Here is an 83,162-nt window from a genome sequence, read left to right on the forward strand (position 1 = left end):
CATTTGTATCATATTCCTTCACACATTGATCTCCATAATGCGCCACCAGAAAATGACCATTATCCAAGCGACGAGCATTACGCATAAACGCAAAGCCTCCATCCTTCACTCCTTTTGGCAAGATGCATACCTCTTTTACAATTTTCCCTTTCGGAGAAATTTCCAACATCCGTCCTGTGGTACACTCACCTACAAATGTATTACCGTTCTTCAAACGTTGGCAAGCAAACACCGGGCTTTGTGACTGATAATGAAATACTGTATCATTCTGACGAGTCATTTCAAGCACTCCATGTCCGGTAGTAAAAAGAATATTGCCATTAGGTAATACCCATAAATCATTGGAATCCGGAGCCTTGTGCTTCCAGATAATCTGTTCATTCTCCATCACAAACACGATACCTTGTGAATAATCAGCTCCGACAAATGTCTTGGTCTGTGCAATCAATGACACCGAGAAAAGTGATAAAACAAATGCAATAATATATATTCTATTCATAATTAGTTTTCTATGTTAAACAGATCATCACTATTAAATAGTATGATAACATTTATCATTCAAAACGTAGCGAAGTATCTACTTTTTACGTGTGCAAAGAATCGAGAATCTTCACTTCGTTCTGAATGATAGATAGTATAAAATAACTAAGTGTTGGCGCTTACAGTGATAATATGTATTCTTCCAACTCTTCCAACTCCTGATCGGTTACAGGTTTCTTTGGGCCATGGACTTTCAGCATATCTTTCATTGAATAACACCGACCATCATAAAGATAAGGAGCTGTACGCCAACACTCATTCAAAGCAGGAACGTCCATCTTCAATCCTTTATCCGGTCCGGTAGTCCATCCCACCTCATACTGTTTCTTATCTGTATAGTACTCTCCGGAATGACAACCGGCACAGTTTTCTTCAAAGATTTTCTTTCCTTTCTTTGCATTTTTAGAAAGCTTACCTTTTTGCAGATAAGGGCTTGGCAATGGCTTCAATGACTTGAGATACTCATCAATTGCTTCATAAACTTCATCATCTCCCTCCCCAAACAGAATATACTTCACTCCCGAGCGTACGGCTGTTTCAGCATCTTTACGGATACCCGTCACCATACAAGGAGGGGTCTGATGAGAAAGTAACAATGTTTTTGTATTCTTCGGATTACCCATACCATCGTTCAGCAAATCCCAGTTGAGTCCGTCTATACGTGCATCATTCGGATGACAAGTTGCGCAACTTTGCCAATTTTGGAAACAAAGTGTGGCATCATGAAAATACATATCACCCTTACCTACTTTAGTAAATGCCAACGGAGCACCCAGAACTTCCGTTCTCACATTCTTGCCATTCAAGTCCATAGAAACCAATTCCGAAGTATAATAATTGGCCGTATAGATATTGTTATCAGTAGCAACTACTGAACGAGGACCTTTTCCTTTGGTCGGAATAAAATCACGAATACCATACAAGAATCCGGCATCATTCGGAATGTTACCCCATGACTTCATGGAAGGAGTCACCATTTCTCCCTGTTTTGCTTTTGCAAGACGTTCGTGCAAAGCAATCCGGTCGATTCGAACCAATTCCTGACTACCGGAGGCCGCAACTATGATTTGTTTATCATCCGGAGTAACTATAACCGTCCATGGATTGGCCGCTCCTTTTTGAGGGGTATCCAACAATACAGAAGTTAATAGTTTCTTCGCTTTCAGATCAATAATGGATAAGGTATTTGTCGCCATCCAGCCTCTGTCTAACTGATTGGTAGGCAACTGGTAACGAGCAATCAGATGAGTAACATACGCATACTGACGATTTTTATCCACTGCTATAGACTTGACGTCCGTTGAACCGTTGGGGAGCATGATACGACTCTCTACCTTCTTTGAGAGTACATCTACGATATCCAATTGTACAGCAATGGGATAAGCAGTAGAAGCCATTTCCGGTAGATTGTTTCCTATCAGCAAACAAGAATCTCCGGCAAAAGAAACCATTGCTACCGGTTCGCGACCGATAGCAATTTTATTTATTACTTTACGATTAGACGGATTTATCTCCCAGAGTTCATTGTTGAACCGCTGAGTCACCCAAAGCGATTTCGACAATGGATTGTATAATATATCCGTTGGAGTTGCTCCACTCTCTTGCTTTGAAAGTATAGACAGCCTTTTTCCATCCAATTCGTACATCTTTCCGGAATTGCCATCACAAACCACCCACAGCTTTCCGGATGGATCTTGTGTCATTGCATTCACCGGAGAAGAGAAAGTTACTCTCTGTTCGATGTCCTGTCCGTCGGACGACATTTTTAATAGTTCGCTTCCCGCTCTATTCGTCACGAATAAGGATTTTCCATTATCAGCCAGAAACAGGTGATCCGGTGAAATAGTACCAGTGGGCTCTATCCCACTGGTGCAAAGAAGTATAGAAGCTACGATACTAACAGGTATCAAAATCTTTTTCATTTTTTCTGTTCTTTAGTTTGAAGAGATTGAATGTATTGACGGATATTCTCCTGGTCTTCCGCACGAGCAGCTTCCCGTTTTTTATCATAACGATCATAAAACTCGCGATCTTGATCCGACCAATTGTTCGCTTCACGGTAATCTCCGATCTGAGGAACAAGTAAGTCAATCCAAAGAGAAACCTTACGTATTTCTTGCGGAGTCAGTTTCGTTCCACCATGACCATTTTCCAGACGCTTAATCAGATTACTCTTATTAGATCCCGCAAAATAAGGCGGTAACAAAGTAGGTTCGGATAAAGAACTGATCCAGTTCACTTCCGGATTATGTGGATCGCCTCTCCAAGCCCGGTCTTCTCCATCAGGACGAGCATGAGTCAGACTCAAATAAGAATCTGTATATTTTCTCTTACTCTGGTGATCTACCACCTTCAACTCTCCTTTCAAACTCATAGGTTGTTTTACTCCGTCATGGCAAGAGATACAATGCTTGTCCCAGATTGGTTGAATCTCCTTCAAATAGCTGAAGTTACGTTCTCCCATTTCATCTTCCGGTTCCAATGCTTTGATACCTTTATTCATAGCCATGGATACAGCATGACCTGCCACAGGAACAGTATTCTTATGTTCGTGACATCCGACACAACTCTGTACCTCATTGGGTTGGAGGGTAGACCAACTACGCATAGTCTGCACTACACGTCCGTTAGCATCCAAGGCCTGAAAATACAAAGGTCTGCGTGCAGGAACTTTAAAAAATGCAGAACCATCGGGATATACTTCCGTCACCCCCAACACTCTCTTCACGTCCCAAGCCGCATTCCCTACTCCGGTAGGTGTACTGGCTAAAGCACCTCCTCCTTTATCCTGACCATTCACTTCGCCTACACCCGCTGCACGAAATTGAATCTCAACAACACGCAATTGCTTAATAGTTCCGGGTTCTACACCTTTCAAACCATTACCTTCATAGATATTCTGCATGTAATATACACCGTCCTTCTTTGTATAGTCTACTGTAGATGAACGACGGAAAGGACGTTCACGAGGAGCAACCAATATCGGTTGATTGCAAGAAATTTCAGGATCGGCAACTAGCAATTCACGCTCTCCATCAACATTCATCCAATAAATACCGAACATCATCGGATGTCCGACATAATATCCCAGCGGAGTATAAGAAATCAGAAATTCTGTTTCGTTCAATGGGAACGGATGTTGGAACTGATCGGTAAATTGTCCGTAACTGTCAATACGTTCAGCTTCCGGTTTGCGAACGGGAGCGACAAACATCACACCTTCATTCTCATCACGACCGGCTTCGGGATCAATAATACCCAACTTGCCATGTTGCGGGTTGTGATGTCCCATAAAAGTAGCCATTACCTTACGAGTACCAGGTATTTGACGAGTATGTGCCACCGTTGTCGGGAACCAACTGTTCACTCCATAATATTCTGCCTGTCCGGTTCCATCAGGATTCATTTGGAATAATGGCTGTGTCCAAACCTGTCCACGATCATTATAATCCCAACGGGTATAAACCACACGACCGTCATCAAGTAATGTAGGAGTTACTGTATGCACCTGGTCGAAACCTATCTGACGCATATAACGTCCCTCCCGATCACAAAGATACAAATTGCTGACTTCGGTAAACCAGCAGTCTACAGCACTTCCGCTACGAGTAGAATTAAACATTATATTTTCATCCGGCAAATAAATTCCTTCAATATCAGCATGTCCTTTCCCTGAAGTGATTTGCTTCACTTCACGTGTCTTCAAATCCATTTCATACAAATGAAAATCATCTTCCTTTGCAGACTTCTTCCAAGCAAAAAGCAGATGCTGACCATCAAAATGAAGATTCGGATCACGATAGACTCCATCTTCATCTGACAATAAATTCTCCTCTTTTGCCCAAATACCGTTCATTTTAATCTTTGACAATGAACCGCCTGCAATGTAATTACATTCGGCACGCGCATCCGACAGTCCTTCGGTATATGCAAAGAACGAAGGTCTCAACGTTCTAAATTTCGTAAAGACAATCTCCGGCTGATCGGCAGTGAAAGAAGCCAAACGCTTTGCACGTCTTTTTTCACAGGCTTTCAGATAAGACAGAAATGCGGTTTCAATGCTTTCCGGAGTTTCAGTTACATTAGTCGCAAGATTCAGTTCACCCAAGCGACGAGACAGTTGCTGGCTGAAAGAACCTTTAAACCAATGTACATTTCTTCCATCCTGTAACCACCAGTCATAATATACCGGATAGTTTTTCATCAACACCTGATGAGCTTCCTTTATCTTATTCTCCAGCTCCTCTTTATGATCCTCTTTTTCCCTTATCACTTGAACCTCTGCAAATTGCTTCTGCATCTCAGTGATAAAACTTTTCGCGTCCGTAGGCTGAAAAGAAGTATCTTTGGTTTGCCAGGCAACAATGGTGAATAGCATACAACACGCTACTCCCCATTTCAATAACCTTATTATTTTTGATTTTATCATATTAATATCTTAATATACCTTTGTTACCTCTTGAAATAGATATTACATGCCTCGTTTCAACTCTTTATAAGCTTCTACAATTGCAACGCCACTTGAAGTTCCGATACGGGTAGCACCTACCTGAATCAATGCCAACGCTGTATCCAAATCACGAATACCACCAGCTGCTTTCACACCAATAGTCGGGCCTACAACACGACGCATTAATGCTACATCATGTACATTCGCTCCTGCTGTTCCGAATCCTGTAGAAGTTTTCACGAAATCAACACCTGCTTCTTTAGCAATACGGCATACGGTTTCTTTTTCTTCATCTGTCAGGTAACAAGTTTCAAGAATCACTTTACAAATAACACCGGCAGGTTTACAAATAGAAACCATGTCTTCGATCTCCTTCTTAACGATCTCAGTCTGGCCTTTCTGCAAAGCACGTACATTGATTACCGTATCTATTTCCGTAGCACCTTTAGCTATAGCATCACGAGTCTCAAATGCTTTACACTCTACAGTGTTCTGTCCCAAAGGAAAACCGATGGCTGCACCAACGCGTACACCCGAACCTTCCAACAGTTTCACACAAGTTTCCACCTCAGCAGGATTAATAGCCACCATTGCAAATTTATACTGACGTGCTTCTGCACAAAGTTTTTCAATATTCTCTGCATTCCCAAAAGGTTTCAGGAAAGTGTGGTCGATCATTCCGGCTAACTGTTCTACTGATAAATTCGCAATTACTTCGTTTATATTTTTCTTTTCCATTGTTTTAATTCGTTTAATTTGATTATTCTAATTGATTATTAAAAAGTTAATACGCATTTCAAGACTTCGCCCCGTTTTACGGCTGCAAAAGCTTCCTCTATTTCTTCAATCTTGAAACGATGCGTGATAAAATCACTTGCTGAAAGTTTACCTTCTTTAATCCACTGTGACAAAGTTATCATAGCGGCTTTCTCTTCCGAACGAGTAGGCCATTGATGCATATGCAGGTCGAAGTTATAAGGCGCTTTTGATAAATCGAATGTCGGATTCTTTGTCATTACACCATATACACACACGTCACCGCCCATCTTTACTAAAGGCAATACGGAATTAACCACTACATCCAGACCTACTGCATCAATAACAGCATCATACGAGCGTCCTGCTGCTGCAATAAATTCAGGAGTACTAATTTCAGCCGGTGTATATCCATTGTCAGCTCCCATCTTACGAGCCACTTCCAGTTTGGAAGGAAGCATATCGACAATATCAATCTGTCCCAGTCCGAACAGCTTACCCAGCTTTACGAAACTTAATCCTACCGGACCTGAACCCACTACCATGACTTTTTTCCCCGGAGCCAGATTGAAATCTTTGAACGCTCCCAAAACTTCACGCCATGTACAAGAGATAACAGCTTCTTCCGGCTGCACATGTTCGGGAACTGAATTCTGAATTTCAAAGCTGTCCCAACATCCTTGTTCAGGTGTAGCCAACCCTTCTTCTTTCAAAACTTCAAAATCGTTCACTACCACATATTCGCTGAAACCACCCCAGCCACTATTTATACCTTGAGCACCAAAATCAGAGATCAGTCCACCGATAGCACGATCACCCACTTTGAAGTTACGTACTTTCTCACCTACAGCTACTACGATTCCGGCATTTTCATGTCCTAAAGCCAAAGGATAAGTATCTACTCCGGGAAATTTTCCGGCAATCAGTTTACTATCCGTTGCATTGCATAAAGCGACCATTTCTGTTTTCACCAAAGCCTGATAGGCATTGATAGCAGGAGTTTCCACCTGTCGTATTTCTATTTTACCGGGAGCCGGCACAATTACTGTTTTCATTGTCGTCATTTTCAGTTATTATCAATTATAGTTTAGTTTTCGCTATCTCGTCATACATTCCACATAAAGCATGATAAGCTTCATCAAAAACAGGCATCCAAGTTTCGTACTTCTTCACGTTCTCTGGAATCGGTTGAACTGTTTGTTCGATACGGACAAAACGGTCGATTACGGAGAAGTCTTTAAAGACTCCCGCACCGATACCTGCCAGAATAGCTGCCCCCATTGAAGTTGCTTCTTCCAGATAGTTAGGTACACGAATCTCAGCCTGATAAATATCCGCCATCATCTGACGCCAAACAGGATTCTGAGCACATCCGCCAATAACCGTAACCTGATCAATAGGAACATGTCTACGGAAAATATTAACGATAAATCCGAGATTGAGAGTGATGCCTTCCATCACAGCACGCAACATATCTCCATGCTTATGCCCTAATGTCAAACCAATAAATGCACCTTTGGCATCTACATTCCAACGCGGAGTACGTTCACCCAGCATATAAGGTAAGAACAAAAGCTTATTGGCTCCAATCGGAGATGAAAGTATCTGCTCGTCAATCAGTTCAAATACACTACGTCCCGACTGAGCAGCCAGTGCCTGTTCGTTTTGACAAAGTTCGTTGATCATCCAGTTGTAAGAAGATCCTGCTGCTTGCATCGTTCCCGACGGATGTAACATGCCCGGTACGACATGCGCCCAATTCATGGTACGGCGTTGTTCGTCCACAATCGGTTTTTCAACTGTAAGAGCCACCCATGAGGAAGAGCCTAAGTAGTTGTACGCACTTCCCGGAGCCACACAACCCACGCCTACTCCGGCACAACTACCATCTCCACCACCACATATAACAGGGGTTCCTACCAATAATCCGGTCTCCTTAGCTGCTTGAACTGTAACCTCACCGATCACGTCGATAGATGAGCGGACTTCCGGAAAGAGAGAAAGGTCAAGCTCTGCAGCTTCTATAATTTCTTCACTCCACTGCCAGCGGTTCAAATCGTATGCATTCGTACCCGAAGCGTCCGAAGGATCAGTAGCAATAGTGCCACACAAACGGAAGTTAATATAATCCTTTGCATTCAGAACTTTGGCAGTCTGCGCAAAAACTTCCGGTTCATTACGCTTTACCCACATCAGTTTTTCGATCGAGTATGAAGCACTGATTCTATGTCCTGTAATCTCATAAAAATGAAGCGGATCAATCTTTTCAGAAAGCACAGCTTCTTCTTCCTGAGAACGCTGGTCACAATAGAGCATATGCGGACGAAGCGGAATCCCGTTTTTGTCCACGCAAAGACAGCCCATCATTTGCCCGCTAAGCGCTACTCCTGCAATATCATTGGGAGATACAAGTTCCAGAAGAGCCTGTGTCGTATCCACAATGGCTTTCCACCAATGGTGCGGATTTTGTTCCGCCCGATTGCCGGTAGCATAATCCGTAGGGTAAGCAGCTGTACGCGAAGCGATCAGTAAGCCCGATTCATCAAACAAAGTTGCTTTGTTGCCACTGGTACCCAAGTCATGTGCTAATATATACATAATTATATTTTTCTTTATTTTAATAAATAAAATTAGAGTGCGGCATTCGTATAACCGGTAAGTCCTACGAAGATTCCTCCGACAATACCACCCAGGATAATTACTATCCAACGAGGGAATGCTTCTTTCAGCAATCCGGCACGCGTACCTTTCGGTGCACAAAGCACATCAGACAGAACGAATCCCATCGCAATCGCCCATCCCATGTCTACCCATGGGGCACTACCACGATTACCCTGATGAATCATACTGAATTGCATTGGCAAGCCGTTTGCATCATTCAGTAGTCCAGTTGAAAAGCCGAATCCGGGTAGTTTATGATTAACTAGCCAGAAAGTACCAATGATAACGGCAGCTGCCATAAATCCGCCTATCGGACCGAAGTCTTTCACCAGTTTAGGCCAGCTCATCAATACAGTGAATGTTACGGCAAAAGCGCCGAAAATAGAGGTGATGATTCCTGCATGATACATGCCGAACCATTCGTTATAGGTTTGTAACCATTCGCTCATTGTTCTTTCCTCCTTAATTTATCTTTCGGGCACAATCGCACGAACGGATTTTCCACACTAATACTCCCGCCAAGGCCCCTCCTATCAAACAGCAGATTAATGTTGGCAGAGCATACAGGAAATTGGAAATATCACCTTGAAAACGGACAATTCCCCATGCTATACCGGCAGAGCCGATACACCATCCCTGATCCAGCCAGATTTTTCCCGGAGGATTCAGTATAGCACCATTATAATGGTTCATATACCACATGATACCGATAATCAGCGTCGCTGCTATCCATCCCCCCATCAGGCCATAGGATTTCCAAAGTTCCGGCCATATACCGAATGCGAACCCGCCACAAATGGCAGCTCCTGCAAACGTCGATAAATATTTTTTCATTTTAATTACGTGTTTTCCGGTTTGTGACTATTCTATGTTATTCTAATGCTAGTTTAGCCAATGTAAAGGGTTTGTCATGTTTAGTATTCACTTTGTCCGGTCCGGTCACAAGATCAAAACATGATACGATCATCTGACCGTTCCACATAATCGGTTCACCCGGTTGATCCAATTCTCCCTTACTACCATCGCTATCAGGACTTTGAGCAATACGTTGAATATTACCCTCTTTGTCTACACGAGCAACAGCATTTGCAGAGAAATCTGCAACCCAGATATTTCCTTTGTCGTCCATACACATACCGTCTGTCGTACGTAATTGTGTGGTATCTTGTGCCCATACATCGTTACTAAGAACTTTTCCCTCTGCATCCATTTTGATACGATGAATTGCTCCGTCACCAAAGTTTCCTACATACAAATCTCCCGCTTCATCAAAAACAATTCCGTCCAGTCCGTACTGTACTTCGGGATTTTGAGTAACTACTGCCGTAATCAAATTCTTATCTTCGCTTGTATTGGTCACTACGATATCGCGATCGTTCATATCAAAGCAATACACTCCACTGACCAGCAAACCAGACGGATCTTTAATCTGTGATAGAGAACTTTGAGTAACGTACAACTTTCCATTACGGATACGAATACCATTAGGATGTTCCATGCCGGAAGCCACTGTAATGGTTTCCACCAACCGATCATTGTCAAACTTCAAACGAAGAATTCGTCCTTTGTTTTTAGCTTTTTCTGCTCCACTCCAACCTTGGTTATCACAAATAAATAAGTCTCCTTCTTCATTAAAAGCAATTCCCATCGGAGAAGCCCATCCGGTTTCTTCCAAAACAGGCACATCCAGCCATTTTGAGATTTTACCGTCTTTAGTAATACGCATCAGACAAGCTGGTTGAGTAATATCGGCAAAATTCGGACATGCCAAAATTAAATCCCCATTAGGAGCAATTGCCATACCATCCGGTGTAGGACAATAATCCGGCAGTTTCATAAATAATTCACTCTCCTGAGGAAGGCTTTCCGCCACTTTGTTGTTTTTCGGAGAAGTACATTGAATGCAGGTCGTCCCAATCAACGAAGCCGCGACAAAAGAAAATAAATAATTCTTTTTCATGGTTAGTAAATACAAATGTTTATGTTTAAAATTTGGTCTGTTAGTTCGTTTGCAAACATAACGCAATTTATCGATGAAATGGGAAAACTATTATTCAATAAAGGAAAAAATTGATTCAAAACCACATAAAATCAGAATAAATCTGATATAAAAAGTTAATTTACCCCTTAAAGAGTAACATTTCTCTTTTCTAATTAATTTATCAATGGAAGCCTTACATTCCATGTAAATTTCATCATTATTGAAACGATCAAAAAGTTCAATACCACTAAAAACACGACAGTTATTTAAAGCCCTATGGGAATGAATCAAAAAGCTAAATCTAACATCTCGATTCACGATCACTATTTCGTCCCACAACTGTTTCCGTTTCGTTCCATAACTGTGGAACGAAACGGAAACAGATATGGAACCAAAAGATAACAACTGTGGAACGAATAAGAATAACTATAAAATTAATATAGAATATACATTAGTTTAAATTAGAGTATATATACGACTTACTGTGTGATAAGATACATTCATCTCCCCCTTTCTTCATTGCTTCCGGCTATTTTTAAGCAAAAAAGAACATTTTCTCTAAAAAAGTTTTTGTAATATCAGAGTTAATCGTATTTTTGTGTACAATTTTGGTGTAGTGATGACAGAAGAAGATAAAAAGTTATTGAGTACCTTTGAAACGCAGCTACGGCATTTGATTTTTTGCATAATGAAATCAAACGTGAAAATGCCGAGTTGAAAAGACTTCTTGAGATTGAAAGACTGAAGAACGAGAAGATACAAGCTCAGTATGATGAATTAGAAGTCAGCTATACAAACCTAAAAACAGCTACGGCAATCAGCCTTAACGGCAGTGACGTGAAAGAGACGAAACTGCGATTGTCAAAATTAGTGCGTGAAGTCGATAAATGCATCGCTTTATTAAATGAATAAATAAGTAAGATGTATGAACGATAAAATAAAGATAAACCTGCAAATAGCAGATTCTAACTATCCGCTTACTATCAACCGAGAGGAAGAAGAAATGGTACGGGAAGCTGCTAAACAGGTAAACATCAGGCTTAATGCGTACCGGGGATATTATAAGAATCTTGAACCGGAAAAGATTATTGCCATGGTGGCCTATCAGTTTTCGTTGGAGAAACTGCAATTGAAGCAACGTAATGATACTAGTCCGTTTACGGAAAAGGTCCAAGAACTAAATGAATTGCTGGAAAATTATTTCAAAGAGGAATAAGAAATCCCAGTCGTTCGCTGATAAGAGAAAACAACCACGCACTGCACAATATCCGAACATTCTATTGTTCTGGTATTTGGCGGTGCATTTTTATTTATATACTTAAATTATAATGTAGAATGATAGCAACAATATCAACAGCAATTGCTTGCTTCATCGTAGGAGGAGTCCTGTCGTATGTATTGTTTAGATACGGTTTAAAATCCAAATACGATAATGTCCTGAAAGAAGCAGAGACAGAAGCGGAAGTAATTAAGAAAAACAAATTACTGGAAGTGAAGGAGAAGTTCCTGAACAAGAAAGCTGATTTGGAAAAGGAAGTGGCATTGCGTAACCAGAAGATTCAACAAGCTGAAAACAAGTTGAAACAGCGTGAAATGGTCCTCAGTCAGCGCCAGGAAGAGATTCAACGTAAAAAAATGGAAGCGGAAGCCGTAAAGGAAAACCTGGAAGCTCAGCTTGTCATAGTAGATAAGAAAAAGGAAGAACTGGATAAACTGCAACATCAGGAAATCGAGAAATTGGAAACTATTTCCGGTTTGTCTGCTGAAGAAGCTAAAGAACGCTTGGTAGAGTCGCTGAAAGAGGAGGCCAAAACTCAGGCACAGTCGTACATCAACGATATAATGGATGATGCAAAACTGACTGCCAGCAAGGAAGCTAAACGTATTGTGATTCAGTCCATCCAACGAGTAGCTACTGAAACTGCTATTGAGAACTCGGTAACTGTATTCCATATTGAATCGGATGAAATCAAAGGACGTATTATCGGTCGTGAGGGACGCAATATTCGTGCGTTGGAAGCTGCTACAGGTGTTGAGATCGTAGTAGACGATACTCCGGAAGCTATCGTACTTTCTGCCTTTGACCCAGTTCGTCGTGAAGTTGCCCGCCTGGCACTCCATCAGCTTGTGACTGACGGACGTATCCATCCGGCACGTATCGAAGAGGTAGTTGCCAAAGTGCGTAAACAAGTGGAAGAAGAAATCATTGAAACAGGTAAACGTACGACAATCGACTTGGGTATCCATGGTTTGCATCCTGAATTGATCCGTATCATTGGTAAGATGAAATATCGTTCTTCTTATGGTCAGAACCTACTGCAACATGCTCGTGAAACAGCCAATCTCTGTGCTGTTATGGCATCTGAACTAGGGCTGAATCCGAAAAAAGCAAAACGCGCCGGACTATTGCACGATATTGGTAAAGTGCCTGATGAAGAACCGGAATTGCCACACGCATTGCTGGGTATGAAATTGGCTGAGAAGTATAAAGAAAAACCGGATATTTGTAATGCAATCGGTGCTCACCATGATGAAACAGAAATGACTAGCTTGTTAGCTCCTATCGTACAGGTATGTGATGCTATCTCCGGTGCTCGTCCGGGTGCTCGTCGTGAAATTGTAGAAGCATACATCAAACGTTTGAATGATCTGGAACAATTGGCTATGTCATATACAGGTGTAACCAAGACTTATGCTATCCAAGCTGGACGCGAACTTCGTGTAATCGTTGGTGCTGACAAGATCGACGATAAGCAAACAGAAAGCTTATCCGGTGAAATCGCTAAGAAAATCCAGGATGAAATGACTTATCCGGGACAAGTGAAGATCACCGTAATTCGTGAGACACGTGCGGTAAGCTTCGCTAAATAAAAACATTCAAAAGAAGATTCATACAAGGGCGAAGGAATTCGCCCTTTTTTAATATCTGGTCCTATCGTTAAATATACTAGTATTACTCATGAAAAAGTATCAATTTGAAGTCTGTGCCAACTCAATAGAAAGCTGTTTGGCTGCACAAGCCGGCGGAGCTGACCGGGTAGAGCTATGCGCCGGTATTCCTGAAGGAGGAACAACTCCTTCTTATGGAGAAATCTTCGTTGCACGTGAATTACTGACAACAACTCGTCTACATGTTATTATCCGCCCTCGGGGAGGAGACTTTCTTTATTCTCCCATTGAAATAAAAACGATGTTAACGGATATAGAGATGGCTGGAAAGATAGGAGCAGATGGAGTTGTATTTGGTTGTTTAACGGCTGAGGGAGAAATCGATCTTCCGGCAATGAAACAATTAATGCAAGCTTCCAAAGGATTATCTGTCACCTTTCACCGCGCCTTTGATGTATGTCGTAACTCCCAGAAAGCTTTAGAACAAATAATAGAATTAGGTTGTAATCGCATCTTAACCTCAGGACAACAACCTACAGCTGAACTTGGTATTCCTCTCCTCAAAGAACTACAGATACAAGCAGCAGGAAGAATCATTTTACTTGCGGGATGTGGAGTAAATGAGAAGAATATTTCCCATATTGCTCAAGAAACTGGAATTGAAGAATTCCACTTTTCAGCCCGCGAAACGATCAAAAGTGATATGAACTATAAAAATGAATCAGTATCTATGGGCGGCACTGTACATATCGACGAATACGAACGAAATGTAACGACCGCCCGAAGAGTTACGGATACGATTCAAACCTTATTCAAGTCTATAGATAAGGAATAATCGTTATATAAATACCAGTAATGATAGCCGAAGTTATTACTCCTGAGATATTAGCTCCCAAAGCATCTCCCAAGACAAATGACTCCGGATTATCTTTGCTTACAATTTTCTGAGCCACCTTTGCGGTAGTAGGTACACAACTAACTGCGGCAATACCGATTACAGGGTTATAGTTTCCTCGCTTAATGAAGTACATAATATAGCCGCCAACAATACCTCCGATACCGGAAAGCAGCAATGCTACCACTCCCAACACGAGTAATTTCAATATCTTCGGATCAAGCAATAAATGTGCATCGCAAAGTACACCTAACAATAAGCCCAACATAAAAGTCGAACCATAGAGTAACGGACCGCTTACAAAATCATAAATATGCTTCATACCTGACTCACGTACAGCAACACCTAAAAATAAAGAGAAAAACAACGGAGAGGCAACCGGAAACAAGAAACAAAGAACTGCACAAAGCACAGCAGAGAATGCCAGCTTTACTTTCGCATCATAGTTTTTCGGAGCTTTCTTTGTTACCATCTTAATTGCCCGGAAACGTTTCGGTACTAACAATTTCACCAGATAAGGATAACCACCATACGTCAATCCCAAATAAAGATAAGCAACTACTGTAATCGGAACAAACAAATGTTTTGCTAATGCCAATGAAGTAAATAACACCATTGGACCGTCAGCCCCACCTACCATAGCTACAGAAGCACTTTCTTTCAATGTCAGTCCGAGAGCTGAAGCAATGGGTACTGTTAGAAATGTACCTAGTTCTGCGCATAAGGCAAGAAAGATACTGGCAAAAGGTTTTTGAAGTAGAAAACCTACATCCAGGAGAGTTCCGATACCCATAAAAACAAAGCAGGCTATGAGTCCGTTACTAAACGTCAATGTATAGACAGGTTGCAGGAAGTCTATTTGCATAGTATTCATCAACTCATCCGTATCCGAAAGCATTGGATCAAGGAAAAGATTACCTAAGGTTCCGTCGGGCATCATCAGTGTTCCACAATTGATGGCAAACCATTCCTAATCCCATCGGAATCATAACCATAGGTTCAAGAACACCTTTCCAGCCTAAATAAATTAGCATCAAACCGAGAAGTACCAGAAAGATTCTGGCACAAGAAAGGAACCAGCCACTTGCTATCATTGTGCCAATCCCTTGAAACAGGGTGGCAAAGTCAATATTTTCCATAAATTAAGAGTCTTTTTGTTATTTGTTGGTAGTAGATTTCTTTGTATTTTTTTTATTAACATGCGCACGTTCTTCTTCCTGAAGATAAAAATCGTGTGTATCCCGCGGATAATAATAATCCATCAGGTTTTCTTCCGAAGCTCCCGGGCTCACACCATGATAATAACCGACATAACCTGTGAAATTCCGATTGATTCCACGACTAAAGTCCTCACGGGTATCTCCCATAAAGTTTTCTTCTTCAACAGGAGGCAATTGCCTGATAAGTCTTTCCACCTTTTGACGATGTTGTTGCCATCGACGTAAACGAAGTAGTTCCAGGCGGTGGGAACTATAAAAATCAAAAGAATCGGCAGCATAAGCAATCAGCTTAATTACAGCCGCAACAAAGAATCCGATGAGAAAGGTTAATCCCATCATAGCTAATGTAGATAGTAATAAACTAGTCATAGTTACATATAAAAAAAGGTTATACAAATCATTCGCACAAACATAATATGTCCAAGACAAAGCTTATCCGGACTGACAAATCACCCTAATATAGGATTTTAGAAATAGGGAATGTTATAAGAAAAGTGACTAAATTATGATATGGGACAAAGTATAGATATAATACCTCGTGGTATATTTCAGATAGTTTGTATCGAAATCAAGAATCTTCCATTGATTCCCAGATAAGCGGGAATCTTGGGAACTTAATAATTGAACGATCGTTGGAATATCATTAAACTTCAGTGTTTTAACTGGCGTCACACCTCTCGGAATAGAAATAGCAGTCAGTATTCCTTTAGAATAACAATCTGCCACTGCTGAAGATAATGCCATCGAAGAAGCCTGATCATCTGATGTTACATATAAAGAAGAAGAGGAATCCGTTGAAGAGACAGTTGCTCCCAAAGTACAGAAATCAGAGATCCCGGTTGGCTCCTGGAATCTCTGCAAATCATTTCTATTGGACAACTGGCAAAATCCAATAAGTAGAAATACATACGATAGTATATAAAACAAATGCTTCATCATAACACTTGTACAAACCTAGTAATTATTTCTTAGAAAAATGTGTTCTCCAAAGAGAATTAACTATTATTGCATTTATCGTATCAGTTTATTTTTTTAGTCGGTTATAATCCATGAATCACCTTCATCAACTGCTCTCCCAGCCCAATCGTATATCCTTGTGAAACAAAAACTACCCGATTAAATGTGTCAGCAATGATAAACATCGGAAGAATAGTTTGATTGGATAATTTCATAGATTCAGCAATCTGTTTCCGGATACTGTTATCGATGTCGATACCATACATTATAGTAGATGGTAATCCTTGGAATTCAGCAGGACGAAACTTTTTGTATTGTTCTTCGGAAGGGAAAAGAAATACCATCTTTCTACCCCATTTTTCAAATTCACTACCTAAGGCGGCAATATCTCTCAATGCGTGGTTAGTAGGTTCCTGCCCTACTCCTAGCACACCGACAACAAAATATCCACGTCCGCAAGCCTGAAGAAGACTTTGTGATACCATATCCTTAGTATCTCCCTGAACAGTACCACAACTTTCACTAGTCAGATTGTCTCCATTTTCAGTTCCTACAGGGCGATATAATGACTCTGAATTAAAGTTTCCGATTACCTGAACCTGGTCTTTACTTTCACGCATTACCAAATCCACTGTAGTTGTTTTTTCCGGCTCTACATTGAAAAAGCTAACTTGGGATAGTACCGCTCCGCTAGCCATACGTGTTCCTGAAACAAGCATATAGTAACCAGCATCCAATCTTATACCTTTCTTCAAAAGATTTGACCAGGTAGCACCTCCACCCATATCCACATCACCTTCATCGTAATTCAAAAGTCGGAACGTTCCATCCTTATATTTAGAAAGAGTAAAATGAGAGTAATACTTAGGATCAGATAAAGAAGGAATAGGATGATAAGTAGCATACAATAATCCGGTAGAAGCCTGAACAGGAGCACTTGCATTGAAATTTACATCTAATGTCCGTCCTTCTTTCAAATTTATTTGCTTTCCATTTTCCATAAAAGGATTCATATCCACATATTGTACTTTACCTGTCACTTCATCGATCCATGCCGGAATGCCTAATGTACGTGCCATCGCTACAAAGAATATATCACGTGATTTTTCATCTGCTACGCGCGCCTTCCACACTCCTTCCGGAGAAATAGGAATACGTTGTGAATTCAAATCATTATCTATTTTAATTTCCTTCTTACACCATTCCACTAAACGAGTAGGATCTTTCACAAAAGTTTCTGCATCCGACTGTGGAATCGCATTACGTAGAAAATTACGGTAAGGAGTCAGCATTTCATTTGCTACACGTGGATTAACAATTTCCACACTCGTACCCAGACCTACTTTCTGTGGATCAGGTGCATTCTGATAATGATCCTTCAATACTTCAATTGAAACATCTCTCCAATCTTTAGCTGAAAGTACTCGTAACAATTCTATCGCAAGGTCTTCTTTCCCTTCACCGGCAGCATTTTTCAAGAAATCGATTAACGTTTGGTAATTACCGCGTGAAGCTACTAATATTTTAACCATCTTATCGATTTCATACTCATTTAGTTTAAAAGAAGAAAGAGCAGCTTTTGCACGTTCTTCTGTCATCATGGTGCCCACATAAGCGTTACGGATTGAGTCCTCTTTCGCTAAACGGAGATCATTCGCTGCCCGTTGTTCGGGAGTCACTTCCGGAAGATTAGCTCCTTCTACAGGAGGAACAATATCCAAATCAAGAGTATATGTTTCTCCTTCTTTCTTATCTAACGTAAGAACAAGCGTATCTTCCTTTCCGAAAGATAACTTACTATATCCAAATTGTCCATCTTTAGAAGCCCATACTAACATATCTCCTTTACCTGCAGTTAATGAGACTTGTCCGTTGGCATCGGTATATTTTGTAGCAACAGTGTAGAATTCCGCATAATTATAGACCTTAAAGTCTATTTTAGCACCTATAATAGGTTTACCGTCTGTATCAGTAACTGTTACTAACGCCTTCGCAGTCGGAGCATAGTTATCTATTACATTTATTTCAGTATAGTTAGGTGTTTCAAGCATAATTTCCTCCGGTCCGTTATAACGTCCGAAGACCTTAGTATGCATCAACATTCCCCGACTGGCAGGTGCATTAAACCATCCCAGATTTAATACAGGTTCCGGTTCACAGGCTCCGAAAAAGTACCATTTACCATCCGCCCAAGCTTCTACCCAAGCATGGTTATCATCTGTATGTGCCCAACGTGGAGTGTACACTTGCCTTGCAGGAATCCCAACTGCCCGAAGTGCAGCCACTGTAAAAGTAGATTCCTCACCGCAACGACCGTAAGCCGTCTTCACCGAAGCTAACGGAGAACTGGTACGGGCATCACTTGGACGATATACAACTTTCTCGTGACACCAATGATTCACTTCAAGAATAGCCTCCTTCATGGATAAATTCTTTACCCGATTCTTTAATTCTCCATAAAATACTTTACGGGAATCATCCAGATTCTCATTATTCACCCGAATAGGAAGTACAAAATGGCGGTATAACTCATCAGGGACTACTTTTCCCCAAGGCATTTCCCCACGAGTCTGCTCAGACAAACGGAAATTTTCCAGATAATAATCTCCCGGATAATCGGTCACATCACCTATTGGCATATAGGCATATAAAAACATGAGGGCTTCCCGTTCGGAACCCGTTAAGTCTTTATTAGAAAATATAGCAAATAGATCTCCGTTAGGAAGAGCTTGTTGTTTCTGCTCAAAATCTTGAATGACTTGATTCCGATAGGCTTCCTCTTTCAGAAAGTGGGGTTCACTACAAGATAATATCATTACCGACAATATCGGTACAAACAGAAGTTGAATCTGTGTTTTCATGCTTATGTATTCCATATATATAAAAGTATGAGGGTACTTACGTACAAAGGTACAAGATTTTTTCTTAAAGTAATTGCAAGTTACCTTGTTTGTATGTAATAGGTTTGTAATATCTCTGCATTTATTCCCCTTATAAGAAGAAAAATCAGACGAAAAAGAAATATTTTATGTTTTACAGCATATATTTCAAAAACTTTTCGTACCTTTGTAGCGTTAATAAAGAAAACAAAATGTAAAACCGCTCTTCAAAACGTGAAGGGCAAAAAAAGAGGAAACAAATTATGAAAAAGAATGCAAATGAAAAAGTAATGATGTTACAGTACCGTATTAAACGCTATCAAGCAATGGGAAACGGTGCAATGTGCCAAGCCTTGAATGGTAAACTTCAAAAACTGCTGAATCAGCAGCCTGCCATGTAAATAAACACACACTATATTATACAATTTTAAGAGCGGAAGAACCTTATGGTTTTTCCGCTTTTTTTTATAATACATTATGTTTAAATTGTCCTTTTAAACAGGGACTAAAAACGTTAGGATGAAGATTAAAAGACTGACAACCTTTGAAAAGATTGAGATATTAAAATATGTTTTAGTTTCCATAAATGTGCTATTTCACAAATAACGAAATGCATACTTCTAACTGAGTTTGGTATGATCTTATCAAATAGGAATCTCTTACTGCCAGTTTTAATTGATAACAGTGATAAAAATCGCTGATAAACAAGGGATTTTTGTTACAAATAAGTGAATATAAGATTTTCTTATGATTGTATATACTTGAGAAATAGCGCTTTATATTTTATACCTGTAACGCCCTCTTGTTCTGCTATCATATAAGCCTTACCTTTGTTGAGTGATAAATACTGGAATGAAGTATAAAAATTATTTCCTTTTATGATAACTAGCATGGAGTATTTGCTCGTTTAGCATTTCTAGTATTTGGGTATCTATTATCTAGCGTCTTGTATATCAAGAAAAGGGTTTGAATTAAAGTAAATTTTGAAATATTAATTTAAAAAGTAAATTGTAATGAGAAAATTAAATGGTATCCCCCCCCTAATAATATTATTATTGGGTTTTATGATCGTATTTAATGCATGTGAAAAGGATGACGATTTTTCTATTAATCCTGAAATGAATGAACGAATTACTGAAATATCACAATCGCAATTGCCAGCAGAAGTAATACCTTTAAGATTAAATAGTAAAGCTGAACTGTATACGCTCATTGAAAAATTAGACAAAGTTGAACTTAATGTATCCTTTTCATCTGAAATACCAAAACTACCAAGACTTAAAACAAGAGCAGAAGCACCTGACTTGCCAGGAATTACAAATGTAGATGCTGAACTGGGGAAGGGATATGATATTGTAATACATTTAGCATATGAGAAAAAAGGAAGTGGTCCTATTTCTGTTTCAAGTGATAATAAAAATACTTGGGTCTTTTCATCTTGGACACAAACTGCTGGTGTAGCTAATTGGAGATCCTCCAGTTCTATAAATTATGCAATCACAGGCATTATAAAATGGTATGTTCTTATACAAACCGATTTGTTTGAGGTGAGTAGACGAGAAACCTCTGTTTCAGGTGATGAGCCTGTTTAGTAAAAGAATTCAAGACCTTTCAATGAAAAAACTATTAGTAGAAATATGAATCAGACAATAAATCCTGCTGAAGATCTAGGCTTCGTTTTGAGTTATTGGGGAACCATTTCCATCATAATGTACACTATATCTTTTATTGTGGTGGTCTTTGCAATTGTGGAAAAAACAACAGTTTGGAAGAAAATATTTAATATTCTAATCATAACTTCTATCCCAATAATAGGATGTTTAGCTTACGTAATGATGAGAGCTTGGAGAAATAGAAATATTCAAAAACCGTTTTAATTTTCTACAAACGTACTTTCTCTTTCTACTTTTGTCTATACTTTGAGCGTTTTTGAGATCGTTCCACTTCTTTTCATCGTCAGATAGCTCGCTATCTTCCTCAGAAAAGAAGCGAAACGATCTCAAAAACTCATCTCAAAGCATGAGACTATAAAATCAAAACAAAGAAGAGATGATTCGCTACGCTCTGTATGACAAAGAGCATACTGACAACTAATCATGACACACTACTTTACCAACAATAAGTTCTACTCAATTCTTTATTTCATTTGTTGAATTACAAATTTATAATTTCCTGTCTCCTTCTTTTCTTCCGTTTTTAATGTGATACAATAAATCTCTTTTCCCCAAACATTGGAAAGACGGGGATCGTTTAATTTGATTGTTTCCAGTTCAGCTTTAAATTGAGAGGGATAATTCAACTCTACTTTCTGTCCCTTTACCTCGATAGAAACTTTCCCTGCCGACGGGAAGGTTACTTTCCCCCATGTCAGGAAATTAATCTGGTTTGAAGCAAGTACCTCACTCAGTACATAATTATCGGCAATAGTCAACTTACGCCCATCCAATGTATAGGAACGTATCCAACTTTTAACTTTAGCTTCTGCCGGATATGCTCCTGCTATATCAGTTGAGAAAGTGTGTTTCTTTTCATTACAAGTAGTATTTATAGCTTTATACTGCTGACCGAACTTCTGCGAAATACCATTAATCATTGGTAGATTATGGTAATCGCTCTGCATAGTCCAAATAGTATAGCGGTCTTTGCTAAATGTCTGTTTAGTATATGTGCCTACTCCTGCATCAATAAAAACAGGAATCGTATTCACATATAAAGAGAATGTACCCACATCATTATGATTATGACTTTCATTATTAAAACCACCTTTCGTTGCTAAAAATAAACCATCCTTATTTTGCATATAGCAGAATTCAGTTTCAGGATACCAAGTTATGTTGGGAGTATCATGTTTTGGAGTAACTCGTTCCAAATCGTTATAACAAAGTAATGATTGAAGAGAGCGGAATGCATCATTTCCCATCGTCGCATAAGGTTTCTTACCTTCCAAAAGATAAGCAGCGAAACCCATCATCTCATTACTATTGACAGCTTTACCATAACGGTAGATTAATAAGGGATCTCCTCCCCCTTGCGCTGAAGCATCCGCAAAGTTCACCACCCATCCATTGCCAACATAAGAACGAGACATATACTCACCCATACGACGAATCATAGGCTCAGCGAACAGAGATATTTTACCTCCGGTACCTTCGGAAAGGATTTGCAGGTAATCGTAAAGTTTACCCGCTGCATGCCCCCAATAAGAAGTTCCTTCTTCACAGGCGCCATCAGATTTTACAAAGTTGATGAATTTATCAACAGATTGCATGGTGCGATATACCGCTTTAGCCAAACGGTCTTTATCATTCTCCATTAAAAGGAAACATTGCAATACATTAGAGTTACACCAAGGATTCCAATTATTTATGATTTGTCCCGGTTTCCAATGGAAAGCCATCCACCATAACTTATCATTATTCATATACGGATCTAAAATACGTTCTTTGATTGCTGCACGCATCTGCAAAGAAACGACAGGATTAATTTTGTCGAAAGATTTATGAAAGAAAAAATGTATCCATGCCATCAAAGCACCGTAACCACCCGAACCTAGGTCAATTACCTGTTCACGAAAATCAGGTAACGAGCGTTTACTACTTTGGTAAGGCAGATGAGCGGATAAAACCCATGAGTTCATTTCACAACTCATATATACTCCATTAAGCAGTTGATCAATGAAACGTCCTTTTCCTTCGGCAAGTTCAGCAAGCATGAGCGTATTCAGAGCCTGTGTATTAGCTCCATAGGGATTTTCCATTACCTTACGATCTCCTGTACGTTCATATTCCAGATAGGCTGTGGCAGGAATTAGTTGCCACTTATAATTGAGAAGTTTTTCTCCAGCTTCGATCAGACGTTGTTTGTTAGGTCCCATCAGTGCATCCCATGCGGTACGATCCGTATAAGCCGGGTAAGGTACCCATGCTTGTTGCATTACTAATACATTTTTCAACGTAGTTTCATCCGTTGCTTTTTGCAGCATATTGCGTTCGGTATACGCATTTGCCTTAAAGGGGATACTTCCAAAGGCTGCCACTAAAAAAATACAAAGTAGATGTTTCATTCGATTCAAGGTGTTTTTATTCATTCAAGTAATACAAAGATAGTATATCTAATTGAAAACGAGGTAAACAAATCATGTAAACCTGGTGATAAAAAAGCGTAGACAGAAAAACAGAAGGTCTCATTTATAGAGACAGACTTTTGTCTCATGCAAACAGCCCCTCTATCAGAGGGAAACAGCCCCCTCGTTTTTAGTCCCAGTCACTAAATTCAAAGCTCAACTGTTCCCAAGCTCTGTGTTGGTCATCCGTTTCTTCTTTCGGATTAGAGACAGAAAGTCCGATGAGACGGATAGGGTGTTGCTCATATTCAACACTTTTCATCAATTCTTTGGCAAGTGGAAGAATAAGATCCAACGTCGTCAATTCTTGTGATTGAGTAATGCTTCTCGTAATTTGGTTAAAATCGTGGAATTTGACTTTCAATGTCAGAGTATTCCCTTTGAACTCTTTTTGGTGAAGACGTTCGATCAATTCCACAGCCACATGATAGAGTTCAATGATAACGGAAGAGCGTATAGAAATATCCTTTTCTAAGGTCCGTTCACAACCGATGGATTTTCGGATACGAATAGACTCAACAGGTCGTTCATCAATTCCGCGGGAACATTCATAATAGAGTGCACCAACCTTGCCAAAGTGAGCAGTCAGCATCTCCAATGAGCATTTCCGAAGTTGCAGTCCATTACTAATTCCAAGCATATGCATTTTCTTGGCAGTAACAGGGCCTACTCCCCAAAAAGATTCGATAGGCAGGCGAGCTATAAAGTCAAGTGCCTGTTCCGGATGGATCGTACAAAGTCCGTCCGGCTTGCGATAATCAGAGGCAATCTTAGCTAGAAACTTGTTATAAGATACTCCTGCAGATGCAACCAGATTCAACTGTTCCCGAATACGAAGTTTGATTTCTTTTGCAATATCGACAGCCAAAGAGATATTCTTTTTATTCTCCGTCACATCCAGAAAAGCCTCATCTAACGAAAGAGGTTCGATGATATCTGTGTACTCATGAAAGATTTCATGAATCTGGCGGGAAATGGATTTATAAACATCCATTCTGCCGGGGACGAAAATCAGTTGAGGACAAAGACGCTTTGCTTTCTGAGAGGACATGGCAGAACGAACACCATACCGACGTGCCTCATAGCTGGCAGCAGCTACAACTCCCCGCTCTTCAGCATGTCCTACAGCTAAAGGTTTTCCACGAAGTTCCGGATGATCACGCTGCTCTACAGAAGCGTAGAATGCGTCCATATCTATATGTATGATCTTTCGCAAAGCCATTCTCTATTCAGTTAGCAGAGCAAACTTACTACAAATTTCCGAATAAATAAAACATCTTTTTCACTGCTATTTATTTATTGTTGAGATTAAATGCAAAGCGATATAATCTATTCAATTTATATATTAAACCTAAAAGTTATTTACACCAAAGAATGATTATTTAAAATCACAAGAAATGCGGAGACTATTAAAATGATTCTCACTATCACAACTGTTACATGTAACCAATGTCGCTTAAATTCAATATATCCGGTCAACAAGCATAATCCGCTAATTACAAGAACAAGACTATAATTATCTTGCTTGATAATTACTCTCCAAAGGCTTGCAAGAGTTATCATAATTAAAATAATGAAGGTGATTTTTCTAATTATCTTTAAATATTTATCAGGATCGTCTGTGTTTACCATACTTCTTAAATTTATATTATACAACAACTTTGAATAAATCTCTTTTCAATAAATATACCTTCAATACATTATTAAAAAAAGATGAAAAGTGCATCAAAAGTGGTGTAAGCTATCAATAATCGATTAAATGAGCAAGAATATCCGGAAATATTCAAGCTTTTATATTCAATTATATTCTTAATAATATTATATTTGTAAAACATCACTATAAATGATGTAACTTTATAACTAGAGATCTATTACAAACAAAAAATTTACTATTATGAGAAAACTACTAATCTGTATTTTAATCTTTTATAGTATTGCCAGTACGTATGCTCAAAATGGAGTTACTTTCAATGTTGAAAAACTTTCAAAACCTGAAAGATTACTCCCGACAGAATCTGATGAAATTCTTTACCGAAAAATGATATTATCTGAAGCTGGTCTAGAACCTCGCTCCGCAACAATAAATAATAAATACCCTTATAATATTATCGCAAAAAATGAAGCTCCCGATAATTTAGTAAATGCCGGCAATAGTGCCTTTTTTAAGGGTATGCATCTTGCCTATGCAGAACATAGGCCCTTTATCCTATCTCCAGATATGATATGGTTGCTAATCAGTCAGGGATTTGCACAACACATCAATGCAAATAAAGAAGAAATGAGAAGCTACTTTGTCGATTACTCAGGTAAACTATCTTTAACTGCACAATCAGAGAAGGCGCTAAATGATCCAGATCTTGTATGGGAAGAGATTTTCCCTCAATTTACCGAACAGATAAAGAAAAATGTCGGAGATAACCTAGTTGAATTGCTAACCTGCAATTTCTCAACAACAACTTTATTAGAAAAAACCGCTTCTGAGATAACAATCATGGAAACAATGAAGCCCTATTTCGAATTTATCGTCGTATACATTATTTGTGGAATTCCGGAAATTACTCTTGAAGGAACACCTGAAGACTGGGAAAAGGTATTGGCTAAAGCCAGAGAACTAAAAGAATATAAACTTGAATGGTGGATTTCTGAACTGGAGCCTGTTTTAGAAGAATTTGTAAAAGCCTCAAAAGGGAAAGTAAACAAAGAATTCTGGCGTAATATGTTTAAATCTCATTCTAAGGGATGTGGAGATCCAGAAATAATTGACGGATGGATTGTTAAATTCTTCCCTTATAATAAATATGGAATAAAGAATGATTTAAAGCAAATTAAAGGAGGAGATAGTCTGCCTAATGAATTTGTAAAAGTTGATGTAAAATTTCTTGAAGTATATGATAACTTAACCGAAGAAACTGAATTGGAAGTTTGGTCGGGTTTTATCGGCCTGAAACAGAATAAGGATAATTTTGCCTTAAGACCTCAAATGGGTTGGATGGTCAGAAAGAAAGAGAATCAAAATACCGAATTAGCACGTAAATTAAACATAAATGCTCAAGATACAAGTTTTACTCCTGGTAGCGGTATTTGTCTAAGAGTGAAAGAATTCCCTCCTGTTGTATTATCTGAACTTCTAAGAATCTCAGAAAACAGAATTGAGAAATTTACAGTAAACAGATTAGAATTACAGTTTGTTGATGATATCAATATACCGGACGAACTATCTAAAGTTGATATTAAAGAATTAGTATTATCCGGAAAAATAAGTATTGCAGGAAAGATGCGTATTAAAAAGCTGTTCCCTAACACTAAACTCACTATAAACGGGGACAGATGGTAATGTTATATCACTTCAACTATACTAAAAGATACGAATAGAAATGATAAATCACAACGGACAGAAGAAAAATAAAAAACTTTAGTCTGCTTATGGAATTTGTGTGTATTCTGCATCTCTATAGTAAAAGTGAATTAATAATAACATTAAATACTTGTAGTTATGAAAACAAATCAATTTAGGGCGTTCATGTTCGTACTGCTAATGGCAGTTATTTCTTTGGGAGAAGTAAGTGCACAGCTTATAGAAGTAAAAGGAACGGTTGTAGATAACAAGAATAATCCGTTGATAGGTTGTAATATAACCGTTAAGGGAACAAAAGACGGGACTATTACAGATATCAAAGGAGCTTACTCCATTCAAGTAGCTAAAGGTGGAATTTTATGTTTCTCATATATAGGTTATGAGACAGTAGAGGTGATTGTTAAGTCTGAGAAAATAAATGTGATGATGGAAGAATCTGCTAAGGACGTATGGGAAGAAGTCGTAGTGGGTGGAACAGCTGCACAAAAGAAGATAACTGTTACAGACGCTCAAAAAGGGATCACTTTCAAGGTTGAAGAGCTTTCAAAGCCCGAGAAAATACTTAAGACAAAATCTTATGAGGAAATCTATCCCAGTCTTATACTGTCAGATACCGGCTTCACGCCTTTTGATGTGAAAGAGAAAAATATAAATATACCCTATAATATTCTTGCAAAAAGCAAAGCTCCCGACTATTTGGTGACTTATGATTATAACTCCTTCTTCTACGGCATGTATGAGGCATACTCAGATCATAGACCATTTATCTTATCTCCCGATATGATTTGGTTATTAATCAGTCAAGGATTTACAAGACATGTAAAAGCCAATCCAGAGTCTATGAGAAAGTTTTTTGTCGATTTCGACGGAAAACTATCTTTAGTTGTAGAATCATATAAGCCACTAAATGATCCGACTCTTGCATGGGAAGAAATTTTCCCTAGATTTACTGATCAGATCGGACAGCATACCGGAGATGAGTTAGTCGAGTTACTATCCTGCAATTTTTCAACGACCACATCCGTAGAGAAGATCGCTTCCGAAATAACCATCATGGAAGCAGTAAAACCTTACTTCGAATTTATCATCCTATATGCAGGATGCGGAATCCCGGAAATAACACTTGAAGGAACACCGGAAGACTGGGAAAAGGTTTTAAATAAAACCCAGAGACTAGAAAAGTATAATCTCAAATGGTGGATTTCCGAACTGGAACCTCTTTTGCAGGAATTTGTAAAAGCCTCAAAAGGAGACATTAATAAAGAATTTTGGCAGAATATGTTTAAATATCATTCACAAAAGAAATACGGAGCTCCTAATATCATTGATGGATGGATAGTCAAGTTTTTTCCTTATGATAAAGATGATAAAAGAAATGATCTGAAACAGTTGGAGGGTGGCAAAAACTTACCTAACGAAATTGTGAAAGTCGATGTCAAGTACATAGAAGCAGGCAATGACTCTATTATAGAAACTGAATTAGAATTTTGGTCCGGTTTTATCGGGTTGGAACAAAATACTGAAAATTTTGCTCTAAGACCTCAGATAGGTTGGATGGTCAGAAAAAAAGATATTAATGATAGCGGGCTAGAGAAAAAATTAAGACTTGATGCCCAAAAGGATAATTCCGGTTTTTATAATGGCATTTCACTCAAAGTAAAAGAGTTTCCTCTTATTTTATTGAAGCTCGATAATATCAAAAACCTACAACTACAATTCAAAGATAAAATAGACATACCGGACGAATTATCAAAGGTGAAGATAGGGAAATTAGATTTATCCGGAAAAATTACGCAAGAAGGAATAGAACGAATAAAAAAACTGTTCCCTACTACCATAATCAGAATAAATGATACGATTGTACAGGGAAAATTATCTTGGTAAGTAGAGATCCTTGCCGGCACTATTTAGTTTAAGGTCAGTCTCTACTCATATAAAGTAAACAGGGTGTTGCCGAAGTTATTCTTTTGCAACACCCTGTTTATTTAAAAATCGACCAATAATTAGCCTGGAAGTGGAGCTGGAGGGAATCGAACCCTCGTCCAAACGAGGAAATCATAAGCTTTCTACATGCTTATCTTTGCCTAAATTTTCGTGTTGGAACAGAACCAAAGCCATCAATTCCAACCTTATCCTCTAAAGTTTCATCAAAAGCATGAGGCTACTTTCGACTATCCCCGATGTAACTGCACCACTGAACCGGAATGCTTCGGAGCAACAGCTTCCGAGTGATGTCTCGTCCTGGCACCTAGTGCCTGGATTAAGCTAATCTACTATGATTCGATTAAGCAGCAAGAGCGTAATTAGTTTCGCCAGATAAAATTTTGATAACTGATATTTAAGTGGAAATTACCGACCCACTGCATGCTTACCTACCATTTCTGCCCGCTGTCAAATCCAGTCAACCCCAGAATTCACCCGTACAGAATAGCGAGTTTTCAGAACTCTTTCCGAGGGCACAAAGATAGAAAATGTTTTCGGATTTACGATGAGCTATTAGCAAATATTATATTCATCAAGCTTTCATGAACTACTATTAGAACTTTTTCGTACGAAAACAACTAACTTTTCTCAATGAGTTACATTTACGTTTAATCACATTCCCGTCGTAAGATATGATTAACGCTGAAAACATAATGAAGAAGTATACGCTAAGTCACCTTATTAGGTTATCAGGATGAAATGAGAAAACAGCTAATAACGTTATCTGAAATAAATTAACTGCTTCTTGGAAAGGTAACAGGAAAGATTACATTATCTTTGTCTCGCAAAAGGATGTCAAAGTAACTCGGCAGAAACAACGGGATTGGCATCGCAGAAGTAAAGTAGTTACCTGAAATAAAAAAATAATAACCATAAAATACACCTGCTTATGCTCAAAACACTTGCTACTATTTGTATAATCGGTATGGCTGCCACAAGTTGCACGCCCAAAAGAACGCCTCGACAGGAAAATTCGGAAGAAGTGAATCACGAACTGACTATGGTCGTAGGCACCTATACTACTGGAGATAGTAAAAGCAAAGGCATTTATAGTTTCCGCTTCAACGAAGATGACGGAACAGTAACTCCACTTAGCGAAGTAGCCATTGAAAATCCGTCTTACCTTACTCCATCGTCTGACGGTAAATTTATTTATGCAGTGAGCGAGTTCAATGATGAACGGGCTGCCGTAAATGCACTGGCTTTTGATAAAGAAAAAGGAACTTTCCGTCTCCTAAACACACAAAAGACAAAAGGCGAAGATCCTTGTTACCTCATCAGCAATGGAAAGAATGTGATAACAGCTAACTACAGTGGTGGAAGTGTTTCAGTTTTCCCTATCAGCAAAGACGGCTCTCTCTTGCCTGCATCCGATGTTATACAGTTTCAAGGTTCAGGAATAGATAAAGAACGTCAGGAAAAACCTCATCTACATTGTGTCTGCATTACTCCTGACGGAAAATATCTGTTTGCTGATGATTTAGGAACAGATCAGATACACAAATTCATTATCCATCCTAATGCTGATTCAGAAAATAAAGAAACCTTTTTAAAAGAAGGTGATCCGGCCTCTTTTCAGGTATCTGACGGTTCCGGTCCCCGCCATCTGACTTTCTCACCGAACGGAAAATACGCATACCTTATTAACGAACTTTCAGGTACAGTTATCACTTTTCAATACACTGACGGGATACTAAAAGAGACACAGGTAATTGCTGCAGATACGGTTGGAGCGAAGGGAAGCGCAGATATTCATATTAGTCCCGATGGGAAATTCCTATATGCCAGCAATCGTTTGAAAGCAGACGGAATCGCAATTTTCAGTATTCATCCGAATGATGGAACATTAACGAAAGTGGGTTATCAACTAACAGGCATTCATCCTCGGAATTTTATTATCACCCCTAACGGAAAGTTTCTGTTAGTTGCTTGCAGAGATAGCGATGTCATTCAAGTATACGAAAGGAATCCGGAAACAGGATTGATTAAAAATATATATAAAGATATCAAAATAGATCGACCGGTTTGCCTGAAATTTATCCCATAAACTGTAAAAGGGTCAAACTTAGTACATAGATAGCTCTACATAAGAAAAAAACAGCATTTCCTCTATCAACCTATCACCGGCATCCGGTATCCCCCTGTTCATCGGACATTCAGGTGGTGATAGGTTGAAAAAAGACCTATCACCATATCTATCACCTATCACCACTGATACTATAACACATTACTAAACTCTTGAAGCATATATATCTTTTCTCAAGTATTAATAACCCCAATATAAAGTATTAATAGTTGAGATGTCAGCTATTAATACCCTAAGTGTAGAGTATTAATAGCTAACTAATAGGCTGATAATACCTTCATATTAGGAATTGAATTGATTCAAATTTCAGAATAAGCATACAAAACAAAGTGTTTATACGTTTTAAACAATATGTTCTTCTATATGAAACAAAGTGTTCTCCTATATGAAACAGTGTGTTCTTCCATAAAAAAGAGTGTAGTTCGTTTTAATCTTTTATAAATCAGCGATTAAAAGTGTTTTTATAAAGATGCAAGTAACGATATAGTAGTGGAAGTCCAGCTACACATTGCATTGCTCTGCATAATTTCAAATATCTCTCTACGACAAAGATAGTCAATGTTGTTAATAGTTACAAGTTAATCAAAACTTATTTTAGTTTGTAATTGGTTGTTTAATGCTTCAAGAATAAGCCTTATAGCGATAAATTAACAACTAATAATGTCTAAATACTTATTCTCATCTCTTCCCAAAAGTATATAGTAATTACGTAAATACCACATAAGGATTCATGCAAGTTATTTTCCAAAGTTTATCATCTTCGTCATAATCAAAGTAAATTCCATTAATATTACTGACTTTAGAAAAGTCAATATCTGATTCACCTATTTCATTTATAACACTAAAATTCGGACTAACTAAATATTGCTTATCATTAATTATTCTTGCCATTAACCTTTTTGTTCTTTTATGTACTTTTCCATATCTGAAGTTAGGAACTTTTTTAATTTTTATAAATTTTCTCTTCGAAAATCTTACTAATAAATCGATCCATAATGCTGCATTTTCTGATACTTGGTTTTTATAGTAATCAGCATGGTCTATTAAATCTTGTTTATATGTTCTAATGCTTTTTTCCCAAAGATCATCATCATATAAGTTGGCAATTTCATAGGCAGAAATCCTTGAGCGAATTCCTGCTTGATAGATTTTAACTGATTTTATGTTAGGTAATCCTAATTCTACAAGAATAGCCAATTCTTCGATAGTATCCGCTTCTTCAATTAAATTCTGTTTCTTCATTTTCTTTGAAATACCATTGAGAACCCAAGGCATATTGAAAGAATAATGTTGAGTTACTATATTAACTGCATTTTCATGTTGAACGATATCTGACATGGATATTCCACTTAACCACTTTTTTCGTATCTCTTTTATATCAACACTATCTTCAAATTTTTCTTTATATATATTCACATCTCTAATGACGTCTTCTATATTTTCAAGAAGTGAAATGCGTTCTTCTAATGTTTTATCACTTACTATATAGCTTTGAACAATACTAATAATCTCGCTAAGCTTCTCATCTATTTGCAAATCTGAATTGATTGGAATACCAGAAGATACAATACTTTCCCAAATACTTTTTTCTATCCCTACCTTTTTTGTTATACCTTTAATTCTAGCCTTTATAAAATCGAGAACTTCATCGCCAGTAATATCTTCATAATATTGAGCTTGTATATAGGCTAAGGATTTAGTAAAATAACTATCAATCCATTCCAATGTGTTTCCTTCAAAATTATTCGAATTATGCAATGATAATAATCCGTCATCAATCAAATCAAGAAGATCATTAACTTCATCTAAAGACTCATCAATTTCATTAATACGATTTTCAGCAAGTAAATTAATTAAGTTATCAAATGCTATTCCGTTAAGTTGAGCCACTGTTTTAAGTGTCCTTATTAGTTCCAAACAACCACTCTCTGCTCTATCTATATTACTCTTATTAAGATATGCAGAAATCATTTTTCTTTCCCAATTTATTTTATTCTCGTCTTTTTTGGTTATATCATGAGCAACTAAAATTTTGCCTTCATGATCTACAAAAGCACGCCCCGCTCTACCAGCAATATTCCAAAAATCTCTTTTCGTAATAGGATTACCTGATTGATACAAAGTTGAGAAAATTACAGTAGAAACTCCAAGATTAACTCCTTGTCCTAATGTTGAAGTCGCTATAATAACTCTTGGCTTCTCACTTCTCATTAATCTTTCTAAGGGAATTCGCACATCTGAGATCAAATCTGCATTATGACAGAAAATTCCTTGTTTAGCAAACTTAACCCATTCCGTATCTTCACCATAAGATTCTATGCAAGCCAGTTTAAAGGCTCTCCAATTGGCCTTGTTTCTAAATCTAAACTTCTGTTCTTCAGGCTGAATACATTTTTCATACTCTCTTGCAATGGCAAAAACAGATTTCTTGATTCCAACGAATATTAAAACAGGACCAAACTTCCTTAGTTTATATGCAGTAGAAGCTATGGCTTGGTTCTTATTTTCAGGAAAGTAATGCATTATCCTTTCTTTAGGCTTCTTAGGCAACTTTTGTCGCATAATAAAATTAGGATTAAATGAATTTCTTTCTGCATCAGTGCTTTTCCAATTTAAATTCACAGAAACTCCATTCCATTCCATTATTCCGATTCTTTCATCAGAAGGTCGCCAATTCTCTTTGTAAACATTATCAGTAGAATCCGTTAGCCATTCAGATAGATCTTCTGCATTGGGTAAAACGGCAGATAATAACAAGAATCTTCCACCATTAGCTTTTACATGATACTTTAATTCCTCATAAAACATTTCATTAACTATGAGTCTTTTATCAGTTCCCAATAAATGTCCTTCATCTATAATTACAAGTTTGATACATGATAAAATATCCTCATTGCTTCTAAAGAGTGCTTTGGCCTTTTCTGGTGTTGCTACAATTACGGATGATTCGTCTATAATTCTTTCATCAAGCTTACTAAATAAACTTCCACCATATAGATGTGAGACTGAAACATCAAGATTGCTAAAAATCTCATCAAACGAATTTTCTATTTCGTAAGCTAGTGATCTATAAGGGGCTATAAAAAGAATTTTCGCTTTAGGTTCATTTAATAGACAGTTTAAAATCGCAATTTCACCAATTCTTGTTTTTCCACTACTTGTAGGAATGCTAACAATACTCCCCTGCTTATTATTCAAAACCTTTGGTAAAGAGTTTCTTTGAGTAAGAAACAATTCTGTTATACTGCCATTTTTATAAACTAATGATTGTATATACTTTAACGGAAGTTTATCTTCCGTATTAAAATAATTTCCTAATACATACCATAATGAGGATTCTTTAAATCCATCTATAATGAGAAGTAATAATCGAATAACCCACCAAACATCAGGTTCACCTCTCATTGCGGCTACTTCTTGAAGATTTACAAGATCCTTTTTTGCAATTTCTAAAAAATCTTTGTTTCCTGTCTGATAAAATTGCACATAATAATTTAATGATTTTGCTATAATTATCTCATAAATTTTTGTAGCATTATCTTCTTCAAAATGTTCAGCCAGATATTCATCCCCATAACTGGAGTTTGTAATAAGTTTATCGATTTCACTTAATAACTGATCAAATTTTCTATTAAGAAATAGAGATACTAAACTTGAAATCATTGTATCACTCTCAAGTTTGCCTATAAGTATAAATGCCTTAGAGTATTGAAAACAAACGTAATAAGAAAGAGCGGAGATTAGACAAAATAGTTTCTTATTTTTTGTCTGAATATGAATAGAACCGTGTATATACTCAAGTATTAAAGCTCCTTTTTCTAGAGAATGAGATGCTTTTAGATAATTATGTTCACTAAAATAATTACATCCAATATTTAGATATTTGAAAGCTAAGATATTTAGCTGCTCATCTTTAATTGTATATCGAGGAAAATTTTCTTTAGATTCTTCCGTATTATATAGGATATATCTAGCGTTAGCTTGAGCTATTAAGTTTTGCAAAGTAGAATCTGATTCTAATTCTTGGTAGCTTTTTTCAACATGCTCTATATTCATAATAAATCAGGGTTAGATATTAGTTCTTCTGCTTTTTCAAATATGGATTTAATAAACTCTTCTGGCTGACCAATTCCAATAGAAATGAAAACCAAATTTGAATTATCACTATTCAAATGTTTTTCAACTGTTTCTGAAGTCTTGGTATTACTTAGTAACAAACCAACATAAATAAGGTCGCCTCTATCTTTTATATCTTGCACTATATAATCATCCAGCTTTCGAGCAAGTAATTCATCTGATTTTGCTATTTCTTCTACTAAGAAAGTGTACGATAAAGGCAAAGTATCTTTGTTTAAAGATTTGGTAATATCTTCAACTACATTCTTTTGAGGAGTAGTGCGAAATTTCGATTCTCCCAAATAAATTTTGATTTTCTCATTACCATTTTCTTCAAATAAATCAACCATCAAAGTGTCATCTCCTTTAATGGCTTGATCAACATTTGGATTATATTTCAATTTATATACCTTGATAAATTCTTTTTTTTGTGATGCTTGAATATAATCAGTAAGTAATATTTCCGTAGCATTACCTTTTTTCACCTTATCCGTAATAGGTAATTTTCTATGCTGCTCTGCATATTTAGCAAAGCCTAAACTTTTATATTTTTCTTTTAACCTAGATATTCTAAACTGAGTATAATGGTGATTAATTATTTTTTTTGCCATCCATTCTATTAACTCATCATCTACAGCTGTAATTTCAGTAAGTTCCCTGTGGCATTTCATATAGGAATCTGGCAAATCATTTGCAGCAAGCCATTTCCCATAAGGATGTGAATTATCTGGATGCTTCCCAATTAACAGTTCTTGTTTCGTCATAATTTTTAGTTTAAAACAAAGGAAAAATCATTTTACTGCTTTAAAACTGGCAGAAACAGTATTGTAGTAGCGCAATCCAGCTACATATTCTGTTGCTCTGTACAATTTCAAGTATTACTCTAACACAAATGTAATTAATGTTTTTGACGGTTACAAGTTAATCTGAATTTATTAGAAGGCTTGGTATTAATTGGAGGGTACTAAAAAACTTTTTATAGAAAATTACCCCTCTACTGATAGTTCTGAGAAGAGTAAAATCTGATTTTTGGGGTGCCCTTCATTATATTGTTTACCTATAAATATCTTTTTGAAAAGAATGGTAACTACTGCTATTTTTCTTTCTACCTTAAAGGAAGAAAAAAAGCATTCTGTAAATCGACATTGATACTAAGTAAGTTACAAAGAAAATATGGGGCTGGCGGTTACCGTCAGCCCTATTTTTTCATGCCCAATTTTGAAAACTTTGCAACCGAAGAAAGAAAAATAACCCATTGGAACAAAGGAATATTTTATGGAAGAGAACAGAAATGATATTGAGATACTCAAAGCAATGATAAAGGAAAACTTTGAGGAACAACGAAAACTGATTGCCAAGCTGGAAACGGCTCTGGAAGCAGTAACCAGTTTCAACGGCAAGCAAATGCTGGACAGCCGGGATATGCGCCTGATGCTGAAAGTATGCGACCGGACACTGATCCGCTGGCGTAATTCCGGCAAACTCCCATTTTTCAAACTCAGCGGCAAGATTTACTTCTGGGCTTCTGACGTATATAAATTCCTGAGAGAAGAATGTCTAAACGAAGATTTCATATCCGATTCTATTAACTCATAAATAAAAATTCACATGGAAAATCAAGCTAAAGTAATCGTCATAGAACGAAACAAATTCGCATCACTTGTCAAATCACACCGCAAATGTCTTCAGATGCTGAACATCCTGACCTACATCTACACAGTTAAGGAAGTAAGCCTGACCCTGACCTTGCAGGAAATCTGTGAAGTCCTGCACATGACTCCCGAGGAAGTGGAGATACAGCGACAGAAAGGATATATCCGCTTCACGACACAGAAAGGGATGACCGTCTATGAAATCACGGACCTGCTCCGATTGGAGAATATGCTGGAGATGGGGAGTGTCTATCGTAAGATCGACAAAAAAGTAATGAATCTCGAACCTCTAAATAATGAATAAACAATGAAAGAAGAAGAGCAAGACAAGAAACAGCGGAAGCGTCTGGTACACGCTTCTCTGTTTAGTGGATTCGGCGCCCCAGACCTGGCTGCCGAATGAATGGGATGGCAGAATGCCTTCCATTGTGAGATAGACGATTTTTGTAATACCATTTTAAATTACTGGTTTAAAGATGCAAAAAGTTATACAGATGTCGCAACGACAGATTTCAGAGAATGGAGAGGAAAAATCAATGTCCTTACAGGAGGTTTTCCTTGTCAACCATTCTCTGTCGCAGGCCAAAGAAAAGGAGCGGATGATAACCGTTACCTCTGGCCTCATATGCTCAGGGCCATACATGAGATCAGGCCCGATTGGGTCATTGGTGAGAACGTTGCTGGCATCCTCACGATGGTACAGCCCGGCCAGGAGACTGAAGTGGGAAGTCAGTCCACTCTATTCGGAGAGAGTGAGCCTGTATTTAAAAGACGGCAGCAATATGTTGTTGAAACCATTTGCCGTGATCTTGAACGTGAAGGATATTCCGTCCAGCCGGTACTTATACCGGCTTGTGCCGTCGGAGCTCCCCACCGCCGGGACCGGGTATGGTTTATTGCCCACCGTGACAGCCCAGGATTACAAGCGCAGGGGACCGAACAGCCGCCAGCAGGGATTGCCGGAGATGATCCATGAAATACTCCTTCCCACTCCATTGGCTACGGAGATACACCATCCGGAAAGGGTTCACAAATGGAAACAGGCCCATGCTCCATCCCTGCACAGCCAGCTCAAAGGGGAGAAGAAACCCAACGGATTGAGCGACTTTCTGGACTTTTACGGGATGCTGCTGCCCACCCCGGTAGCCAGCGATGCCGGTGTGGGTGCGGTAATGGGGAAAAACGACAAGATCATAGTGACACCGAAAGGAAAGGTGAGAAAGATCAATCAGAAAGGCCATGTCTGGAGTGTAGGGCTTGGGAGGATGGCGGAGCTTCTGCCCACTCCGACAGCGAGGGACTGGAAGGGCGCGGCAAGCCCGGAAAGTCTGGAGAAGAGAGGCCGGATACCGGAAAAGAACAGCCTGCCCGATTTCTTCGCCCGGACTGGAAAGAGTTTCCAGCTGAATCCCCTGTTTGTAGCCGAGATGATGGGCTTCCCCCCCGACTGGACGGTATCTCCTTTTCTCGGTGAAGACAGGCATCCATTAAAGGATACGGGAACGCTATCGTCCCCCAGGTAGTCTACGAGATATTTAAAGCAATAGAAGAAACCTATAAATTAAACAGTCATGAATAAAGTATCAATATTTGAACATCCTGAGTTCGGACGCATCCGGACACTGGAAATTGACGGGAAAATATGGTTCTGCGCCTCAGATGTTGCCGCCGCACTTGGCTACTCCAATCCGAGAGATGCCGTCGTAAGACATTGTAAACCAATGGGCGTCGTGGTTTACGACACCCCTACACGCAGTGCCGTCCAGAAAATCAAGTACATCAGCGAAGGGAACGTATACCGGCTGATTGCCGGTAGCAAGCTGCCTTCCGCTGAGAAATTCGAAAGCTGGATATTTGATGAACTGGTTCCCGAAACACTAAAGAACGGTGGCTATCTTCTTAAGAAGAATGGCGAAACGGATAATGAACTACTTGCGCGTGCCATATTGCTCGCACAGAACCGTATAAAAGAGCGAGACAGCCGTATTTCAGCATTGGAGAAGGAGAACAACTATGCTATCCTGAAACTCAAGCTACAGGCCCCAAAAGTTCAGTATTATGACAAAGTCCTCCAATCCCAAAGCACCTACACGACCACACAGATAGCGAAAGAATTGGGAATGACTGCCGGTATGCTGAACAAACGGCTTCGATGGGCAGGCATCCAGTTCCGTCAATCCGGTCAATGGCTGCTCAAAGCTCCTTATCAGAATCAAGGCTATACGGCAACCCGGACCCATGTATGGGAAAGCCGCACAGGAGAAACCGGCACGGCCATGTTGACCGTTTGGACGGAAAAGGGTCGGTTATTCATACATTATCTTTTTGAGGCTTATCTGGTATAGCCGGAATATAAGACTGGGATAAATAAAAAAGCTACTGAAACAAAAATTCAGTAGCTTTTTTATTGCTTTCAATTGATACTATCTCAACCGTGGTCCCGTTTTCTTCTTTTCTTTCACAGGCACAATCTCTTGTCGGGGTGCTTCTTGCGGCCTTATCCTTTCACTTACAGTCTCACTCTGAAGAAGCCTGTTTAAATACCGGAGGTCCTTCAGCAATTTCTGTTTGCATTCTATCTCCAGGGAATGGGCCATATTCGACATCGGGCTGGTACTTTTCTTGACAAGCGGACCGTTCAGGAGATCATCTTCTATATACAGGGTATAACGCTTCAAAATCCCTTCAATATCCTTCGGCGTTTCAGCGGCATCAATCGCCTCCTGAATGGCCTTATAATTCTTATCCATATAACAGGCCTTATACAAGTCATCGGCATGCCAGTCAAAGAAATGAAGATAGTTTTTTCCCAGTTGCTGGTTATACTCTTTTATATCGCTTTCCACAACCCCTTTCTTCTTGTCAAGATATTGCTGCAATTGTTCGATCCTTAAATCACTTTTATCCATTGTTGTCCGATTTATAGTTCCATGTCCGTTTCAGTTTTGCTCTGAAAGGATATATCCAGTTCTCTTTCCTGATGGAAATTATCCGCTATCACGAATTTAATCTCCGCATTCTTGCTGCTTCGGTTATGATAGAAGAGCGTGAATACCTGGCGGCAGGGATCGCTGTCATCCAACTCCGCTATCGAATCCAACGGTTGCATCTCCCGGTTCACCAGATAGACCTTCTTCTTGTCGTACACCTCGCCGCTGCCCTCCATCTGTATATAACCGATTTGATAGCCGGCTTCCTCATAGTTTCCGCTACGATTGAGTGTCAGACGAATCTCCACGGTTTCATCCGGGGAAATGGTCTTCTGGAGATACCAGGACGTTAGCGAGAAATCATAAGCCTGCTGTACTTCCAATTTATCATCACAGCCACCCAGCAGGCAAAGCAATGTGAGCATGATACCACTTATTATTAATTTCATCTTCATGATTTTACGTATTACTAAATGAATAATTTACTTGATTGAGTCCGTTGTCGGCTAACGCCTGATGCCCGTTTTTATCTTTCTTTCAGGCGGCTCTTCTCTCTTCTTTTCTGTTTTATTAGCCGTCTGTTGCAAATTCTCTTCGGGAGGCGTTTGCGCAAGGATATTCGCGAATTCCCGGTAATCCCTAACCAACTGCTGCATACACTCCAACTTCAGGAAATGGGCAACATTCGTTGTCCGGCTGGAACTGTTACAATCCACCTGACCGTTCAACAGTTTGCTCTCACAGTAAGCAATGTTGTCCTCAACAATATTCCGAACCGTATCCATGTCCTTTGCCCCGTCCACCGCCTGCCGGAGTATCTTATAACACCCGGACATAAAATGAGACTTATACAGGCTCTCCGCATTCCATTCGAAAAAGTGCAGGAAATTCCCATTCATCTTCTTGCTTTGTTCACGTATGTCCCGGTCTTCCCGGTTTATTTTCATATCCAGCCAATGAAGCATCTCATCCACGTTCCAATTGCCTTGTTCCATACTATTGCCGCTAATTAAAAATGTACTTGACACCGACAACTACCGCCGTGTGGAAATTCCCCACGGATGATCCGAAGAATATCCTCTGGCGGACATTGAAAAGAAAAACCAGCCTGTCGGAAAGGAACGCCTCCATCTCGAAAGCCGGGGCAAAACCATAAATGAAGCATCCGTCATTCTTTAAAGTCGCCCCGTCATAGAGCAGCTTGCAGTTCCAGTTGGTCGTCTCATAACCCGCCAGAGCGGAAAGACCGGCAGAGAAGAACACGTTCCTGCCACGGTCCGAGAAGAACGGCACGAAATAGCCTACCTCTCCGGTAAACTGCGCTTTGGGAATCGCAATGTCCTTGTAGGAATAGTGCTTCTTCACATAATCCGCCCCGAACAGCCAGCGGGAATGGTTCCGGTTATACCGGCTCAGAGCCACTCCGAGCTGAAAGTTACCACGCAGATGCTTCACATTCGAACCGAAGTCGTCCACACCGCCTAACATGAGCTGGATACCTTTCTGTCCCGGCAGGTAACGCTGGGCAAAGCATTCGCCTGCCACAAAGGGCAGACAAATGCATAACATAATAAATAAAACTCTTTTCATGATTACTCACCGATTAATTCATTCACAATACGCGCATCCACCAGATCACTGTTCTCCATATAGAACCGCTGGTGACGGCCTCCCCCTTTCTCGTAAATTTCCACTTCCAGCAACTTGTCGTCAGGAATGACAATCTTCGGGAAGGCATACACGATACGTCCCGTGCTCTTTCCCACGATGCGTGTCAGGGCATTGAGCGTGCGTACCGGTTCAATATAAGTTTCCTGCCGGGCCGTCCTTTTGGCTATCTTCTTATCCACTATCTTAAACCGCACGAAATCCACATCGAAAGGCACATTGGAATTGTTCGTCAGGGAAACATGGAAGAATATCAGGTCCTTATGCACATAAATGCCCTTCAAAAGAGCCTGCATCCCGAACTGCCTGCACCCGATATGCTTCACGTCCCTACGGTCCAGCCGGTGGATGGTGTACATCACGCTGGCAATGACCGTCGGATCTTCCTCGCCCAGTTCCGTGACACGGATGGAACTGCCTCCCTTCTTTTCTCCCTCGTCCGGGTTCATCCACTGGTCCATATTGATATTCAGCGTGGAAGGCTCCTCCTTATAAACCACATTGAAAGAAAAGAAAGAACCGTCTCCCGTAATCACGGAGAAGTTCGTCTCGCCCGGAAACTCCTTCACCGCCGCCTTGACACGCACCACATTCTCGACCCCGTCAGCTTTACCTGCGATGATATTGTTACTTCCCAGGTCCACGTAACGAACTTCAGTGGGAAAGAGGATATGCACCGTCTTTCCGAAAGTGACCTCTATCTTATAAGGAGTGATATGCTGGCCCGCCGTCAGAATCCTGACGGGATTTGCCGGTCTTTCTTCCTGTGCGAAACCGGATACCGAGGCCAGTACAGCCATCAATAATGCTATTACTATTTTCATTGTCTTATCTTTTTTATTAAAGTGAATAATCCGTTATTGTTTCTTTGTGACCAGCAGCACCTTATATCCGGCTTTCAGCGTCACCTTGACCGCACGGACCCGCCCGGCAATCAACCGCGTGCCGCCCTGCATGACTCCGCGCGTCAGGTCCATGACCACCTGCTGTCCGGCAGAACGTGCGAATGATACGCTGTTTCCCATGCTCTCGCTGACCGTCCCAGCCGCATCCTTTGCCGCATTGCGGGTTTCCGATCCGGGAACGAAAATCCCTTTTTGCCCGTCTATATCGTAAGTCGCCAACTGCACGGGGATGATATTTCCGGCATACTCGATGCTGCTGATCAGGATATCCAGACGCTCTCCCTGTATGACCGCCGCACCCGTTACCAGACTGTTCTCCGGAACGGTAATACTTCCTGCCTGCAGAGGTTGCAGCAACCGGAGTCTTACCCTGCCTCCCTGCTCAATGGTCTGGTTCTCCGAAATGCAGGCGGCGATGGTATTCGTCCCCATTTGGTAGCTGCTCCCGACAGCAGTATTAAAACCGTAATTCCTCTCGACAGTGAGCGAAGCGATAAAAGCGGAATCCGTAACAGGTCGTGAAAGGCCGGAAGTCGTCTGATACTCCGCCCGCTGAACCGGAACAACTTCCGTGGGTTCTTCTCCGACAGCTTTCTCCCGAACCGTATCCTTGTCAGGGTTCAGATACTTTGCCGCCATCCTGTAGGAACGCTCCATCAGTTCTTCACGGGTAGCCGCCTTGCTCTTTTCCTTTTCCGCCTCTTCCAGTTTTTTATTCAGTTCGTCCACTTTTCTTTCCAGATCGCCGCTTGCCGTCTCTTTGGGAGTTTCATAGAAATCATCCAACTGCCCGGAGATTTGCTCGTAGGTATTAACAGACTGTTGCAACCGGTCTCCGTCCTTTTCTTTTTCACCGGTATCGGATGATTTTCCATTATTCATCAATGTCCCGGCAAGCTGCTCCAGCGACTTCATCCGGCTTTCTTCCTCCACTTCCGCCTGCTGCTTCTCATAGGCGGCGGTCTTCTTATCAACCAGTTTGGCCGTGGTAGGCTCCGGCACGTTCACATTGAATCCTGAATTTCCGGGAGCTTCCGTCCCGTTTTCCTTGCCGGTGGGGGCAAATATTCAGTACATGACTCCCAGGAAGACCAGCACAAAGGCCGGAATCACAATGAACTTCCTTCTTTTTTCCATCTCTTCCGGTGTGAGCACCTTCTTCTCTTTTTCCGGTTCTTCCTTCAAGGCTCTGACGTTTTCCGGCTGTACCGCCGTTTCTTCTGCCGCTTCGGGCTTTTCCAAATCTTTATCTTCCATTACTCGTGGGTTTTAGGGTGATACATTATACTGTCTTTATCCGCCCGGTGGATGGAGTCCGCCGGATGGACAAACGGCAACTCCTTTTGTGTGCCGTGGGAGAGAAAACGCCCGAAAGCGCGTGTTACGGTGATAGCACATAGAACGGTACTGATAGCCAGCATGCCCACAAGCACTCCCTTACGCTCTTTTTCGGACAGCTCCTCGCAAACGTTCTTTAGCTTTTCGCTGATCTCTGTCTTTATCTTCCTGCTTTTCATTACCTTATTATATTAGCGTTCAACGGTCCTTATATCCCTGTTTTCCAAAATCTCAAAGCGTTCCGCCATGAAGCCTTGCGGATTATTATCCGACCTGACCGTACTCTGCAGGAAGCAACGGGTGACCAGGGAACGCTCGGTGATATTGCTGTTTCGGATAATCATCTGCCGGGCAAAGGTGGTGATCCGGTACGGATAGTTATCGAAATCACACTGCATGCTGTCCACCAGGACAGTCTGGTTGATATTGCCGCTGATCAGACGGTTATAATAGCCTTTCTCGTTCCAATCCCGGTAATAACTATAAAGACTCTTGTCCGCCAGATACATGGCCCGGTTGATATTGGATTCGATAGCGGCCTTATCGGGAGCCAGCGTAAAGAACAGTTCATGCATGCGGCGCACATGCTCGCGGGCCTCCACCGGACGGTTCAATGCCGCATCCTGGGATAACGCCACTATGAGTGACTTGCCCTGATCCAATACATATACCTTCTCCCGTTGCTGGTTGGCAAAGAGATAGGACCTTCAAATGGCATACGTAGTCAGCGAGGCGCAAATGCCCAGAAAGACCAACGTGAACAGACGGATCTGCCTGAACGAGGATTCGATGTTTTTTAAACTTTTAAATTCCATAATTTTATGTTTTTTCAATTTCTACTTTTTCAATAATACGGCACCGACGTTTCCCGTTGAAGCACCCGCCGCAGCACCGGCTACATTGGTCACCTTGGATGCCGTATTGTTGACATTCCGGTTATAGGAACTCATACCTCCCGCCTGGACAATCCAGTTCGAAACAGTCGGCACACAAAAATATCCGATAATGCCGATGACCATGAATATCAGATAGATGGCCGAGGAACCGTCTACGTCGATGATACTCATCGGATCGGCCATCAGGTTCATCTCTTCCTGCAGGATGAGCGTCTGTATCTTGGCAAGCATCGCCCCGAATAGGTCTGATACCGGCAGCCAGAGATAGACACTGATATAGCGTGCCAGCCATTGGATGAGCGTGTTCTGCAGCCCGTCAAAAACACTCAGGGCAAAGGCTATCGGCCCCAAAATGCTCAAGACTATCAAAAAGAAGGTACGGATCGTGTCGATGACCAGCGAGGCAGACTGGAAGAGAATCTCCAGCAATTTGCGCATGACCATCTGGACAATACCTTGCAGGGAGAAGGCATACGAAACCTCATACATGGTCTGCAAGGCCGTATGTTCCTCCTCACTCCAGCCCATGTTATCCAGTTCCGCATCCAGCTCCTCATTGTAAGCAAAGACACGTCCGGTCATCATCGTCTTAGCCATCATGTCCGCACGGAGCTTGTCCTTCTCCTGCTGGTACTTCTGCAAGTCGAAGGTCTGGTCACGGAGCAGCATTCCGGTTCCCTGAACGATGGGGCTAAAGATACCGTTGAGAGTTCCCAGCACCATCACGTCAAAGAAAAGGATACACATGCCCAGGACAAAAGGCCGTAACATCGAAAAGACATCGATGGGCTCCGCACGGGAGAGAGACTGCCAGACACGGTAAGCGATATAGAACAAAGCCCCTAATGCAGCGAGTGCCATCGCCATGTCCATCATCGGGTGGCAGAGTTTGGTCATCGTATCATAGAGATTCCGAAGAATCTGGTGCATATTTTCAAATGAAATGGATAATAATACCATAATTGATTCTTTTAAAATTGTAGACTACCAATAACGCTCATCCTTGCCGTACAGGTCGAATACCTGTTGCTGCTCGTTCTTCTCCTTGGCACGCAGGTAGGATACATGCAGGTTCTTGCGGGTGTAGTAGTTGGCCAATTCCTTGTAATGTGTCATTTCCCTGTATACCCGGTTCACCAGGTCGATGCGTTCCTTGTCGTTCATGGACATGCCGGTGGGGTTGATGATATTCTTCAGCTCTGCAATGCTGCGGCTGCTCTTCTTCATGATGGTGTTATAACCGGCAGCTATCGCATTCAGTTCCCGCTGGCTGAAATTCTTGTCGGTCAGCATCTTGCCGAAATTGTTTACATAAATTTCAGAAATGTCACTGAGCATCAGGACGGACTCTTTTACTTTCTCACTGCCGCTGATCAAGTCATTCACCTTACGCAGTTTATCATAATACTCACGCCCCTGTTCGAAAATCTTTGAGGTCTCTTTCCATGTGGAAAGTGCATTTTGAGCCGTTTCAGATGTTTCCACCATTTCATTGACACTGTTCACGATACCCTGGACGAGGTTGCCCGGATCGCTGACCACCCATTGTGCCTGCACGCTTGCCGGTACCATAAAGGGCGACAGGACAAACAACATGCTTAAAATTCTCTTTTTCATTGCTTCTTGATTTTAATCGTTTATTTTTTCTTTTTCTTCTCTTTAGCCAACACGCGGATCGCCTGCTCCATATTACCGCCCAGCTTCTCGGTCATTTGTGTGACTTCCAACTTTTCGGTTTCTTCTGTGGTATAGGTGAGATACTCCTCGACAGAGGTCTCTGTTGCATAGACAGCAGACTGGACACCACCCAGACCAATCCAAACTTCCTTATACTTCCTTGCCGGATCGTTAGCCTGATTGATAGACAGGATTTGTCCTTTTTCTTTGTCGGTCAGTCCGAGCAGGGACTGTACGGAGTCAAACTTGTTGATATACTTTCGCTGATCCAATAGAATCTTGCAATCGGCATTGTTGATGATGGTGTCCTTGATAATGGGACTTGACACGATATCATCCAACTCTTGAGTGACAACCACAGCCTCACCGAAGTACTTTCTAACCGTTTTGTGTAGGCTAAGCACCCAGCGCCTTATCATATTTCTATGGTAGGTTTCCAAATGCTCGCCCCCGAACCGGACTTACACCTCTCAGCGTATCCGGCTCTCCACTAATTTCAGTCTATCTTTCCGTCATGTATCTTCTTGTGACAACTCCTGCACACGGCAATCGTCTTGCGTTTACGGGCAATCATGTGTCGTTCCCAGCTTTCCTTTCCCTGCAAGTTCTTTAGTTTCCTTACATGGTGCATAACAAGGTCGTCTGTCGCTCCACATAATTCACACTCACGGGCTTTCAGCCTTTCAACAAGGCTTGTCCGCCCCGCAGTATAAATTGTTCGTGGCATAATGTCACATTCCGATTTATAGGTGGGCTTCTTTCGTTTGAAGCCACCGTCGTAAAAGTATCTTTCCTTTACACCAGTTTTAGTCATGTGCGTTACGATAAACCTACCGTTCTTACGATATTTCTTGTTTACCTTACGTGTTCGGCACTTATATTTGCCTGCAAACGTTTTGTACATGCTGTATTCCATGATGTACTTGAAATTATTCAAGGCATGGGCGCAGTTGTTGGCTATGGAGTAGTAATTATAGAACCCCACGATTTCCCGATTATAACTATCAAGGATTTCAAGGTCGTCATTGAATATCAGTCCCGATTTACATTTCGGTTTCCATATTTCCTTTCCGTTACGGTTTGTCAGTTCCAAGACTCCCCAATCGAAAAGTTTTTTACGGACTGTTTCCGTACTGACATTCAAGCAGACCCTTTTACCATAGGTTCTTCTCAATCTACCCCGTTTATCCCGTCTTTGGTCATTGGACTTTCTTACAGTGATTTCATATCCGAGAAACTTGGCCGGTCTTTCCGTGTGAGTGACAAGTGTCTTTTCATCGGACAGCTCCAATGCCAGTCTGTCAGCAAGGAAGTTTTTAATATCTTCTTTTATCTGTTGCGCATCCTGCTTGCTTCCGATAATTCCCACAAGAAAATCATCTGCATATCTTGCATATTTCATTCTTCTGTAATCGGCATCCATTTCTTCGCCGTTGGGATATTTAGCCCGTCCTTGTTCTATTGCTTTCAGTTCAAGGATTAGCTTTGTCCTTTGCCTTTCGTCTTTTACGAACTTCAATCTTCGCACAATACGTTTTCTTGCATTGCCAAAGTCCATACTTTCTCTACTGAATTTTCGTTTCTTCCCTTTGTCGAATTTGGCTGTGTATTCCTTTATATACTTATCCAGCTTGTCAAGGTATATATTAGCCAATATCGGGCTGATGATACCCCCTTGCGGTGTGCCACTGTAAGTATTGTGGAATTGCCAGTCTTCGATATATCCCGCTTTCATAAACTTGCGTATCAATCGGATGAAGCGTTCATCCGCAATACGCTCCAAGAGAATGTTTATCAATACATCATGGTTTATATTATCAAAGAAGCCTTTTATGTCTCCCTCCACAAACCATTTTGCACCATTAAACTCCTTTTGGATATGAGTTAATGCAGTATGGCAGCTTCGATTGGGACGGAAACCATGCGAGGTGTATTCAAAATTTCCCTCGTATATGGCTTCCAGTACCATTCTTACTACTTCTTGTATCAACTTGTCATTGAAAGTCGGCACGCCAAGAGGTCTTTTCTTACCGTTTTTCTTCGGTATGTACACCCTCTTTGACGGTTGGGGCTGGTACGTTTCATCTTTTAACGTATCAATCAACTTTTCAATTCGTTTCAGGCTCATGTTGTCAATGGTCTGACCGTCTGAACCTTTAGTCATGTTACCCTCTTTAGCGTAGATACGCTGATAGGCAACGTAGAACATTTCCTCATTGAACAAAATTCTGTAAAGACGTTCAAACTTATAGCTTGCATCCTTACTGTGTTCTGATAGACTGTTTAATACTCTTTCTGGACTTCTCATAATGTCTCTCACATTTTCCGTTAATTGTATTAATAATTAGCTGCTTCCCTTCGCCATGTACAAGGCGTTACCTTGCTCAAACTACTATGGAAGCTCCGTTACCACTCCGAATTTTCATAGGTCGAACCTAATAGCCTTTCGGCACTTCGGGATAGGTAATCCCCGTTTATTACATCGTAACTGTTGGCATGATAGATTGTCGGATACGACTTCCGTCCTTTACTCGCTTACTGCGGTTGTGTCGTGATAAGTTCTTGCTACCTTCATTCCTATACACTGAAGTAGTATCACGATATGGCGATTGATAGTTACCTTACGCCATAGCCTCAAGGGGGACCATTCGGACTATCGTTCAATCAATTCGGACTTTATCCTCATATCTATCTTTTCATCTCGCCATTCAGTCGCAGTTTGGTAACTAACTGACTTATGACTTTTCCGACATGCTACACTCCCTGCTCGGTTAAGTTTTCCCGAAACAGATAAGTCGGCTGATGATAGGTCATTTTCAAAGAACACTTTCCTAATCTCTTGCCAAAGAGATATTTACGATGCAACCTTTACGGGCGCACACAAAAACTTTATATAATCGGCCATGCCTTCCCGTGCGATAGCCTTCCAAGCTTCTTCCACAACTATCATCTTCCGAACCCCATGCAAACGTCTCATTTTGTTAATAAACGCCTCCATGATGATGACAGTCACGACCGGGAAAAGGATTTTGTGCTCCTTAATTTCGTCAATTTCAAATACCACAAAACGCTTGTTCAACAGGTCGAGCTGCTCATCCGAATTCAGCAGATAATCATATTCTCCACCACGGTAGTATGGAGCCAATACATTCAGAAAGTTAGTGAGATCGAAATCCTTCTCGCGGTAATGCTTCTCCTCCAGTATTCCACGGAACTCTCCCTGTACGAACTCGTAGAAAGTATTAAAAGAAGGAACCAGTTCATTGTCCTCCTTTATCTTTTCAAGGAACAGGTTAACCGCCATTGAAAGGGCTACTTCCTCGGCACGGGTAATGACTTCCGTATCCCTTTTCCAGAGTGACATGATCAGTGTTTTAATGGACTCTTTCTTCTCCAGGTCAAAGACCTTATCCTCGGTAAAGAATGGATTAAAAGCTATCGGGCGTTTTTCACTATAGGTATAATACACACCGTCCTCACCGTTTGTACGCTGATGGATCAGGTCGCATAAGCCCTTGTAACTGTTACCTATATCGATCAATATAATGTGGGTGCCCTGTTCCCAATATTGCCTGACGAGATGGTTCATAAAAAACGACTTGCCCGAACCGGATGGCCCGATGACCAGCTTGTTACGGTTGGTTGTAATACCGCGACGCATCGGCTCGTCCGAAATATCCAGATGCAGGGGCTTCCCGTTTGTCCGGTCTGCCATTTTGATACCGAAGGGCGACAGGGAATCCGCATAGTTCGTCTCTTCCGTGAAAAAGCAGACTCCCTGTTCGATGAAAGTAAAAAAGGACTCCTCCGAAGGGAAATCCCCCTCACCGCCGGGAATGCCCGCCCAATACAAGGCAGGCGCGTCAATGGTATTGTAACGGGGCTTGCATCCCATCAGGGCCAGGGCGGAACCGGTATCGTTCTTTATCACCTTGAGCTTCTCCCGGTTGTCCGACCATGCCATGACATTGCAATGGCAACGGATGGCGGTCAGCCCGAAAGAATGCGCCTCGTCCAGATACGCGTCAATCCACTGCTTGTTGAGCTGGTTGGCACGGCTGTACTTGGAAAGCGAGTGCATGTTACGTGCCGTCTTCTCAAAGCGTTGCAGGATTTCTGCCGAATCATCAATGAACAGGAACTGGTTATAGATATGGTCACAGGAGAGCATCAGCCCCACAGGAGCGGCAAAACTCAGACGGCAGTCACTGCGGTCGGTGGAGTATTTCTCATAGCGGGTATCCGTCTGGACACTGCCGGGAAGATCATCCACGTCGGAAAGCGTATGCACGCAGAGCGTATTGTCCCCGATGCGCATCTTGGACGCGCTCATCTGTATATCCTTCAGTGTGGTCGTGTCCTGTTGTGAAAGAGAAAAATATTTCTCGATCAGTCCGGCCTGTTGCGGTGTGCCGACAATCTCATCGGTGGTCAACCGTTCCAGACGGATAAAGACCGAGTCATTCAGGATGCGCTCGAACTGGTCGACACTCTCCAGAAAGCGGCTGACCGCATCCTTGTCCCGGACTTCCTTCGGAATGATATTCCCCCGGCAGAGGATGGAGAAATTGCTCCGGCTACGGCTGCGCTCCCTAGTCGTCTTAGTGATGAACAGGTAAGAAAAATGATTTAAATAAGGCCGTTCATTGAAATGCAGCTCGAAAGAACGATCCAGAAAGCTCATCCCGTCTTTATGCGTGTCGGCCCTGTAATTCTCTTTCAGGAACCAGTCCTGGCGGTGTACTATCGTATAGTTCGGCAGTACCTTGACTGCCTTTGTTCATGTGCCGTGCATGGATACATAATCTGCGGAAGTGACCGTGAACAGCTCCGGCAGAAAGACCTTGAAGCCGATGGTCACGTCCGCGTCTTTGGAGAGAATGCACCCTTCCTCCACGGACAGGATCGGAAACTTACTTTCCAGCGTTGCGGCTTTTAATATATTTCTCATGAATGCGTTTTTTAAATAAGGAAGATATACGTTTGCGATTGATGATATAGGACGGGTGGTACTTGACTGCGGCCAGCTTCATCAGGCCGTTGGGACCATACTTCTTGTTCAGGTAGAACACCCCGAAGATCAGAGAGAAAGCGGAGAGGACACCGAAACCGATACAGAACCACCGGTCAATACCTATCATATAGAAGATGACGAACAGCAGGAAAATGGCCAGCAAGCCCCCGACAAAGAAGTACAGGTATTGTGCCTGCAAGCCGTTGAATTCCACGTTGCGGCCGATTCCCTTGTTGATATTGTATTCCATAGTCTGCTATATTACAGGAAGAAGGAACGAAGGACTGTCGCCGCGACGATGAGGAAGACGCAGGCTCCAAACCAGCTCCCGGCGGTTTTACCTGTGTCGGGGTCGCCGCTGCTGAACTTCGAATATACCTTAATGGCACCTATCAGCCCCACAATAGCCCCTGCCGCATATATCAACTTGGTGGCGGGGTCAAAATAACCGGTAAGCATGGATGTAGCCTTTGTTATACCGGCACTTCCGTCCCCTTCGGCATAGGCACCCAAGGTGGAAACAGCTATTCATGCGATAAGCGCAACCGTCTTTTTAAAATGTCTTTTCATATGCAATCTAATTTTTTAGTGTGAATAAAAATCTTGTTTCAAACAATCCGCAGGAAGTTGCCCTCCTGCGGATTTGTCTCTTGCAACCACGATGTCTTTTTAGAATCAACCTGAGTCATAGTAACCAATCATAGGTACCTCCGTTTTTAAGGGGTTAATCACTCTTTTAATGTTCGCTCCGGTAAAGGGAAAGGATCAACCGGAATCATAGAAGCCTCTCATATCTCTATATCTTCTTTTCTAACAGGTTATACACTACGTCTCAAGAACCCGTCCTGCCCGGATCAACCGGAGTCAAAGAAATCTTTCATGCTTTTTCGTCTTTTTAGGTTATACATTCTGTTTTAAAACTCGCTGCACCCGGATCAACCGGAATCATAATACTGTCTCATATTCCTTACTTGTTCTATTTATTCGGGCACATGCTCCCTAATATCAAATTCCCGGAGAATGTCGTCCCTATTCTTTCCTGTCAATAAATGGGGCTCGCCCCGGTCCACATACAAGCGCATATAGCGTTTCAGTTTATCGCTGCTTCCCAGGACGCTCGCCTGCAGTACCCTTTCCATGTTCGTGCCTTCCAGCTTTTGGAAAGTCTGCCGGGCCTGTTCCTGTTCCGCTTCCGTAAGTTCGTCCGATGCCATTGCTTTCTCAATCATATCCATATCGTCAAAGGTGACACCGGTTGCCCGGTGGGGATTGCTCCGCTGTACGTATCCTGTAATCTCGTAGCGTTCGGGAATCTCCTCTTTTTCTTCACCGGAAGAAGGAGAGGCCTCCCGCATATAATCAATTTCAGGATAATTCAGTTTTTGAAAAGGAGCCGGGACTTCCGGGAATTTCGTATTCTTATCAAGGGGTTCGCGCACTCGGAGAACCGGCTCTGTTTTCTTTTCGGGAGTAAAGGTATCACTCTTTTCTATGCCTGATTCAGGCTGTCCGCTATTGTCATCTATTGTCAGTGATTGTCGTATTTGGTATCGGCTTTTGCCTATTATTTCCGTCTCGGATGAGGAAGCTGCCGGATGGATGGTGACAGGCGTAGCCCGACGTTCCTTCCTGTCCTTTCTGCCTCTCCATGTGAAAATGCTGCCTGTATGCACATACTTTTCAATACTCAGGTAAGAGGCATAAATGAACAGGATAATAAAAAGGTATTCCATGTCCTTATGATTTTAGTGATTGGTAATACTTCTCCAGCACGGCATTTATCAATCCGCCGTTCTCTTCGAAATGATGTGCCAGCACCTGGTTTACAAAACCGGCTACGGTCACTTCGCCACGTCCTACCGCCCATACCAGGGACGAGATGCGGCGATGCAGGCCGGCATCGATATGCAATGATTTACGGGATTTGGTTCTGACCGTATTCAGGAAGGACGCCCTGTAAGCGTCGATTTCCCCGGTGGTAAAGACCGGAGCTTCGCTACTCCCGGCAATCTCCTCTACCGTATCCTCCGGCTTCGGGGATGCACTCGTTGCAGGGGAGTCCGGTCGTATCGTCCCTTTCCTGGCGACAATATCCAATATGGCCTTCTCGTCAATGCTCCGGGGGTCAAATCTCTTTTTTCCGCTGTCCATAATTCCCCTTATTATAAGGTATGGGTGGTATCCAGATGTGTTACGGCACATAACTCATCTATCAGTTCACAGAGGCCCGAACCTTTTATCTGGCGGTTGTCGGGAGGGAACAGTGTGGAACGGAAGATACTGTTCTTCAGGGAGCTCAGCTCCTTGTTATAGCGTTTGGTATCCGGTATCCGTGACTCCAGCAGGCGTAACTCCGCTTTTTGTATGACGCGGTTCCAGGACTCGTAGCTTTCTGTCCGTTCACGCTTGTCGACCATGTTCCAGAAAAGATAGATGCCTTTCAGGTTACAGTTGTGCCTGGCAATCAGTTCTTCCTCCACCACCTCGGCAAACTGGAGGGAACTCTGCATGACGACATTATCTGCCTTTAGGGGGATGAAAATGTAATCTATTGCGGAAATGGTATGGACAACCCCTTCGCTGCGGAGGGTTCCCGGAAGGTCGAACAGTACGACATCAAAGACGGCATCCTGCTCTTCGATGTAGCGGTACAGGTCTTCTATAGCTTTCTCCGGATTGCTTTTGATTACCGGATAGGAACGTTTCCGGATTTGTTCATGCTGCCGGTAGAGGGCCACTTTGAGAAAATCACTTTCCTGCACGCTTTCTATGTCCCGGTCACGCATCCGGGAGATGCTGTGCTGGGGGGAGTCGCAATCCACGACACCCACCTTCAGACCTTTCTGGTAGTGAAGGATACTGGCCACCAGAACTGTGAAGGCAGACTTTCCGACTCCTCCTTTCTGGCTGGCAAAGGCAATTAATAACGGTTCTTTTTTCATACGCTTTCTTTATATAATCAGATAAAAATATAATGCTGTAAAACTGTAATGCTTATAATTGTATATCGTTCTACACTGCAAAAGAAAGGAATGCCGGGAAAAGATGAAATACCCTGTCACGGATAGTCATGGATAGTCAGGAATTGACAGGAGGAAATGCCGTCAGGCAGACAGGAAAGGTTGCAATGAAAAAAGAAAAATCCCTGCCTCATCTTTGAAGCAGGGACTAATAATAAAGGAGCGATACCGGTTACCGGACATAACCGGCGGCTTGCAAGTCCGTCAGGAAATGTTCAGGGGTATCGGTGGCAACTGACACGCCATGCAGCTCCCCGTAACGCCGGGCAAAGTTCTCCATATACTCCTGATCCGTGCAATCATAGTCGAACCGGCTCCCCTCACGGAGCAGCCGGACGAACTCTTCCGGGCTGGAGGCGGTTATCTGACCGCCATCCAGCAAATGATAAGTCTGTATCATACCGCTAACTTTTTAGTTCTAAGTTTAAAAAATAATTTCTGTTTCCCGTCCAGGAAGGGTAACCCCTCCAGTGTCATCCGGCTGGGAAGGCTGGATCTTTTCGCAAAGGTAATCAATCCGTTCAAGAACCGGATCCAATTCTCCATCTTTGTGAAATTAGTCGTACCGGAATGCTGGCGGAACTCAACGGTCCGGTGCCTGGAATAAGCCTCAAAATTGACCTTGTGGTACCGGTCATTATTAAAGACCTCCCGCAGGCCGTCTATCGTCCTTACCGATTTGATTCTCTCGTCGGAAACACCGGAGAGGGTTTTGCAGTAGGTATTGTTCCGGCGTGTCCTTGGCATAAAGGCATCAATCAGGTGTTCGAGATGCTTGTAGGTCAAAGCCAGATTCTTCCAGGTGTCCAGATTGAAACTAGCCGCATCCATATGGACATGGAACCCGCAACTGTCATTCACTTTTGCATTACAGATGTCAAGCACCCAGCATACCGTTTCCAGCTCTTTCAGGCCATTCTCACCCACCAGTATCGGGCTGACCAGCTCGAAAGTATTATTTCCCTGCAGGCTGCTGTCCGTCACCAGCTTCCAATGATCCCTGGTCGTGTGATTATAACCCTCAACGGCAACATGGATGCCGGCCTCCCTCAATTCGCGTGCCAGTCTTTCCATATTACAGTTATAGGCTTCAATCTCAATACCGAACTTGTGGGTGAAGGTGTAATCCATCAGGGTGGTTGCTGCCCTGTTCAGCAAGACTCCACCTTCTCTTTCAAGCATTTTCTTCTCAACATTATATACAAAACCATAGTTGCCGCGTGTCACCAAATCGGCAATTTCCCTGCGCGTCAGGCCCAGACGGAGCAGCTGCTCAATCTTGCTCGTCTTGGTGGTACTCTGTTCTAAGATATTTCTAACTTGTTCGTTCATAGCTTTTTATCCTTTATTATTATACCACTAAGGTAGCATAATAAACCCACATATCATAGTATTAGAATCCTTATTGTCAGACTGTTAGCTTAGTTTAGCTAAGGCTAAATACCCTTATTTTATGTATCCGATTATAACATTGCAGCAATCTACAAGGACAGCAATACAGCAATCTACAGTTCAGGGAACCTGTCTTTTTTCTCATCGTTTCCCCGGTTAGGGAGATTAGATAATTATGCTTATTTTTGTGCTGCGAAAACTTAACCGATAACGAATAGATTATGATGAAATACCTGATTGTGTCCGACATACATGGCTCGTTACCGGCACTGGAACAAGTGCTGGCATTTTATCGGGAGCAACAATGCGGAATGCTTTGTATTTTGGGAGATATCCTGAATTATGGTCCCCGGAACGGGATACCTCAAGGACTTGACCCGAAAGGGATCGCAGAACGTCTCAATGCGATGGCCGGTGAGATTGTCGCCATCCGTGGAAACTGTGATTCGGAGGTGGACCAGATGCTGCTGGACTTTCCCATCCTGTCCGATTACACCCTGTTGGTGGATAATGGAAAACGTTTCTTTCTCACCCACGGACATATCTACAATGAGGACAGACTGCCGAAGGGAAGGTTCGATTGTCTTTTTTATGGTCACACCCACCGGTGGAAACTTGAACGGAAAGAGCATACAGTGGTCTGCAATACCGGCTCCATCACTTTCCCGAAGGATGGGAACATGCCTACATTCGCTATTTACTGTGACGGTACGGTATCCGTTCATCGGCTGGACGGCAGCAGGCTCAAGGAACTTTCTCTCTGATGGGGAATGTATAATAATAGCCTTTTATAATTGTAGCTTTTTATAAATGTAGTCTTTTATAATTGTTTACCCATTATCTGAATATCCAAATATCAGAATATAGCAATATTCAAATACCCAATTATCCCAATATCCAAAACGCCAATTATCCAGTTGTCACTGTGTAACATTCCAAGAGACTACAGATATAATAGTATTCGGATTATCCGATTATCAAAATATTCAGTTCTCTGAATATTCAATTATCACGAAAAAGAAGCTATCTGATGTGTCGGATAATCGTAGAATGCTCTACTATTACAGGAAGCACAGCCTATTCCGCCTCCGGAATATTGGTAAAAAACGCCAACTTTCCTGAAGAAGCAGACCGAAATCGGAAGAGGTTGCCATCGGGAGGGAGGCACCAGTCGGGGCAATCTACAGTTCTACTTAAAAACGTTGTCCCCGTAGAGGGGACAGCAAGTTGTGTTTTCGTTTAACGAAAACCGGACGGTTTAACGGCATATTCCACCGCCAAACCGTTCCTCAGAATATAGCTCCAGAGTCGCAAATTCAGCCAGAAAGAAACTGCATGTTGCAAGAGTTATTTATTGATATCTTCCTTTAAAGACTTGATTCTTTTATTATTAATCATTCTTCCCGGCTTGATTGAACTAAAAATAAAAAATAACTGTTACCCCAATTCCAATTGCAATGAATTTGGTTTTGGCATTTATCATCTTTAGTAGCTGTAATACATCCTTCTAAACTCTTCCCCTTGGTCTTGTTGGTCTGGTAACATGTTTGGATGGTCCCTACCAGAACTTATAGTTAAAGTAAAAACGGAATTGTTTTTTGTAATATCCCTTACAAAAAATAGGAAGTCCCAAATTAGATTCTGAATAATTAATTTTAAAGGCATTCTTTATGTCATCTAAAGAATTAAAAAATAGATTGCCATCTCCTTTTGTATCATCAGAAATAAGATATAATGTGATAATTGATTTTTGTAATATTTCTGTGTCTTTAGGGGAAAAACTTTGAAGACTTGACTATATCCTGTATTTTACAGGAAAGTATAAATTTGGACTGTGAACTAGAAATAAATTAGGGGATCTTTTTATTGGGGAGAACGTATGAACTGGTATATATTGGTATTGATAATTGACGTACCAGCTGTGCATCTGTCCATTTTCTATCTCGGTAGCGATATACAAGGTTGGAAGATGAATACAGAAGGGGTTGCACAAATGAGAAGAATTTAGTGGCTATACTGTTTTCGCTGTGCTGTATGCTGGCGGGAAGGATACTCCTTTTGGGAAAGTAGAAAGATAAAAGGCAGTCGGGCACTAGAGATAAAAAGTGAGAGGAGCTCCATAGAACGGAAGCTCTCCTCTTTTATTTTTTTATTTTGTACTAAGTTATAAGATTCCGGCTTGTCACAAGCAAGAATAATATAAGCAGATTCCTGTTTCACAACAGATATCTATGCCGCAAAGATACATGAAATATATATTAACACAATGATTTAACGGGTTTTGTTGGGGAAGCTGTCTGTGACGGGGGAATGGACGCTAAGGTGCTTGACATACTGGAGAACTGCTTCGAGTGGAACAGGGACAGGAAACTGATACGGAAAATAAGGAAAGAGGTGGAGGACTTCGAGCGTTGGACGGAAATGAAGGCGGCAGAAATGCTGCGTGCCAAGAGGCAGCAAAAATAAATCTCATTTATATCATATTATGCAATATACAAAGCTGATAAAATATTCAAAAAAAAATATTTTATCAGCTTTCAAATAATGAATTACTACATAACCTACATTAAGAAGTGCATTAGTATATAGAAAGTAGTGAATATACACTAGTTACGATAAGCCGAGTTTTTTTTACTAAAGATGGTGGCGAAGATTCTTGTTTCATTACTTCTCTGTCATCGAAATATGAAGTTAAAAACATAATTGTCAAAATCAACAAACGTGTATACTGTTTTATAATTAATATAATTAAGGTTAATACTGAATACGTTAAAAGTCAAAAGTGCCATGTTTATAAGAGGACCGGGAAGGTTTATAATAATCCTCACCCGGGGTCTGGGGTTGTATAAAATCTTGTCTGAATATTTCTGTAGGATTATCTGTAATTAAATCTGCATCATGGGTATATATGTTAAAATAGCACTCTGGATCTGTTTTTTGGTTATATGGTCCTTCTCCCACAAAAGAAAATTTGTAAAAACCAATTTTTTCTCCGTCTTTTCTGACTGTAAGGAACCAGACATTACCACTACTTATCGTTTTAAATCTCAATCCGTTTAATGATGAATAAGTTTCCTCTATAAACTGGCCATTCAAATATGTCTGTTTTTTACAAGTAAAAGGTGACTCAAATCTACCACCTTCAGCTGGTAGAATAAAAGGATTCTGTTCCGAATGGATTTTATACACAAATGTCAACTTTCCTTTATCTATAATTAGTGGAATTTTTTCTACTTTTATGCCATTAATAGTAGAGTAAGAAATCTGTAAATCAGCATTCAAAATTTTATCTTCTTTATTAATATTTGAGGTTATATTTAATACTACCTGATCGCCCTCCACTTTTGTTTCTATATCAGAAAAAAGAGTTTTATCAAATTCTACCGAAACATCCCTGGGAATAATCGGAACCTCTGAACTTAAAACATCATCTATTAATGTTTTTTTTATAATCGTAATCGTAATAATACGTTTCTCTCCAAGACAGCTAAACGGTTTGGATGCGTCCTTACTTGTTAATACTTGATACTCTGTTTTTCTATTGTTTTCCTCTTTTTGACAGGATAACAATGCTAAAGAAATAAACAAAAGAATAAATACCTTTCTCATATTAATGCAAATTAGTTACTATAAATAAAAGTAATATTTAATATTGTTGAAACCTCAACATCTGATACAAACTCTTTTGCGGAATCAACAAATTCATTTTTACTATTATAAGATAATTGAACAACAAGTATTTTGTTTTGAGAGCTTTATTTTGACCATTATCTTTTTTATCTTATTGGTATGATTATAAAACATATACTACAATTCTGGAAGAAGAATTGAATGTCCTTATAATGCAAAAGCTTTTTTACTAGATAAAATCAATAATATCATATTGTAAATATAAGGCTAAATCTGTATTTTACAGTTATAAAAAAAAACTTTAAATCTAACAAATAAATTTATATATGTATTCACTAGTGTCCCATTAAAATTGGGACAAATTAAAAATTAAATAAACTTGGCCCATTTGGTCCGAATCGTTCTTTGTCATTTTGAAATTTAGTTTTGTCAAAAAGGTCTTTCAGATGAGTTTTATCAGTCAATGAGATGCTCAATATTTGTAGCACTTCATATGTACTTCTATCCAGTTGCATATCGTGTTGAATGATTGCCACCAAACAGTAAGTGCATATTGCAGCATATATCTGTATTCGAACTGCATTCTCTGTAGTACCCCAAAATCTTTTGATTCTAAGATGTTGCTTGAGCCATTTGAAAAACAGCTCTACCTGCCAGCGGTTTTTATAAAGTTCAGCCACTTGAAGCGCAGATATATGCATGGCATTGGTTATGAATATGAACTCTCTTTCTTGTTCCTCATCCCAATATTTAACAAGTCTAATAGGCTTTGGATAGTATTGTTTAGGATAGAATCCAGTCAGAAGAACACTCGCATCTGAAAGCACATTCTTAGGCAGTCTGCGTTTCCATTTGATGAATTTGCATTGAAGGTTCTTTTTTGCTCTGACAACGAAGTTGGCTTCAATCAGATGAATCCTATTCAGCATCTTGAAGTTGTTGTATCCGCGGTCAAAGATGTAATAAGAACCTGGTTCATAAGGTATTTCAATCATAGCTTTAGAATCATGTACGGATGCTTCCGTGATATGAAAAAACGCAGGGATCTGTGTTTCTACATCATATAATGTATGCACTTTGATACCTCCTTTCTTCTTGCGGAATTTAGCCCACCAAAAGACTGAAAGACACAGATCGATAGTTGTCGAATCAAAAGCATAAACGTTACCGCCAAGTTTGAAAATATGATTAACACGCTTTTGCCGTGCTTCGCTAACCAGGTAGTAAGCGTATTCTTCAAAGATATGATAGTCTCTATCTTGATTTGCTCTTGCCAACGATGACTTTGATACGTTTTTACCCATCCCTAAATGATAACATTTGGAATGATGAGCTTCAAGAGCAACTATCAAATCTCGCAAACTTTCACGATTAGAAAGTTGACCAAACATCAAAGCAAGTAGCTGATTCCAGCAGGTGAAGTGCTTCACATATTTGTCGCCATCATACTTGCGCACAATGTAGTTGAACTTATTCCTATCTAAGAATGACACTAGTTGAGAGAAAACGTATTTTTCTTTATGCATTTGCAAATCTCCTTTCAGAGATGCAAAAATGCAAATTGAAATCCGTTTAATCGAAAAAACGCTGTAACTAACTAAATTTCAAATATTTCAAAGAGCTATTTTAGATTTTAATGGGACAGCAATGATTGACAGAGAAAGCCAATTCCGAGTACAAGGCTCTTACTGAACGCGTGAAAAAACAGCAGACTACGGAAAGTTATTTAAGAGGATTGGCTGCTTCACGCTTTGACATTGTCGATAAACTTGGAAAGACCTACTATGAACGTGAAAATACAACATCGCAACAGTCAGTCATATTTAATGAAGTAAAGCAGATAATTACAGATTTTGCAGAAAACAATGGCATACTGCAAGAACTGGAAAAAATCGTAAACACTTGTCATGACAATGCCATGTACAAGCTCAAGGAAGATTTTCCAACTATGAAAGCTTCCGACACCAGGTTATTATGCTATATTTTTGTAGGATTTTCACCGCAAGTAATTAGCTTATTCATGAAGGATACGGTGGCTAATGTATACGCTCGCAAGTCACGGCTCAAATCACGTATTAAATCTACGGAAACAGCTAATAAAGAATTATTCTTAAGCCTTCTGGGATAGGTATTTCAACTTTATACTAGGTTCCAATGACTAATGCATCATCCGGTAATTAAATCTAGAATATGTTCAGATTGTTTTTGCCATAATACCGGAATGATGTAATTGTAGAATGGTTTTGTCATGGAGGTAAGCCATAACAGGTTTAATTCTCCTGGGAGGTATGTCCGGAAAGTATGAAGATGCTTTCATTATAATATCTGTTACTATTCCAGTCAATTGTCAGAAACTTATTGATTGCCCTATATTTTTTAAGGTTGTAAATCATCTGTTAGCGTCGTGTTAGAAAAATAAGAAGAACGAAGTCTTTATGTTTCTGTATTATAATGTTTTATGCAATGCGGACGTTAGATTTGTGGTTTCATTTTGTAACTCGTGATTTATGTGTTATTACTTTTGCAACCAGGAAAAACAAAACAGATGTGATAATATAAAACTGTTTCTTGTTCATTAAAATACTTCATTTTTACAGGTTGCACGTAGAATAAGAACAGTCTTATTATGATGACACAGCTTTTCATCCGTTTACTTTGGGTGCATGTTTTGTTTATCCACTTAAAGTTTGAGTTATCCTAGTTTGAATTATGAATTTGAATAGAAAAAAGTACTTTTTATGTTTTGCCTGTGTCTTGGCCTGCCTTGTGTATTCAGACAAGGTTTCCGCGCAGTTTTATTCTGTCAGAACCAATCTGGTGGGTTTAGGTACGGGGAATCTGAATGTGGAGGGTTCCATGGCTTTTTCCACGCATTGGTCCGCCCATCTTCCCGTACAGTACAATCCTTTCCGTCTTTGGGATGACGGCAAGCTTAAAAACTTCACAGTCCAGCCTGGTGTGCGTTATTGGATGCGCGAAACTTACGGAAGGGGTTGTTTTATCGGGCTCCACGGTGTGTTCTCCATATATAATGCGGGTGGTCTGTTCGGACATCGCTACCGTTACGAAGGCACAGCTTTCGGCGGCGGGCTTTCTGCGGGGCTGGTGCGCCCCCTTTCGCGTCGCTGGAATCTGGAGTTCGAACTGGGTCTCGGTGTTGTCTGGGCCGACTGGGAACGTTACCGTTGCGTGAACTGCGGTAAGCGTACCGGCAAGGGCTCCGGTGTCTATGTGACACCCACACGTACCGCCGTTAATCTGGTTTATCTTTTCTGAAACCATCTTATCTGTTGAAACAAGATATAAAAAGTTGAATGATGAATAAGTATCTCAAATCCCACATAACGGCCGCCGCTTTCTGCGCGGGAGTGTTACTGGCCGTGTCCTGTTCCACTTCCCGCGAACCGCGGACTATGCGGCTGTTTATGCAGTCCGGCCGTCCTAATATTTTTCTTCCCCACGAGGAGAGCGCACCTTCCGGAGTGCTTGCCGAACAGGTGGGGTTCACCACTTCTTCGGACACTCTTCCCGGTGAGTTCGAAGAGGTCTCCGACAGTACGGATGACGTATGGAAAACCATACACCTGGGCGGTGTTGACATCGTCGCTGCACGCACGGTCGTCAAGCAGGTCACCATGCGGGAAGGTTCCGTGCGTTTGGAATTCAATATCCATGTCCCTTCCCTCCTGATTGACAGTTGCTGGCGTGTCACACTCACCCCGATGCTCTGCACCTCTGACAGTTCAGGCTTCCCGCTACCACCTGTTGTGCTTTCCGGTTCTTCCTTTACCCGCATGCAGGAAGCGGACTATAAGGCGTACAGGCTGTTTCTTAATGGAATTGTCGATCCTTCGGCTTATGATAGTGTGTATCTTGACCGTAAAGGCATCAATAAGGATATCGCCTGCCGGCAGAGGTTCTTCTATGAACTTTACGGCAAGGAGCGCGACCGTCAGCTTGCCTACGAGAAGTGGAAACGCCTTGCCCTTGAACGCCAGAATTTCTGGAACACGCGTACGCAGGCCAACCGTGCGACACTCCGTCACCGCCTGGAACGCAAGCGGATCGAAGAAAGCGTACGGCGCTATGTGGCTGGTCGTGACACGCTCGGGTTGTGGGCCTCCTATGACCGTAAATATCATCGTACGGCCTCCTTTTGGCCGATGTACCGGCTGGAACGCGAGCTTACCGCCGATCGTGTACCTTCGAAATTCCGTGACCTTTATAACGGGGGGGCGCAGCCTGTCCAACATACACAACTATGTCCTCACCGCCACCGATTCGATGGACATCTCCCGCCACCGTTATTTCTACGACCGGATTGCCGAAAATGAGATGAATGACCGTAACCGTGATGAAATCCGCCGGCGTATGATTCCCTTCCCCTATATCGACTCCGTGATGGTCCGCCAGAATTCGGATTCAGTTTCCGGACATGATTATATCTACAACTATGTATATTCTCTGCCCGTCACCGATGGAATGAAAAAGCTCCGTGTGCGGCTAGAGTCTATCGTGGAAGCCACCGACCGCAGCACATGGCGGCCTGCCGCCTCGGACACGCTGCTCTTCATTGTGGCCTCGCTTAGCGACCTGGTTGACCGTTCCGCTCTGGACCAATATGTCATAGCTTCTGCGGAGACAGACTCTCTTGCGGCAAGCGGTCCCGTATATACTCCGCAGGGAGAAGAGTATGCCGAAGCCTTGCGGCTCCTTTCAGAGCGACAATACCGGCAAGCCTTGCCGATATTGGAAAAACGGCCTGACTATAACACCGCCCTTTGCCTGACACAGCTCGGTTATCATAAAGAGGCTTCCGCTCTTTTAGACCAGTTACCCGTAGATTCCCGCAAGGAATACCTGCATGCTGTGGTAAGCGCCCGGCAGGGCGATGATTACTTAGCAGTGGAACATATGCTTGCGGCCTGCCGCATGAATCCCAATCTTGTCCTGCGTATTCCCCTGGATCCGGAACTGTCGGACCTCATTCCCAAGTTCTTCGGGCTCCGTATGGAACTGGACAGGATAGCGGAAGGGAAATAGTAAAAAGTAGAAAGAACAAAACAGGAAAAAAAGTATAAGTACGAATTAAATATTAACAAGTGTTTTATTAGTGTTTATTTTTTTATTAACAATTTAATTACAATGATTATGAAAAAAAGTTTGTTAAGCGTGTTTACAATGGTTGCTATGGCTGCAGCATTCACCGCGTGCAGTAACGATGACATCGAAGTGCCTGACGTAAAGAACGGGGAAGCGAGAAGCGTATTCATGAAGCTGGAGTTGCCGACGCTGACGAGATCGACCGAGCCTCCTGTAGCCTCGGGAACGGTTGCTACGGTAAGTAATCTGCATGTATACTTCCATGACGGGACCAGCATTCTGAAATATGTGAACGCGACTACAACCACTCCCATCACGATTGCGAATCTGACTACCGGTACCCAAATAACGGATGTACCCGCGGCGGCTACCACTGTAACGGTATGTGGTAATATTCCTGCCGGAACTTCATTGCCTACAGGTGGAACCGTAGCTGCATTGAAAGCTGTACAACTGGAAATCACAAGCCAGTCTGCAGTTGCGGATGTGGTGTTGAGCGGCGATGACAAACCCCTGCAGACATGGACTACCGGTAGTCCGGCCCTGCCTTATGCCCCTGGAATAACGGACGGTGACAAGTATGCCGAAGTGGAAATCGGTCCTGCCGTGGCACGTGTCGAAATCGAAGGTCTGGCGACTACGGCCTCCAGTGCGGTGGATGGTTTTACGCTGGAAGGAATCTATGTGAATAACTTCTTTGAAAAGTTCAACCTGGCCGGTACCGTTGTGGGAACGAAAGTACAATATGGTGCTACTCCTGCTGCCTATGCTCAAGGACAGGGGCTTTACACCCCTGCTAACGCTGGAAAACTCTTTGACCAGTCTGCCGTCGCTGCTACAGGTATCCCAAAGGAAGTCATTCCGCCAACTGCAGGGCAACGTTGGGCATATCAGGTTGTTCCTAACGGTAACAGTACTGACGCGAACGAGCAACTCCAGCTCGTATTTAAGTTGAGTAATTTGGCTGCTAAGGCCGGCAGCAGCGTGAATTTCGGCACAGGTGACCAGTTTATCACCGTGAGAGGATTCAAAGATGGCAGTGGCAATATTGTAGAACTGGAAAAAGGAAAGATTTATACTATCTCGAAAGCCGACTTTACATTTGACGAGAGCAACCTTTCCACAATACCTAATACCAGTGCTGTCAGCGTTTGGTTGAAGGTGACGGTAAAAGCCTGGACGGTCGTTCCTGTCAAGCCTAATCTCTAACTGTCATACCATCAAGGTATATTGTATTTGTTTGTTTCTTTTACAAGTCCGTTTGCGTAGAGGAGATTTTTAGCTCATTTTACTAGTTCACCAGTTCCTCTCGCACGGCGGAATGTAAGCAGGTCGTGGGTGTCTTTTGCCCTGACCTCACGACCTGTATTTCTATAACCTGTTAAATCATAACACGTATATTCATATAAAGTCATAACCACAGTTATTCACCTAAAAGATACTACGCATGAAATTGTATAAAGCTATACGCTTCCTGATGCTTTCCGGTATTTTAACCTTAGTCTTGTCGAGGTGCATCAGGGAGTCCCTGGAGGGCTGCCCTCTGGATACCCTGTTACGATTTACCTACAAGCCTCGCGGCTCTGCCGCTGACCTTTTCGGAGAGCGTGTTCAGAGGGTGAGGCTGTGTGTGTACCGTCCCGATGGCAGTATTGAGCATATGCAGACGCTGGAGAAGAGTGAACTTGACCGTTTGCAGGGTGTTGAGATGTATCTGCCGCAGGGAAACTACACTGTCGTGCTCTGGGCGAATGCTTCGGATGCACAGACCAAGCTCGGCGGCTTTTCCGAAGGAGAAACCATAAGGAACCTTTCCGCCTCACACCCGCATGCGGAGACTTCCGCTTCCATCCCCACGCTTGATCGGCTTCTTTTCGCTGTCACGCCACTTACGGTCAGTGAGCACGAGACTGGAGACCATACTGTCAATTTCAGCCCCGGCACTATCCGTGTAAGTCTTCACCTTGATGGTGTGAGCGTGCAGCCTGTGGTACACATCACGGGCATGGAGTCAGCCTTGCGACCGGTGTTCGACGAAACCTCGGGCACATGGCGTCTCCAGTCCGTAAGCCGGAACAAGACATTCCAGCCTGCCGTAGCATATGATGTCACCAACCGCCATGCTAATGCCACGACTGACATCCCCCGTTTCAAGGCCGATACCCCCGGCATGGTGGAAATTATCGATCCCACCACGGGAAACCATATCGTGCCCCCGATTTCGTTGGCAGGGCTTATTGCCCGCTACCACATACCGATGGAGGAAGATATTGAAGTAACCATTCCTATCGAGATTACCTTTACAAACGGTCATGCGAAAATAACGATCAGGAATTGGGAAAATCAGAATGTAAAACCCGGAGGAGTGTAAAAAACGCACCGGTCAATCATGAAATGCAAATCATAAAACAATATATTATGCCAAGTAGTTCAATCATCATACCGTTCCGCAACCTGCTGTCGGTCCTGTTATTACTGCCGCTCGTACTTTCGTGCCGGCAAGACGAACTCATTCTTCCTGTTCCGCCCGTGTCCGGCAAAGGTGAGACGGCCGAAGTGACACTTTCTGTCAGGATTCCCGATTTCCGGGCGGCGAATACTCGTGGTGTAGACGAGAAAGGGATAACAGAGATTACCGTACTGATGTTTGCCGATGAAGGCGGTACGGAGAAAGTCAAGGTGAAATATGATATTCTGGGCAGCTCGTTGCATACACTTTCAGGCTCTTCGGATACGAAATACTTCTCTGTGCCCGTTATTGCGGGCAGATACAAACGTATAGCTCTCATAGCTAATGCCCAAACAGAACTGGCAAATATAACAGCCGGTTCCACCTATGATGCTCTTAAGCAAGTGGAAGTCGTGGGTAGGTTCGGACAAGAAGGTACGGGCACATACATACCCATGTACGGCGAGCATGCCCCGGCGGGAGGCTTTGAACTGAAAGCCGGTGTGTCGCAAACCATTGCGCAGGAAATACCGCTTATCCGCATGCTGGCGAAGGTGGATATCATCAATCCTACAACTTCGGGAGCCACGACAGCTGCGGGAAAGGTTTACTTCGTCAATTCCGTAGGCAACGGACGCGTTTGGGTAGATCTTGCTACATACAATACCACCGCTTCACAGTCGGGATACATGACTCCCACACTGCCTGCCACATCGCAGCCAGCAGTCAGTGGCGGGCACCCGCTTGAGGGAACTGCAAACACCGCATCTCCGAATGTCATCACTTATTATTTGAATGAACAGTCGGCTATCTCCGGCGGCAGCCGTCCTTGTATAGTTATAAATCTTGCCTATCAAGGAAGAGAATACTACTACTGAATGGATTATACATGGGACGGTATCAAGGGCGGTGGCACGAGTCCTTACGAAAAGGGTAAATACATGCCCATTCTGCGCAACCACCGCTATATTTTCACCATCAAGGAAGTGAAAGGGCCGGGGTTTGCCACTTTGAACGAGGCTGTAACCAGCCCGGACAACTTTACCAACCATAACATCGTAGTAGTGCCCATCGTGATAGACGCATTCACAGATATAACGTTCAATGAATCGGGGCATTTCTTGGCAGTGACCCGAACGGCGATGACACTTCAAGGCAAGCACGATGCCACAAGCACACAGAACAAATTTTCTGTGCGCACCAATTACCCCAGTGGGTGGAAGGTCGGTGCCTATAATGCCGACGGAACAACAATTTCAGTTTCTAATTCATGGCTGAAACCCAGTCAAAACAGTGGGGCGGCTGGCGCCACTCTCACCAATCCGGTTACGGAGGAATTGCAGGCCATCACGAATGGCAAGGGATTCAAGGATGGTTATCTGTAGATACGGGCTGGACGACTTTATACTAAAATCAATATTAAGCAGATCGGTACGCCTTTGGATTATGTTGCCGAATATAACCTCGCCGGTGGCTCTATCTATAATTCTCCTTTCATTTCTTCCGTTCCTCCGGGTATTTCTCCCACTGCAGCCCAGACTGACCCTAATCTTCATTGGGCTTCGAGCCATAGCAATGACCAATCCGGTTATTATAATTGGTACGTGCTCACAGGAGAGAATAATGATACTTACAATCCAAATGCCAAGAAGCTCTTTGATGATGTCTTTTTTAAACTGGGGCATCCCGGTTATGGTTACCACCTGCCTTCCCGCTGGGAGTTGACGGGCGTTTTCTCCTACAGCGGTAATACCCAATATGATTCCCCTACTAATACTTCTAATGTCAACGAGGCTATTGAGTTCGGTGGCATCAAAAAAACTTTCGCCAACGATTATTTCTCTTCGGGTAACGGTGTTTGTTACGCTCTGCGTTTCAAACAAGGTACCGGTAATCCTATCGATGATTCTTCCCTATCCGATTTCCCTCTTGCTACTGATAATAATATGGTTTGTGCTTACCGTTACACCCGCGTGGGTTCGTTTGCCAACCATGACTTTACTTCCCTATTGAAAGTGGATTGTGTTTACTTGGGCAGCGCATTTACAGGAAACATTAGCACTATCAATAATGATTCTTGGTGGGATAGCCATACTTCCGAGGCTGTCGTTCGTATTTTTCCGACTGCCGGTTATATCTCCTTCCCAACGTTCATTTCGAGTGGTTTGCTCGAAGCCCGAGGCGAATATGGTCGGTATTGGTCGAGCACGGAGTTTCCCAGCCTCCTCGGCAATGCTTGGAACGTGTCTTTCTACTCGTACTCTGCGTTCGCGAACTACAGAGACGTTAAACACCACGGGTTTTCCGTTCGTCTGTTCGCCGATAAATAAGTAAGACGGTATATGACCGATGCAATTTAGTTTGTAAGAAAGTTGATATAAAAAATAGATATATTACTAAAAAAAGAAGAAAAATGAATATAGGATTTCAGACTTCCGGTTTATCCGGTTTCACCCGTGTGGCATATCTGTGGAGGCGACATGCCTCAGCTGTGCTGTGGATTGCAATGGCGGCGCTCCTTCCGACCGCTTGCAGTGATGATGCGGAGCAGTCGGTGCCGCAAGCGAACGGACATACAGCCGTTATTTACCTGAACTTTAAAACCGGTGCTTCAAAACAGGCTGCTGAAATGAACACCTCGCAAAGTTCCGAAACGCGTGCGCCGCTGACACGTGCTATAGATGAAAATGGAATCAATACTGTAGATGTACTTTCATTCAAGGTTGATCCTGCAGATCCTACGAATATAAAGAAAGGTACATTCTTCTACCGTGCACAGGGTACATACGATATCGGCACACAAACCGTACGTGTACAGCTGATGGGAGCTCCCGAACATCAGACACTCGTGGTGCTTGCCAATGTCCGTGAGCAGGTGAATACCCTTGCTGCTGCATTCGGAGAACAGAAAGAGGGGGTAATGAACCGCCTGGCATTCGATGTCGGAACGGATGCCGCACCCGACTTTACGAATGGCATACCCATGTGGGGCGAGCTTCCCAACCAAGCGGTGGGCGAAGGTTTCTCTCCCTCTGGCGCTCCCCAAGAGGTGACGATGATACGTGCGGTAGCTAAGTTCACGCTTATCAATCCTCTTGAATCCGACCTAAAAGGCTTTTTCTATTATTACAACGATCTGCGGCTGTACAATTACCGGGCAAAAGGACGCATTGCACCGGACAACTATAATGTGACGGGCAAGCAAGTGAATACTCCCACCGTACCCGTCGGGGCACGGCAGACACGGGGTACATTCACCTCATTGAACAGCGATGTGTCACCCGGGAATATCGGTATTTTCAACGGCTCACAAAAGACGTTCTACCTGTGCGAGGTGGACAACAAGAACCGCCCCTCGGGCGGGAATGCGCTGGACGACCTTTGTCTGGTTATGCACGTGAAGCCGTATCTCACCGGCTCTAAGCCGTCGGTAGACGGTTACTACCGCCTCGACTTCAAGGACTACGGTTCGGGAGTGCCGATGGATATTCTGCGTAATCATGAATATAAAGTACAAGTGGAAAGTGTGGACGGGTTGCCGGCCCAAACTCCCGAGGAAGCTTTCAAAGGAAACCATACCCTTAAATGCCGTATCGTGCCGTGGAACGAGGTACAAGAAGAAGTAATAGTACGAGGGAACAAACGGCTGACGGTGGACAAACGGGTGTTCGCTTTTGACGGTGATATCCAAATAGGTGTCGCTTCATTACCCGTAAATATAACTACAGAGAATACCAATTGGCAAATAACCGGAAAACCTTCATGGATTTCACTCAGCCAAACCTCGGGTACAGCGGGAGTACCAGCCACGGTTACTATTTCGGCAAACAGTAAGAACTTTACCCAGAATATGCGTAGTGCTGTCCTTTCCATACGAACAGGAAATTCTGCTAACGAATTGGAATATCGTTTGCATGTAAGCCAGCAACCGGCTTGTGGTTTCGGAAATTCCATGAAACTTATGCGTATCGGTGGCAGTAACTATCAGACTACCCGTATGGGTAATGGTGGTGTTTGTTGGATGATAGACGCCAGTAGGGAAGGAGGTCCTAATATGGCTGCTCGTCCTCGTTCATATTCTTTGGCACCAGCTATGGTCGGACCCATTTATTATGGCAGTATTCCCCAACGTGCCTGCCCCGATGGCTGGCGACTCCCTACGGCTTGGGAGGTTATTAATCTGATACAGTCTATAACAGGCTCTTATCCTGTTGTATTTACTCGATTGATAGAAAGCGGTGCGGGAATAGCTAAGTCTTTTCCAGCCATATCTGCCCCCGATGGTGGATATGAAGAAGGCGTTTTAGCTATCTGGACACAAACTCCAATGATATATTCATCACCTCAACGACATTCTCCTGCCTCTGTATTACATACAGGAATATATTGGAATCCTGATATCGGAGCTGGAAAAACAGCGCCCACATATAGGGTTAATCGTAATAGATGGGCCTTAATGCATGGTGCCGGTAATGACATTCATAGTCCGGCCGGGTTACCTGCAGGGTTTAATGAATATTATGGTTATCATTATCTGCTGGGCGGTAGTGTCCGTTGTGTGCATGACCAGTAATTTAACCATTAAACAAACAGCACCATGAAACGATCAACTGTTTTAGTCTTTTTGTTTGGACTGTTTTTGGGGGGCTGTGGCAGTTCCCGTCAGGGCGGTGAAGAGGCGGAAGTTGTGCGACATTACGAATGTCTGCTGCGCGCCCTTGCAACAGATGATTCATAACTCTGGCGTTATTTTCATCTATTACATCTTGATATTCACTTCTTTCTATTACTCTGCCATTTTGATTTTGAGTACATTTTTCTCTTATTGAGCAATTTACACAAGCTGATGTTTTATATACTTTTGATCTATAATTGGGACGGATTCTCCATTTCCCTGTTGTTGTCATTTGTTCTCCACAAGGGCAGATATAATAATCTCCGTCATTTATATAATGAAATTCAGCCAGTGGTATGGAATTCGAATTAGGTGATGTTGATGGCATAGGCGATGAATAAGTACATATTCCTGAATATTTACAGGCTTGTAGTTGGTCGCCGCTAGTATAACCGGCATCGCTAAGTGTGTTGAACGAATCTAATTGTAGTAGTTCCTGGACGGTCAATGCCGCTGTTGATAGTTCTCTTTTATCAGTTGATGCTCCAATATGAGAGTGAACCAATAATTTGTGTTTACTATCAAAGGCTGCTTGAACCGCATATTCAACTCCTGATACATTATTGGTTAACATTAATGCTCTTGAATCTTTGTCTGTTAGACTTATTTGAGTATCATTACTATTCTTCAATTCCGTATCAAGAGTTTCGTATTTCTTACGCCTGTCTTGTTGTAATTTAATCTTAGATTTAAGAAGTTCTTTTTCTTCTTCTTTATCAGTCTTATCTAAAGCTACTTCAAATTCTTCAATACGGTTATCTATATATTCAAGATGTCTGTCTATCTTCTTTTGTGTATAATTGTTTCTGAGACTATTTTGGGCAAATATCTTGAAAGAATCTATACCTATGGTTTCGCCTTCTATCAGACCCATATCCTTTAGCATAAGGACAAACTGCCTAAAGACTTTTCTAAAAGCCTCCGCATTATTTTTTTTTAAATAAGCAATTGTCCGAAAAGAGGGCATTAAGCCTCCTAATAGCCACCATAATTCCACATTTACTTTACAGGAAGTGTTCCAACTTTCTTGATGATCTTATTGAGTGCTTATAACCATATAAATACAATTTTAGTAATGTTGCAGGATTATACGGTGGTCTCCCTTCTGATTGAAGTTTGACATGTTTAAACCCAAGCTCATCTATAGGCAAGATATCCACAAATAAATCGATAAGCCTGCTCATCACCAAGAATGTTTTTCTCATAATCCAATAACTTTAGAAATTATTAATATCAACGTAACAAATCATTCATCTTTCAGATCGACAGTCGGCAAGTTAAAAACTTTTTCGATGCCAATCCAGCTTTCTGCCGCATCATCAAATAGCGTTTCATATTGATCATGGAATCCAAAAAGGTCACTAAAGAAATATGTTTTCAGTGTTGGATACATGCTTACTTTCCATTCGTTGTCAGCTCCATCAGGTACAGAAATAATAAAATCTGTGGACAAGCTACAAGTGGTTATCCCGGCCTTAGCACCTCCATTGACAGCACTCGACGCGTAACAAAACATATTAAAATGTGAAGAAGGTTCGCGTAAATTAAACTACCACCTAAGCTGTGGGCTTCCTTGGGCCGGATTGGTTCTATTGATAACTTCAATATCATTTATTGTTTCCGTATGGCTATTGGAAATGCTTATTCCTCCTGAAATCTCTGGTCCAGTGACACTGACACTTCCTCCTAACTCGAAAGAGACACTGCTGGTATAAGAGCTCTGGCGTTCCGTAGTTTGCGGGGAATGTGCATGAATAATGGCACCATTCGGGTGAACCGGAGCGAATTCCAAATTTACGTCAGTCAGGCAAAAGCCATACCCTTTCATTTTCAGAGTACTGACCTTGGTATGCCATTCTCCATAAAAAGAAGGTTCTACATAGGCTATAAAACCCAGATTTACCAAATAAAAATGTTCTTTCCGGTCTTTGCTATAAGCGGTCCATATCTTAGCTTCTACTTGAAAATTATCGGTTGTCCCTTTACCTTCATGTCCATGAACAGGAGGTGCGGTATAGCTATTTTGACCGATAACGATATAGGCAGATATCAAGTTTTTCAAATCCGACGAACCGTTTGACGGAGCTTTCGGTTCCAGGGCTCTTTGTAAACTTTGACTTGTCATGTCGCAATGAAATCCCTGCCCGTATTCATTAATCGTCTGTACAGATTCTTTGCCATCAGCTCCGGTAGCAGTACTGAGCGCATTGAGCTTGGAATAGAATCCGCTCGCCGACGGAAGCGGTCCAGAAAATACCCACAGCGGCAGTTCGTCCGAATAAGACTCATCTTCCTTCGCATAAGGATTATAGCAATCCAGCAACGTGCAGACGGTATTAAAATCCTCGTTCGTTCCTCCCTCCATCATCATCACGATGCTCCGCTTATGGAACATATCCTTGATGTCAGCCAGCAAATCGGTATCCGACTGAATCCGGTCAATGTCCTGCCGGGTAAAGAAGAACGCGTCGCCAACCTCCATCTTCTTTCCCGGAGCATAAGGAACCGCCTCCTTGTAACGGTTTATCATGTTCTCGGATATCATATGGTCTTCTTTGCTCCAGAACGAAAGGTAATAAAGCGTGTTGTTGTGTGTTACGCCTAACTGGTCGGTAGTAGGCAAAGGATCAGTTAGTTTCTCGGGATCATTTACATTGTCGGGGGCGTAGTCATCCTCGTCATCGCCGCACGATGTAGCTACCGCAAGAACCATGTAGCACAACAATAAGTAATGAAGTAAATGAATCTTTTTCATGACTTTTTAAAGGAGAATCCTATTGTTTGTATTATTCAAATTCAAGCTGTAGAACTCATTTGCCGCTTGAAATAGAGTTGTCTTTATTTGAAGTTATTTGGGTAGCATTTTCTTTTACACACGTTAAAATCACCCATAAAACCCTGTTTTACTCTTTTTGGAGATGACGCAGGCTCAACCGACAAGTGCAAAATAAGCGAAAAGATTTAAATTCAGCCCGATTCTTGCCTATAAAAATTGTCTCAATTGTCAGAATCGCACATCTTTGTGGTTTAGAACATTTTAGTTTTGTAGTTTAGGCTATTTTTTGTCGTTTGGGCTATTCCTCCATCCATAACACACCGTATTATTCCGCCTCTGTTTTCCTCCATTTAGGGGTACAGCCCGCATTTTCCTTGAACAGCCTTATAAAATGGCTTGGTGACAAAAAACCGGATTTCTCGGAGATGTCGGCAACCGTCAACCTCGGATATCGCGCAAGCAGACGTTTCGCATATTCTATACGAAGTCCGATAATCCAATCGCGGAACGACATGTCATACGTAGTTTTGATGTACCCGGACAGGTAGGTACGGTTGGTATGAAGCACATCTGAAAGCTCCTTTATGGTAAGGCCGGGCCGGATATAACCGTCCGCATCGATACAACCTTTGATTTTTTTCGCTATTTCGGCATGGAAAAAAGGAGTATCCTGCCTCTGTGCCTGTTCCCGGTTTGTGGTGTCACACAGGTCTTCCTCTTCAGAAGTCATGCCATCTTCCATCGCGTTTTCCACCTGTTCGTAAAACAGCAGATAGTTCAGATAGCAAAGGAAGAGATAAATGTAAAACGGTACCGATGACAGAATCCAGATATAGACGTATTCATCAGGCAGGAATGTCAGCAGTCCGCATCCCACCCCGAATGTGACAGCCCAGTAGGTGAAAATGGAAAGCCATTTGATATAGGCACCGATGTCGTCCGCACGGGTGTCATCGAAAATGCGGATGACCCTGTGATAGGCCCGGAGAAGCCTACGGGTCAAGAACAGCCCATAGATAACCAACCATGCGGCCAAGGCAAACATCACCGTTGTCTGTAAACCACCTTTTGGTAACAACAGCAGAATGATGCCGGAAAGGATGGAAAACAGTATCCATAGACAGATATGCGTCCGTAACCGACGTTTGGTGATATAAAAGCGGTCAAGCAGAGTGGTGAGGGCCGAACTGAACAACCAGTAGCACAAAAAATAGGTGGACAGGTTCATCAGGATGGCGGCATCGGTATTCTTGAACCTGATTCCAAAAAAGAAATGTACCGAATAGTTGGCGGCAAGTAACAGTGGCTACCCCCATAATTCGCCGGGAACGCAGATAATTATTGAAAATGGCTTTTTCCGAGGTTGGAGCCAACAAAAAATAAAAGCCGAAGAACAACATCAACGGTAGCGCAATACAAAGTGAATAACTGTATATAGATGGTTCCATTTTATTATGCCTAACTATTTTGAATGCAAAATTAGCGAAAATACTGAATATATGGCGGATTTGCCATGACGATTTACTTTCAACACCCTATTTTGATATAATCGAGGGCTTGTTGTATGGTATCCTTGCCATTATGTCATATTGATGGAAAAAGCAGGAAAAGGAATGGTATGTTCCCAATCCTGCCATATATATCCGCACACTCGTTCACATTTTTATACCTTTCGGTTTGCACTCGTCACGGACGTTGAATCCCGGCCGCCCGATGATGATGTGGTCGGCAATAAAATTGCCAGACGGACTGCGTTCATTCACCGAGCTGCGTATCTGCGGCACATCTTCGGTGTGTTGTGGAGATACGTTTCGTACACCTTCCGCATCCGGTTTGACCTCCTGTCCGTCATTCTCCTTTTCGGCGACTTCGGGCGTAGGCGGCTCAAGCTCCAACTGTATCTTTCGGTCGAGTGCTGCAAGTTCGGACTTCAACTGTTTCAGTTCGTCCTCCTTCTTCCATACCTTCCCGGCTATCTCCTACAACTGTGAGACCTCCTTTTCCTGCACCTCGTTCTTCGCCTTGTACTGGTCAATGATGGACGGAATCCTCTCCAATGCGTTCAGGAAATTGCGTGCGGTGGCTACCGGGTCAGCCATCGCCAGCATGCAGCCTATGTCATACAAGGATACTGATACTACGGGAGAACCTGTCGAGCATGTGACAGAACCGGACAAGCAAATTGCGCATTCGGCTCTCGGTGACTACGGACCATTCAGTGTGAAATATGCCACGAAGGACTTTCTCAGCTACGGGAACAAAAAGTTCCGCATATAGATTCTGATTTTGCTTGTTACAGATGGAAGCAACGGCAATATGCCAGAGGAGGCCGGGCTATACAAAAAATAAGGGGCTGTACACATGCGTCAGCTCCTTGTTTTTAAGGGGTAAGCGACTGCTCAACTACATCTTGTGCATTCAATTTTTCAGTGGGATGCACTCCATTGTAAGTGCATCTCAATTTCCATATACCAACTTATCTCAGGGTTGTCATTGAGTGTCAGTCTCGCTTTTTCCCGTTTTTTCCTGCATTTTCCCGGAACTGTCCTGATTATTTTCTCCATACATCCGGTAGCAGTTCCTTCAGGTCTCTGTCTGATTTGGGAGCCAGATAATAGGGGAGTTTACTGATCACATCATTCAGCCACTCTCTGGGGTTGACACCACGTTCCTTACATGAGCCAAGCAAGGAACAGATTATAGCCGTATTCTCAGCCGCTTCGTGGTTTCCGCAGAACAGCATGTTCTTTCTTGATATGACCAGTGGCCTCAGGGCATTCTCACAGCGATTGTTGTCAATGAAAATTCTTCCGTCATGGAGATACGGTTTCATTCTTGGCAGCAGGGAGTAGGCATAGGCTATGGCTTTTCCCATAAGACTTCGTTTTAGAACTTTAGGGTATGTGTTTTTAAGCCAGAGTTCAAAGCTGTCAAGCATCGGTTTGGATAGACGTTGGCGTAATTCAGCACGTCCTTCATACGGGAGTTCCTGTTTATCCGCCATGTATTCCACATTATACATATCCTGGATAAATTTGAGTCCCTGCATGGCATATTCCAGATTTTCTTCCTTGCACAGCTCTATATGTCTGCGGATATGCGCGAGACACCCACACAGACATACGTCCTCCCCATCCTCAAAGGCGTCATAAATGGGATGGCCGTCACTTTGGAGATATCCTTTGAAGTTTTTCAAAAGCCTGACCGCAACTTTTTGTGAACGCGATCCGTTGTCGTAATGGAAGAAGGCAGACGCGGCACAGCCGCTCGGACTATCCAGATGTATTCTTTTACGGCTTTATGCCTGTCGTGGTTTATAACCGGAAGCGTGGTCTCGTCAACCTGGAAGTAATCTGCGGCCAGTACTTTCTTCCTGAGTTCCAGATAAAGTGGCCTGAGAAGCTCGCAGACCGGTCTGAACCAGCCGTCCAATGTGTTTTTGGACAGTTTCACACCCAGATGTTCCAGCTGTTTCACTTGTCGGTAGAACGGGACATGATATTCGTATTTCTGTAAAAGGACCTCAGCGAGCATGGAAGCCCCTGGCATACCTTTATATATGGGCATCAGTGGCATGGGAGCGGTTATTACAGCCTTTTCTCCGTTATCAACGGCCTCCATTTCATTTTTCAGGGCGTATGTGGGACGTACCGTGTCTTTCACATAGAGGTAGCCGGGTTTCATCTCAAGGGTCCTGGTATGTTCCTCGCCTATCTTGACGTATCTGCTTAAATCGACATTCTCCGGTTCGATGACGACTGTTACAACCGGAAGGTTATCCATGACGACCCGGTTACGGCGCGGCGTTTTATTGGCGGCCCGGGACTTGGGGACGGTAATCTGTTCAGCCGCCCTGCTCCGGGCATCTTCGATTTCCGCCTCTATCTGTTCCAGGTCGCCATAGTCAAAAGGGAGCTTCGGGTCTCCGTTATCGACAGGCTTGCATTTCTCACTCATCTTTCCGAACACCTTCCTCTTCAGCCATGCCAGGGAGGCGTTCAACTCAACTATCGTACCCCGGAGTTCTTCTATGGTCCTTGCCTGGGCTGAGATGATCTCACTCTGTTTACGGTTGATATCCAGCAGCTGCTCCATTGAGGGTTCCACAGCTTGTCCGGTTGCATCTTCTTTTGCCATTCAATATCTTTTTTTTGATGATATAAAGATAGTCAAAAACAACAAGAAAAACAAGCCTTCAAGCTGTTTGTTTACAACTGTTTTACCAATGCTTTTTCAAATTGGAAAGCCGTCTTTGCCTGCCTTTGCTGACATCTTCATTGATGCCTTCCACCATAACGACCAGGTCACTCCAGGTCATGGGGTAAGAACGGGTGGCAGGATTATAGGCGGGTATCTTGAAGGTGCCTTCTTCAAGCAGTTTCTCATAAAGGACCAGACCGCCCGGTTCGGCATGGAGCAATTTTATCTTGGTCCGGAAACGGTTGTAGAAAATGAATACCTCCCCACTTCTGATGTCGCCTCCCATCCTCTCATGCACAAGGCCGCAAAGAGTGAACATACCTTTCCTCATGTCCGTATAACCGGGGCACAGGAAATATCTCATGCTGTCATTTAGGCAGAACATTGGCATTATATATTTTAGAGATCAGATTCAGGGCAGCTTCACAGCCGGAAGACCCTTTAAACTTCAACTTCAATCCGTTGGGTAATTCCAAGGATATTTCAGAGCTGTCCTTTCCTTTCAAGGGAAAGGGGACGCTAGGCTGGGGAGATGGCAGGGGAGCCTCGTGAGATATACCGGGGGATGGCGTGTCGCCATTGATTACTATGGGGACAAAGCTGTCTTTAACCCCTAAGCGGGAGGCTTCTGCCAATAACTCCCGCTCCGTTATACCGTATTTTTGTTTCCAAAGATAGAATCTACTACGGCTATAACCTTCATTCTCACAAAAATCAGCAATGGACAAACCACTCTGCTGCTGACGGAAAAGAACGGAGATAAATTTTTCTCTGCTCATCATGTGTTTACGTCGCTGCATCATAGGATATTATTTTTTTTGCAGCAAAAGTAAGGAGGGAAAATGAACTGTAGAAGATGTACTTACTCAGGCGCTTACTTTAAGGGGATATTCGACTTTTAGCCCCCAAAAAGATCAATATTGTTATGTACAACCGTCCAACCTGCGGGTAAAGTGCGCAACTCGGATCTGGACAGCAAGCTGAAAAGAGGCACAAGTATGTAGGCAACCCTGTTATAGCACCGGAATCTGCTGTGTCGCATGAATCAACCGTAGTCCCCGTGAAAGGCATGGCTATACCGCCAAGGGCTGTGGATGAAGTCGCAATGCGGAAAGCCGTCCTTTCCCAGGCAGTTCTCAGGAAGTCTTAAGAAAGAGGGGATAAACATCTGATACGGACAACTCGCAATACGATACGCAACGATGAAAGTGGTGAACAAATCTGGCACTAACGGATGCGCCTCTTTTATATGATTATAATATTAACAAGAAATGCCCGCCATTGTTCTTAAATGCGAATTATAACTTCTTACTGTTGGAAGATTATCTATAAATCGGGCATGAGGGTAAGAGTGCTTACAAACAATTCGGCCCGCTTTATTGGGGGCTGCCAAACCTCGACCGGCACCTGTACCACCCGCGGATATAAATTCGGACCGGAGGTATGGATGGTATTCCGCACACCGGACCAACGTACCCTTGCGGACAGTCCCGAGCCCGGCAAGCCATAATTCCGTCGGGTCAATTGAACAACCGCCTCTCGGAATATGTTCATATCATGGGCCGGTCCCGTATGCAGCTATTTTCCGGGGTACATGACATTGAGGACATACCGCCTGATGCCGACATCCGAGGTTATGTTTAAATTTGTATATTAATTTATATTTTTATATATTTGCAACAGTTGTTGTCTAATTTACATCAGAATGACACGTGTTCGGAATATGGGAAGAATACTGTCCGCATTCCTCATGCTGGGAATTTCCTCCATGTGCGGAGCCCAGATATATAAATACTTGGGAATAGAGGACGGATTGAGTAACCGGAGGATTTACCGTATCCAAAAAGACGGGAGGGGATACATGTGGTTCCTCACCCAGGAGGGGATGGACCGTTATGACGGCAAGCGGATCAGGCATTACACTGTTCTTGACGGCAATCTGAAGGTGGCCCCGCAAGTCAATCTGAACTGGCTCTACACCGACACGGAGAACACGCTGTGGGTTGTGGGAAGGAAAGGCCGTATTTTCCATTACGACACCCTCCATGACCGTTTCCGGATGGTATACAGGATACCCGGTCTTCAGGATGACTTCGCCACGGGCATGCTCTGTTACGCCTATATGGACCGTGGGGACCGCATATGGCTCTGTCAGGGTGACCATATCATCCGCTATGACACCCGCACAGGCATTGCGCAGCGGCTGGTCTCCCGTTTAAGAGGTGATATAACCGCTATCAGCGAGACGGACGGTACAAACCTTTTCATCGGTACCGTGAACGGACTTTTTCCGGTACGGGAAAGGGACGGTGTCCTTGAGGCGCTTGCGGACACGGACAGCATCCGGACGCCGGTCAGCGAACTCTACTACCACCCCGGTTCGAAGAAACTGTTCGTGGGAACCTTCAGGAAGGGCATACTTGTATACGGAGTGTCCGCAGGCAGTACGCTGCGGAATGTGGCCGTCAACCGGATCACCCCTCTCAATGACCGGGAGCTGCTGATAGCCACGGGCGGAAGGGGGGTATACAGGATGGATATGGACTCGCTAGTGCCCAAACCCTATATAACCGCCGACTACGCCAGCCACAACGGCATGAACGGAGACAATATCAATGACATTTATGTGGATGGCGGGGACCGTATCTGGCTTGCCAACTACCCCGCCGGAGTCACAATCCGGAATAACCGCTACCAGAGCTATGAATGGTTCCGGCACTCACCGGGCAACAGCCGGTCGCTGGTTAACGATCAGGTGCATGATGTCATCGAAGACAGCGAAGGCGACTTGTGGTTCGCCACCAGCAACGGGATCAGCCTGCTGCAGCCTGCGGTAGGACGGTGGCGCTCCTTTCTCAGCCGGTCCGATGGGATACAGGATGGCGGGAACCATATCTTCCTGACGCTCTGCGAGGTCTCGCCGGGTGTCATCTGCGCCGGCGGGTACGCTTCGGGCCTGTACAGGATCGAAAAGAAAACCGGGAGGGTGGAATACTTTCCCCCCTCCTTTGCAGCAGAGGGGCGTCCAGACCAGTATATCAATGACATCGGAAAAGATTCCGGAGGATGTATATGGACAGGGGGCTGCCACAATCTCAAACGTTTCGATCCCCATGACGGCACAGTACGCCTGTACCCGGTCCCGGGCCCCATCACCGCCATACTGGAGAAGGCTCCGGAATGGATGTGGATCGGTACCGGCATGGGGTTGTACCTGCTTGACGGGCACGGGGGGACCTGCAGACATATCGCCTTTCCAGTCGAGGCGGTTCATGTCTATGCACTGTACCAGGCACCGGACGGGCTCCTGTATATCGGCACCGGCGGGGCGGGACTTCTCGTCTATGACAGCGTGGAGGACAGGTTCGTCCGCCAATACCAGACCGAGAACTGCGCCCTGATATCCAATAACATCCATACCATTGTCCCCCGTGCGGACGGCACCCTGCTACTGGGGACCGAAAACAGCGTGGCCCTGTTCCGGCGTGAGAGCGGCACTTTCAGAAACTGGACGGCAGAACAAGGGCTGGCAAGCGTATGCCTCAATGCCGGGGTATCCACTTTCCGGCACGGGGAAAGCTTCGTGTTCGGGAGTAACACCGGAGCCGTCATGTTCCCCTCCGACATGAGGATACCCGCCCCGCATTTTTCTCGGATGCTCCTGCGGGATTTCATGATCTCCTACCGCCCCGTCTATCCCGGGGACAAGGGATCCCCCTTGAGGGAGGATATTGACAATACCGTCAGGCTGGAACTTGCATATGACCAGAATACCTTCTCCCTGGAAGCTGTCTCCATCAACTACGACTATCCCTCGAACATCCTATATTCATGGAAATTGGAGGGGCTCTACGAGGGCTGGAGCCATCCGGTCCAGAGCGGGCGGATACAGTTCACGAGCCTGCCCCCAGGCAACTACACCCTGCGTATCCGTGCCGTCTCCAATGAGGAGAAATACAAGGTGTATGAGGAAAGAAGCCTCGGTCTGAGTGTCGCCCGGCCGCTGTGGGCGGGTACATGGGCCATTGCCGGATATGCGTCATTGTGTGTGTTGGCTGGGGTGGTGTCTTTTCGCGTTGCCATGTTGCGCAGGCAGAAAAGGATATCAGACGAAAAGACGTGCTTCTTCATACATACTGCCCATGATGTCCGTACTCCGCTTACGCTGATCAAGGCTCCGCTGGAAGAGGTGGTGGAGAAAGACATGGTGAAGGCGGAGGGGATGGACAATGTACGGATGGCCCTGAAAAGCGTGGACGGACTTCTGGGATTGGTCACCAGCCTGATAGATTTCGAGAGTACGGACAACTACACCTTGAGACTTCATGTCTCGGAATATGAGCTCAACAGTTATCTGGAGACGACCTGTGAGGCATTCCGCACATATGCCTCCATCAGGGACATCGATATCACCCGTGAGAGCGGCTTCCCTTACCTGAATGTCCGGTTTGACAAGGACAAAATGGACTCTATATTGAAGAATATACTGTCCAACGCACTGAAGTACACTCCACGGGGCGGGAGTATCCAGATCCGTGCCTTCGTGGACCGGCATGTATGGGGTGTGGAAGTGGAAGACACGGGGATTGGCATTCCACCTGAGGAACGGAAGAAACTGTTCAGGAACCATTTCAGGGGCAGTAATGCCGTCAATCTGCAAGTGGCGGGAAACGGTGTCGGACTGATGATGGTACATAGGCTGGTAAGGCTGCACGGAGGCAGGGTCCGCGTTACCAGTACCGAGGGGAAGGGGACCATGGTATGTGTTATTTTTCCCCTGAGGAGCAGACGCCTTGACAAGGCATGCCCCGTTGCTTCGCCCAGGAAACAGGATACCGGGGAAACCCGCATGGGACCGGATTGCGGCCCCATGCGTGAGATCCTTCCAACAATGACCGGCGGGGACCGGCAGCGTATTCTTATTGTGGAGGACAATGACGATTTGC

At 42.6% G+C, this 83,162-nt stretch carries 69 protein-coding genes, 1 other RNA gene and 10 pseudogenes (1 of these 80 cut by a window edge); 30 read left to right on the top strand and 50 right to left on the bottom strand.

Going from position 1 to position 83,162, the window contains the following annotated elements:
• From EJF25_RS11325 to EJF25_RS11365, 9 genes are all read right to left on the bottom strand, one after another.
• Positions 1-499, bottom strand: partial view of an aryl-sulfate sulfotransferase gene (locus EJF25_RS11325; protein ID WP_125041227.1) — the 5' portion only. The gene continues 389 nt to the left of window position 1, outside the view; the window shows 499 of its 888 coding nt (coding positions 1-499); its start codon is at positions 497-499; its stop codon lies beyond the left edge, outside the window.
• Between the two features lie 160 nt (positions 500-659).
• Positions 660-2,462 (bottom strand): c-type cytochrome, encoded by a 1,803-nt coding sequence (locus tag EJF25_RS11330; RefSeq protein WP_125041228.1) that lies wholly within the window; start codon positions 2,460-2,462, stop codon positions 660-662.
• Positions 2,459-4,969 (bottom strand): HzsA-related protein, encoded by a 2,511-nt coding sequence (locus tag EJF25_RS11335; protein WP_125041229.1) that lies wholly within the window; start codon positions 4,967-4,969, stop codon positions 2,459-2,461. The genes EJF25_RS11330 and EJF25_RS11335 overlap by 4 nt, the downstream gene beginning before the upstream one ends.
• A gap of 42 nt (positions 4,970-5,011) precedes the next feature.
• Positions 5,012-5,728, bottom strand: a complete 717-nt coding sequence (gene deoC / locus EJF25_RS11340; protein WP_125041230.1) for a deoxyribose-phosphate aldolase — start codon at positions 5,726-5,728, stop codon at positions 5,012-5,014.
• A gap of 38 nt (positions 5,729-5,766) precedes the next feature.
• The gene (locus EJF25_RS11345; protein ID WP_125041231.1) at positions 5,767-6,801 is read right to left on the bottom strand and encodes a zinc-dependent alcohol dehydrogenase; all 1,035 of its coding nucleotides are present in this window, start codon (positions 6,799-6,801) and stop codon (positions 5,767-5,769) included.
• A 25-nt stretch (positions 6,802-6,826) separates the two neighbouring features.
• Positions 6,827-8,344, bottom strand: coding sequence for a xylulokinase (gene xylB / locus EJF25_RS11350; RefSeq protein ID WP_125041232.1), 1,518 nt, complete (start codon positions 8,342-8,344; stop codon positions 6,827-6,829).
• Between the two features lie 32 nt (positions 8,345-8,376).
• Positions 8,377-8,856 carry a Lin0368 family putative glycerol transporter subunit gene (locus tag EJF25_RS11355; RefSeq protein WP_125041233.1) on the bottom strand — a complete coding sequence of 160 codons (480 nt, stop codon included), beginning with the start codon at positions 8,854-8,856 and terminating at the stop codon, positions 8,377-8,379.
• A 13-nt stretch (positions 8,857-8,869) separates the two neighbouring features.
• Positions 8,870-9,241 (bottom strand): Lin0368 family putative glycerol transporter subunit, encoded by a 372-nt coding sequence (locus EJF25_RS11360; protein ID WP_125041234.1) that lies wholly within the window; start codon positions 9,239-9,241, stop codon positions 8,870-8,872.
• A gap of 37 nt (positions 9,242-9,278) precedes the next feature.
• On the bottom strand, positions 9,279-10,367 hold the full coding sequence (locus EJF25_RS11365) for an SMP-30/gluconolactonase/LRE family protein (RefSeq protein ID WP_125041235.1): 1,089 nt from the start codon (positions 10,365-10,367) through the stop codon (positions 9,279-9,281).
• Between the two features lie 640 nt (positions 10,368-11,007).
• On the opposite strand from EJF25_RS11365, the pseudogene EJF25_RS11370 reads away from it, so the two are divergent.
• From EJF25_RS11370 to EJF25_RS11385, 4 genes and pseudogenes are all read left to right on the top strand, one after another.
• Positions 11,008-11,300, top strand: a pseudogene (locus EJF25_RS11370) (coiled-coil domain-containing protein).
• Between the two features lie 13 nt (positions 11,301-11,313).
• The gene (locus EJF25_RS11375; RefSeq protein WP_077154971.1) at positions 11,314-11,604 is read left to right on the top strand and encodes a cell division protein ZapA; all 291 of its coding nucleotides are present in this window, start codon (positions 11,314-11,316) and stop codon (positions 11,602-11,604) included.
• A 119-nt stretch (positions 11,605-11,723) separates the two neighbouring features.
• Entirely contained in the window at positions 11,724-13,259 is a 1,536-nt protein-coding gene (gene rny, locus EJF25_RS11380) for a ribonuclease Y (RefSeq protein ID WP_125041236.1), read from the top strand.
• 88 nt (positions 13,260-13,347) lie between these two features.
• Positions 13,348-14,112 carry a copper homeostasis protein CutC gene (locus tag EJF25_RS11385; RefSeq protein ID WP_125041237.1) on the top strand — a complete coding sequence of 255 codons (765 nt, stop codon included), beginning with the start codon at positions 13,348-13,350 and terminating at the stop codon, positions 14,110-14,112.
• On the opposite strand, the pseudogene EJF25_RS11390 reads toward EJF25_RS11385, so the two are convergent.
• From EJF25_RS11390 to EJF25_RS11405, 4 genes and pseudogenes are all read right to left on the bottom strand, one after another.
• Positions 14,096-15,311 (bottom strand): annotated as a pseudogene (locus EJF25_RS11390) (sodium ion-translocating decarboxylase subunit beta). The gene EJF25_RS11385 and the pseudogene EJF25_RS11390 overlap by 17 nt on opposite strands.
• 18 nt (positions 15,312-15,329) lie before the next feature.
• On the bottom strand, positions 15,330-15,761 hold the full coding sequence (locus tag EJF25_RS11395; RefSeq protein ID WP_125041238.1) for a LapA family protein: 432 nt from the start codon (positions 15,759-15,761) through the stop codon (positions 15,330-15,332).
• 129 nt (positions 15,762-15,890) lie between these two features.
• The gene (locus EJF25_RS11400) at positions 15,891-16,331 is read right to left on the bottom strand and encodes a DUF8440 family protein (RefSeq protein WP_502697244.1); all 441 of its coding nucleotides are present in this window, start codon (positions 16,329-16,331) and stop codon (positions 15,891-15,893) included.
• A 101-nt stretch (positions 16,332-16,432) separates the two neighbouring features.
• Positions 16,433-19,210, bottom strand: a complete 2,778-nt coding sequence (locus EJF25_RS11405) for a transglutaminase domain-containing protein (protein WP_125041239.1) — start codon at positions 19,208-19,210, stop codon at positions 16,433-16,435.
• 281 nt (positions 19,211-19,491) lie between these two features.
• On the opposite strand from EJF25_RS11405, the gene EJF25_RS25090 reads away from it, so the two are divergent.
• The 3 genes from EJF25_RS25090 to EJF25_RS11415 all read left to right on the top strand — a co-directional run bounded on the left by EJF25_RS25090 (position 19,492) and on the right by EJF25_RS11415 (position 21,105).
• Entirely contained in the window at positions 19,492-19,629 is a 138-nt protein-coding gene (locus EJF25_RS25090) for a hypothetical protein (protein ID WP_200832901.1), read from the top strand.
• 612 nt (positions 19,630-20,241) lie between these two features.
• Positions 20,242-20,820, top strand: a complete 579-nt coding sequence (locus tag EJF25_RS11410) for a hypothetical protein (RefSeq protein ID WP_125041240.1) — start codon at positions 20,242-20,244, stop codon at positions 20,818-20,820.
• A 45-nt stretch (positions 20,821-20,865) separates the two neighbouring features.
• Positions 20,866-21,105, top strand: coding sequence for a hypothetical protein (locus EJF25_RS11415; protein ID WP_125041241.1), 240 nt, complete (start codon positions 20,866-20,868; stop codon positions 21,103-21,105).
• 260 nt (positions 21,106-21,365) lie between these two features.
• Here the strand turns inward: EJF25_RS11415 and EJF25_RS11420 are convergent, their stop codons facing one another.
• Positions 21,366-23,315: a heparinase II/III domain-containing protein gene (locus EJF25_RS11420; RefSeq protein WP_200832902.1), complete on the bottom strand. Its 1,950-nt coding sequence runs from the start codon at positions 23,313-23,315 to the stop codon at positions 21,366-21,368.
• A 166-nt stretch (positions 23,316-23,481) separates the two neighbouring features.
• Entirely contained in the window at positions 23,482-24,573 is a 1,092-nt protein-coding gene (gene dinB / locus EJF25_RS11425; protein WP_125041243.1) for a DNA polymerase IV, read from the bottom strand.
• A 672-nt stretch (positions 24,574-25,245) separates the two neighbouring features.
• Between dinB and EJF25_RS11430 the strand changes: the two genes are divergently transcribed.
• The 3 genes and pseudogenes from EJF25_RS11430 (at position 25,246) to EJF25_RS11435 (ending at position 28,590) form a co-directional block, all read left to right on the top strand.
• Entirely contained in the window at positions 25,246-26,685 is a 1,440-nt protein-coding gene (locus tag EJF25_RS11430; RefSeq protein WP_125041244.1) for a DUF4419 domain-containing protein, read from the top strand.
• A 201-nt stretch (positions 26,686-26,886) separates the two neighbouring features.
• Positions 26,887-27,162, top strand: a pseudogene (locus EJF25_RS25650) (carboxypeptidase-like regulatory domain-containing protein); the annotation flags it as partial.
• A 9-nt stretch (positions 27,163-27,171) separates the two neighbouring features.
• On the top strand, positions 27,172-28,590 hold the full coding sequence (locus EJF25_RS11435) for a DUF4419 domain-containing protein (protein ID WP_235016789.1): 1,419 nt from the start codon (positions 27,172-27,174) through the stop codon (positions 28,588-28,590).
• Positions 28,591-28,718: 128 nt separating this feature from the next.
• On the opposite strand, the gene ssrA is transcribed toward EJF25_RS11435, so the two are convergent.
• Positions 28,719-29,115: a transfer-messenger RNA gene (gene ssrA, locus EJF25_RS11440) on the bottom strand.
• A 463-nt stretch (positions 29,116-29,578) separates the two neighbouring features.
• Between ssrA and EJF25_RS11445 the strand changes: the two genes are divergently transcribed.
• On the top strand, positions 29,579-30,736 hold the full coding sequence (locus EJF25_RS11445; protein ID WP_125041246.1) for a lactonase family protein: 1,158 nt from the start codon (positions 29,579-29,581) through the stop codon (positions 30,734-30,736).
• 744 nt (positions 30,737-31,480) lie between these two features.
• Here the strand turns inward: EJF25_RS11445 and EJF25_RS11450 are convergent.
• Entirely contained in the window at positions 31,481-34,831 is a 3,351-nt protein-coding gene (locus EJF25_RS11450; RefSeq protein ID WP_005680081.1) for a DEAD/DEAH box helicase, read from the bottom strand.
• Positions 34,828-35,655, bottom strand: coding sequence for a Hachiman antiphage defense system protein HamA (locus tag EJF25_RS11455; protein WP_008644752.1), 828 nt, complete (start codon positions 35,653-35,655; stop codon positions 34,828-34,830). The genes EJF25_RS11450 and EJF25_RS11455 overlap by 4 nt, the downstream gene beginning before the upstream one ends.
• 511 nt (positions 35,656-36,166) lie before the next feature.
• On the opposite strand from EJF25_RS11455, the gene EJF25_RS11460 reads away from it, so the two are divergent.
• From EJF25_RS11460 to EJF25_RS11475, 5 genes are all read left to right on the top strand, one after another.
• Positions 36,167-36,487 (top strand): helix-turn-helix domain-containing protein, encoded by a 321-nt coding sequence (locus tag EJF25_RS11460; protein WP_005680083.1) that lies wholly within the window; start codon positions 36,167-36,169, stop codon positions 36,485-36,487.
• Positions 36,488-36,499: 12 nt separating this feature from the next.
• The gene (locus EJF25_RS11465) at positions 36,500-36,847 is read left to right on the top strand and encodes a hypothetical protein (protein ID WP_005680084.1); all 348 of its coding nucleotides are present in this window, start codon (positions 36,500-36,502) and stop codon (positions 36,845-36,847) included.
• Positions 36,848-36,946: 99 nt separating this feature from the next.
• A complete protein-coding gene (locus tag EJF25_RS25655) occupies positions 36,947-37,519 on the top strand; it encodes a DNA cytosine methyltransferase (RefSeq protein WP_225739788.1) in 573 nt (190 codons plus the stop codon).
• Positions 37,520-37,576: 57 nt separating this feature from the next.
• The gene (locus EJF25_RS25660) at positions 37,577-38,017 is read left to right on the top strand and encodes a hypothetical protein (RefSeq protein ID WP_225739787.1); all 441 of its coding nucleotides are present in this window, start codon (positions 37,577-37,579) and stop codon (positions 38,015-38,017) included.
• Positions 38,018-38,114: 97 nt separating this feature from the next.
• Complete coding sequence (locus EJF25_RS11475; protein WP_004308051.1) at positions 38,115-38,888, top strand: phage antirepressor KilAC domain-containing protein; 774 nt, start codon at positions 38,115-38,117, stop codon at positions 38,886-38,888.
• Positions 38,889-38,966: 78 nt separating this feature from the next.
• Here the strand turns inward: EJF25_RS11475 and EJF25_RS11480 are convergent, their stop codons facing one another.
• The 22 genes and pseudogenes from EJF25_RS11480 to EJF25_RS11585 all read right to left on the bottom strand — a co-directional run bounded on the left by EJF25_RS11480 (position 38,967) and on the right by EJF25_RS11585 (position 55,323).
• Positions 38,967-39,452 (bottom strand): hypothetical protein, encoded by a 486-nt coding sequence (locus EJF25_RS11480; RefSeq protein ID WP_005680086.1) that lies wholly within the window; start codon positions 39,450-39,452, stop codon positions 38,967-38,969.
• A gap of 11 nt (positions 39,453-39,463) precedes the next feature.
• Positions 39,464-39,928: a TraQ conjugal transfer family protein gene (locus EJF25_RS11485; protein WP_005680087.1), complete on the bottom strand. Its 465-nt coding sequence runs from the start codon at positions 39,926-39,928 to the stop codon at positions 39,464-39,466.
• Positions 39,929-39,979: 51 nt separating this feature from the next.
• Positions 39,980-40,468, bottom strand: coding sequence for a hypothetical protein (locus EJF25_RS11490; protein ID WP_005680089.1), 489 nt, complete (start codon positions 40,466-40,468; stop codon positions 39,980-39,982).
• Positions 40,469-40,478: 10 nt separating this feature from the next.
• Positions 40,479-41,063 (bottom strand): conjugal transfer protein TraO, encoded by a 585-nt coding sequence (locus EJF25_RS11495; RefSeq protein ID WP_120173020.1) that lies wholly within the window; start codon positions 41,061-41,063, stop codon positions 40,479-40,481.
• A gap of 2 nt (positions 41,064-41,065) precedes the next feature.
• Positions 41,066-41,965 (bottom strand): conjugative transposon protein TraN, encoded by a 900-nt coding sequence (traN, locus tag EJF25_RS11500; protein WP_005680091.1) that lies wholly within the window; start codon positions 41,963-41,965, stop codon positions 41,066-41,068.
• A gap of 33 nt (positions 41,966-41,998) precedes the next feature.
• Positions 41,999-43,114 carry a conjugative transposon protein TraM gene (traM, locus tag EJF25_RS11505; protein ID WP_074706886.1) on the bottom strand — a complete coding sequence of 372 codons (1,116 nt, stop codon included), beginning with the start codon at positions 43,112-43,114 and terminating at the stop codon, positions 41,999-42,001.
• Complete coding sequence (locus EJF25_RS11510) at positions 43,115-43,303, bottom strand: hypothetical protein (protein WP_005680093.1); 189 nt, start codon at positions 43,301-43,303, stop codon at positions 43,115-43,117.
• The gene (locus tag EJF25_RS11515) at positions 43,303-43,563 is read right to left on the bottom strand and encodes a hypothetical protein (RefSeq protein WP_005680094.1); all 261 of its coding nucleotides are present in this window, start codon (positions 43,561-43,563) and stop codon (positions 43,303-43,305) included. Before EJF25_RS11515 ends, EJF25_RS11510 begins: the two co-directional genes overlap by 1 nt.
• 12 nt (positions 43,564-43,575) lie before the next feature.
• Positions 43,576-44,199, bottom strand: a pseudogene (gene traK, locus EJF25_RS11520) (conjugative transposon protein TraK).
• Between the two features lie 21 nt (positions 44,200-44,220).
• On the bottom strand, positions 44,221-45,240 hold the full coding sequence (gene traJ / locus EJF25_RS11525; RefSeq protein ID WP_008644756.1) for a conjugative transposon protein TraJ: 1,020 nt from the start codon (positions 45,238-45,240) through the stop codon (positions 44,221-44,223).
• Positions 45,241-45,264: 24 nt separating this feature from the next.
• Positions 45,265-45,897, bottom strand: coding sequence for a DUF4141 domain-containing protein (locus EJF25_RS11530; protein WP_005680097.1), 633 nt, complete (start codon positions 45,895-45,897; stop codon positions 45,265-45,267).
• Positions 45,898-45,917: 20 nt separating this feature from the next.
• A complete protein-coding gene (locus tag EJF25_RS11535) occupies positions 45,918-46,361 on the bottom strand; it encodes a TraG/VirB4 family ATPase (protein ID WP_255344453.1) in 444 nt (147 codons plus the stop codon).
• A 92-nt stretch (positions 46,362-46,453) separates the two neighbouring features.
• Complete coding sequence (locus tag EJF25_RS11540) at positions 46,454-48,265, bottom strand: reverse transcriptase/maturase family protein (RefSeq protein ID WP_004318718.1); 1,812 nt, start codon at positions 48,263-48,265, stop codon at positions 46,454-46,456.
• A 546-nt stretch (positions 48,266-48,811) separates the two neighbouring features.
• Positions 48,812-50,722: pseudogene (locus EJF25_RS11545) on the bottom strand (TraG family conjugative transposon ATPase); the annotation flags it as partial.
• 15 nt (positions 50,723-50,737) lie between these two features.
• On the bottom strand, positions 50,738-50,908 hold the full coding sequence (locus EJF25_RS26335) for a DUF3875 domain-containing protein (protein ID WP_005680104.1): 171 nt from the start codon (positions 50,906-50,908) through the stop codon (positions 50,738-50,740).
• Positions 50,871-51,221, bottom strand: a complete 351-nt coding sequence (locus EJF25_RS11555) for a DUF4133 domain-containing protein (RefSeq protein ID WP_008643641.1) — start codon at positions 51,219-51,221, stop codon at positions 50,871-50,873. The genes EJF25_RS26335 and EJF25_RS11555 overlap by 38 nt, the downstream gene beginning before the upstream one ends.
• Before the next feature lie 11 nt (positions 51,222-51,232).
• Entirely contained in the window at positions 51,233-51,499 is a 267-nt protein-coding gene (locus EJF25_RS11560) for a DUF4134 domain-containing protein (RefSeq protein WP_085931613.1), read from the bottom strand.
• 452 nt (positions 51,500-51,951) lie between these two features.
• Entirely contained in the window at positions 51,952-52,704 is a 753-nt protein-coding gene (locus tag EJF25_RS11565) for a hypothetical protein (RefSeq protein WP_008643639.1), read from the bottom strand.
• A 4-nt stretch (positions 52,705-52,708) separates the two neighbouring features.
• Positions 52,709-53,122 carry a DUF3408 domain-containing protein gene (locus EJF25_RS11570; RefSeq protein WP_008643638.1) on the bottom strand — a complete coding sequence of 138 codons (414 nt, stop codon included), beginning with the start codon at positions 53,120-53,122 and terminating at the stop codon, positions 52,709-52,711.
• Positions 53,123-53,133: 11 nt separating this feature from the next.
• Positions 53,134-53,913: a ParA family protein gene (locus EJF25_RS11575; RefSeq protein ID WP_032846780.1), complete on the bottom strand. Its 780-nt coding sequence runs from the start codon at positions 53,911-53,913 to the stop codon at positions 53,134-53,136.
• Positions 53,914-54,163: 250 nt separating this feature from the next.
• Positions 54,164-54,391 carry a hypothetical protein gene (locus EJF25_RS11580; RefSeq protein ID WP_008643628.1) on the bottom strand — a complete coding sequence of 76 codons (228 nt, stop codon included), beginning with the start codon at positions 54,389-54,391 and terminating at the stop codon, positions 54,164-54,166.
• Positions 54,388-55,323, bottom strand: coding sequence for an amidoligase family protein (locus EJF25_RS11585; RefSeq protein WP_008643627.1), 936 nt, complete (start codon positions 55,321-55,323; stop codon positions 54,388-54,390). The genes EJF25_RS11580 and EJF25_RS11585 overlap by 4 nt, the downstream gene beginning before the upstream one ends.
• Positions 55,324-55,607: 284 nt before the next feature.
• On the opposite strand from EJF25_RS11585, the gene yfcE reads away from it, so the two are divergent.
• Together yfcE and EJF25_RS25095 are read left to right on the top strand one after the other, a co-directional pair.
• A complete protein-coding gene (yfcE, locus tag EJF25_RS11590) occupies positions 55,608-56,147 on the top strand; it encodes a phosphodiesterase (RefSeq protein WP_175353462.1) in 540 nt (179 codons plus the stop codon).
• Positions 56,148-57,705: 1,558 nt separating this feature from the next.
• Positions 57,706-57,849 (top strand): hypothetical protein, encoded by a 144-nt coding sequence (locus EJF25_RS25095; RefSeq protein WP_165938258.1) that lies wholly within the window; start codon positions 57,706-57,708, stop codon positions 57,847-57,849.
• Between the two features lie 303 nt (positions 57,850-58,152).
• On the opposite strand, the gene EJF25_RS11600 is transcribed toward EJF25_RS25095, so the two are convergent.
• Together EJF25_RS11600 and EJF25_RS11605 are read right to left on the bottom strand one after the other, a co-directional pair.
• Complete coding sequence (locus EJF25_RS11600) at positions 58,153-58,992, bottom strand: hypothetical protein (RefSeq protein WP_004309905.1); 840 nt, start codon at positions 58,990-58,992, stop codon at positions 58,153-58,155.
• Positions 58,993-59,375: 383 nt separating this feature from the next.
• Complete coding sequence (locus EJF25_RS11605) at positions 59,376-60,539, bottom strand: IS4 family transposase (RefSeq protein WP_125041247.1); 1,164 nt, start codon at positions 60,537-60,539, stop codon at positions 59,376-59,378.
• Positions 60,540-60,664: 125 nt separating this feature from the next.
• Here EJF25_RS11605 and EJF25_RS11610 point away from each other — a divergent pair.
• From EJF25_RS11610 to EJF25_RS11655, 10 genes and pseudogenes are all read left to right on the top strand, one after another.
• A pseudogene (locus EJF25_RS11610) lies at positions 60,665-61,141 on the top strand (hypothetical protein); the annotation flags it as partial.
• A gap of 581 nt (positions 61,142-61,722) precedes the next feature.
• Positions 61,723-62,289, top strand: a complete 567-nt coding sequence (locus tag EJF25_RS11615; protein ID WP_004318675.1) for a DUF3575 domain-containing protein — start codon at positions 61,723-61,725, stop codon at positions 62,287-62,289.
• Between the two features lie 38 nt (positions 62,290-62,327).
• Positions 62,328-63,347, top strand: a complete 1,020-nt coding sequence (locus tag EJF25_RS11620; RefSeq protein WP_008771489.1) for a hypothetical protein — start codon at positions 62,328-62,330, stop codon at positions 63,345-63,347.
• A 1-nt stretch (position 63,348) separates the two neighbouring features.
• Positions 63,349-64,056 carry a hypothetical protein gene (locus EJF25_RS11625; protein WP_229037651.1) on the top strand — a complete coding sequence of 236 codons (708 nt, stop codon included), beginning with the start codon at positions 63,349-63,351 and terminating at the stop codon, positions 64,054-64,056.
• 108 nt (positions 64,057-64,164) lie between these two features.
• Complete coding sequence (locus tag EJF25_RS11630; protein ID WP_004318672.1) at positions 64,165-65,325, top strand: hypothetical protein; 1,161 nt, start codon at positions 64,165-64,167, stop codon at positions 65,323-65,325.
• A gap of 238 nt (positions 65,326-65,563) precedes the next feature.
• Entirely contained in the window at positions 65,564-66,487 is a 924-nt protein-coding gene (locus EJF25_RS11635) for a FimB/Mfa2 family fimbrial subunit (RefSeq protein ID WP_004308149.1), read from the top strand.
• A 47-nt stretch (positions 66,488-66,534) separates the two neighbouring features.
• Positions 66,535-67,443, top strand: a complete 909-nt coding sequence (locus EJF25_RS11640; RefSeq protein WP_004308148.1) for a fimbrial protein — start codon at positions 66,535-66,537, stop codon at positions 67,441-67,443.
• The gene (locus tag EJF25_RS11645; protein WP_004308147.1) at positions 67,444-67,950 is read left to right on the top strand and encodes a hypothetical protein; all 507 of its coding nucleotides are present in this window, start codon (positions 67,444-67,446) and stop codon (positions 67,948-67,950) included. It begins immediately after the preceding gene.
• A gap of 54 nt (positions 67,951-68,004) precedes the next feature.
• Complete coding sequence (locus tag EJF25_RS11650; protein ID WP_125041248.1) at positions 68,005-68,895, top strand: Lcl C-terminal domain-containing protein; 891 nt, start codon at positions 68,005-68,007, stop codon at positions 68,893-68,895.
• A gap of 83 nt (positions 68,896-68,978) precedes the next feature.
• Positions 68,979-71,138, top strand: coding sequence for a BACON domain-containing protein (locus EJF25_RS11655; protein ID WP_004308145.1), 2,160 nt, complete (start codon positions 68,979-68,981; stop codon positions 71,136-71,138).
• 154 nt (positions 71,139-71,292) lie between these two features.
• Here EJF25_RS11655 and EJF25_RS11660 read toward each other — a convergent pair.
• From EJF25_RS11660 to EJF25_RS25665, 5 genes and pseudogenes are all read right to left on the bottom strand, one after another.
• Positions 71,293-72,421: pseudogene (locus EJF25_RS11660) on the bottom strand (transposase); the annotation flags it as partial.
• A 65-nt stretch (positions 72,422-72,486) separates the two neighbouring features.
• Positions 72,487-72,756, bottom strand: a complete 270-nt coding sequence (locus tag EJF25_RS11670; RefSeq protein ID WP_004318665.1) for a hypothetical protein — start codon at positions 72,754-72,756, stop codon at positions 72,487-72,489.
• Between the two features lie 33 nt (positions 72,757-72,789).
• Positions 72,790-73,995 carry a hypothetical protein gene (locus EJF25_RS11675; RefSeq protein WP_004308143.1) on the bottom strand — a complete coding sequence of 402 codons (1,206 nt, stop codon included), beginning with the start codon at positions 73,993-73,995 and terminating at the stop codon, positions 72,790-72,792.
• 346 nt (positions 73,996-74,341) lie between these two features.
• Positions 74,342-75,464, bottom strand: a pseudogene (locus tag EJF25_RS11680) (helix-turn-helix transcriptional regulator).
• A 207-nt stretch (positions 75,465-75,671) separates the two neighbouring features.
• Positions 75,672-76,121: pseudogene (locus tag EJF25_RS25665) on the bottom strand (hypothetical protein); the annotation flags it as partial.
• Between EJF25_RS25665 and EJF25_RS25100 the strand changes: the two are divergent.
• Positions 76,096-76,293: a hypothetical protein gene (locus EJF25_RS25100; RefSeq protein WP_133303669.1), complete on the top strand. Its 198-nt coding sequence runs from the start codon at positions 76,096-76,098 to the stop codon at positions 76,291-76,293. The pseudogene EJF25_RS25665 and the gene EJF25_RS25100 overlap by 26 nt on opposite strands.
• Positions 76,294-76,567: 274 nt before the next feature.
• On the opposite strand, the pseudogene tnpC reads toward EJF25_RS25100, so the two are convergent.
• The 3 genes and pseudogenes from tnpC to tnpA form a co-directional block, all read right to left on the bottom strand.
• Positions 76,568-78,153, bottom strand: a pseudogene (tnpC, locus tag EJF25_RS26590) (IS66 family transposase).
• 82 nt (positions 78,154-78,235) lie between these two features.
• Positions 78,236-78,580, bottom strand: a complete 345-nt coding sequence (gene tnpB, locus EJF25_RS11700; RefSeq protein ID WP_074759520.1) for an IS66 family insertion sequence element accessory protein TnpB — start codon at positions 78,578-78,580, stop codon at positions 78,236-78,238.
• Positions 78,581-78,584: 4 nt separating this feature from the next.
• The gene (tnpA, locus tag EJF25_RS11705; protein ID WP_004308135.1) at positions 78,585-79,019 is read right to left on the bottom strand and encodes an IS66 family insertion sequence element accessory protein TnpA; all 435 of its coding nucleotides are present in this window, start codon (positions 79,017-79,019) and stop codon (positions 78,585-78,587) included.
• Positions 79,020-79,921: 902 nt separating this feature from the next.
• Here tnpA and EJF25_RS11715 point away from each other — a divergent pair.
• On the top strand, positions 79,922-83,162 hold a 3,241-nt coding region (locus tag EJF25_RS11715; protein WP_148098097.1), incomplete at its 3' end, for a sensor histidine kinase.

Origin of the sequence: Bacteroides faecalis, from assembly GCF_003865075.1 — a bacterium.
In the GTDB taxonomy this organism is placed as follows: Bacteria; Bacteroidota; Bacteroidia; order Bacteroidales; family Bacteroidaceae; genus Bacteroides; species Bacteroides faecalis.

What these genes read in the sequence shown, in the direction of transcription:
- EJF25_RS11675 (WP_004308143.1), bottom strand. Translation starts at nt 73,995, where the DNA reads ATGAAAAAGATTCATTTACTTCATTACTTATTGTTGTGCTACATGGTT.
- EJF25_RS11640 (WP_004308148.1), top strand. Translation starts at nt 66,535, where the DNA reads ATGCCAAGTAGTTCAATCATCATACCGTTCCGCAACCTGCTGTCGGTC.
- EJF25_RS11670 (WP_004318665.1), bottom strand. Translation starts at nt 72,756, where the DNA reads ATGTTTTGTTACGCGTCGAGTGCTGTCAATGGAGGTGCTAAGGCCGGG.
- EJF25_RS11355 (WP_125041233.1), bottom strand. Translation starts at nt 8,856, where the DNA reads ATGAGCGAATGGTTACAAACCTATAACGAATGGTTCGGCATGTATCAT.
- EJF25_RS11555 (WP_008643641.1), bottom strand. Translation starts at nt 51,221, where the DNA reads ATGGAATACAATATCAACAAGGGAATCGGCCGCAACGTGGAATTCAAC.
- EJF25_RS11615 (WP_004318675.1), top strand. Translation starts at nt 61,723, where the DNA reads ATGAATTTGAATAGAAAAAAGTACTTTTTATGTTTTGCCTGTGTCTTG.
- EJF25_RS11600 (WP_004309905.1), bottom strand. Translation starts at nt 58,992, where the DNA reads ATGAGAAAGGTATTTATTCTTTTGTTTATTTCTTTAGCATTGTTATCC.
- EJF25_RS11580 (WP_008643628.1), bottom strand. Translation starts at nt 54,391, where the DNA reads ATGATACAGACTTATCATTTGCTGGATGGCGGTCAGATAACCGCCTCC.
- EJF25_RS11385 (WP_125041237.1), top strand. Translation starts at nt 13,348, where the DNA reads ATGAAAAAGTATCAATTTGAAGTCTGTGCCAACTCAATAGAAAGCTGT.
- EJF25_RS11395 (WP_125041238.1), bottom strand. Translation starts at nt 15,761, where the DNA reads ATGACTAGTTTATTACTATCTACATTAGCTATGATGGGATTAACCTTT.
- yfcE (WP_175353462.1), top strand. Translation starts at nt 55,608, where the DNA reads ATGAAATACCTGATTGTGTCCGACATACATGGCTCGTTACCGGCACTG.
- EJF25_RS11530 (WP_005680097.1), bottom strand. Translation starts at nt 45,897, where the DNA reads ATGAAAAAGAGAATTTTAAGCATGTTGTTTGTCCTGTCGCCCTTTATG.
- tnpA (WP_004308135.1), bottom strand. Translation starts at nt 79,019, where the DNA reads ATGATGCAGCGACGTAAACACATGATGAGCAGAGAAAAATTTATCTCC.
- EJF25_RS26335 (WP_005680104.1), bottom strand. Translation starts at nt 50,908, where the DNA reads ATGAGAAATATATTAAAAGCCGCAACGCTGGAAAGTAAGTTTCCGATC.
- EJF25_RS11475 (WP_004308051.1), top strand. Translation starts at nt 38,115, where the DNA reads ATGAATAAAGTATCAATATTTGAACATCCTGAGTTCGGACGCATCCGG.
- deoC (WP_125041230.1), bottom strand. Translation starts at nt 5,728, where the DNA reads ATGGAAAAGAAAAATATAAACGAAGTAATTGCGAATTTATCAGTAGAA.
- EJF25_RS11410 (WP_125041240.1), top strand. Translation starts at nt 20,242, where the DNA reads ATGAGAAAATTAAATGGTATCCCCCCCCTAATAATATTATTATTGGGT.
- EJF25_RS11495 (WP_120173020.1), bottom strand. Translation starts at nt 41,063, where the DNA reads ATGAAAAGAGTTTTATTTATTATGTTATGCATTTGTCTGCCCTTTGTG.
- EJF25_RS11415 (WP_125041241.1), top strand. Translation starts at nt 20,866, where the DNA reads ATGAATCAGACAATAAATCCTGCTGAAGATCTAGGCTTCGTTTTGAGT.
- EJF25_RS11490 (WP_005680089.1), bottom strand. Translation starts at nt 40,468, where the DNA reads ATGGAACAAGGCAATTGGAACGTGGATGAGATGCTTCATTGGCTGGAT.
- traJ (WP_008644756.1), bottom strand. Translation starts at nt 45,240, where the DNA reads ATGGTATTATTATCCATTTCATTTGAAAATATGCACCAGATTCTTCGG.
- EJF25_RS11460 (WP_005680083.1), top strand. Translation starts at nt 36,167, where the DNA reads ATGGAAGAGAACAGAAATGATATTGAGATACTCAAAGCAATGATAAAG.
- EJF25_RS11635 (WP_004308149.1), top strand. Translation starts at nt 65,564, where the DNA reads ATGAAATTGTATAAAGCTATACGCTTCCTGATGCTTTCCGGTATTTTA.
- EJF25_RS11430 (WP_125041244.1), top strand. Translation starts at nt 25,246, where the DNA reads ATGAGAAAACTACTAATCTGTATTTTAATCTTTTATAGTATTGCCAGT.
- EJF25_RS11565 (WP_008643639.1), bottom strand. Translation starts at nt 52,704, where the DNA reads ATGGAATACCTTTTTATTATCCTGTTCATTTATGCCTCTTACCTGAGT.
- EJF25_RS11450 (WP_005680081.1), bottom strand. Translation starts at nt 34,831, where the DNA reads ATGAATATAGAGCATGTTGAAAAAAGCTACCAAGAATTAGAATCAGAT.
- EJF25_RS11570 (WP_008643638.1), bottom strand. Translation starts at nt 53,122, where the DNA reads ATGGACAGCGGAAAAAAGAGATTTGACCCCCGGAGCATTGACGAGAAG.
- EJF25_RS11510 (WP_005680093.1), bottom strand. Translation starts at nt 43,303, where the DNA reads ATGGAAGATAAAGATTTGGAAAAGCCCGAAGCGGCAGAAGAAACGGCG.
- EJF25_RS11620 (WP_008771489.1), top strand. Translation starts at nt 62,328, where the DNA reads ATGATGAATAAGTATCTCAAATCCCACATAACGGCCGCCGCTTTCTGC.
- EJF25_RS11630 (WP_004318672.1), top strand. Translation starts at nt 64,165, where the DNA reads ATGAAAAAAAGTTTGTTAAGCGTGTTTACAATGGTTGCTATGGCTGCA.
- EJF25_RS11655 (WP_004308145.1), top strand. Translation starts at nt 68,979, where the DNA reads ATGAATATAGGATTTCAGACTTCCGGTTTATCCGGTTTCACCCGTGTG.
- EJF25_RS11585 (WP_008643627.1), bottom strand. Translation starts at nt 55,323, where the DNA reads ATGAACGAACAAGTTAGAAATATCTTAGAACAGAGTACCACCAAGACG.
- EJF25_RS25090 (WP_200832901.1), top strand. Translation starts at nt 19,492, where the DNA reads ATGAAAAAGAATGCAAATGAAAAAGTAATGATGTTACAGTACCGTATT.
- EJF25_RS11575 (WP_032846780.1), bottom strand. Translation starts at nt 53,913, where the DNA reads ATGAAAAAAGAACCGTTATTAATTGCCTTTGCCAGCCAGAAAGGAGGA.
- EJF25_RS11400 (WP_502697244.1), bottom strand. Translation starts at nt 16,331, where the DNA reads ATGATGAAGCATTTGTTTTATATACTATCGTATGTATTTCTACTTATT.
- rny (WP_125041236.1), top strand. Translation starts at nt 11,724, where the DNA reads ATGATAGCAACAATATCAACAGCAATTGCTTGCTTCATCGTAGGAGGA.
- EJF25_RS11345 (WP_125041231.1), bottom strand. Translation starts at nt 6,801, where the DNA reads ATGAAAACAGTAATTGTGCCGGCTCCCGGTAAAATAGAAATACGACAG.
- EJF25_RS11605 (WP_125041247.1), bottom strand. Translation starts at nt 60,539, where the DNA reads ATGCATAAAGAAAAATACGTTTTCTCTCAACTAGTGTCATTCTTAGAT.
- dinB (WP_125041243.1), bottom strand. Translation starts at nt 24,573, where the DNA reads ATGGCTTTGCGAAAGATCATACATATAGATATGGACGCATTCTACGCT.
- EJF25_RS11420 (WP_200832902.1), bottom strand. Translation starts at nt 23,315, where the DNA reads ATGAATAAAAACACCTTGAATCGAATGAAACATCTACTTTGTATTTTT.
- EJF25_RS11515 (WP_005680094.1), bottom strand. Translation starts at nt 43,563, where the DNA reads ATGAAAAGCAGGAAGATAAAGACAGAGATCAGCGAAAAGCTAAAGAAC.
- EJF25_RS11365 (WP_125041235.1), bottom strand. Translation starts at nt 10,367, where the DNA reads ATGAAAAAGAATTATTTATTTTCTTTTGTCGCGGCTTCGTTGATTGGG.
- EJF25_RS11485 (WP_005680087.1), bottom strand. Translation starts at nt 39,928, where the DNA reads ATGAAGATGAAATTAATAATAAGTGGTATCATGCTCACATTGCTTTGC.
- EJF25_RS11405 (WP_125041239.1), bottom strand. Translation starts at nt 19,210, where the DNA reads ATGAAAACACAGATTCAACTTCTGTTTGTACCGATATTGTCGGTAATG.
- traN (WP_005680091.1), bottom strand. Translation starts at nt 41,965, where the DNA reads ATGAAAATAGTAATAGCATTATTGATGGCTGTACTGGCCTCGGTATCC.
- EJF25_RS11480 (WP_005680086.1), bottom strand. Translation starts at nt 39,452, where the DNA reads ATGGATAAAAGTGATTTAAGGATCGAACAATTGCAGCAATATCTTGAC.
- EJF25_RS25660 (WP_225739787.1), top strand. Translation starts at nt 37,577, where the DNA reads ATGGAAACAGGCCCATGCTCCATCCCTGCACAGCCAGCTCAAAGGGGA.
- EJF25_RS11335 (WP_125041229.1), bottom strand. Translation starts at nt 4,969, where the DNA reads ATGATAAAATCAAAAATAATAAGGTTATTGAAATGGGGAGTAGCGTGT.
- xylB (WP_125041232.1), bottom strand. Translation starts at nt 8,344, where the DNA reads ATGTATATATTAGCACATGACTTGGGTACCAGTGGCAACAAAGCAACT.
- EJF25_RS11330 (WP_125041228.1), bottom strand. Translation starts at nt 2,462, where the DNA reads ATGAAAAAGATTTTGATACCTGTTAGTATCGTAGCTTCTATACTTCTT.
- EJF25_RS11540 (WP_004318718.1), bottom strand. Translation starts at nt 48,265, where the DNA reads ATGAGAAGTCCAGAAAGAGTATTAAACAGTCTATCAGAACACAGTAAG.
- EJF25_RS11625 (WP_229037651.1), top strand. Translation starts at nt 63,349, where the DNA reads ATGAATGACCGTAACCGTGATGAAATCCGCCGGCGTATGATTCCCTTC.
- EJF25_RS25655 (WP_225739788.1), top strand. Translation starts at nt 36,947, where the DNA reads ATGGGATGGCAGAATGCCTTCCATTGTGAGATAGACGATTTTTGTAAT.
- EJF25_RS11455 (WP_008644752.1), bottom strand. Translation starts at nt 35,655, where the DNA reads ATGACGAAACAAGAACTGTTAATTGGGAAGCATCCAGATAATTCACAT.
- EJF25_RS11445 (WP_125041246.1), top strand. Translation starts at nt 29,579, where the DNA reads ATGCTCAAAACACTTGCTACTATTTGTATAATCGGTATGGCTGCCACA.
- EJF25_RS11360 (WP_125041234.1), bottom strand. Translation starts at nt 9,241, where the DNA reads ATGAAAAAATATTTATCGACGTTTGCAGGAGCTGCCATTTGTGGCGGG.
- EJF25_RS11465 (WP_005680084.1), top strand. Translation starts at nt 36,500, where the DNA reads ATGGAAAATCAAGCTAAAGTAATCGTCATAGAACGAAACAAATTCGCA.
- EJF25_RS11645 (WP_004308147.1), top strand. Translation starts at nt 67,444, where the DNA reads ATGGATTATACATGGGACGGTATCAAGGGCGGTGGCACGAGTCCTTAC.
- tnpB (WP_074759520.1), bottom strand. Translation starts at nt 78,580, where the DNA reads ATGAGATATTTCCTGTGCCCCGGTTATACGGACATGAGGAAAGGTATG.
- EJF25_RS11375 (WP_077154971.1), top strand. Translation starts at nt 11,314, where the DNA reads ATGAACGATAAAATAAAGATAAACCTGCAAATAGCAGATTCTAACTAT.